Genomic DNA, 115,343 nt, shown 5'->3' on the forward strand with positions numbered 1-115,343 from the left:
AAACCACCAAAAAAATAAACTTAATGCAGCAATCGAACTTGAAAAGACAGCTACTTTTTTCGCGTTGAACGCCCGTGTTAGCCACCCTCCGATAATGCCTCCGACAACAATAGTTGTCGAGGCAGCAACGCCTGTTACATTGCCGACGTCAATTAACGAGAAGCCCCTATCGATCAAAAAGGGACCTGTCATGGTCGAAGTTAGGGTATTCGAAAAATAAAACAGACCTGCTACAGATAAAATATAAAAAACATCTTTACGTTGCAATAATTTACGTAGACTTGGCGTGTAACGTTTTATCTCTACTGGCGGTTTAGGGCTTGAACTCTTCACAAGAAATACCGGAATGATGCTGAGAAGTGTTATAAGCATGATCATCGCAATAGTCGCAGACCATCCACTATAGGTGAAAATAAACAAGGTAACAGAACCGCCAAGTAACATGCCTAAAGCGAACCCACTGATTTGCAAACCATTTGCCCAGGCTAGGTCAGGACCTTTCAATAATTCGATTACCCAGCCATCTGTTGCTATGTCTTGAGTGGCACATACGAGATTGATCAAAAATATAACCGACAATAAAACGCCGGTTGAAGAAGTTATAAAACTTATAATTATAAGAAAAGAATAGAGAATAATTGTAAGCAGTTGAGCCAATATAATGAAATAACGGCGGCCACCTATATGTTTATTGCTAAATCGGTCGATGAAGGGCGCCCAAAAGATTTTGAGTGACCAAGGCAATATAACAAGTCCTATCATACCGATAGAGTCAGCGGAAATGCCCAGATTACGCAATATTGCAGGTAAAGCGAGAAAAGCGAGCCCCATAGGTATGCCTTGAGTCAAATAAAGCGTACCTATTGCAGTAAGAGTAAGGCCTGCATTGGTTCGTTGAGCAACTGTCATTAGAAGCGGGCTTTCAGTGTTACGCCAATCATACGTGATTGCCCGGCTACAGCTACATTACTGGCAAATGGACTATTTTCAAAGTCACGATACCCGAAGGCGCGATAATCTTTATCAAAGAGATTTTTAACGAACAAGGTTGACGAAAAACCATTTTTTTCGACACCAATCCGTAGATTGACCAGCCCGTATCCTTCCTGTTCCAATTTATTGTCCACGTCAAAATATTGGTTACCGATAAAGTGGTATTCAGCTCGCATAAAAGCATCGAAAGGAAGTGACTGAAGCGCCCATCTATATTGTCCTGCAACACCGGCTGTCATTGAGGGCGTATTTACTAATTTATTACCGGCAAGATTTTTACCGGTAGAACCGATAAATGTGTCATATTCACCGCTAATTATCCCTAGATAACCGGACAGATCCAGCCCCACGATTGGCTGCCAGTCCGCTTCAAGTTCGATACCCTTGCTATGTGAACGTCCGGCATTAACAATTTGCACAATATTGGCACCAACCAATGAGCTGACTTGCTGGTCTTTCCAATCAATGTAATATATTGAGCTATTCAGTGTCAGCTTTTTGTCAAACCATTGTGTTTTCAATCCGGCTTCATAATTCCATAAATATTCCGGATCAAAAGCACGATCTGCCGCGATACGATTGTAACCCCCCGATTTTGCTCCCCTGACCGCCGATATATAAACGAGCTTTTCATCGTCAAAGCGATAGGCAATACGATATTTCGGGGTTGCCATGTTAAAGCTTGCTGATTGATCAAAAGAATTATTCGTTAAAAGGGCGTGTTTTTCATCAGAAACACGTATACCCGTGGTCAGGTCAAGTCCTCCTACAATGTTCCAGGTAACTTCACCAAAACCGGCAATTTCTCTACGTTTATAATGGGATGCATTTAAAGAAGGGGAACCGAATGCATGCACATTGAAAAGATAATCATAATCACTGCTTTCATTTAGAAAAAAACTGCCAACCAGCCAACTTAGTCGGTCAATCTCACCTTTTAAACGAAATTCCTGGCTGATTTGGTGACCTTTTTCGTCGGACGTCGTGTCTCCTCCACCCATCGTGGAAACAATATGGTTATAATTCAAATCCTGATCTGCAGATAAATCATAATGTTGAAAACCGGTAATTGCTATGAGTTGCATTTTTTCAAAATCATAAGTGACGTTCGCATTCATATTTTGGCTGTCACGCACTTCTTTATTGGGAGGAGAAATATCAAGAACACGTTTTTTATATTGATCGAATGGTTGATAGGCATAACTGCCCTGATTAACGCGTTCAATTGATCCGCTTAAAACGATAGAAAGCTGATTGTCGGGTTTATAATGGATGGATCCTGAGCCGGTATACGTCTCGAGACCATCTATAGTACCTGAAGAGTCGAGATAATCTGTATATCCATTACGATGGGAATAATCAAAAAATAAGGTGCTAGTTAAATCTTTTCCGGTTATTGGGCCACCGAACCATATGCTTCCCTGCCGCTGTCCCAGATTACCAACTGTTGATTCAACATCGAATTCAGATTTGTCACCCGGTTTCCGGCTGGTCAGGTTAATCACGCCGGCAGCTGTGTTATGACCAAAAAGGGTTCCCTGAGGGCCACGAAGAATCTCGATATTTTCAATATTTCCCAACCTTTGGCTGAATTCGGCTGTTGTTAAAGGAACTCCATCAAGGTAGATACCGAGAGAACTGTTGAAATAATTTGTTCGAATTGTATTACCGATGCCGCGTATGGTATTTACCGTAAAACGCTGGGACCCTTGATCATTCAAAACGACATTGGGTGTTGTGTTGGCGATATCTTTTATATTCTGAAGCCCTTCATCTTCAACGTCCTGACGAGAAATCTGGGTGATACTTGCCGGCGTTTTTTGACTTTTATATTTATTTTTTTCTCCCTCGATTACGATAGTCTCAAGCTCTGTTGCGGTTTGTGCAAAACTTTGAGAAGTGGTCGCAAGAGCAGATATGCCCGCTAATAAAATATATTTACATTTATAAGAAAAACAAAACATGATAGTTTTTATCCAGTTATTTTTCTTAATCTATGATAAATAATTGCAAAAAGTGCCAGAGGGGAAATTTAGCGTTCAGCCAAAAAACTTTTTTGATCCGCTCAAAAACGCGCAGTCATAGATCGTGAATGAAGCGAAGTTAATTTTTACACATCCGCAATAGAAAATGCTGGCAATATATTCCTGCGTTCGGGGAATACAAAATTAACATTATAGTTATTTGTCATTTTGCAATAAAAGCCGTGGGGGATAACCATAATGCCGGCGGAACAAAGTCGAGAAATGTGCAGGTGTATAACCGATCTTATATGCAATTTGTGAAATCGACATTTTGTTTTCACGCAACATTTGCCGCGCATATTCAAGGCGTTGATGTTGGAGAAATTCGACGATTGACATTGAAAAAACTTTTCTGAAACCGGCTGTTAAACGTGAGGTGCTAATGCCAACTTGACGTGACAATTGAGCCAAACTAGGTGGTTCGGAGAGTGATGCAATTAAAATATCACGTATATGCATAAAACGTTCTATTTCATGATGAGGAATGAATTTATCATTATCAGTCAGACTGCATGGTTTTAAAAAAAGATTTTCGAAAGCAAGTGCGAGAAACTCGAAACTTTTCCCTTCAAAATAAAGCGAGCGTAAACCATTTTCATAAGAACAATTATGAATTTCATGGCAAAATCGTATCAACTGCTCATCAGGCATAAAGCATTGAAGATCGTTATTTTGTTGATCATTGTTCTGCAAAAGTTCGCGATTTGTAATATCATGATGTTGTTTTTCCAACTGCAGCAGAGCTTGTTGAGGGATATGCAAGAATGTGCCCCTTATTTCCTCATCAGCAGAGATAGAATGGTGCGTTGTCATGGGGTCTGATGCTTTAAGAAAATAACCGAATTGACGGTTGAACGATGAAATGCTCCCTTTGTTGAATTCGAATTTCATTCTTCCCTCAATAACTCCAACATATAAGCCTGCTTGAGTAGAAGACATCCATTGGGTGTCATCGGGCATAACAATTCTGGTCTTTGATAACGACCAGCCTTCATGATTTTTAAATGTTTCATGAATGCAGCCGATATTTTTTGTGATAATAGAAAAACTTTGATCTTTGATTTGCAAACTACCGCCGCTCCGCATAGTAGAAATCCCTGTTTGAGCATTCGTGATTAGAAATTTTTAATTCTTTTTGAAATCGTTCCGGTAAGGGAATTGGAAAACCAATGTCGCTTTGGCGATTATTTTATAAGTATCGGGAGTGAACAAACTGGATCCTTTCAATTGTTTCTGAACTTGCTTAAATGCATTTGCATAGCGGCAATCCGTTCAGTGACAATAATCAGCTTTTGTGAGGTTGCTGATATCCCGCAGGGTTGATTTTCGATATTTATCTTGAACTTTTTGGTATAGAATTGCAAGATCCGGAAAAACCCGGTTTCGCATCAGTTTTTAGAAAGAGAAAAGAACTCTAATCAAAACGGCAATAACAGCGGGATTGGTAGTTGATAGAAATTCATAGCGTGCAGCACTATTCGTTTTGTTGTCCATCTGGATAGTGATATTTTATAATTCCGTTTTTGGGAAAAAATTCAGATTTAATCCGCTATCAAATTGGCTTTAAAATCATTGAGAAAACATGGTTGTTTCGTGCGTTACGAAAATGGAAGAGCTTGTCTATTGTGGGATAGTGTCCAAGGCCATTTGTAATTTTTCGTGAAACCGAGAGAGTGGCTCCGGCTTTATTCGCTCTATTGTTACGCTTTAACATACCACCGGGAAAAATATGGGAGGTGTCCCCTATGCCATTGTTTCAAATTGTCCAAGACCGCTCCATTTAATTTGTTAGCAATATAATTGGTTACTGTCTTTTATCGTCCCTTATGATGCCGTTTGCTTCCAGGTTTTATTGGGAGGTGAAAAAACTATAAAAAAGTTCGATTTATTGATTTAAAACTGTTTTTTGTTGAAATATGGCGGAGGGGGTGGGATTCGAACCCACGGTACAGTCGCCTGCACGCCGGTTTTCAAGACCGGTGCCTTAAACCGCTCGGCCACCCCTCCAAAAAGGATGCGCAAGTCTTTACAAGGTTCTGGCTAAAGGTCAATCACTTATTTGAATTTTTTTGAGCCAAATTCAATTTGTCCGGGTTCCTTTATAGATGTTCACTTTCAGATCGCGCACTTTTTTGCGCAAGGTGTTGCGATTAAGCCCCAATAATTCTGCGGCCTTGATCTGGTTACCCTTTGTTGCTGTGAGGCAGGCAAGAATAAGCGGGTATTCGACTTCTTCCAAAACCCTGTGATAAAGCCCTGCGGGTGGCAATTCTTCACCAAATGATGCAAAATATTTCTGCATATTCATTTCGACTGCTTCGGCAATTGTGACATTATCATTAACAGAAGCCGGATTATGAGAATCATGATTTCCGGTCTCGTTTTTTAATTCTGTTTCGATAACATCAACCGCGATTTCTTCTTGCGGATAAAGAGCGGCAAGTCTGCGTACAAGATTTTCCAATTCCCTGACATTGCCGGGCCAGGAATAGCGGCGTAACAGATCAAGCCCCTCATTACTGATATGTTTCAAAGGTAAACCGTCATCAGTTGCCATTTTGAAGAAATGACGCACGAGATCGGGAATATCGTCAGCTCTTTCACGTAAAGCGGGAATGCGCAAGGGTACAACATTAAGTCTATAAAACAGATCCTCGCGGAATTGTCCCTGATTGATAAGCTGATGCAAATCCTTGTTGGTTGCAGCAACAATTCTGACATCGGTTTTGATTGGCGTTCTTCCGCCAACGGTCATATATTCGCCCTGTTGCAGGACACGTAAGAGGCGGGTTTGCGCGTCCATGGGCATGTCGCCAATCTCGTCAAGGAACAATGTGCCACCATTGGCTTGTTCAAAACGCCCGCTTGAACGCGTATTGGCACCGGTAAAGGCACCTTTTTCATGACCGAATAATTCTGATTCAATGAGATCTTTGGGAATTGCCGCCATATTGATTGCAACAAAGGGGCCTTTTCTGCGTCTGCCATATTCGTGAAGTGCACGTGCGACAAGCTCTTTTCCTGTTCCTGACTCGCCGGTAATCATCACGGTAAGGTCAGTCTGCATCATGCGGGCAAGAATACGATAGATTTCCTGCATCGCAGATGAACGCCCGACAAGCGGCATCGTGTCGCTCGTTTCGTCAGATTTTTGTTTTTCATTTTCGGGGCGGGGTTCAACCATAGCCCGTCCGACAATATTGATCAGCTCCGACAGATCGAACGGTTTTGGCAGATAATCGTAGGCACCGGCTTCCGAAGCTTTGATTGCGGTCATAAAAGTGTTTTGTGCACTCATGACAATGACGGGAATTTCCGGACGTGCCTTTTTGATGCGGGGTATAAGATCAAATGCGTTTTCGTCCGGCATAACGACATCGGTAATGACAAGATCCCCATCGCCATTGGCAATCCAACGCCATAGCATTGCTGCATTCGGTGCCACCCGCACATCATAGCCGGCTCGCGAGAGCGCCTGGTTGAGAACAGTGCGGATTGCCGCGTCGTCATCGGCAACAAGTATCATCCCTTTGGTCATTGGCTTTCTCCGCTTGACTTTTGTTCTGTCTCTTCCGGCCGCCACATGGGCAAGAGAACACGAAATGTCGTCTTTCCAGGCTGTGACTCGCATTCAACGACCCCGCCATGGTCGTTCACAAGTTTTGCAACAAGCGCAAGTCCGAGGCCGGATCCATTCGGTTTACTGGTGATGAACGGGTCAAAAAGATTTTCCTGAATGTCTTTGGGAACACCCGGACCATTATCTTCGACACAGAATTCCATAGGCAATGTGACTTTATCATGCCGCCCTTGTACAGAAAGCTTGATGCCTGGCCGATAGGAGGAGGTAAGCGTAATTGTCGGGTCTTTTACATTTTCCAGCGCTTCTGTCGCGTTTTTAACAAGATTAAGGAAAATCTGGATAAGCTGGTCGCGGTTGGCATAGACCGGTGGCAGTGACGGATCATATTTTTCAATAAATTTGATCTTTTTTGCAAAACCGCTTTGTGCCAGCCTTTTTACGTGATCAAGCACTGTATGAATATTAACCGGAAAACGTTCGATAGGACGTTCATCAGAGAATACTTCCATACGGTCGACCAGAGCAACGATACGATCTGTTTCATCGGTAATCAAACGTGTGAGTTGCCGGTCATCATCACTGACGACACTTTCAAGAAGTTGCGCAGCACCACGAATACCAGAAAGCGGGTTTTTTATTTCATGGGCAAGCATTGAAGCAAGACCGGTCACCGAACGGGCAGCTCCTCTATGGGTCATCTGCCGGTCGAGCTTTTCGGCCATGGATTTTTCCTGAAACAACACAACCACACTTCCCGGTATTTCCGGTAGTGGTTGAACAAAAATGTCGACAAGCTTGTCATAACCGAGTTTTGGTGATGATAAATCGACATGATATTCATTGACCGGTTTGGGTTTTTCTCGAACCTGATTGATAAGCGAAAGAAGAGGGCTGCCAAAGGGTAAGAATGTTTCAAGCCTGTTTCGTGCCAACACAGAAGAGCTTGCTTTGAAGAATTGTTCGGCATCGGCATTGGCATAGGCGATACTATTATCCTTGTCGACAAGAATAACCGGATGTCGGACAGCATCGAGCACCAGTCTTGCAATATTTTGTTCCAAATTTTTTGCTTTTTGTTGCATCGTCAGGCTGCCTTTTCCGGATTACCCAAATCTCTCGAAAATATTGAATTGAGCAGTGTCAAAACGTGTTCCGGCTTGCGTGCGGTCACAAGATCCTGCCGTTCTTCGCTGCTATAGAAGCCCTTGGCGTGTTTGTTCAAATACCAGTCAAGATGTTTTCGGGCGTGACGCACGCCGGTATTTTCGCCATAGTAATCGAGCATTGCGCGATAATGGTCGCAAATATAATGGCCGAGATTCTGGCAGAAGGGGTGGCCAGCGATCTCTCCTGCCAACCACGGTGCACCATAGCATGCCCGCCCGATCATGACTGCATCGGCGCCGGAACGACGCAGGCATTCTTCGGCTTCCTTAAGATTGCCAATGTCGCCATTTGCTACCATCGGAATCGAAATAACATCGCGAACTTTTTTCAAAGCATCCCAATCGGCTTGACCGTTATAAAATTGCATTCTGGTGCGGCCATGCACGGTAATCATGGAAATACCGGCTTCTTCAGCCATTTTTGCCAGTTCCGGCGCGTTGATTGTTGTTTTATCCCAACCAAGCCTCATTTTAAGAGAAACGGGAATTTTTGCTACCTTTAAAACCGCTTCGATCAAGGACATAGCAAGTTTCAAGTCACGCATAAGGGCAGCACCGGAATATCCGCCGATAACCTTTTTGGCCGGACACCCCATATTGATATCAATCATATCGGCATGGTTATCCTGAACAATTTCGGTTGCTCTTGCCATCCATTCCGGTTCGCGACCGGCAAGCTGTACAACATGTTGTGGAAGACCCTTGCCATTTATGCGCATTTGGCTTTCAACCGCGCCGGAACATAATTCCGCACTTGCCACCATTTCGGAAACCACCATGCCGGCACCGGCGCTCCAACTTCTCTGGCGGAAAGGCAAATCGCTCACACCGGACATAGGAGCAAGAAAAACACGGTTTCTAAACTCGATATTGCCAACTTTGAGAGGTGTGGAAAGAAAGATCAATCACTTATGCCTTTTTGTTGTGCAATTTTAAAAACGCCTAATCTTTTACCATTTTATGAATAAAAGGCAATGCTATGTGGATAATTTCGCTGTAAAAATCGGCTTTTATCTATAGAAAATAATGACATGAAAAAACGGGGTAATAAATATAAATTGAAATGCGCAAACGAATTGGACATTGTAAAATAAAAAAAGCTTATTGAAAAAATCGAAAAGCTGTATCAATTTTGGGCTATAAGACCGCAATATTTTTGAAGGGATAGAGATTATGAAATTGTATTTTGCCCCTGGTGCTTGTTCACTCTCTCCACATATCGTAGCGCTGGAAGCCGGAATTCCGATCAAACTCGAAAAGGTTGATTTGGCCAAAAAGAAAACGGCGAGTGGCAAAGATTATCTGACGGTTACGAAAAAAGGCTATGTTCCGGCACTGGAACTTGATGACGGCCGCGTTATTACAGAAGGTACTGCTATTGTTCAATATCTGGCCGATCTCAAGCCTGAAAAGAATTTGGCCGAAAAACCGGGTACTTACGAGCGGGCAAAAGTACAGGAATGGCTGAATTATATTGCGACCGAACTTCACAAAGGTTTTGGACCGCTTTTCCATCCTGGTTCAGAGGAAGAAAAAAAGGCTGCCAAAGCAAAGCTTATTGAACGGTTGACCTATGCTGAAAAACAGCTTGAAAATTCCCAGTTTATTGCAGGCGATCATTTCACTGTTGCCGATGCTTATCTTTTCACAATCCTGACATGGTGCAAGTTTGTGGGGATTGATCTTCTCGATATGCCGGCTTTGTCGTCTTATATGGAAAAGATCAATAATCGCGATAGCGTCAAAAAGGCTTTTGCCGACGAAAAGGCAGCCTGAAACACGATTAAAATAGGCAGGTAATAATCGCAAAAGCGAATAAATATCCCGCGCAACTTATTGCAAGAGTTTTCATTATTCAATAGTTTTCAAGGGGAAGAAAAGCCTGCTTTTGACTGAATGTCTGGCAGGCTTTTCATTTGGCAGATTTGCCCTTTCCATAATATCCTGTTTCATAAGAAATTTACGGAATGCCGAACATGCACGTTCGTCAGATTTTAAAAATTATTGAAAAACGGTATTATTGCTAAATTATTGTTGCTCTGCCTTCAGCATTTGATGAAGCAGTTCCGGTTCAGCAATGGGGACGAGTTATAAGGTTTTCACGTATTAGGACATTTCGTTAGGACACTCTTCGGCTGTCTGTTGCCAATATCTCTGCAGACAATGATGAATGAGTGACTTTTTCCTGTATGAAATGAAGTTTCCTCTTGAACTCGGAGTCTTTCCCGTTATATTGCAGCCTCGCTGGAGAGGTGGCCGAGTGGTTGAAGGCGCACGCCTGGAACGCGTGTATACGGGCAACCGTATCAAGGGTTCGAATCCCTTTCTCTCCGCCATTGCAATCAAAGAAATCGTATAAAACAATAAGTAATGGCGCTTTTGTGTTTTTTATCCCCCAACTCACCCCCCCAATCAAACTAGGAAGCAGTGATACCATATAGAGCAATGTGGGATAATAATCAGTTGATATAGCTAACGAAACAAAACTACATGGGACGGTCTGGGACAATCCGAAACAATAACAAAGGTGACGTTCTCTCCGCCATTAAGACACGATGATCTTACCGTAGTTTCTTATATCCCATATAACACAACAAGGTTTCAAAGAGCTCGATTCTATCTTTTTCTTAAGAGATTTATTTGCCGCTATTATTTTGGCTTTTAATGTGCTCCGTTTCCGAGTGCATTTTTGCGGTGAGGATCGGACATTTTATGTGTATTTCAAAAATACAGGAAATTAACAGCGAAATTTTTGCTGTGTGCAAATGACATCCAATCTCACGCAATGGCTTTAACCATTCAAGAGCAGATTTTATGAATAAAGCCAGTAAATTTTAAAATCTTAGGTAAATCAGGCGATATATTTAAGTCAGGCATAAAGGATAATGGTGCTTTCGCCTGAACAGCTTTTGTCTATCGCATGAAGAGAAGTTCTTTTGCCCCAATCAGGCAATGTTTTATAACGGACAAGTTTATCCACAGTCAGGTTAATGGGGGTGATTACCTTTGACAATTGCTTTTTAAATCTTTGGCGATAAAAAATGCCAATGGAGTGTGTGAGTGGATCTAACTCTCCTTTATATTTTGTTGGTTGGTTATTGAAGCAAACGTCTAACCTTGTTTCATATCATTGAGCTATTGATGTGCTTTGATAAGCTTCCTGATAAGGGCTTGATTATGTTCTTGCGATGCTCTCACGAGCTTTGGCCAATAATGAGCTTTTATTCAATATCGCAATTCCGGTAGAATAGTGCCCATTCACTCAGCACCGCGTTTCTCAAAACAATATCTTCATGTTTTATGACATATATTGTCGCTAGTTCACCATGTGTTCAAGTCATGATATAGACGCATATAAGCAACAACTTGATCAACCCGATTAAAAAAATTAAGATAGTAAATATAAATATAGAATCTAATATGTATTTTATTTATAATTAAATTTATATGACAATATAATTCTATCTTTATTCAACTTACACTACTCAATAAAATGCTTGTTTCACTGTTCAAAACGCCATCTATGGCACGAATTTCACCTAAAACCCGATCAAATTCAGCCAAATTATCGGTAGTGATGCTCGCTACAATATCCCAATTGCCATTTGTTGTATGTAAAGTTTGAATTGCTGCTATTCCCCGCAATTGACGTATAACTTGATTGGTTGACTTACCAACAACTTCAATAAGCATGATTGAATGTATTGCATTATCATCATAATCAGCCCGAACCCGAATAGTGAAATTGGAGATAGTGCCATTATCAACCATTCGATCAAGCCGGTTTTGAACAGTCCCACGCGAGACTTTCAAAATATCGGCCAATTTTGCTAATGATGCGCGGCCGTCTTGTCTCAATAAAGCAATCAAACGTTTGTCAAGTTCATCAGGGATGTATTTTGAATGACTGTAACTTGCTTTATCTTTAGCCATTTTGATAATCCGTGTATAACAATTGATAAAAATATATTTAATTTTTATAATAATTTATCATTTTTTACAAATATTTTTTACTTTATAAATGACAAGGCATTCTATCGACTCATGAGGGTACACAGTTTGATTGAATGCAAATGAAAGATGTTCGGTAAAGTTTTGTGCCCATGCACAAAGCATTATTTATTTTTAAAAACATAAATAAGTTTATCAAAATGAGGAGTTATGATGAACAAAATTGCCCCTTCGAGTAAAGCGTTGGTTCCTTTTGTAAGTGTTGATCATATGATGCAACTCGTACATCATATTGGTCTTGAAACCCTTTTAAAAGAATTATACCAAACAATAGAAGAAGATTTTAAACGATGGGAAAGTTTTGATAAAACTCCACGTGTTGCTAGCCACTCCGAAGAAGGCGTCATCGAACTTATGCCCACTTCCGATGGTGATATTTATGGCTTTAAATATGTAAATGGTCACCCTAAAAATATTAAAGCAGGTTTACAAACTGTAGCAGGTTTTGGTTTGCTTGCTGACGTTGCGACTGGTTATCCGTTACTACTGACCGAGATGACACTTTTAACCGCGTTACGTACAGCCGCAACCTCTGCATTGGCAACGCGTTATCTGGCTCCTAAAGGTGCAACAACTCTTGCTATGATAGGCAATGGTGCACAATCAGAGTTCCAGGCTCTGGCATTAAAAGCTATTTGCGGAGTAAAGAATGTGCACCTTTATGACATTGACCAACGAGCAACACAAAAGGCATATCGGAATTTAAAGAATAGTGGCTTGAATATTATTGCTTGTGATAGCGCACAAAAAGCTGTCGATGGCGCCCAAATTATCACGACCTGTACGGCAGACAAGCAATATGCAACAATTTTAACGGACAATATGATTGGCGAGGGGGTTCATATCAACGCTATTGGCGGTGATTGTCCCGGTAAAACAGAGTTACACAAAGATATTTTGTTGCGCGCCAATACATTTGTAGAATATCCTCCTCAAACACGTATTGAAGGTGAAATTCAACAAATGGATAAAGACTATCCGGTAACCGAACTATGGAAGGTCATTACCGGTAAAGCCAAAGGACGTGAGAACAACCGCCAAATTACACTGTTTGATAGCGTTGGCTTCGCAATCGAAGATTTTTCAGCACTTCGTTATGTTTACAACAAAATCAAAAACACAAAGTTTTTCGAAAATCTGGATATTCTGGCAGATCCGGATGATGCACGTGATTTGTTTGGCATGTTGCAACGCGCCAATCCATCACAAACACATTGATAATGAAATAGGTTTTCTGACAACAAATAGGCGATTTTGCTTGTGATGTCAGAAGCTTATCATTTTATGCATAGTGCTGAAATATGCTCGACTATTAGCATATTTCAAATGGTTGTTATGGTTGAAAAATATGAAATGTGATAGGATCTACTATGGCACGTAAGCAATCTTCTTCTATTCAGGCACCCAACACTGTAGTTATGGTACGTCCTCATCATTTCACAGTTAATACGCAAACAGCCGTTGATAATAGCTTTCAAATTGAAGCATCATTAAACACAGATTTGGCATCTAAAGCATTCAATGAAATAACCAAAGCGTCGGATTGTCTACGTGAAAAAGGCATAAGAGTTCATCTTTACGAAGATACGGGGGATAAAACGCCTGATTCAGTTTTTCCAAACAATTGGTTTTCTACCCATGCAGGTGGCTCCATTGCTATCTATCCTATGAAAGCGCAAAACCGAAGACTTGAACGTCGTTATGATATTATTGAAGACCTGAAAACCAATTATCGTGTTCAAGAAGTCATTGACTATTCAGGTTTGGAACCTGATGGATTATTTTTAGAGGGCACAGGAGCTATGGTGCTCGATCATATTGACCGTGTTGCATATGCCGTTCAATCTGACCGAACAAACCCCATTGCACTTGAACGATTTTGCACTCAATTTAACTATGAACCTATGACATTCAATGCCGTCGATAAATATAATACCCCAATTTATCACACCAATGTCCTGATGTGCATTGCCACAGAATTTGTATTAATTGGCCTTGAAATGATTAGTGATAAAGCACGAGCAAATGAAATCAACTTACGTTTTGAACAATCCGGTCGTAAAATAATTGCATTAACGCCTGACCAAATTCATCAATTCGCTGGCAATGCAATAGAACTAACAGGTACAGATGGCCGATATCTTGCCTTGTCTAAAACAGCTTATGATTCATTAACTGACGAGCAAATTACTACTATAGAAGAAAGTGCCACACCGTTGGTTCTTGAAATCCCGACAGTCGAGCGAGCAGGCGGATCAGTGCGTTGTACCATTGCCGGTATTCATTTATCTTCACGTCAAAAATAGCGGTTCTAAGATAAAATAATAAATAATTTAATTAATAGTGTAATGTTTTTTATATATATAACCGTATTTATTATCATCAATAACTATTTCAAATAAATACGGTTTTCATATTTTAATTTTTAAAGAAGCGTTATTTTAGAATTTCTTTCGAGATACGCAATAAAAGCTCTGGTAATTGGTTAAATGCATAAGGTGCATAAACACGTTCAAGTTTTTGATGAAACTCGCGTCCCCATGGTCCAATATTGACCACAGGAAAACTAAGACTTTGCTCAGGAGGAATATCCTGTAAACGCGTAATTGGCGTATTTGAAGCAATCAAGGCATTCTTGTTTGCCTTTTGCCCTAAAAAGCTCATGTCAGAGATGCCTTGAAAATATGGTTTCCATACCAGTACTTGATCCAAAATATTTTGGTAAGGTTCTGAAGCTCTATTAATTGCGTCAAAAAAATTCTTATCCTTACGGATTGAAGGATCGAGATGGCTTGAAGGGTAATGTAAACCTGCAAACCCGATGACAACCATCGGGCCACTCACCTTGGCCAGATTAATGAGCCAGTCCGTAAGCAATCGACTTACCGTCAGCGGGTTATCAATATGATCAAGTTCTGCCTGTTTATTTTTATACAATATATCAAAGCTATCTCCAGTGATATCTTTTGCATGCCGAACCAGAGTGGCATAATCCATAATAACCGGCTTTGGTGGTAGCGCACCGGATTTCTTATTGACCATTGCACTAAATTTTTCAGCCTGTTCTTTGAAGTCGAGAATAGCTTGTGTCACACAACTTTCTACAGCCTTTCTAAAACGATCGAACAAAGTTTCAGCCGTGATAGAATGATAAAGCCAATTAAAAGCTAACCAAAACCGCTCTGGTGTGGTTACTTCATAAGACTCTCTCAAATCTCTGGCTTCAAGACATATAGGTGAGGGGGAGACATCCTCCTTATCTTTATCAGCTAAAGCTGCATTGGCTTCAAAATAGGATAAAATTTTTGCTCCCATCGCTAAAGCACTTACGCCTTCATAAGGATAGCTTGCATGAGAGCTACAGCCAATGACAAAGGCAAATGGCAATAATTTACCGATCGTGCCAGCATAAATTGCGCGACCATCCTTTCCATCACCTTGATCCGATGTGACGTCAATATTAACAGCCCCCACAATATCAAGATCATTTTCTTTAACGAAATGGCTTAGGCTTGCTCTTAATGAGCGCATACCGCGGCTTTCACGCTCTTCATCAGGTGTTGCAACGAAAAGAATATTACCTACCCGATCAGGATTAGCTAAAAAATCTTCAATACACTTCATTCCGGCTGCTAGACCACTTTTCATGTCCAACATGCCTCGTCCGGGTAAAAAATTGCCTGTAAGTAAATCTTGATAAGCGCATTCTTCCTGTTCTGATCGTTGTTTTGTTGAAAGTGTCTCTATTAATGCATATGCGAGCTTCTCGCTTTCACAAGCCAAGCTTTTTAATTCATGATAATTTTCGATTGAAACAGTATCAAAATGTCCGGCTAATATGAGAGTGTCACGGCCTGTACCTCTTGCAAGAGCCAAAACATTATAGGTGAGTGGATTTCCATGACTCGGTGTTTTTATAACATTTTGCGGGTTTTGAGAAAAATAAGGAATAGTCTTTATCAAGCTTATAAGTTTATCAGCAAATTCGGCTTCACCGATACTGCCTGTTTCGCTGTTCCATGCAACCAATTGGGTCGCCAAATCAGAACATTTATTTTTAAAAAATTTAATATTACGAACTTTATTGGTATTTTTTAATTCCGGCATTTTAACCTCTAACGACATTGGCATATTAAAAATGTATTTACATTGAGATCGAAGCTAACCAACTGTAGAAGAATATGAGCGACGACGTGGTTCAAACTTTGATAATCGTCTATAGTAAGAGAAGATCTATTTTAATTTTTGTTTCTACTCGCATCAGTTTGCTTCTAGATGCTTACGTAAAAACTCTTTGGTTCGGTCTTCTTTCGGTTTTTTTAGCACTTCATCAGGCGTTCCTTGTTCAACAATAACACCTCCGTCCATAAAAACGACATGGTCGGAAACTTCATAAGCAAAACGCATTTCATGTGTAACGATCATCATTGTCATATGCTCTGAAGCAAGCTGCTTCATAACCTGATTAACTTCTTCGACCAATTCTGGATCAAGAGCTGACGTTGCTTCATCAAACAACATAGCTTTAGGTTGCATCGCAAGTGCACGAGCAATAGCGACACGTTGTTTTTGCCCGCCGGATAACTGCGAAGGGTATGAATTACCCCTATCTGCAAGCCCCACTTTTTTTAAAAGCTTATAAGCAATTTCTTCGGCTTCCTGCTTGGACTTTTTTTTCAATATGCGAGGTCCAATAGTGATATTATGTAAAACACTTAAATGGGGAAATAAGTTAAACTGCTGAAAAACCATGCCAATTTCTTGGCGCATATGATTCAAATGCTTCTCGAAAGCATGTCCTTTAAGCGGAAGGTTTACTTGTTCGCCGTCAAACCATATTTCACCTTGCGATATTGTTTCCAATAAATTAACCGATCGCAACAAGGTACTTTTGCCAGAACCGCTCGGACCAATTATTGAGACGATTTTTCCACGATCAACGCTAAAATTAATCCCCTTTAAGACTTCAAGAGAACCATATGATTTATGAATATTGCGAAGCTCAATCATTGGGCTTTGGTTCATTGTATGACTCCAATTTTATTTTTTACCAAATGCAAGCCATATTCCATCACCAAATTTACAATGTAATAGAGTGCAGCGGCTGCTAGATAAAATTCAAAAGATGCATATGTGTCTGAAATCGCTCTTTGCGTATTTAATGTCAGTTCCGCGATACCGATCAGTGAAACAATAGAAGTATCCTTTAAAAGGATAATCGTATTGTTGCCGACTTGTGGTAATGCAATAAACACCGATTGAGGCGTTATAAAATAACGCAACGTCTGTAATTGGCTAAAGCCTAATGAACGGGATGCTTCAATTTGCCCTCTATCAATTGAGTTCATTGCCGTTCTAAAAATATTGGAATTATAAACGGCATAATGAAAGCCGAGTACAAAAACGCCCGTCCAAAAAGCAGGTAAAAGAATTTGTAATTGAGAAAGACCATAATATATCAGATATAATTGTATCAAAAGTGGCGTTGTCATAAATAGCCAACAGACAAATTTCAGTGGCCAGGCAAATGTCCGAGACGTATAATTTAAACTTAATGCAATAAATATACCTCCGAAGAAACTGATTAAACTTACCAAAATAGTTATAATAATTGTCCAAAGAAGCCCGATAAGTAAAATATTGGAATAAGGGGGAACAACGGAAAAATCCAGATGGATGCCTTCAATATGTTGCCAAAAATTACCAAAGAAAGATTGTAACATTACGTTAATCCCCCCAAGATTCTTTTATGTAATAAATAAAAGATAAAATTATAAATAATAAGAACAGAACTGATAATGATGATATAGGCAACAGCCGCTAAACCAAAAATTTCAAATGATTGACCGCTATTTGATGTTACAAATCCAACTGCTGTCGACGTAAGTTCTACAACACCAATCGTTGAAGCAAGAGCCGTACTTTTTGTAAGAATGATTGTGTTAATTTCAATTGTCTTGAGCATCACTAGAACAGATTGCGGAATAATAAAGTAAAACAGGGTTCTTACTTTACCAAATCCCAAAGCTCTGGCTGCCTGATACTGCCCGTTGTTAACGCTATATATCGCTCCTCTAATCCCTTCAGACATATAAGCGCCAATATTAAATCCCATTGTTAGGGTCGCAGCTTTAAATGGCGTTGTGTCAAACCCGAAAGAAAATGCTCCATAATAAACAAGAAAGATCTGAATAAGCAGCGGAGTTCCCCGCATAATGCTGACATAAAAAGCAGCAAGAGGCCAAATGAAGATATTTTTAGAAGAACGTAACGCTGCAACAATAAAAGCGACGACCAATCCAAGCATCAGAGAAATAACAGTTAATTTAACTGTCATTAACGCCGCTTCAATGATAAATGGTAATATTTTCTCGATAAGGTCAATATCCATGTTACCTCACGATTTATAAAGATGGCGAATAAGAAAAAAGGCAGTTCAACACGCTATAATTATTTATGAAAATCAGAATTGATTCAGCAAACCGAATATAGACATGAAAGGAACCACAGACATCACCCGAAGCAATATTAAAAATCGAAAATACTACTTCGGATAATATATCTTAAATGCTTGGGGCTAAAGCTTGTTCACCATTAACGAATATCGGTTCCAACCCATTTTTTTGAAATGGCTTCATAAGTTCCATCAGCCATCATGTCATCTAAAGCTTTTTTCATTGCAGCAGCAAGCTCAGGATTTTGCTTGCGAATAGCCATACCAATATCGAACTTTGGCAATCTCTCATCTTTAATTTGTTCTATTTTTTCATTGTTATTTTTGATGGCAACATAAACAACAATATCATCAGAAACTATAGCATCCACACGACCCGATTTAAGGTCAATGAGCATTTCTGGTAAACCTTTATAAGTGCGAACGGCAAACTGATTTTGTTCCCTTGCCCATTTTTCGGAGGTCTCACCTAAAATAACTCCTATGTTTTTACCATTAAGAGCTTCAACGGTTTTATAGCTGGATCCTTCTTTAACAAAAACACCAATGCCCGAATGGTAATAAGGGCCGACAAAATCCACAGCTTTTTGACGCTCCGGTGTTATGGCCATCGAGCCAATAACAGCATTGTAACGCCCCGTAACCAAGCCTGCTATAATACCATCAAATGGCGTTCTAACTATTTCTGCTTTTACACCAAGCCGTTTTGCAATTTCATTCGAAATATCAACATCAAAGCCAACAACTTCATTTTTATCATTCACAAAGCTGAAAGGAGGGAAAACGCCTGAAACTGCAACTTTCATAACACCGTTAGATTTGATTTTGTCCAGTTCATCGGCATGAACAACATTGGTATATAAAAATGGAACGATAACCATTAGAACGAATGCAGCAAGTTTTCTCATGTTCATTATATCCTCCTTACATAAACGATAACCGTCAGTTGTTTCGAGTTAATTCCCCTTTATAATTATGTTAATCTTTATTTACTTTTTTGGAAAATAATAGAGTGCAAAATAACTTTTTTTTGGATATATCTACTTTTTAGATAAAAAATTTACGGAAAAGTAAAATGGACGAACTGGACCGCAAATTAATTGCAGAATTGAAGATCAATGGACGAGTATCAGTGCCCCAGTTGGCACAACTCATCGGAGTTGCGCGAGCAACTGCGCAAAAGCGCCTGGATCGGTTAGTTGATAATGGCGATATAAAAGGCTTTACTATCAAATTAAAAGATAACATTGACGAAAAGCGTATTCGTGCCTTTACGACGATAGAAATCAATAGCTCATCAACAAAAAATGTCATTGAAAAGATAAAACGGACTCCGGGTATTCTTGATGTCTATAATACAAATGGACATTGGGATATAATTGCATTGCTTGATGTCTCCGATATTATTGAGCTAAATAATGTTATATCAACAATTCGTTCTAGCGAAGGTATAGCCAAGAGTGAAACATTTATAATGCTCGGGCCAGCATAAAGGGCATTGTCAAAATAATTTTAAGTTATATCGGTGGTGTTATAAATCTATTCGTGAATTCTAAAGCTTCATTCGAGATAATCCGTTTATCGGTTATGTATTACGTGCGATAAGCACTGAACTTTCGTAAAGTTGAATATATCCTGCGTGATCGTGGTATTGATATTCGTCACTAAACCCTTCTTTATCGGGGTGAAAACTTTTCTAAATCGATTGTTCAATCTATTCGAATAAAGCGAAGATGGATTTTTAAGGGGAATGTTTTTTATTATTATTTGAATTTTAATATTCAACTTAATTGTTTTAATCAGCTCATCAATATCAGTTCTTGATAAATCAATGATGATTCAATAGATTTTTCCAACGATTTATCAAATCAAGTTTCTTCAAAAATAATTTTTTCCAATCCATCATCAAAGAACTTTATTTTGTTTAAACCTGAACTTGGTTTTTCGGTCATATCAAGGCCTCATTATTAAACGAGGTGCATGAATATAAAAATTTATCAAATTATATAAAAAGTCAATAAAGTGCTTTCACTATCGGCATTTTATGACAGATCGTGAAGAATAAAAGTTGTCTAGGGGCAACATTTTCTTACCCCCCGTACTGTAACCTTTTAACTATTAAGCAACTTGAGCCTCACAGAAAAAGCAGCCCGAATATGAAAGCGTGCTGTCTTTTCTGCTTCTTCAGGTTTTTTAGCTGCAATAGCGTCAACAATTTTTTTATGTTCATCCGATGCTGAACGCGCTCGATCAGCCACTTGAAATGTTGTTGAACCGAGCAAAATGAGAGATTCTTGTAAAAAGCGTAAATGATTATCCAAGTATTGATTATGAGCAGCTTCCCCAATAGCGTGATGAAAACGTTTATTGCGTTTTGCATATTCAGCTGAAGTTAACCCCGCCTCGGAAAAGGCTTCATTGAGAGAATAAAGCAAATCAATTTCTGCTTTTGTTGCATTCTGGGCAGCAAGCCTTGCAGCGGCTCCTTCCATAATTTCACGAATAGCATAGAGATCAACTGCTTCAAGATGGCTTAATCGGCGAATAATAAGCCCGCGCCCACCTGCTGGCTCAACCAAGTTTCTTTCAACTAGGCGACCTAAAGCTTCACGTATTGGTGTACGACTAACGTTTAAGCGATTTGCCAATTCGTCTTCACGTAAGCGATCACCAGGTTGCAAAATACCTTCACTCATCGCTTCTTTAAGTGCATTAAAGACTGCTTCACCAAGACTTTTATCATTATCCGCTTTCACGGCTTCCATAAGACGAACCCATTTTTGTTCATCATTTGCTACTTTTACTTCCATAGCCATGCTCTCTATTTATGATGCCGATAATAAGCAATAAACATCATCTCCGTCATTAAGCAATTTTTTTATTGCATAATTTTGTATACAAACATATTTTTTAAGTTTATAATTATTCTAATTGCAATCTGTGGAGGAGAAGATATGCATAAGGTAGACCGTTATAAATCTGCGCTCGGCATTGTTTTTGCTATAGCCTTAACATCATCCAGTCAAACTTTTGCTCAATCGGTAACTGTTCCTGAAGGTTATCCGGCGACATATGCACAAACGCTTTCGCAAGCTGATAACGAGGGCTCTGTTGTCATTTACGCAAACACCGAGAATGCGGCTGTTGAACCGGTTTTAGCGGATTTTCGAAAAGCTTATCCAAAAATCAAAGTTGACTATATTGAAATTAAAGCAGCAGATCTTTATTCGCGCGTTTCTAGTGAAGCAGCTGCCGGTGCTTTGAAGGCAGACATTGTTTGGTCATCCGCAATGGATCTACAATATCAGATGATACAAGCAGATCTTTCGGCGGAATATGAAACTCCTGAATTAGGCAATATTCCAACTTGGGCAGAATATAATAAAAGACTATACGGCATCACTTTTGAACCTGTTGTTTTTGTTTATAACGACAAGCTTGTCAAAACTGAAGAAATGCCAAAAACACGTGCAGGTCTTGCAAAATTTTTAACAGAAAACAAAGAACGTTTTAAGGGGAAAGTTACTACCTATGATCCACAACGCTCCGGTCTGGGTTTTTTTGCAGTTAGCCATGACGCAAAAATCAATGATGACCTTTGGGATTTGGTAAAGGCTTTTGGCGCCACTGATACGAAATTTTATACATCAACTGGCACGATGCTGGAAAAAATAAGTGCCGGAGAACACGCCATTGCCTATAACATTATTGGCCCATATGCTTATTTACGCGCTGCGCGTGACCCGAATGTTAAACTTATCATTCCTGAAGATTTTACACTCATTTTAACACGTTCTGCTTATATCACCAAAAATGCACCGCACCCGAATGCTGCGCGTGTTTTCCTTGATTATTTATTATCAAAACGCGGCCAAAATATTATCGCCAATGAAGCCAATTTATTTTCCATCCGCGCGGATGTCGACGGCAATGCAACCGCTTCAAAATTGACAGCAGAATATGGTAGCCATTTAAAACCTGTCGAGGTCAATGAGAAACTGGCTGACGATCTTGTTCCTGTGAAAAGATTAACATTTTTCCGCAAATGGGATGAAAATTTAAAAGCAGGACAAAAATAATGCGGAACGAGACTTGGCGTAGATTAATTGTTACTTTTGCAGCTCTTTTTATCTTGGCTCCTGTAGCGCTCATTGTTTGGCAGAGCTTTTTATCGGATGCTTTTTTTGACAAATCTGCAAATGGAACTTTGGAAGCATATGAATTTGTGGTGAGTGACCCGGCTTTTTGGGCTGCTTTAAAAAACACCATTATTTTGTCTTGTGGTATGGTGGTTATCGCCGTGCCACTCGGCTCACTCCTTGCTTTTCTGGTTGTACGTACAGATATGCCCGGAAGGAAAATAATTGAACCTCTTGTTTTTGTGCCGCTTTTCATGTCACCAATGGTTCTTGCTTTTGGTTATATTGTAGCTGCTGGCCCATCTGGTTTCTTCGCAGCATGGTGGCAACAAATATTCGGTTCAATTTGGTGGAGTGTCTATTCATTTCCCGCATTGTTGACAGTAGTCGGGCTTACCCATATTCCGCATGTTTATATCTATGTTTCAACGGCCTTGCGTACTGTTCCTTCAGACCTGGAAGAGGCAGCCCGTGTTGCAGGTTCTTCACCTTTAAAAGTTGCACATCGTGTAACCTTGCCACTTGTTTGGCCATCTATCGCTGTCAGCGCTGTCCTTGTCTTTTTTCTGGGCTTTGAATTATTCGGTTTACCTTATGTTCTTGGCGATCAAGACGGGCGTATGGTTTTAGCAACATACCTTTACAAATATAATACCTTATTGGGAAAACCTGCCTATCAATTTATGGCCGTGGTTGTGGTTTTCATAATGATGATCACCGTTCCTTTGGTTATTCTACAACGTAGAATGCTCAAATCTGCAGAGCGTTATTCGACCATTTCCGGAAAAGCTACACGCTCGTCAATAATACCACTTCGAGGTTGGGGCTATCTTGCTTTATTTGCAGTTATTGCCTGGCTTGGTTTTGTTGTTGTCTTACCACTTTCCGGTGTTATCTTACGTTCTTTTGTAACCAATTGGGGGCCACTTGTTTCCATCACAGATGTGCTTACACTTGACCATTATCGTGAACTTGACTCTCTTGAAATAACCAGCCGTGCAGTCATAAACACAGTCCTTCTTGCTTTCTTGGGTGGATTTGCTTCTGTTTGTGTTTATGTGGTTATTGGTCTTGCCAGCCATCGCTCCAGATTGCGCATAACAAGAAGCCTTGATTTTCTTGTATTGTTACCACGCGCTATGCCGGGAATTGTTGCAGGTCTTGTCGTTTTTTGGCTTTTCTTGTTTATTCCAATTTTTAAACCATTTGTTTCTTCGCTTGGTGCCATGTGGGTTGCTTATACACTTGTTTGGCTTCCTTTTGGTCTTCGCCTTGTATCCAACTCATTTTCACAAGTTGGTAAAGAATTGGAAGAAGCAGCCTATGTCACAGGTGCAGGCCCTTGGCGCGTTGCTAAAGATATAATCTTGCCGTTGGCCAAAGGTGGTTTGATGGCCGCTTGGTTGCTGGCATTTCTACTTTATTCACGTGAATATTCAACGGGTATTTTCCTTATGGGACAAGGCAATGAGGTTATGGGAACATTGCTTGTAAGCTTATGGAATGGCGGCAATATTGACCTTGCTGCGACCCTTTCTGTTGTCAATACCGCCGTTATTGGCCTTGGTATTGCTATTGCACTAAAATTGGGAGTACGCCTCGATGCCTGAGTTAATTGTTGAAGATATATGTTTGCGCTATGGTGCAGTTACAGTTTTAAAAGGCGCATCATTTTCTGTAGAACGTGGTGAAATTGCCGCACTACTCGGGGCTTCCGGTTCAGGTAAAACAACGTTGCTGCGCACTATTGCCGGTCTGGAACGCGCCTATCAAGGTAAGGTGGAAATTTCCGGGAAACCTGTCTTTGACGGTGCTAAAAAACTTGACCTTCCCGCTGAAAAACGTGGCCTTGGTTTTGTTTTTCAATCCTATGCTCTGTGGCCCAATCGCACTGTTTTTCAAAATGTTGCTTATGGCTTAAAGTTACGTAAAACAAGCGATGCTGAAATTCGTAAAAAAGTTGGCAATGCACTTGATGCACTCGGTCTTGGCCACTTGGGTGACCGTTACCCCGGTCAATTATCTGGCGGACAACAACAACGCGTTGCAATTGCGCGCTCGCTTGTCTATGACCCCGCTGTTATTTTACTTGATGAACCACTTTCCAATCTGGATGCAAAACTACGCGATGAAGCACGTGCTTTCCTGAAAGAGCTCATTAAGCGTGAAGAACGCGCTGCTGTTATTGTCACGCATGACCAAGTCGAAGCACTTGCTGTCGCTGATCTTATTGTGCTTTTGAATGGAGGTGTCATTGAACAGGCAGGCACTCCCGAAGAACTTTATAAAAACCCGAAAACACTTTTCACTGCCGACTTTATAGGTAACAATATCAAACTACAGGGCAAAGTTGCTAAAAAAGATAAAACAACGGCTGTCATTAACTGTGGCGATTTTACCATTCAAGGTCAATGTGCGGTTGATAAATCCGAGGGCGATGATGCAACAGCGGTGTGCCGCCTAAACTTCCTGACAATTGGCGAAAAGGGTGACAGTGAATGCGTTGAAATGGACCGAGTAACAAGTATGTTTCTAGGTGAATATTGGGAACATATTTTCCGTCATAAAAATATCGACTTGCGTGTTCAAACAACGGAAGACATATCCCAAAAAACAGCCTTCATCAAAATTCCTCACCAACATGTCTGGATATTTTGATGACAGAAAATACGATGGTCGATTTTTCGCAAAAATATGACGTGCTGGTTATCGGTGGTGGAAATGCGGCTCTCTGCGCTGCCATTTCTGCTGCACGAAATGGTGCCAGCGTTGCTATTTTAGAGGCGGCACCCCGCTTTTATCGCGGCGGTAATACACGCCATACAAGGAATATGCGTTGCGCTCATGATAGCGCAACTGCAACTCTATCAGGTCCCTACACCGAAGACGAATTCTATGAAGACCTCTTACGTGTAACTAAGGGGGAAACCAATCCTGAATTAGCAAAAATGATGATTCATGAATCAAAAGAAATGCTTAATTGGATTGTCGAGCAAGGTGTACGTTTCCAGCCTTCACTTGGCGGAACTTTAAGCCTTGGCCGCACCAATTCTTTTTTCCTTGGTGGCGGCCGTTCAATGCTGAATGCGCTTTATCGAACAGCTTATAAGCTTGGCGTTAAAATTGCATATGATGCTGAAGTAACCGATCTTATCATCAAAGATAATAAGTTTTCTAAAGTTACACTAACCTATAAAGGGCAGGAAAAAGAACTTGCTGCAAGAGCACTTGTCACAGCGAGTGGTGGCTTTGAAGCAAATATTGAATGGCTCAAACAGGGGTGGGGGGATATAGCCGAAAATTTTCTTATACGTGGAACACCATATAATAAAGGTTCTATCCTTAAAAATCTCATATCAAAAGGCATTAAGACAATTGGTGATCCAACGCAATGCCATGCGGTTGCGATTGATGCACGTGCTCCGAAATTTGATGGCGGCATTATCACGCGCCTTGATTGTGTTGTTTTTGGTATTGTTGTTAACAAAAATTGTGAACGATTTTACGATGAAGGCGAAGATATTTGGCCAAAACGTTATGCTATCTGGGGCCGTCTTGTTGCGATGCAACCAGGACAAATTGCCTATATTATCTTTGATGCTTCGTCACTCGAACTTTTCATGCCGTCGCTTTATCCGCCGGTCAAAGCAGATACAATAGAAGAACTTGCGACAAAACTTGACCTCGACGTAACAAAACTTGCAACAACGGTGAACCAATTTAACGAGGCGATCCAGCCTGGCACTTTTGACAATACGATCCTTGATGACTGTCGAACTGAAGGCATAACACCACCCAAAACCCATTGGGCACGAAAAATTAAAAAACCGCCTTTTTATGCCTATCCTGTCAGACCCGGTATTACATTCACCTATTTAGGTGTCAAAGTTAATAAACACGCTCAAATGCACTTTGCTGATGATACAGCTGTTGCCAATATGTTTGCCGCAGGAGAAATCATGGCGGGCAATGTTCTAGGGCGCGGATATGCAGCTGGTATTGGCATGACGATTGGCAGTGTTTTTGGCCGCATCGCGGGAGAGGGAGCCGCCCAATATGCAAACAAACGATAAAAATGATGAATCGGAAAAAAACTTCATAGAGGCCGAAAGGCTGATGACAATTTGTAACAGCTGCCGTTATTGTGAAGGACTGTGTGCTGTTTTCCCTGCCATGGAAATGCGCAGACGCTTTACTGAAGGTGATTTAAACTATCTTGCCAATCTTTGCCATAATTGTGGTGCTTGCTATTCTGATTGTCAATTTTCGCCACCCCATGAATTTGCTGTTAATGTACCACAAACATTGGCAAAACTACGTAATGATACCTACCATCTTTATTGTTGGCCAGGCATTCTACGTCCGCTTTTTATTCGTAATGGCTTATGGATAAGCTTGATTGCCGCGCTTAGTATTGCGGCGTTTTTTATTGGCTTTGCACTGTTCAATGACATGTCTGCCGTCTTTTCAGTTCATACCGGCCCACATGCGTTTTATAAATTAATGCCTCACAATGCGATGGCTGTTATTTTTAGTGCAGCATTTTTTTATTCCTGCTTTGCCATTTTTATGGGTTGTCGCATCTTTTGGAAAGATATTGGTGAACCAACAAAAACACTTCATGATGTACATGCCTTACATAATGGAGTCAAAGATGCAGCCACATTACATTATCTTGATGGCGGTGGTATGGGCTGTGTGAATGATAGTGAAGAACTAACGGATAACCGCAGCATTTACCATCACCTGACATTTTATGGTTTTTTGCTCTGCTTTGCGGCCACCTGTTGTGCAACCATATGGCATTATGCCTTTAATAGAATAGCACCCTATCCTTGGTGGGATATTCCTGTTGTTCTTGGAACATTAGGTGGTATTGGCATTATCATTGGAACAATAGGTTTATTGATTGCCAAGAAAAAGCGGCTTGCCGTTTTAAAGGATGGAAGCCGTTTAGGCATGGATGCCGCTTTTATCTTCATGCTACTTTTAACCGGAGTTACCGGTATGTTACTTCTTGTATTCAGAGCAACGCCATTCATGGGGGTTTTACTTGCACTTCACTTAGGCTTTGTTTTCGGATTTTTTATAACATTGCCCTATAGCAAATTTGTTCACGGGTTTTATCGGCTCCTCGCTTTGATACGCTATGCCCATGAAAAGAAAAAATTATAAATGTGACATTGCCGGATCAACTTTGCATTTTACACATGGCACGATAATTTTGCGCCATGAATAAGATAAATCTATTCAGATATTTTAAAACTTTACCCGAAATTGTCGAGTTCCAAGTTGAAGAGCAACACTGCCGGGCAATATTGTATTGCGCGTTTTGCTAAACGGGAGTGTTGCCATGTCAAGTTATTCGCATTCGAGTTTTGCAGAAAGAACAGAAATCCATTATTTGCCTGTTTCAGGTTATAGCTTGAATGCGATTGTAAAACGCCTGTCATATCTTCGTTCAACAATTGGCCGCGAGATCAATCGCAACCGCCTTACGAGTATCGATTATTCTCCTCTTATTGCGAAAGGTCGCTAACCGCAGCAGGGCAAAGGCTTTGCCTTCTGAAAAATGCTGACTTGAACAAATATGTTATCGAGCGTTTGTCAGAAGGCTGGACACCAGAACAGATCTTGATGCTATCAGCGATAACGACAGAGGATATTATCGTCACAATGAACAAACGCCGCGAAAATGCCTGACATTACAAACACCACCCCAAGCCTTCATGAAAGAACCCGATACAGACATCAAATTATGCTTCAAATAACCGGTGTTGCACTTCACAGTGGAATCTACCCTCTGCAAGTTTCAATTAGAACAGGAAAAACACGCCGATACAGACTAGTGTCATAGCCCCCCAAACACCTGCCCAGGATGTTGCGTGTAGTATCCACGGTATAATTGTCGGGGTTGCGAACAATATAAAGAAGGTTGCGGTATTTGCCATTGCCATAGCGGTTGCAACGCTTTTCGGGCCTGCCATTGTAGCCAATTCGGTCATGCCGACACCTTGCCATGATAATATAAAGACGCCGGCAACGAGAACAGCGGTGATGAGTGCCCACGTGAGATGTGTCGATGGAATTTCGCCATAGAAAAAGGTAAGAAGCGTAAGGATAAAAAACGCGATAGCGCTTAATATTGTTACCGTTTTTAGAAAGCCTACGCGATTGTTTTTCTTATCGGTATAATAGCCGCCGGAAATACGTGTGAAACCGGCACTTATTTGGATAAAGAACAGTATCGCGCTGATATATTCGATATTGATATGGGCAAAGTCATGTAAGAAAAGCATTGTAAAAGTCATCAAAGCAAATTGCGGTGCGCACAAAAGGCCGATTGCCACGACAATACGCCATATGGCCAACTGTTTGAAAACATGGGTAGCTGTTTCTTTCTCGGCTGGTTTTGTTGTCTCGGTACCCTTTTTCTGGTCAATATCAACAACCCAAAGATAAGTTAAAAATGCAAAGAGAATGCAGAACAAAGCCGAGATATAAAGTGACCAGACAAAACTCGATTTATAGGAAATCAATGGGAAAAACACCGCTCCCAAGGCATAGCCGAGTGGAACAGCCGTCTGTCTGACACCCATGGCAAACCCACGTTCCTCTTTCTCGAACCATTGCATGATCGCGCGTCCACTCGAGCCATTCAGGCTGCCTCCGGAAAGGCCGATAATGAGTAGCCCGATGAATAATGTTACCGGTGCATAAACAATCGGAACAGCATTTATTAAAATAGCCGTTACGGCGAGAACAAATGCGGTTGTCGTCAAACCGGTTATAAGAATAGGGCGGTCGCCAAGCCGGTCGGTCAGCATTCCCCAGGGAACTTCACCAAAAGCTATGCCTATTCCGACGATTCCCATAAGCATGCCCAATACTGGTGTCGAGATCTGATAGTCATCCCGTAAAAGGAGCGCTGTGGCCGGAACACCACCAATTACAAATGTAAAACAGGTATTCGCCAAAGCACATGTAAACAGCACTTTCCATTTGTGACCGTTTGAATGGACCCCGTCGTTTATGAAAGCTTTTTCACTCATTATTCAGCTCCGCTTTTTTCAGTTGTGAAATGCGTAGCATTGAATTATCTATAAATATAACAGGATTTTTTTATAAAATGATTCGGTTTTTCCGAATTATGGAAAGGCAAGCCGATGCAAAATCTGGATCCCGATCTGCTAACGACTTTTATAACGATTTTGGAAACCGGAAGCTTTCTAAAAGCATCCGAACGTCTTTACCGTTCCCAGTCGGCCTTGACAGAACAAATGCAAAAACTTGAACTTGTTTGTGGCTGTCAACTGCTGGAAAGAGGGAAAAAAGGAACACGTCCGACAATTGATGGCGAGAAGTTGCAAAAACATGCTCTCGCCATTTTGAAACTTAACCGTTTGGCGCTTGCCGATATGCATAATGTCGCCGGAAACGAAAATATCTCGATTTCGATTACAGATTACCTCACGCCTGAAAAAGTTGCACAGGCTTTGGAAATGTTGACAGCAGATCGTCCGAACATCGAATTGAGCCTTACATTTAAAAGCGGGTCAAATACGCTTGTGCACGACAACGAACTAGGTGGTTTCGATATAATAATCCTCACGCATCTTATCGGAACACCCTTACCTGCCTATCCGGATAGAGTCGTTATAAAACGGGATCCGTTATATTGGGCAGGTGCTGCAAAGAAGAGGTTTTCAACCGATGGAGTATTGCCGCTGATCGGTATGAAAAGAGGCTGTATGATACAAAAGGCAGCCCTTCAACTTCTCTCCGATAGTTCGGTTTCCTATGGATTAACACATACGGCCGCGAATGTTGCCAGTTTACAATTGGCTGTCAAAGCAGGCTTGGGCATCGGGTGTCTCAACAAAAATTCGATGGATGACAGCCTTAAAGATTATACACATTTATATAATCTCCCAAGTCTGCCGGATGTTGAATATCTGCTTTTATATAAACCGGAAAAATCCGATATTGCCGACGTTTTACGGCAATCGCTTGATGCAGCTCTATTCTGAACAGATTTATAACATCAGGTTCTATTTTTAAAAATCGGTGCTTATTAAAGGAAGAACCAATCATTTGATCGTCAAAATCAAGCAGATCTTTGGTGATCTATGATCCGCTATATTTATCGTGAAAAATAAATACAGAGATTCTGTAATGTTATTTTGTTCGTTAATTTAAATTTTCAGGGTGGACAGTCGTATTTTCGAAATAGCCATGGAGCCAAATTTATTTTAGAGAAAATTCCTATAGCTCTTTTCGTTAAAATCCCCCTGTAATTCTAACAATATTTTACAAATGAATTCGGAATATGAATAGGCAGTGACCGGTAGCTCGTGAGCAAGCCTTATTCATTGCGACGGATGTTATTCAACATATCTGACCTTCCGTCACTCATTTGACATAAAAATTTCAGCTTTTTTGAACGTATCGTTTTCTTGAAAAACTATTTCCAAGCATCAGATAGCCGTGCGATATGATAAGAAATACGGCTGATATTGCCTTTTTGATCGCCAAATTCGACACGTAAATGTTCGGCAAACCGGTTGAATAGCTATTCACCCGCTCAGTAATAATGTTCGGGGAGGCGAGTAAAGCGTGCATCATCAAGCTTTTTTCACCCCTCGGAGGGAGCAATAAGAAGACCGGCTTTCCTGTTCTGACAAGTTTTTGTCATTCTTATCCTTACTTCATGCTTTCGAGCTAGAGACGGCAAACAGGTCTTTTACAGCATTATAACGAAAGGCAAGATCGCCAATAAAAGCGGGCGCAGATTGTTTTTGACCAGTCGATAATAGGTTTTCAATGTATGGTCAGTATGATCGAAAGCGGCCGTCAATAAATGTATGTTTTCATTTTTGACCAATTGAGAAGGCCCATTCAGCTTCATCCGAAGTTTTATCATGTGGGGCCGGATAAAGATGGTCTTGCGAGACGGCATGTGAACCTGAAGGATAAAATGTCGGAAAAGTTTGCGGGGCAGGGACATCCAGTATCGCAAGTTCTTCTATAGGATGATGGACTTCCTCTCTATCGTATCCGGCCTATCTTGCGTTGAACACCCATTCGCCATTGACAGTCTTCAAGCCACTGCAAACGACATATACGACCAGACGTCTACAAACGGACTTCTCATCCCGTTCTACCCCAAAAAAATAGTAGACTAACCAACTATAGGGAGATATTGCATACAAATCGTATACCAACACCATACAATAATAAAGGGGTCGCTGAATGGAAAGCAGTATAGAAGAGACTGAACCGCCTATAGAACGGAAGAGCCTTATCAAGGCTTTTGCGGCTAGTTTAAGTGGAACGTCTCTTGAATGGTATGACTTTGCTGTTTACGGTGCCTGCGCGGCTTTGGTCTTTGGCCACTTGTATTTCCCCGATGGCGATTCGCTGGCAGGTACTTTGAAAGCGTTTGGCACTTATGCCGTGGGGTATATTTCCCGTCCTTTAGGCGGCATATTTTTCGGTCGTCTTGGAGATATTGTCGGGCGCAAAAAAGTTCTGGTTTGGACGCTGTTGCTGATTGGTATTGCAACTTTTATCATTGGCCTTTTGCCGACATTCTCGTCAGTGGGTTACCTCGCTCCGGTTCTTCTTGTTTTATTGCGTTTTGCGCAAGGCGTCGGCGTTGGTGGCGAATGGGGAGGGGCGGTTCTTCTTTCCAGCGAATTCAGCAAGCCGGAACAAAGGGGATTTTGGGCATCTGCTGCGCAAGTAGGCCCGCCATTGGGAAATTTGCTTGCAAATGGTGTTCTGGCAATCTTTTCGCAAGTCTTGACCACGGAACAGTTTATTGATTGGGGGTGGAGAGCAGCATTCCTGCTTTCGGCTCTATTGGTCATATTCGGTTTGTGGGTCCGCTTTTCACTTGAAGAAACCCCTGTTTTCAAAAAACTTGAACAACATGATGAACGCTCTAACGCACCGGTTTCGGAAATATTCAAACACGAAAGCAGAGCCCTTTTTGCCGGTCTATTTGCACGTATTGGACCGGACGTTCTCTATTCATGCTTTACAGTTTTTGTACTCGCTTATGCCACTCAATATTTGGGAATGCCACGCTCCGATGCAATCGAATCCGTAACAATTGCTTCCGGCATTCAGGTGTTTTTTATTCCATTTAGCGGTTGGTTGTCGGATAGAGTAGAACGGCGTCTTATCTATGCTGTCGGCACAATAGGTGCGGCAATATGGACATTTGTGTTTTTCTATATGATGCAGGAGCCGACATTTGCCCGCCTTCTGATCGGCGTTACCGGCGCCCTTATTTGCCACTCATTGATGTATGGCCCTCAGGCATCTTTGATAGCAGAACAATTCTCGGCGCGTCTGCGTTATACAGGAAGCTCGCTTGCCTATACTTTTGCCGGTATTGTTGGTGGCGCAATTGCTCCGATCCTGCTCACCTGGTTCATCTCGTTCGACCCAAGCGGTTTTTTCATTTGTCTTTATATCGGGCTATCATGTATCCTGACATTGATCGGCCTTGCAATGACGAGACACCCGCATCAATTATGAAAACACAAAACGGACTGGAGCAGCTTATTTCTGTTGCAGTCCGAATATAGTCTGGAGGAATAAAATTTCTTTTGATCAATCAAGATGCCGGCGTGTCATATCAAGATGATCAAGTATAGCTTTTTTTGCCTTTTTGATATCTTTGGTTAAAAGTGCATCCAGAATAAATTGGTGTTCTTTTAATGCCTCTATCCGCCTTATTGCATTATTATGCATTACGCGTAGACCAAAAGTAATAAAACGGGCACGAAGCAACTCATACATCTGATTTAAAAATTCATTGCCGGTGGCCCGAACCAAAGCACAATGGAAAGCGTGGTCATGTTCAATGAAGTCAGGATAGGGATCATCAAGCGCCATCGTCTTCTGGAAGTTGAGTTCCTTGATCATGTCCGGTGTCGGGTCGATATTGTGGGAGATACAATATTGTGCACTCCAGGTCTCGACAACGCCACGCGCCTGAAACAAATCATTGACTTGTTTTCCGTTCAAAGGCGAAACAAATGCTCCCCGATTGGGCTTCAGGTCAATCAGCTCTTCACTCGCGAGCATCATGAAAGCTTCTCTGACCGGCGTGCGCGAAATGCCCAAACTATCAGCAATTTCCCGCTCGTTCAGAAATGTTCCGACAGATGATGGATTTGTCAGAATTGTGTTACGGATATGAGAATAGGCCCGTTCGCGACCAGAAGATTTCTTTTCCATAATCCTACATTACTTGAATTTGATTTCAAGAATATAGGAAATTGGAATATTGGCAAGTATAGGGAGAAAATAAATGGGTGAAATAGTCAAAGTCGGGTTGGCTCAGATCCGAAGCAGCGTCAACAAAGACGAGAATAACGAACAAATTATTCAGATGGTTAAAAAGGCTGCCGGGCAAAAAGTCGACATATTGGTTTTCCCAGAAGCAGCCCAAATTTCCTTTGAAGCGGCTTTGAAGGATGAGGCAGAGCCGCTTGATGGTCCTTTCGCGACATTGATCCGCTCTTATGCAGTGAAATATGATATGATGATTGTTGCCGGTATGTTTGAACCGGCAAATGACGGGCGCATACGCAATAAGTTGATCATTACCGGAAAAAACACAGAAGCCACTTATCAGAAAGTTCATTTATATGACGCGTTCGGCTCACGTGAATCAGACCTCGTTGAAGCGGGACGTGATTCCCTTGTTCTCGATACAGTGTTCGGCAAGATCGGTTTTGCCATTTGTTATGATTTGCGGTTTGCCTACCAGTTTTCCGCAATGGGAAAAAAAGGTGCAAAATTGATTATTGTTCCGGCTTCCTGGGGAGCTGGTCCTGGAAAAGCCGAGCAGTGGGATTTGTTGGTTCGCGCCCGTGCGGCCGATTCAGAGGCCTGGTTAATTGCCTGCGATCAGGCTTGGCAACCGCCAAAAGGAACAGCACCGCTCGGCATCGGACAGAGTTCCATTGTCGATCCGACGGGCAGTGTGCGGGCACGGCTGGCGAGCGAGGCTGACCTTCTGGCCTTCGACATTGATTTGGGAAATGTGGAAGCTATTCGCGCACGGATTCCGATTTTATGATAAATAGATATTCGGGTAATAAAATATTGTTTTGAATAGATATTATGCTGTTATCTCGCTCTCTGGCATAGGTTTTGCAAAACAACAAAATCGGGCAATGATGAACGCCCATCATGCCCGATTTTTCATTTGATTTTTATTTCAATTCGGTCGCAAAACTGTCAAGCGGATATTCTTTTTTGACAATGCCTTTTTTATAAAGATAGACGCCGTAAGAAATATATTTTTCTTTGTCGAGGTGGAGCGGATTTTCGCTGAATAACGGAACCGTTTCCATCCATATCTTTTTATTGAGATCGGTATCGAGTTCCTTATATTTTTTCGCAAAATTGTCCCATGTTTCTTCCGGGTGAGCCTTCAGGTATTGCTGGCCTTCATGAACGGCTTCAAGGAATTTTTTATAAGCGTCTTGTTTTTGGAGGTCTTTTTTGGCAACAAAAATCAGTTCGTCATAAGGGGGAATGCCATAGTCCTCAACCTTCATAATAACAGGTTCTACGCCCTGTTCGCGTATTTCATTACCCTCCACATTGCGATAACCACCAATGACAGCATCAACCTGTTTTGACATCAGCCCGCTTACGAGGTTGAAATTGACGTTAATAAGCTCGACATCCTTTATCGTCAGCCCCTGATTTTCCAACATGGTTCCCAAGATCACCGGCTCGATACTGCTCACAGAAAAACCGACTTTTTTGCCTTTGAGATCGGCCGGTGTTTTAATCCCGCTATCGGGGAGCGCCAAAACGGTATTGAGCGGCGTTTCTATGAGTGTTCCTATGCGTGTGAGCGGCAAGTCTTCATCCATGAACACATAGAGCTGTTCTTGATAGGATAAAGCAATATCGGCTTTGTCGGATGCAACCAGACGCGGTCCGATATTGGGATCGGAGGGGGTGACGATTTCGACATCAAGTCCGCGTTTTTCAAAACTGCCAATCTGTTCGGCAACAATTAAAGGTGCATGATCGGGATTAAGATACCAGTCAAGAACAACTGTAAGTTTATCATTTGCTTTGGCACCGAAAACGCCGAGAAAAATGATGAGGATCGAAAAGAATATTTTTTTAAACACGTTTCCTCCGGAAATATAATGAAAAGAAAAATCAATTTTGTTCAGATTTTTTATCCCAGTAGATAACATATTTCAATATGATATCGGTGATATACCATAAAATCATTGCAATAACAGAAAGTATAAATATTGCGGCAAAACATGTCGGCGTCTGCATGCGGGCATTGGCGTTCAACATGATATAGCCGAGCCCGCCGGAAGACCCCACCCATTCGCCGATAATTGCACCAATCGGGGCAATGGCGGCAGCAACACGCACACCGGAACCAAGTGCTGGCAGCGCTGCCACAAGCCTGATATGGACAAGTTGCGACAAGGGAGATGCTCCCATAGTTTTTGCAAGATCAAGGTACCCTTCGTTCGTTCTCCGTAAACCGTCAAAAAAGGCTGTTGTGACAGGGAAAAATATAACCAGTATTGCGGCGATGATTTTCGAGAGGATGCCATAGCCGAACCAGAGAACCAGAATGGGGGCAAGGGCGAAAACCGGTATTGACTGGCTTACAATGAGAACCGGCATTAGCCATTTTTGCAATGTCTTGGAAAACATTAAAAGAAGTGCCAGAGCAGCACCGGACAAAATCCCCAAAACAAAGCCGATGACAATTTCGACAATTGTAACCAAAGAATTTTCGAAAAGATATGCCCGTCCATTCCAAAGTGATTGTGCAACAACAAGGGGAGAAGGCAATATGTATTTTTTGAGATCGAAAATAATGGCAACAGCCCACCATAACGCGAGGATGCCAAAGAAAACCACAAGACCATGAAGGAAAAATGCAAGTTTTTTATTGAAGCGGTTCGGCAAACTATATCCCCTTTAAAAAATGCATCAATTCGGTTTCGCTCTTTATGCGGTTTTTATCATCATAATTTCGGGGGGCTGTTCCCTCGACAAGGATAGCGGGCAGGAAAATTGCCGGTTGACCTTTAAGAACCAGTATTCGCTGACATAATCGTGCAGCTTCGGATGGATCGTGGGTAACAAGCAATACAGTTTTAGTTTTAAGAAGATCAAATGCAAGTTCCTGTATGGTGGCGCGAGTAACCGCGTCAAGCGCCGAAAAAGGCTCGTCCATCAATACAACGGGCTTGTCTTCATATAATGTACGGGCAATAGCCACTCTTTGGCGCATACCGCCCGATAATGTTTCGGGGAGCTGTTCTTTGACCGACAAAAGACCGACCTTTTCCAGTAGTTCTTCGGCTTTTTTGTAGTCTTTCTTCTCATGGCGCAGTCTTGCTCCAAGGCAGACATTGTCTATCACTTTGAGCCAGGGAAATAGCAAATCCTGTTGCGCCATATAGGTTATACGACCATGAAGACTGTCGCCGTCGGAACCTGAAATTTTTCCGCTATCTGGGGAAAGTAGCCCTGCAATGATTTTCAGAAGGGTGGTTTTGCCAATTCCGCTTTGCCCTAAAAGCCCGACAAATTCACCGGCAGGAATATCAAAATCCAGCGACCGGAAAACCGGTTTGCCTTCATAATCGAGAGAAATGTTTCGAGCTTTGATACCCAATAAGGGAAAAGAACTTGTCATTGATGAATGATCCTGAAATTAAGCTGTTCCGGCATTATTGAAATTCGGGTAACAAGCAATTTTTTACTGTTACCGGCAAAGCAGTTTGAAGCAAAAAGACGGTTTCTTCTCCATGAGATGAAGTGGTTATAAGGCTCGCGAAGAACATGGCCTGTTAGGCTCTGCTAATCAAGCTATTTTTAAATCAACAAGAAATATCTGACAGAAAATATGTCGGAATGTTTTGAACTGTTCAACAAAGATCGCTTGACGACAAAATGAAATGAGGTTCGTCAAATAGAATAGATAATAGTTTTCAGGTTGGAAAATTATTCGGGTTCATGCCGCCTCAAGGCTTCAATGAACAATTGGAAAGCAATCGGATGATGACGACGATTTGGATAATAAAGATAATACCCGGGAAACGGTAAACAATATTTTTCAAGAACGCGGATGAGCCTTCCCTGTCTCATAAATTCCTCGACTTCCTGTTCGGGAATATAAGCAAGTCCGAAACCGTCAAGGGCAGCTTCAAGAATATGTGGATAGGTGTTGAAAATGAGCTGTCCTTTCGGGCGCACATTGACCTCTCCATTTTCGTCATCAAGCTCCCACGGATAAAGTCCACCGGATGTTGGAACCCGCAAATTAATGCAATTCTGCTCCATCAGATCGTGCAAGGTTTCGGGTTTTTTATGTGTTTCAAAATAACTCGGCGCCCCGACAATTGCCATTCGCATTGCTGGTCCAACCGGAAAGGCAATCATGTCTTTGGCGAGATGTTCGCCAATACGAATACCCGCATCAAAACGTTCTTCAATAATATCGGTAAGACCATAATTGATATTAATCTCGACCTCGATCTTCGGATATTTCTGTAAAAAAGACCGCAATTTCGGCCGCAAAATATAGGACGCGGGATAATCCACCGTGGTGATACGGATTTTTCCTTTCGGCTCTTCGGCGGCGTTGGTGATGAGATCAAGCTTTTCATCCATTGTCTCAATAAGGGGGGAAAGTTCTTCTATCAGCCGCTCGCCTGCCGTTGTCGTTGAAACATTGCGCGTTGTCCGTGTGAGCAGACGAATTCCCAAACGTTCTTCAAGGCCGCGCATGGCATGACTTAAAGCCGATTGCGAGACACCTAGTTTGCTTGCCGCTCGGGTAAAGCTTTTTTCTCGTGCGACCACGAAAAAAGACATGAGATCATGGATGTTTTCTCTAAGCATTTTTTATGAGATAAAATCAGTTATTGAAAAAGATCTCCATTATATCACGTTTATTTATGAATTGAATTCATAGAGACATGCACAAATATTCTGTTATTTTATGAGCGTCATGGATTTTAAATAGCAGGATGAAGTAAGGCGTTAGTTCGTCAACTGGGTACGCTTTGAACGATTGTCATTGAGACCCGTCATTCGGGCATCACTCAGGCTTGTCATCCGGATTTAGATAAAATGCCAACGGCTTAAGGGCTCTTTGCGATGAACCGGCAAGGACCGGATTGACGGGGTGATAAATCCATTATGCCGGTTCGGGAGATTTGAAAATGTGTGAAGCATGTGGAAATTCTAATCATAAAAAACACGAAACTTTGCCGCGGCGTGAATTTTTGAAAGAAGGTGGCGCGTCTGTTCTTGCCGCCGGTGCAATGATGGGAACAAGTGCAGCTGCAAAGGCAGCCCCTTCGGAAGGCAAGATGGTTATTGGAAAGGAGCCTTTTGAAACCCGTGCCTATGCTGCAAAAAGTGCAACATCCGGTTTTTCGCCGATCACCATCACACGACGTGCTTTGAGGCCGGACGACGTGCTTCTCGACATTCTTTATGTCGGCATTTGCCATTCCGATATTCATGCTGTTCATTCGGACTGGAGCGCCGCCCATTATCCTATCGTGCCCGGTCATGAAATCGTCGGCCGTGTTCTGGCGGTTGGTTCAAAGGTTACGAAATTCAAAGTCGGCGATATTGGCGGCGTTGGTTGCATGGTGGATTCTTGCGGCACATGTGAGAATTGCCTTGATGATCGCGAACAAAACTGTCTGAACGGGACCACCTTTACCTATGATTCACCCGACAAGATAAGCGGTGGTTATACTTTTGGCGGCTATAGCGACCGCGTGGTTGTAAACGAGCGTTTTGTTATTCATATTCCTGCCCAAGTGCATCTTGCCGCTTACGCGCCGCTTCTTTGTGCCGGTGTGACCACCTTTTCCCCCATGCGTCATTGGAAATTACAAAAAGATCAGAAAATCGCAATTGTCGGCCTTGGTGGTCTTGGCCATATGGCATTGAAACTTGCCCATTCCATGCGTGCCGATGTCACGGTATTCACGACAACGGAAGGTAAGATTGCCGATGCCAAACGTTTGGGCGCAAATGCTGCATTTTTGTGGAGTGACGAAAAAGCTTTCGAGCGCCTTGCCAATCATTTCGATTTGATGATCTCGACAGTGCCGGTTTCATATCCGATGCAGCCTTTCATGAATATGCTCAAACTTGACGCGACACTCGTTAATGTTGGTGCGCTTGGAGAATTGACAGGCGGTTTGAGTGGTATGGCCAATGGCTTTGGCCGGAAAAGTCTTGCCGGTTCGATGATTGGCGGCATTGCCGAAACACAGGAAGTAATTGATTATTGTGCGGCACGTCATATCGAGGCCGATATAGAACTTATCAAACCCGACGAAATTGATCGCGCTTATGAACGGGTTATGGCCAAAGATGTGCGCTACCGGTTTGTTATCGACTTTGCGTCGGGTAAGTCGGCTTGAAATCGACGTTCAAACTTCATCGAGGACGATTCTTTTGAGGCGAGTTTAATTTTCGCCGGTACGCCAAGTTATTTTTCACATAACGTTTTTGCAAAATTACAGGAAAAAATAATGTTGACACTTGAACAGAAAAGACTTGTTCCCGTTGCCGCTTTTGCGGCTCAAGGAAATATTGACGGATTGAGAAATGCTTTGGCGCAAGCACTGGACGACAAGGTCGCTATCAATGCTATCAAGGAAGTTCTGGTTCAAACTTATGCCTATGCAGGGTTTCCAAGAAGTCTGAATGCACTTTCCGCTTTGATGGATGTGGTCAATAAGAGACATAAAGCGGGTAAAAAGGATGAACAGGGCAAAGATGCCTCTCCCGTCCACACAGATAAAACAATGTTGGAGGTCGGAACCGGAATCCAGACAAAACTGGTCGGTCAACCGGTGACAGGCCCGCTTTTTGAATTTGCCCCCGTAATTGACCAGTTTTTGAAAAGTCACCTTTTTGGCGATATTTTTGTGCGTGACAATCTCGACTATAAAACGAGAGAAGTTGCTACAATTGCCATGCTTGCTGCACTTCAAGGCGCGCAGTCGCAATTGAAATCACATTATCAGATGGGAACGAACACCGGCCTTGAAAAAAAGGATTTGCAGGAAATTGTTACCATTCTCGAAACGAAAGTCGGTCCGGAAGTTGGAAAACGTGCAAGCGAGGTGCTTGATAGTTTTCTGAATGGTTGAACTTTTGATAATCGTGTTTTTCAAGAGGCTGAATGATGAGTGAATGGACAAAGAGCGAGCTTGCGGCGATTGATGCAGCCGATGATCTCAAAATGGCTCCCTACCATGAGGATTTAAAAAAAACGGGCACGCCTGTGTGGATATGGGAAGTGGTTGTTGATGGCGGCCTTTATGTGCGTGCCTATAGCGGCACGTCCTCACGCTGGTATCAGGCTGCAATCAAACAAAAAAGCGGGAAAATTATCGTGTCCGGAAAGACGGAATCTGTTCATTATGAAGCCGTCAAAGATCCTGCGGTTCTCGATAGAATTGATGAGGCTTATCACAAAAAATATGATCCAAGCCCTTATGTTGGACCAATGGTAGGCGAAAGAGCAAAAGCAGCAACAATCAAAATCATAAAAGCCTGATGGGTCATTGTTGGTTATCGTTTTTCAAAACAGCAAAATAAAAGTTTTAAATAAAAGGCCGACAGTTAGGGAACTGTAGGCCTTTTAATAAAGATACGGTTTTAAAAAGCGGGTGCAGACTTGATTTGAAAATATCAAAGCCGGTTGCGCTTTTTCACTTTTTTAAGTAGCAAGTGACTTAGAATTCGAGTTTGTCACCTTCAAGCGGGATAATAACCGATTGGCCGATACCTTCCTTATCGACATAAGAACGAAGTTCTTTCCGGCTTAAAACAGCATGGTTGCAGGCTTCCATATGAATAGCAACAAGCTTTGATTGTGGCGCGATCTTATGGGCGTGAACGACATCCTCCTTGCCCATAATAATGGAACCGAAGCCCTGAAGCTGTGCGTCACCTGCATGAAGAACAACAACGTCCGGCTTATAGTGTTTTAAATTATCCTCGACAGCGTCAATCCATATTGTGTCGCCCGCAAAATAAAGCGTTGGTTCATTTGGTGCTTCAAATATAAAACCGGTGGCATGGCCTAAAACTTCGCCAACCTCATGGTTTTTGAAAGCTTCATTGCTTCCGTGCTGGCATAAAGTTTTAGTCACATGAATGCCGTTTTCATAATCGAGTTTTTGCGGCAGAACGGCGAGATTTTTGAAACCTTGTCTCTCAAGAAATTCTTTATCCTTTTCATTCTGGACGAATATTTTTTGATCTTTGTCTATAAGTCCTGTGGCAACCTCGTCCCAATGGTCGGGATGGGTATGACTTAAAAAAACGGCATCCACATTTTTGATAATGTCTCTGGCATCAAAAGGCAGTTCAACACGTGGAAACCGTCGCTCGCTATGAACTGTACCGGGAAGTCCGGGATAGCGGTCTTTTTCTGCGAGCATCGGATCAATGAGAATGTGTTTTCCGGCGTAATCAAGAATAACCGTTGCGTTACGAATGAATGTGAATTTCATGGTTCAAACCTCTTCAATTTCTTGAAGTGTATGTAATCATGCTTTTTCTGAATAAAAACTGGCCTGATGGTCAAAAGGCATTCATATCGGGCCAAAATTTAGCGAGGTTTTTTGTTGGAATAAAACTGTTGGTTAAATTGAAAACGTCTGGCGCCATTTAGTAGGTGTGACCCGAAACGCGTCAATAAAGCTGCGGCGGAATGATTGGGTAGAGGCAAATCCGGCGATTTGCGCAATTTCCTCAATAGAAAGTTTTGTTGTTTCCAATGCGTGTCTCGAAAAATGCAACCTTTCATGGATAAGCCATTCCATTGGTGAACGGCCGGTTGCTTGATGAAAGCGGCGGGTGAAAGTGCGCCGGCTCATACCGACAGTCTTGGCCATAACATCAAGAGAATAGGATGAAGCAAGGTTTTTTCTGATTGTTTCAAGCAGTGAATTTATGCGTTGGTCGCTTGTCGATATCGGAACAGGGGTAGCAAGATATTGGGCCTGACCACCTTCGCGGTGCGGCGGAGTTACAATCATACGCGCAGCATGATTGGCAACAGCGCCGCCATAATTTTTGCGAATAAGGTGAAGACAACAATCAATCCCCGCAGCAGTACCGGCGGATGTGATGATGTTACCATCTTCAACATAAAGGGCATTAAAATCGACTTCCGTATCAGAAAACTGTTCGGCAAACTGTTTTTCATAGGCCCAGTGCGTTGCAGCTTTTTTCCCTTTCAAAAGCCCGCTATAGGCCAGAACATAAGTGCCAAGACAAAGCCCCATAATGGTTTTATTTTTTCGCGCTTCATTGTTAAGACTTGTCTTCAGTGCAGAAGAGATCTGTTGTTCAGGATCCGGCCAATAGGGAATGACGATTATATCGGCGTCATCAAGGCTTTTAAGATCGTGGTCGACTTTTATCGAGAAAGTATCCTGACCTTCAACAATTCCGGTTTTTTCTGAAAACAGAATTGGCTTGTAATAGGTTTTGTCCGGCATGGCTGCACCGAAGGCCATGACCGGAACAGAAATGTGAAACGGGCTGAAATTCGCCATGACATAAATGGCAACAGTTTTCGGTATCCGGTTCAAAGTTGCATTTTGACCGGCATCCATGTTGTGCAAGCCTCGTGATAACCGGTCCATTTTTTCAAACAGACCTTGCAATGATTGTTAGAATCTTGTCGAATGTCTCGTCGTCAAGCCATGGACTATTCGATATGGTCAACATTCTCGCCGCAAAATCGCGGGCATTAGGGGTTGAAAAACGCTTGTTGAAATGCGGTTCAAGATAGGAATAATCGGGTAAAGCATGAACGAACAGGCGGGTGACGCCATATGGCGAAGGCCACAAGGTTTCAAGTGCTTTGTCTCTTGCTTCTTTGGTTTCAAAAAGCACCATAATAAATGGCCAAATAGCCCCTTCATCATCAAGGCCTTTAACAACCGTGATCGACGGAATTTTTGCAAGCTTGTCGACGCGAAGTTGCGCCTGTTTTTTTATGTCCTCTAAAAAAGGTTTGAGCCTTGAAGCGGCATTTGCACCTCTTTTCATTCTGAAACGGCTTACACGATGAACGGGAATATCGTCATCAAAAACATCACCGACCGCTTCCTCTATATTGCCGGCTGCAAGCTCCTTGCGCCTCGGCATGCCATAAGCGAGCGACAAAAGCCGCGGACGATAGGCGATAGAATATCCCAACAATTCGCTTATGCGTTTAAGTTCAAAGAAAAAACGGGGTTTTACTATTTTTTGGTGGGTTTCCTTTAATGCCAGACGGATTTCATCATTAAACGATGTCAAAAGGCCGCCTTCATAAAGGGTAAGGCCTTTTCCGACGGCAAGGCTGAAAAAAGCAATATCCCCCGTTTTGCCGGCTGCCGAACCAAGTGCCTGTGCCCCGTCTTCGATGACATAAGCACCTTTTTTATGAGCGATTTCAACGCATTGTTCAACATCTGCCAATTGGCCGCCAATATGGGCGGGAATAACAGCCAGTGTCTTTTCGTCGATCAGCTTGTCGAGGCAATCAAAATCGAAATCGAAACTGTTTTTTGCGGTATCACAGAGTTTTACGGTCAAATTGCAATGGGCAATGGCAAGCACAACGAGAGGGCAATTATAAGCCGGTATGATAACGTCTCTGCGCCCTTCGTTCTTGGGCATATTTGCCAGAGTTTGAAGGGCGACAATAAGTGAAGCCGTGCCTGAACATTCCAGAATGAGCGGCGGCAAATCGAACAAGTCGCTTAAATTAGGGCAGAGTTCTTTTTTTGTTGGCAACCAATCATGCCAAACCATAGGGAGACCGGCGGTTGGTGGAATTTCGCCTTGTCTCGTCATTGTCAGGATTTCTCGTTTTCTTTTTGGATAACATCACGTTCAGCAAATGCAAGGCACACAATGCCCGCAACAATAAACAGTGCACCGGCAAAATGTGCCAATGAAATTGTTTCGCCGAATATCAGAACGGAAGCAATCATGACAGTGACGACTTCAAGATGGGACGCCGCAAATGCCGGACCTACAGGCGCGCGTCTTAAAAGCGTCATCCATGTGAAGAATGCCCCGACATAGCCGAGAATGGCAAAATAGACAAAAGGATGGGAAAAAATCCTGTATAACCATCCGAGGCTTGCTTCCAAGGGCAGGGCGGCGGTTGCCGAAAGCTTGAAGCTGATCTGGCCGAGCGTGTCGAACATCATCAAAAAGAAAAAGCCCAGAATATAGAAGCGACGCATTAAAAAGCTCCCACAATAGCAACACCTATGGCAACAAAGCTGATGCCGAGAACCCGCATAGAGGTGAGTTTTTCATCAAAAAACAGCCGCCCCAATACCATAATGACAATGATATTGATTGATCCGAGCAATATGCCTTCCGAAAGCGGAACCAATGTCAAAAATGCCATCCATAACAAAAATTCGGCGACATAGGAGATTATGCCGAGCCATAGAAGTGGTTGACGGAAAAGTGCTAGCCAATATTGAAAAAGCGATTGAGGTTTATTTTCCTCGTCCGGTTCTGTGGCCGCACCTTTGAAGGCAAGCTGGCCGACAGTGTCACAAACAATATTTCCAAACCACACCAGAAAAATCAGCCAACTCATTGTCAGGCCATCTCGCGAATAAACGGGTTCACAGCAGGGGGTACCAATTGATCTTTTGTGCATAAGGCACCAAAGAAATCAGCGCTTTCCTGAATGACTTTTTTACGGTCACGGTCAATTGTTATCATATGGTAGCTGTTCTCCAATGGTATCATCTTGACGGGGCCTGAAACCGAACGGGCAACACGTCCCGAATTTGTTTCCATATTGGCAATGTCATCATGGTTTGAATGCATGATAAGGCAGGGAGCTTTTATATCATGCAATTGTGTTTCGGTTTGTTTTGCAAGTTCCTGCATCTCGGCAAGTGAACCGAGCGGATTTCCGGCAAGTCCACCTTTGGCACTGTCGCCAGAAAGCATGCTTTCGGAAATGGTTTTGCGTATCCGCTCATCTTTCAAACCATAAGGTGGCCGTTCGATAAACACACTTTTCTGGAAAATGCCAAGCGCTTTGAACCATTTCAACAAAAATACAGAGCGCTGGATATAACGCGGTATCGACCAGCCGTCATAAATGAATGTCGGACCATATACGCCGACACCTTTTACATTTTCAGGGTGATCGGCCGTATATTTGAGTGCCAGAACCGCACCCATGGAAAGTCCGCCGACAAACATTGTGTCAACATGTTCCAAAAGCCGATCTGCTGCACGTATGACACTATCATACCAGTCATGCCAGCTGGTTGCCAAAAGATCATTTTCATCACCGCAATGGCCTGCAAGTTGCATACCGTAAACAGTAAAACCGTGCTTATGCAAACCTTTACCCAGAATTTGCATTTCGGCCGGTGTACCTGTCAAACCATGAATGAGAAGAACGCCAGCCCGACCACCTTTATAGAAAAAGCTGACATCGGTAATCATGAAGCCACCCTTTCGCGGGCTTTTTCCGGCCGTTGCAATTTGTGCCAGATTTGCATAATTTCGGCGAAGTTATCGACCTTGATGTGGTCAATGCTGTTTGCTGCACAATAATCGGCAAGTTTTCCTTTGGCGAGTACAAGGTCGGCTTTTCCGGCCGCGCAAAAATCCGACGTACCATCGCCGATATAGAGGGTAAATCCGTTACCCGCATTGGCAAAATGGCGGCATTTGCAATTACCTGCCGGGCAAGCAACATTTTTGTAGGGAAATTGTAACTGCCAATTATTGTTACCGGCATAAAGAAGACGGTTTGCGAAAACCTTGACGTTTTCGAGACCATAGCGTTTCAAAATCGTGCGGATGCTATAATCAAGCCCGTCGCTTAAAATGGCAATATCGACACCTTGCTCGTCAAGCAAGCGGACAAAATCCGGAAAAGCGGGATCGATTGCCATTTCATCAAGACATTTTTTGAGCTCGGCAGGCGAGGCCTTGATAAGCGCGATTTGTCTCATCATGCATTCACGTGCACCGATTTTGCCCGAAAGCCAATCCTGTTCGATTGATTCCCAGTTTGGAGATGCAAATCTTTCCAAAAGAACATCTGTCACGTCATTATCGGCAATCGTGCCATCGAAATCGACAAAGACGCGAGAAAATATGGGCCCTTGTGAGAATACGGGAGCGCTCAAAGCTTGAAAAGCATTCGGGAACGTTCTTGTCATATTCGTCTTAATCTCCAATAGAAGCCATAACTGGAATTTGGTCAGCTTGATACATAGCGACCTTTTACCTATAAACAATAAAGACGAATATGCGTTCTTTGTTGCATTTCTGTAACCGGAAAAGAAAGACCTGCATGAACAAGAAAATTCTTATAATAGAAGATGATACAAGGCTTGCCGAGCTTGTTGCCAATTATCTGAAGCGACAGAACTATGATGTAGAGGTGCATCCTCGCGGCGATACTGCCGAAGAGGTCATCAAGCAATTGCTGCCTGATCTCGTCATTCTTGATGTCATGCTGCCCGGAAAATCCGGTTTCGATGTTTGCCGTGATGTGAGACCCTTCTATAAAGGCCCGATATTGATTATGACGGCAAGCGAGGATGATATTGATGAAATTATCGGATTGGAACTTGGTGCCGACGATTATATGTCAAAGCCGGTCGAGCCACGCCGTTTGCTTGCCCATATACGCGCGCTTTTAAGAAGAAAAGAAAGCGAAACGGTCGACGAAAATCATACTGAAAACGAAACATCACCTTTGTCGCGCACCAAACTTGTTTTTGGCAATCTCGTCATAGACAAGGATAACCGCGCAGTTCTGATTGATAATAAACCGGTTGATTTAACCACGGCCGAATTTGATCTCTTGTGGCTCCTTGCAAGTCATGCCGGACAGATATTATCCCGTGACGATATATTGAATGCTTTGCGAGGTATCGAGTTTGACGGGCTCGACCGGTCGATTGATGCACGCATTTCAAGGCTTCGGCGCAGGCTTGGCGATGACCTTGAAAACCCGCGTTTTATCAAAACAGTGCGCGCCAAAGGATATCTTTTTCTGCAATGGGAAGGAGAATGAGAAAACAGGCTGAAGCAATAGGCAGGAATGAGGAGCGGACCCCGCGTAAATTTGCTAGTATGAAGCTGCTGACAAAATGGCATAAAATCTGCCAATGATATAAAAAGCGGATAATCGGGCTATAATTTTCGGGAAAGATAAGCCGAATTACGTGAAAAATGCGAATGGCGGCAATGATTGGTGAAATGCTATGACGAACGAAGAACATGATGGGCTACAAAAAAGCCGTCGCCGCATGGTTATTTTACGCTCGATCAGTGTGCTTATCATTTTGTTCTTCTTGCAAGGTGGCGTTGCTTACGGAACATTGCAATTGTTTCTTGCTTTGCCTGCCAACTGGACCGGCATTATTGACGACGCGGATATTGAACGCGATGCCCATCAGGGTACTGTCTATATGATTGATCAGGCAATTGCGAACGAGCCGTTAAAAAAGCCGTCTGATGTGCTTCAAGAATTGCAGCCGCATTTTCATTTCCGCCTCACTTATATCGAAAAGCCCGACCATTTTTCGGATGATGTGAAAGAGCAATTGAAATCCTATGACCTCGCTTATGATGATGAAGATGATCATATCTATGCAAAACTCAATTCAGGCGGCTATCTGAAACTGGGGCCGCTCATTACGACCGACATCAATGATGCCAATGCCAGCGCAATTTTTATCCTTCTGGCATTGCTCACAATCGTCAACGCTCTGCTGTTTTTTGCTATTTTATATTTTGCTTTTTCCACATTGTGGCGCGAAGCGCGAGCCATCAGATTGACAGCCAACGCATTGGGCGAAGGGAATTTGACGGCACGTGTTCCGAAAATTCGTAGCGAACCGTTAAAAATGATCGGCCATGTTATCAATGATATGGCAACCCGTCTTGAGCTTCTCGTCGGTCATAGCCGTACCATGATGCATGCTATGGCGCATGAATTCCGCACACCTCTCGCCCGATTGCGCTTTGGTTTGAGCATGTTGGAAGATTCCGACCCGGAAGAAAAAAAGAAGCTTTATGCCGGAATTGACAAGGATATAGACGAGCTTGAGCAATTGATAAAAATATCGCTCGATTATTTCCGCATGAACAACAAAAACATGCCGACAAAGCTTGAAAATGTCCATATCAAGCGTTGGGCAGAAAATATCATTGATGATCTGTCATTGTTGAAGCCAAAGGGATTTGAAGTCAGTTATAATATTGCCAATGTGGATAGTTTTATTGACCCGAAATTGGCTGCAATGGCGTTTCGCAATATCATTCTGAACGCTTTCAAATATGCCCGTTCAAAGGTTTACATCCATGTTTATAAACAGGATGATGCGCTGATTTTCGAATTCGATGATGATGGACCGGGGGTAGCGGAAAGCGTCAGAGAAGAAATATTCTCGCCTTTTTTCCGGCTTGATAATGATAAATCCGGCTCACATGAGGGATATGGGGTTGGTCTTTCTTTCGTGCGTGCTATTGCGGAGCTTCACCATGGTTCGGCTTTTGTACTTTCAAGCCGCTTGGGAGGCGCACGTTTTGTCATGCGCTTCGGGCTTTAGAGAGAGCGCCTGAAAAATACGCGCTTTCTTGAAAAATACGCTTTTTAAAGATAAGCGGAAAGCGTTTCAATGAGTTTGCTATTCAACTCATGCTGTTCTTTTTGCCACTTTGTAACGAGTTCGTCGGAAACGCTTGTTTGCCCGTCAAGTTTACTTAAAAGACTTTTCCAGAAACTGTGATAAGTGTAATTGGAAACTTCTCCGGTAATATCACAGGCTCTAAGTCTGGAACCGATATTGGTGATAAGGTCGGTCAAATGCCGCGGCTCCATCTCGCCCTGATCCCAATTTGTATGGATAAATTGCGGCGAGAGCGCATCCTTGTCGATTGACAGATAGACGGGAAGATTTTCCTTATAAATGCTGCTGATAAAGGCTGACATCATGTCATCGACATTGGCAAATGTCTGGAAAGCATTTTTCAAGCCCAGAATATTTGCCCAGCTCACATCCACTTTTGTAGACCAATAGGTCAATTTGTTGGACATAAGCGGCTTCAAGCGGTTTTCGACAGCGTGTTTCACACCAATATCGCCAGAGGTAATGCCGACAACATGAACATGGTCGATAAATGGCAAAGAAGCAGCATGACTGATCCATGAACCGCAATGGATACCGAAAGGATAACGCATATTGTCCGGATGGTTATCAATCACAATGAGCGTTAAAGGTTCTTGTTTTAAATGTTTGTGACAATGCTTTACCAATAATTGGCTCACATGGTGATAATCGCCACTTCCAAGAAAAACCGGTCCATAAGTTTCCGGCATTTGTTTTTCAAGTTCCATTTCGAGCTTACGAAAATTGGCAAAAGTCGTAGCGTAACGGATACGGTCTTGCCATCCGCTTAAATCGATATTGATGGAATTGTCGAATGTTCCCACACTATTGTCAAAATCGAGGACAACCGGATTTTTCATCAGTTTTGGTCTCCTTGAAGTTCAAGATGGGCGTCACTTTCGAAATGATGCCGGAAGTGTTTCAATATCGCTCGCAATAAAGGATTGCGGATATAGACAGCATGGCGTGTATAAACGAATTTTGCGCCAAGATAGGCTTTGATTTCAGGGTCGGTCCAACCGGCAACATAATATTTGAAACCGTTGAGTCGGGCATATTCAAGATTGAAAAACCAGCTTATGAAATAGAGATTATTGTCGGTTGCAAGCGGGTAATCAAAGCCGATATATTTGTCGACAAGCATGTCTTTATAGGCAAAACAGATATTGTAACCGATGAGCTTGCCACTTTTTTTATAGACAACAACTCGCAAGCTTTCATCGTCCGTATGTAACAAATCGTAGAAAAACTCTTCACTCAAGAGATCGAAATGGATTTCGCTCTGTTGAAAGACCTGCAAATAAAGCAGGTAGAAGTGTTTTATCACCTCGTCGCTTTGAAGATAAGGCGAGTTGGCGGTTAAAACCTCAATCTCAAGATTTTCCATCGCACGCAATTTCCGACGAAAATCCTTGCGGCGATTTTTCGAAAAACGGACAAGAAAATCATCCCGTGATGAATAATCGACCGGCACATAGGCAAGAGCTTGTCCGGCAACAGAAATAAAGCCCGCCTGTTCCAATTGTGCAAGAAAATCCGCAGTTTTTTTGGCGTCTTCATCAGATATTAAAGGCGAAGGGGAGGGCAAATCTTTGACAATGACAAGCGGATAATTTTTGCCTTCTTTTTCTTTCAAAAAAAGCGCGACCTTTTCTGCATCAAAAGGTGTGGGCAGCGGCGAAAATTCCGAGACAGTTGTGCCGACAAACAATGTTTTATATTTCAACAGCCGTGACCAGAATTTATAGAAAGGTATTTTTTTTAAACGCTTTTGATCTTCATTATCCATTGTCGTGGTGAGATCAAAGAGAGCTGCAAAAACCGGAAGTCCAGCTCGAGAAATATCGGCTTTGAAATCAACAGGCGGGTGGCGCAGAAAATCGCTTAAAAGATAATCGGGTTCAAGCTTGTTTGACCAAGCTTTAATGGCGTTGTCTGTCTCTTTTCGATTATCCATATTTCGCCGGTTTACCCATCAAATGTTTTGAAAGAAGCGGATAGAAATTCGCTTACGCGTTTTCACCTCGTACGGAACTGTCGTCACCACGCTTTATAAAAAGCTTGGAATTTCAAAAAATGCGAAGCAAGTATCTCACCAAATGACGTGAAGGGGAAGCGTTTCCCCTTCACACAAAAGGTTTTCCAGACCGGAATTGAAATCCGGTCCGGCATCAATTTTATTGTTCCTTCTTTGCACGCGTAATCAATTGATCAAGCAGTGAAATTGCTTTGTCAATTTCTTCTGTTGTGATGAGAAGCGACGGTGCAAGGGTGATGACGTTTTTATAATAGCCGCCAACATCGAGAACCAGTCCGGTTTTTTTGCCCTGCCAGTCAAGATCGCCCGAAAGGCCGATGTCGACCATGCGGTCAAGAAGCGCTTTGTTCGGTGTGAAGCCATCTTCGGTGCAAATTTCGGCACGCAAGGCCAAGCCCAAACCGTCAACATCACCAATTTCCGGATGGCGTTTCTGAAGATCTTGCAATCCTTCCAGAAAATGTTTGCCCTTTTCCATAACCATGGTTTCATAATCGGTTTCACCAAGCATATGGAAAACTTCAACACCGAGCGCGGTTCCAAGCGGATTTGAAGCGAATGTTGAATGGGTAGACCCCGGAGGGAAAATTTTCGGATTGATCAATTCTTCACGTGCCCAAAGGCCGCCCAAAGGATTAAGACCATTGGTGAGCGATTTGGCGAAAACAAGAATATCAGGGGTTACGCCGAAATGTTCAATCGACCATAATTTGCCTGTGCGATAAAATCCCATCTGGATTTCGTCAACGACAAGAAGAATACCATGATCGTCCAGAACTTTCTTGATGCCTTTAAAGAAGTTTCTCGGCGGAATAACGTAACCGCCAGTCCCCTGAAGAGGCTCGATATAGAAGGCAGCATATTCGGTTTCGTTTGCTCTCGGATCCCATACGCCATTATATTCTGTTTCAAACAGGCGGGCAAATTCGTTGACGCAATGTTCGCCATATTCTTCAACAGTCATTCCTTTAGGGCGACGGAACGGATAAGGGAAGGGCAGGAACATGGCGCGTTCGCCAAAATGCCCGTAACGACGACGATAGCGATAGCTTGATGTGATGGAAGAAGCGCCCAATGTGCGGCCGTGATAGCCACCTTCAAAGGCAAACATCAGGCTCTTTCCCGCCTTGGCATTACGCACGACTTTCAGAGAATCTTCAATACATTGCGAGCCGCCGACATTGAAATGGATACGCCCGTCAAGGCCGAATTTCTTCTTCATATCTTCGGCGATGATTTTGGCCAATTCGATTTTTGTCGGATGCAAATATTGGCTGGCAACCTGTGGTAAAGTGTCGATCTGCTTTTTCAGAACATTATCAAGACGGGGATTTGCGTAGCCAAAGTTACAGGCGGAATACCACATTTGCAGATCAAGGTAAGGGACACCTTCGAGATCATACATATAGGAGCCTTCACAGCCGGCAAATACTTTTGGCGGGTTTACGTAGTGGACAGTGTCACCGAAGGAGCAATATTTTGCTTCATCGGCAAGTAGCCGAGACTCGAAAGCCTTGGCATCAGAATTTGTCATTTTTTCTGGTTTTGCCATATTTGCACTCCAAACTAAAAGATAGTCTAAATTTTAGAGCGCGAAAAAGTTAGGGCTGTTGTGTTTGTGTTTTGCTTTAGTAACAAAACTTATCTTTGCCCGAAAAGCTCATAAAAATGCGGTTACAAAGCCCTCGCCAGCATTCGAAATTCTAACTTGAAAGCTAAATAGTTCACTTTTTTAAGGCCGCGGAAGCTTTTTGTAACCTTCAGTTACAACAGGCGTCTTTTTCAAAGTTAAGGGTGAATTTTTACCGGACAATAAAAATAAAGCAGTTTTCAATCAATGAAATTTATGGCGAGATAATTTCTACAAATCCGGGTTTAAACAGGTGCAGCGATGAAATGACATATCAATAATCTGGTTTCTGGAAGTGGCATAAAAATTGAAAGTAAAGAAACGGGTAAAAGAGACCGGAAATTTTTCTCAAAAAATTATTTTTAAGTTGGCAGAAGCTGCCCCTTTCATATAATTGACACTCGTTATTTAATATTTTTCATAATCAAAAAAGCCGATAAAGTTCTACCGGAGAAGAAAATGAAAACAGCGCTTGTTTTACAACATCTCGCATTTGAAAATGCCGGTTTGATCGGGAATGTTCTTGGCAAACGTGGATATGAACTGAAAAACCTTGATGCAACGCGCGATGACATTTCGGCTTTTCCGGTGAATGAAGCAGATATCGTCATTATTCTGGGCGGGCCTATCGGCGTTTATGATGGTGAACTCTATCCCTTTATCACTCAGGAATTAAAGCTCATAGAAAAATCCTTGAAAATCAAAAAACCGATGATCGGCGTGTGTTTAGGCGCGCAATTGATTGCAAGTGCTCTCGGCGCGAAAGTACAACCGATGGGGAGAAAAGAAATCGGCTTTTCAAGCCTGCAATTAACCGATGAGGGGCAGAAAAGTCCGCTTGAATTGATCGGCACAACACCGGTTCTTCATTGGCATGGTGACCAGTTCGAAATTCCGGAAGGAGCGAAGCGTTTGGCAGAAACCGGTATTTGTCCCAATCAGGCGTTTTCTTATGAAAATATTTTGGCGTTACAATTTCATCTTGAAGCGGATCTTGATTATTTTGAACATTGGTTGGTAGGACATGCCTCAGAGCTTTCGCAAGCCGGAATTAATCCGGTTGATCTACGCAATGACGCAAAAAAATACCAAGGGGATTTGAGAACAAAAGCTGAAAAAATTTTCAATCTCTGGTGTGAAGAAGTTTTGAAAAATCTCTGATTTTTGCAAACTTCCTTCGGTCAACAAGGCAATCAGTTCAACGCGGAAATTTATGTTTGAAGCTCCGCCGAAGACGAGTGCTTCGCTTCATATATCGGCAATTTCATTGCTGAAGACTTTATGTTGTAAAATTTACACAAATTTCGCTGTGGTTTTTACGTAAAGCAAGAAGCGCTCTTTTTAAAACCGGTTGCGAGATGTTATCCCCCCGACATCAAATAAATTCGTTCGATTTTATTTATAATGATATTCAAGGAAATAACTGTTCAGGTTTTTATCAATCAGAAAACAGCCGTTAAGTTATTCGATCTGCTGTTAGCCGAGCAGAATAATTCAATGAGGCGTTCTCTCCGGTTCTGTCAGCCCGAAGGCCAATTATTTCGCTAAAATATTTAGGCCTTTATCGGGAAACACAATTACATATTCGGGTAAACAGGACCTTCGCCACCTTGTGGACATGTCCATGTGATATTCTGGTTCGGGTCCTTGATGTCGCATGTCTTGCAATGGATGCAGTTTTGCGCGTTAATGACATAGGTTTCCCTGCCATCCTTTTCTATCCATTCGTAAACGCCCGCCGGACAATAGCGTGTCGAGGGACCGGCATAGATATTCAATTCCGATTTTTCCTGAACATCGAGCGAGGTTACTTTCAAATGGCAAGGCTCATTCTCTTCGTGATTTGTATTGGAAAGAAAAACACTCGAGAGGCGGTCAAAACTGACAATGCCATCAGGTTTCGGATAGTCGATCGGTTTGTGTTTTTCTGCCGGTTCAAGAGAAAGATAATCCGGTAGACCATGCGACATTGTGCCGAAAAACGAAAAGTGGAAGAGCGCCTGACACCACATGTCAAAGCCGCCTAGTTGAACACCTCTTTTCGTGCCATATTTCGATAATAACGGCTTTACGTTGCGGACCGGATAAAGATCTTTTCCGATTGCACTGTCGCGCCAGCCATTTTCAATTTCGCTGATTTCATCATGGCTGCGGCCGGCTTTTATGGCGTTTGCTATTGCGTTGGCAGCGTAAACGCCGGATAAAACCGCATTATGCGACCCTTTTATGCGGGGAACATTCATGAAACCGGCAGAGCAGCCGATTAATGCACCACCCGGAAAAGTCAATTTCGGGACGGATTGCCAGCCGCCTTCGGTCAGAGCACGGGCACCATAGGCAATGCGTTTTCCACCTTCAAATATCGGGCGAATTGCCGGATGTGTTTTGAAACGCTGGAATTCTTCAAACGGAGAAAGGTAAGGGTTTTTATAATTGAGGTGAACAACGAAACCCACAGCGATCTGGTTGTTGTCCATGTGATAAAGGAAAGAACCGCCACCCGTTTCGTCATCAAGAGGCCAGCCCAATGTATGCTGGACAAGGCCGGCGTGATGTTTTGACGGGTCAATTTCCCATAATTCTTTCAGGCCTATGCCATATTTCTGGGGTGAGCGCCCTTTATCAAGATCGAATTTGTTGATGAGCGTTTTCGCAAGTGACCCACGAGCTCCTTCACCAATCAGAACATATTTGCCAAGAAGCTCCATGCCCCGCATATAATTCGGGCCATGGCTACCATCTTTTTCAACATCCATATCGCCTGTTGCAATGCCTGTAACAGCACCGTCTTCGTTATAAAGAACTTCCGTGGCAGCAAAACCGGGGTAGATTTCCACGCCAAGCGCTTCGGCTTTTGTGGCAAGCCACCGGCAAACATTTCCCAAAGAGACGATGTATTTTCCATGATTGGAGAGAATCTTCGGCATAATCCGGTTGGAAAGCTGCTTGGCTTTGGTCTCGTCCAACACGAAAATATGGTCTTCTTTTACCTCCGTTGTGAAAGGATGGTTTTGTTCGTTGCGCCAATCCGGCGACAGCGTGTCAATGCCGATTGGATCGACAACAGCACCGGACAGAATGTGGGCACCGACTTCGACACCTTTTTCTACAATAACAACCGAAAGATCAGGGTTGATCTGTTTAAGTCTTATAGCAGCCGAAAGGCCTGCCGGACCGGCGCCGACAATAACAACGTCAAATTCCATGCTTTCGCGCGGAGGTAATTCATTCATTTCAAAGCGCCTTTTCAAGCTCCGGAATAATGTCGAAAAGATCACCAACCAATGCATAGTCGGCAATATGCATCATCGGTGCGTCTTCATCCTTGTTGATTGCAACGATGACGCGTGAATCTTTCATGCCTGCAAGGTGCTGGATGGCACCGGAAATCGCAACAGCGATATAAAGCTCCGGTGCGACAACTTTTCCGGTCTGTCCGACCTGCCAATCATTGGGGGCATAACCGGCGTCGACGGCTGCACGGCTTGCACCCACAGCAGCACCGAGTTTGTCGGCAAGCGGAAGCAGAATGGACATGAAATTTTCTTCCGAGCCGAGGCCACGGCCACCCGAAACAATTATTTTTGCCGAAGTGAGTTCCGGCCGGTCACTCTTCTTCACCTCTTCACTGACATAGCGTGACAGGGACGGGTCTGCTGCCGGCGTGATTTTTTCAATCGGTGCTGTACCATTTCCTGCCTTTGCCTTGAATGAAGCGGTACGAACCGTAATAACCTTTTTCCCATCTGTTGATTGGACGGTTTCGATAGCATTGCCAGCATAAATCGGACGTTTGAATGTGTCGGGCGAAACAACTTCGATAATGTCGGAAATTTGCATGACATCAAGAGATGCTGCCACCCGTGGCATAATATTTTTACCGTTGGTCGTGGCAGCAGCCATGATGACATCATAATCTTTGCTTTCAGCAACAATTGTTGCAGCGACCGGTTCGGCCAATTGTTGTTCGAGATAGTCGGCTTCTGCCAGAAGAACTTTATGGACATTGTCGAGTTTTGCAGCTTGTTCAGCAACCGTTTGTGCATTTTTCCCGCAAACGAGGATATCAATGTCCCCCCCGATAGCATGGGCTGCGGTTAAAGCTTTTGCTGTCTGTTCTGACAAGGCAACATTATTATGTTCAGCCAATAAAAGAATGGTCATGAATAAATCCTTCCCTTGATGCTCAGAGGACGCCAGCGTCTTGTTTCAATTTTTCGACAAGTTCGGCAACGTTTTTGACTTTTACACCGGCCTTGCGGGTTTGCGGTTCTTCCACTTTCAGGATTTTTAATCTCTGTTTGTTGGTCACACCAAGTTCAGCCAGAGTTTTCTGTTCGATCGGCTTTTTACGTGCCCGCATAATGTTAGGCAGAGAAGCGTAACGTGGTTCGTTAAGACGAAGATCGGCGGTCATTACAGCAGGAAGTTTGACGGCTACGGTTTGCAAGCCGCCGTCGACTTCACGTGTTACAACGGCTTCGCCATCTTTCAATTCGATTTTCGAAGCGAAAGTTGCTTGTCCCCAGCCTAGCAATGCTGCAAGCATTTGTCCTGTCTGGTTGGAATCATCGTCAATTGCCTGTTTGCCGAGGAAAACCATATCCGGTTTCTCATTTTCGACGACAGCTTTCAATATTTTAGCAACCGTGAGCGGTTCGACTTCTTCATCAGTCTGGACAAGAATGGCCCGATCAGCACCGACCGCCAAAGCTGTTCTCAATGTATCCTGAGCAGCTTGCGGACCAACGCTCACAGCAACAACTTCATTTGCGTGACCGGCTTCTTTTTCACGAACAGCTTGTTCAAGTGCTATTTCGTCAAACGGATTCATCGACATTTTGACATTAGCAAGTTCGACGCCTGTCCCGTCACTTTTTACGAGAGGTTTGACGTTGTAATCTATGACGCGTTTTACAGCTACCAATATTTTCATAGGCCTATCCCTTTGCTAGAACCGCTAATCGTTACCATTCCCTTATGTTATGTTATTCGGTCGACAATCAAATGTATAGAATTAACACCGGCTTAATCCAACCAATTTTTGTCGGGCTTGACAACTCCGGATAAAGTTTAATGTTCAAGTGTCGAGCTTGCCATAATTGTTGATATTTTCAAGATGCTTATCATCAAAACGAATTTTAATAGTTTGATGGGAGTAAACGGGCTTGGCCGTTATCAACGGAAAAGATAAAAAACTTTTTATCAATATGTTCAAAGTGAAAAAGATTTGACTGCGAACCTATGTGTTTGCCTAACCGCCTTACACGTCCCGTCAAACCATTCGGCACTGCCGTCTTTCCTGATAAAGAGAGGTTGTCGGCAGTGCCGGTTTTTCTATCCGGTTTCGATAGTGATTACCATGCATAAGCTTCGGGAGCTTCGCCTTTCGGGCCGGGCCAAATTTTGTCGAGCTTATCCAGTGTTTCCTTTGACAAAGAAATATCAACAGCTTTCAAATTTGCTTCCAATTGGGCTTTTGTTCTCGGGCCGATAATCGGAGCGCTAACAACCGGATTATTGAGACACCATGCAAGCGCCACATCAGCCGGCTTTTCATTCAATTCTTTGCATAAAGCTTCATAGGCAACGAGTTGATCGTGGTGTTCAGCAACAACATTTTCAAGATCGGCGCGACGGCCACTCTCGAATTTGTCAAGCGCACCGGCGAGCAATCCACCATCAAGCGGGCTCCATAGAATTAATCCCAAACCGTGATAGCGGCAGGCTGGAATAACTTCGGTTTCAATGGCGCGGTTTCTGAGATTATAGATGTCCTGTTCACTGACAAGGCCAAGCATATGCCGTGCAATGGCTTTGCCTTGCGCCGTTGCAATGTGCCAGCCGGCGAAATTCGATGAACCGACATAGGAAATCTTTCCTTGCGTGATGAGAACCTCCATCGCTTCCCATATCTCGTCCCACGGCGTTCCACGGTCGATATGGTGCATTTGATAAAGGTCGATATGATCGGTTTTAAGCCGTTTCAGACTTGCTTCACAAGCACGCTTTATATGGTAGGCGGAAAGGTGCCTGTCATTGACGCCATAATCCATCGGTTGATAGAGCTTGGTGGCAAGGACAATTTTGTCACGTTTGCCGCTGTTTTTGATCCAGTTGCCGATAAATTCTTCCGAAATTCCGCTACCCTTCGGAATTTCCGGATATTGACGCGTTCCGTAAATATCAGCCGTGTCAAACAGATTGATGCCATTATCAACGGCAGCATCCATAATATTGAATGCTTCTTTTTCGTCCGTTAGATAGCCGAAATTCATCGCCCCCAATGCCAAACGGCTGACTTTAAGACCGGTGCGACCAAGATGAGTATATTTCATTTTATTTTCCTCTTTAAGAACAGATTGCGTGAAAATTGAGTGTGATTGATTGGATGGGCTAACTTCCGTAAAGTTCCTGACGAAACCGGTCCTCACACTTTCACGTGGTTTTCTGCACGCTTGTTCTTGCTTCTATTAACTTCACGGAAAAATCGATTGGCAAAGCGCGCTTTGTCATTTGACAAAATTTGCCGATCAGATCGGACGCTTGAACGAGTTTTTGAATCGAAAAGTGTTATGCGACATTCAAGCTTCGCCAATGAAATTCCACGGGCTGTTCTTAAAGACCTTAACATAATTCATTGCGCTGTTTAGACGGGAAAAGCCGCATGTTATTGTGAATGCTATTCATATATCGGATATAAGTCGGGTAACCGAAGGCCATGCGGAAAGTTGATAATTTCGAGATAACAAATCCAAAATTCTTTCTAGCAATAGATAAGAAAGCGAAGAAAATTGTAAGACTTGGATATTAAACCAAACTTGGTCATCACCATAAAACCGGTATGAAATTAAAAATGTGACCGACAGAGAGCGGAAGATCGGCAATCTTCAGAGAACCGATCTCTTGAAAGATGCTATTTTGGAGAAGAATTTTAGTGTTCAAGCGTGAATTCGACGCTGCTTGATTGTGCAATGCCGTTTTCATTCCCCACCCAAAGGTCGGCTCTGCCGGTGCTTGTTTTTTGACCGGCCGTTATAAATTTATCCGGACAAAAAATTGGCCTTTGGCTGCGGAAGGAAAAGCTTGATAGTCTCGTATCCGGATTGGCATTTTTGAAAGCCTGAAGTGCTAAAGTTGCCAGTAATTGGCCTTGTACCAGCAAGCCGGGATAGCCTTCTTTATCGGTAACATAGGGATAATCATAATGGATGCGGTGGGCATTGAAAGTCACTGCCGAATAACGGAATAAAGTGACACTATTGGCTTCATGTGTTTCTGACCATTGGCCGTGAGGACAAGGTGTCGATTTTTTATTCACAAATTTTGTCGGTTCGCGATAAACGATATCCTGCTCTTCGAGAAGCGAGGTTTCACCGTTTTGCACATGTTTATGTTCGACAGTCACAAAGAGAAGTTTTCCGCTTCTGCCTTGCTTTTCGGTAATCTTACGGATAGTCGATATACGTTTTGCAGGCTCTCCGATAATAAGAGGGTGGAAAAATTTCAGCCTTCCGCCAGCCCACATCCGGTTGAGATTTTCTGCAGGAGGCAAAAATTCTCCCCGCGAGGGATGCCCGTCTTCACCTAATGACTTAAAGGAAAGCGTCGGCTGAAAATACATCCAGTGCCATAAATGTGGCAGAGGACCTGTTCTCTCGGGAAGCTTTGTGCCAAGTGTGGCGGCCATGCGGCCCACCAGCACATAATCGATCACATCCCCGATCGTTTCTGTTTTTCCTACCCAATCGGTAAAATTTGCCACTTTATCTCCTCCGCCAGTTTTTCGAGATTTTTATTAAAAAATCAATTCAACAGCAAGCCGGATAATAAATCATATCCGGCTTTCAAATGTTAATGGTTTTCAAGTGCTCTTTTGACAAAACGATCATCGAAAGTTTGCGACAAATCGATTTTATTTCCGTCAATTGTTTTGTCATAGGAAAGAAGCTTCAAAGTTGCTTCCTGACTTCCTCTCGAAATCATGCCGTCATGTGAATAGGAAGGAAGCGAATTTTTTACCGCTTCAAGATAAACTTCGCGATTATTACCGATATATTCTGGCGGAACAGCATTGGCGACATCATCCGGTGTTGCTGTTTGTAACCATGTCAAGGCTTTTACGAAAGCGTTGGTGATATGTTGGACAGTGTTCGGATAGTTGTCGATAAAGTCCTTTTTTGTATAAAGGACACCGGAAGACATTGTGCGTGTGCCGAATATTTTTTCCATGTCCGCTTCGGTTCTTGTGTCGACAAGAATGAAAACCGAATTGTCGTGCATCAAGGTCGAGATCACAGGGTCAAGATTGACAATGGCGTCAATTTCGCCGCGTTTCATTGCTGCTATCGCTGTTGCACCGGCTCCGGTCCCGATCACTGAAACTTCGTCCGGTTTGACGCCATCTTTATCGAGCAAATAATTGAGAAAATTGTTTGTTGAAGAACCAGGTGCTGTAACGCCGATTTTCATTCCTTTAAGATCGCCGACCTTTTTTACCTTGTCTTTCAGATCGGCGCGGACTGCAAGCACAATTGCCGGATAACGGTCAAGTTCCAGCACGGCACGGACATCCTGACCTTTGGAATGCATACGAATGACCTGATCGTAAGCGCCGGTCGTCACATCGGCCGACCCTCCCAGAAGTGCCTGAAGCGATTGTGAACCGCCTTTCAAATCCACCACTTTGACATCCAGTCCTTCTTCTTTGAAAAAGCCTTTTTGCGAGGCAATGGCCAAGGGCAAATAATAGAAAAGTGGTGCACCGCCCACGCTTAAAGTGATGTCTTTCTTTTCCGGTTCGTCATTGGCAAAAGCATTTCCCGTGAGTGTGACGGACAAAACGGCGAGCATTAGACCCAATCGAAAGATGAATTTTCTGAAATGGGAACGGAATTTCATAAGCTTTCTCCTCAAGATTGCTTTTTTCTCAAGACTGTTTACCACGCGGGTCTGCCCGCCAGATCAGAAGCCGTTTTTCGATCATACTGACGAGAATATCGATCAGAATAACAAAAATGGTGAGAATTAACATACCGGAAAAAACGCCGGTGACGTCAAAAACACCTTCTGCTTGCGAAATAAGATAACCAAGACCGGCTGATGCGCCGAGATATTCTCCGACAACCGCACCCACCATGGCAAAGCCGACAGATGTATGAAGCGAAGAGAACACCCATGTCATGGCAGACGGGAGATAAACGTGGCGCAATAATTGCCGCTCGTTCATGCCGATCATACGGGCATTTGCGAGAATAGTCGGATTGACTTCTCTGACCCCTTGGTAAACGTTGAAAAACACAACGAAAAACACAAGTGTAAAGCCGAGTGCAACCTTGGACCATATGCCAAGCCCGAACCACAGCGCGAAAATCGGTGCCAGAACAACACGCGGCAAAGCATTTGCGGCTTTGATATAGGGGTCAAAAACCGCAGCCAGCATTTTCTTTTGTGCAAACCAGAACCCCAACAGAATGCCGCCACCGGCACCGATCGCGAAAGCGAGAATTGTTTCAAGCAACGTAATCCATAAATGATACCAGACTTTACCGCTCTGGAAATCAAGGCCAATGCGTTTGAAAATATCAATCGGTGTTGAAAAGAAGAAGGGCGGCAGAACGGGTTTTCCGTTAAAAAGCGGAACAGTTGTTCCTATTTCCCACAGAAAGAAGAAGATAATAGCAACCGAAAGCTGTAACAGAACAATCTTCAGACGCTTCATGATTTATCTCCTTGTTCATAGGCTTTGAGCACCTCTTCTTTAAGATCGTTCCATAACGTCCGGTGGATTTCGGCAAATTCTGACGTAAGCCGGATTTCCTGTAAATTGCGCGGGCGCGGTAAATTGATGAGATAATCACCTTTGACATGTGAAGCAGGTCCCGCCGAAATAATAATAACGCGATCGGCAAGGGTAATTGCTTCTTCCAGATCATGTGTCACAAACATAACGGCCTTGCGGTCTTTCGACCATAATTTCAAAAGGAGATCGCCCATCAGAACCCGTGTTTGTGCGTCAAGTGGTCCGAACGGTTCATCCATTAGAATAAGCTTGGGATTAAGGATTAAAACCTGTGCAAGTCCGATGCGCTTTCTTTGTCCGCCCGATAATTGGTGCGGATAGCGGTTGCCGAATGCTTGGAGTCCGACACGGGCAAGCCATTCCCTGGATTGGTTTAATGCATCCTGTCTTTTGACACCGCGGATTTCCAGACCGATTGCAATATTATCAATTGCCGTTTTCCACGGCATTAATGAATCAGACTGGAAAAGATAACCGGCTTCATGATTGATGCCTGAAAGAGGATGACCGAATATCTCGCATGTGCCACGGGCTGGCGGCAAGAGACCTGCTGCCACATTGAGCAAAGTGGATTTTCCGCAACCGGTCGGACCGACGATCGCTAAAAACTGTCCTGCCGGTACTTCGAGGTCAGCCTTTTTTACAGCCGTGAAATTATTGAAAACCACGCTTACGTCATCAAGCTTGACAGCTGGTGGAAGAGTTATTGCGCCGGATTGATATTGTTCTGTTCCTTCAGGCATTCTTTTATTCCATAATTTCATTGTGATGCAGCAAATCGTATTTCCATTGGTTTTTCGTTTGCCACATCGGCTATCAGGATAAAAGAAAAATTATAAAAACGCGTTTTTCAAGTAAAATATGAAAAATTTTGAGTTCCTTATACGAAATAAAATTACGTGGTGCCTCTTGTTGAAAAAGCATTGTAGGTGCGGTTAAAGCGGGAAACAAACCGTTGATCACCGAAACCATGATTGCATTTATAGTTAAGCCTAAATTTACCAAACTCGGGCTATGAATAACGAGGGCTTGAAGGCATCAAGCGCTTAAAGCCCGGAATGTTTCAGTCTGTCGTGTTTTGAGTAAAAGGCCGTGCAATGAATATGAATCGTTTATCGCTTATTTCAGATGAAGCGGGTGAAAAGCAGTTTGCGCGACATCAACCACAAGAAATAGATACACAGGAAATACAGCGCCGAGAGATCACACTTTCGGATATTGCCGCGCGGTTGCGGTCGGTTCATGAACAAATGAAAACGAAAGCGCCGGTCAAGTCAGAAAATGTTATGCCTTTTCCGCAGAAAAATAACGATGATGTAAAGGCTTATCTCGACGATATAGCACGCGCTTTGCTTAAAGAATATGAGGCAAGAAAGACCGAACAGTCCCAACTTGTTCGTCATCTTGCCAGAATCGAGCAAATTCTTGAGGCAAACAAACAGGAACTTGAACAGAGCGCAGAGAAAGACAGGCAGGCATTGACGAACGCCATTGCCGGTGAAGTGCACTCGCGCTTGAAACAGGAACTAACCGAACAAACAAAAAGTTTGGCCGACGAGAGCCGGAAAACTAATCAGGAAATTTCGCGCCAATTGCGCGAAGCCGTTGCTGCATCACGGTTTTCTGTTCAACTTGTTTCACTCCAGCGGCAAATCACAAACCTTCAGGCGACACTTGATGCCCATGATAAATCACCAACAAGTTGTGCGCATGAAGAAAAGAGCGAGCATTTGGACGAAGAGCTTCTGTCAACGACAAGCCCGCAACAATTGCCTGCATCCGATAGCGGACAAAATCATCTTGAGATAAAAAAATCTTTCGACAAGCCGGTTATTCGCATATTGGCTGAAAAAAAAACGCCGGAACAAACTTCGGAACTGAATAAAACACCTGTAGAGCTTGATAAATGCGGGCGTGAAGATGAAGTCGGTCTTCAAAAGTGCGAAATTGGTGATAGCAAGTTGAAAACAGACCTTCAAAAATGCGATTCAGAAACAGTTACGCAATTGAACAAATGTGGGCGAGCAGTCAAAATCCATGAGGAAAAAGTTAAAGTCCTGCGCGCACAAAATGGAGATAACAAAACAAAAAAGACAATCACACGTGTGAGCGCGCTTTTATTGATGGTGGCATTGGCTTACGGTTTGAAGGAGCATTTCGCTATGCTCGACAATGCATCGGTTGTTTCATTGCTCCATTGATTGGCTTTAAAAATCGTTTTACGACATGAATTGACGAATTTTTGATATGTTTAATAGGCCGGCGGAAGTGACAATCGGTGTTCGGATTATAAGATATATATCTTAACACTTGTTGCGGCTTTTCTGGTATCAACCTTGAGAGACAAAACAAACAGCAGAAACCGGCAAAACAAAGGTTCGTTTTCCCGTTAGGTGAGAGATGTGAGTATTTATTTACCGATAGCAGAAATGTCACTCAATATGCTGATTCTTATCGGCATGGGCGGGGTTGTCGGTTTTCTTTCAGGAATGTTTGGTGTCGGTGGCGGTTTTCTGATTACGCCGCTTCTAATTTTTTACAATGTTCCACCGGCTATCGCTGTCGGAACGGGAGCAAATCAGGTTATTGCTTCGTCAGTGACTGGTGCTCTCACACATTTCAAACGCGGGACACTTGATATCAAGCTCGGAATTCTTCTGGTCGTTGGTGGCATATTGGGATCATGTCTTGGTGTCGAATTATTCACTTATCTGCGTAAACTTGGTCAGCTCGATCTCATTATTTCCCTGCTATATGTTATCCTTTTAGGCGGAGTCGGAAGCCTTATGGCCATTGAAAGTTGGCGGGCAATTGTCAATGCAAAAAAGGGGAAAACCGTTATTGTTCACCGTCCCGGACACCATAGTCTGGCACAGCGTTTACCTTTGAAAATGCGGTTTCGCGCATCGAAAATCTATGTCAGCATTATTCCGGTTCTCGGCATCGGACTTGTTATAGGCCTACTTTCGTCCGTCATGGGTGTTGGCGGCGGCTTTATTATGGTTCCTGCGCTCATTTATATGTTGCGCGTTCCGACCAATGTTGTTGTCGGCACATCTCTGTTCCAGATTACTTTTGTTACAGCCTTCACAACAATTCTACAAAGTATAACCAACCAATCGGTTGATATTGTGCTGGCATTTCTGTTGATGGTTGGCGGCGTTATCGGTGCAACTTATGGAACAAGGATAGGTAGAAAGCTCAAAGCCGAACAATTGCGAATGCTTCTTGCAATCCTTGTTTTGCTGGTTTGTGCCCGTCTTGCATTCGAACTCTTTGTTCGTCCCGACGATCTTTTTTCGCTAAGCTTTATCGGCGGGTAAAATGAAAACATTTTTAGCCGCAATAATGGTTTATCTGGCAGCCTTTCTGACATGTGAAACGACATATGCGGATACAGCGACACCATCTGCCGCACCGAAAGAAAATATACAGATCATTGTGACGACCAATGAAATTACACTTGATACCAATTTTGCCGGTCGCAACGTCTATATTGCAGGTGTTCTCGAAAATGCCGATCCTCAACTAAGGCGTCAGGGGCGTTATGATATTATCGTTGTTATGGAAGGTCCGATACGGCCGATGGTGATGCGCGAGAAAAAGCGTAAACTGGGCGTATGGGTGAATACGGATGCACTGACATTTGTAGCGGTTCCGCAATCCTATGAAATGGCAACCACACGTGAAATCAGGGATATTACCAGCCCGATCAATTATAAAAGATTGGGCGTGGGGCTTGAATATGTACCGCTGCGTGCAGAAACAGGGGACGCAGATAAACTCAAATTATTCCGTGACGAACTTATCAAGATCAAACGCGATCAACATCTCTATAGTGAAAATATCGGAGCTGTCACCTTTGGCTCTGCTTCGCTATTTTCAGCAAATTTCAAGCTGCCTGCCAATATCCCCGTTGGTCATCATACAATTCATGCTTATCTCTTTCGTGATGGCGAGTTTGTGGAAACAGTGTCAACAGAACTTGAAATTGTTAAAGCCCACACAGCCTATGCAATTTACCGTTTTGCTCAGGATAACAGCATCTATTACGGTTTTGTTGCAGTCTTTGTAGCAATTTTCACCGGCATTCTGGGGCGGCTGATATTCCGTAAAGATTAAATGTTGTCCGGCATTCCCGCATCGCTCTTATTTCTTGATATTGACGTTATGACCTTGCCATTCATATCCACGACTTGAAAAAGCTGATAGCCATAATACCGGTAATAATAAATCGCGGACGATTTCGGCTAAAGCCTGCGAAAGAGAAAATGGCCAACCGACGATTGATGTTATGGAAAATTCGACGAAATACCAGATAAAGAAATAAAAAAGAATGAGCGAGTAGGCGGCGCCACCAAGATAACAGGCGAGAAGCAAACATAATGCGGGGAAAAAAATACCTGATAAAATTTCAAGATAAAAAAATGCGGGAAATGAGTCCCGACGCAGTTTTGCCCAGCGTATCTGACGTTGCCAGACAGCTCGCCAGCTTTTTGTCCCCAAAGGTTGGGCAAATGGCATTGGTGTGAGACGCACTTTCAACCCCTGTTCCCTCACGATCTTGGTTGACGCGGCATCTTCGGCCAGTTCGCAATTCAATGCTTCAATGCCACCGGCGCGGTTTAAAATATCCCGAAACCAGAACAATGTTTTGCCCTGTGCAAAACCGTTTCCGATTGTATCGGAAGTTAATTGCCAGCGTGCTTGATAGGAATTGAGAAATGCAGCTTCGAGATTGGCAAAGAAATTTTCCGGTTCTGTTCCAAGAGGAGGAGAGGCAACGAGGCCGGTGTTCTTTCTCCAACGGGAAAAAATATCTGCAATATAGGTTTCAGGCATCAATACATTGCTGTCGGTCATGACAACCCACGGATATTTTGCCTGATGCCAACCTTTGACCAGATTGTTCAACTTGGGATTATCGCTAATTTTATCATTACCGATCAGCAATTTTGCATCGGCATCGGGATATTCTAAAATCAGGCTTTCAATTAACGGAATGGCTTTGTCGTTTTTGTCTGCCACGCAAAAAATAATTTCATAATTTTTATGATCGAGTTCGAAAGTTGAAGCCAATGTGCGCCGCAGTCCGTATTCGAGATTTGAGACAGGGCGCAAAATAGTAACTTTTTCTTCTTCACCCTCACCGAATGTGCCTTTCGGTTTCCAGAAACGACGACACAGAACGACAATAAAACTAAAAACGTGTAGGAACATACACAAAATCGCAAGGCCAAGAAATATCATAGAAAAATATATCATTTCCTCAAACCTTCCGGACAAATAAAAACAGAAGACAGATTTAGTTTTTTTGTAACAATCGACAATAGTATCTATGTTTTAGCGCGAAAAGAAATCTCTTTGGTGAATTGGGTAAATAGTATTTTTTCCTAAAAGACATGCGATAAGTTCTGATTTTTTAAAAATATTTGAAAAAATCTTGTGAGTAAGATCCATTCCTCCGGCATAGGCACCAAAAGCCGGCAAAATCATCCGGTTTCCGTCGCTTGCAAAACAAAAGCGTCTAACCGACATCCCACGTCTGAAGATTCGAAGCGCGGGATGAAGATGTCCGGCCATTTCTCCGTTCTGTGCGCCAACGCGTGGTTCATGGCGAAATATCAACGGACCGATTTGAATTTCATGTGTCCATTGACCGGCAAACTCGGTTTTTTCATCATCATGGTTTCCGGCAATCCAGATCATCTCGCGGTTGGCAATGATGTCTTCAAGCAATTGCCGGTTTTTCCCCGACAGTTGCGTAGAAGCCTGATTGTCATGGAAGCTGTCACCCAAGGCGATAATTTTTTGCGGTTGATATTTTTCAATCACATTTTTCAAACGCTTAAGTGTGCGTTCACTATCATAGGGAGGCAATAATTGCCCATGACGGGCAAAACATGAGGATTTTTCGAGGTGAAGATCGGCAACAATGAGCAAATTTTCAGCTTCCCAAAAAGCCGCACCGCTGCAATCGCAAATTATTTCAGCGCCGTTGACGACCATTGTGAAACTTTCAATTTTGCTTCTTATGTTCAAATACGTCTTCGCTTCAATTTTCAAGAACGCTATGAATAAGTTCTTCCGCTGCTTCTGTTAATATATTGTCTTCCGCACTTCCCGGAATCATTTCTTTTCCTATTTCAAGCATAACCGGAAGCGCAAGTGGCGACATCTTGTCAACCGGACGGTGGATAATATGATTTTTGATCCTCTTCAACATATCACCCAGCCGCTTGATGTCTAAAAGTCCGCGTGCCGCATCCTGCCGCGTTGCCTGAAGCAGAATATGATTTGGTTCATGCGTCCTTAAAACGTCAAAAATAAGGTCGGTCGAGACAGTGACTTGTCTTCCGGTTTTTTCTTGCCCCGGATGACGACGGTTTATCAAACCGGCGATCATGGCGCAATTACGGAAAGACCGTTTGAGCAGATAGCTTTCATCAAGCCACGCTTCGAGATCATCGCCCAACATATCTTCCGAAAAGAGTTCTTTCAACAATAGGTTTCCGGCTTTTATAGCTTCCCCCATATCATCAAGTGCCCAAAGGCCGATGGAATAATCTGTAGCCACAAAACCGACCGGATTTAAACCGGCCCGTTCGAGGCGCCGTGTCAACAACATTCCAAGTGTCTGATGGGCAAGGCGCCCCTCGAATGGATAGGCAACAAGGAAAGACCGGTTTTTTTCATTAAATGTTTCGATCAATAATTGATTGGTGTCTGGCAGAATGGACGAGATTTTTTGTTGTTCAAGCCATTTTTGCACTTGCCCCGGCAAAACATGCCATTCTTTCGGGTTTGCGAGCATCTTGCGCAATCTCTCCGCAAGATAGGTCGAAAGCGGAAAACGCCCGCCCATATAGCTTGGAACACGGGCTTCCGGTTTTTTTGATAAGCTCACATAACATTCGTTTTCGCGGATGCCTTCAAAACAGAGGACATGACCGGCAAAAATGAATGTGTCACCTTTTGTCAGGCTTTCAAGAAAACTTTCTTCAATGCGTCCCAGCATCCGGCCGCCCCGCATTGCGTTCATATTGCCGGATTTTACAAGCCTGACATTGAGTTCGGCAGCCTCAATAATGGTTCCCATATTGAGCCGGTATTGCTGGGCTATTCTAGGGTTGGAAACGCGCCAGCGGCCATCTTTTGTGCGCCTTATTTTTGCGTATTGCTCGTAAGCTTTAAGGGCATATCCACCGGTTGCAACAAAGTTCAATGTTTCATCAAATATTTTTCTTTTGAGTGTCGAATAAGGTTCTGCCGTTTTGACTTCCTGATAAAGCTCGTCGGCATTGAAAGGTCCGGCGCAGGCCATACCGAGAATATGTTGGGCAAGAACGTCGATAGCACCTTCGCTTAAATGAGGGCTATCTTGTGCGCCGATATAATTTGCGTCAAGTGCTGCCTGACATTCGAGAACTTCAAAACAGTTTGCCGGAACAAGCACCGCTTTACTCGGTTCGTCCATGCGGTGGTTGGCGCGGCCGATACGCTGGGCAAGTCTGCTCGCGCCTTTCGGAGCACCAACATGGATAACCAGATCAATATTTCCCCAGTCTATGCCGAGATCAAGTGTCGAGGTGGCAACAACGGCGCGAAGCTTGTTCAAGGCCATTGCATCTTCTACCTTTCTACGTTGCCCGACATCAAGTGAACCATGGTGAAGTGCAATCGGTAAACTATCCTCATTCATCCGCCATAATTCCTGAAACAACATTTCTGCTTGCGAACGTGTATTCACGAAAATCAATGTTGTTTGTGCGTTTTTTACAAGGTCAAGAATGTCTTTGACAGCATAACGGGCAGAGTGCCCGGCCCAGGGAATGTGCTCTTTGGTTTTTAAAATACGAATTTCCGGTTTGGCACCACCGTCGACAGTTACAAGTCCCGCCATAGCAGATTTTTGCTTTTGGCTCACCAGCCAACGCCGCAAGGAGTCGGGGTCGGAAACGGTGGCCGAAAGGCCGATTGTTTTCAAATCCGGTCGCAATGTTCTTAAACGGGCAAGTGCAAGTGAAAGCAATTGTCCCCGCTTCGAAGTGACAAGAGAATGGAGCTCATCCAAAATGACAGTATCAAGAAAGCCGAAAAATTTTTCTGCCTCGTGTGATGATAGAATGAGTGACACTTGCTCCGGCGTTGTTAATAATATATCAGGAGGAATGAACTTTTGTCTCTGTCTTTTATGTTGGGGGGTATCACCGGTTCTTGTTTCAATTGCAATATCAAGTCCCATTTCCTGAACGGGCGTTTTCAAATTGCGTTCAATATCTTGAGCCAATGCTTTGAGTGGAGAAATATAAAGCGTATGAAGATGCTGATGATGTTTCGTGCGAGAAAGTGCAACCATGGAAGGCAAAAAACCGGCAAGAGTTTTACCGGCACCTGTGGGGGCAATGAGCAGGGTTGATTGTCCACTTTTCGAACGTTTTAGAAGTTCAGCCTGATGCGGACGCAAGCTCCATCCTTTTTTCTGAAACCAGTTGTAAAACCGGTCAGGTAAAAGAGAAAGTTCATCTTGCTGAACTGAATTGCGTTGATCGTCGTCCATAAAACCTATTTAATATGCGTGACTATATTCGCCAAGTTCCCGGTTAAATTCATCATGAAGCTATATGTGATCAATCTTGATCGTTCACCAGACCGTTTAGACCGTCTTGAAAAAATATTTGGGAATTTGAACCTCGGCTTTACGCGCGTTGCTGCAATAGACGGGCTTCATCTTGATGAAAAATTCATTGCCGATGTCAGAAGACACCAGCTTTGGCCGGATCCGCTAACGCGCGGAGAAATCGCCTGTTTTTTAAGTCATAGGGCGGTGCTCGAAAAAGTAGCAGCCGGAGATGATGATTTTGCCGCGATTTTTGAAGATGATGTTATATTGTCGGGAGACGCGGGCGATTTTTTAAATAATGACCTTTGGATTCCGGCTGGAGCCGATATTATAAAAATCGAAACCCATAACAAAAAAGTCTGGCTCGGAAAAAGCCAAAGTCTTAAAGAAGGCTATCAAATTGCGCCGTTGAAAAGTCGTCATATCATGGCGGCCGGATATATTGTTTCACGACAGGCGGCGAAAAGACTTTGCGCAATGATGGGAAAAATTACCTTTCCCTTTGACCATTTTCTTTTTAATCCGAAATGTCATGTATTCGAACACTTCGAAATGTGGCAACTCGATCCGGCAATTGTACGTCAGGCAGGCCTGATCAGCACACTTTCAGATGACCGCATAAAAATCGATCGGGAGAATAAAAGTAAGCGTGTCGCATCCAAGACGTTAAGGCGAGAAATAAAACGTTTTTTCTCACGCGCAAAAATCGGGCTATGGGGAATTTATGTCAATTACTTGACCCACGGGCATTGGAAACGGGTAAAATATAAACCTTGAATTTATGAAACCAATCGTCAACGATATCCTGATCGTTGAATACGAATATCATTCGAAAATATATTCAAAAAGTTGCCCTATGAAGCCCGATGCCATAGGTCTTTTCTTTATTCAACGTTTGAATTCTATTGCCCAATAAACGTAATTCGGCCGTTTTGGAGACGTTGCTTTTGCCAGACCATAATAATGGAAACTCGGATAAAGCATATTGCTTCTGTGACCGGGGGAATTCATCCACACATTATAAGCCGCTGCAACAGTCGACCGGCCAGCACAAAGATTTTCGCCTGCCGCACCGTGAATGCCGAATTTACGCAAACGCGTTACAAAATCATTACCGAAGCTGACCGTATGGGCAACTTTCTGGGCATCAGCCATTAAATTGGCTTGATCCTGTGCCATTTTTTCCAATTGTTTGTCGGGTTGAAGCGGTCCTTGTCCATTTTGAGATCGCAAAGCGTTGATCAGTTTCGTCGGATCTTCATCATCAGCAAAAGCGGGTATTAACCCCGTTGCACTCATGATAACAGCGCTGGAAAAGACGAAAAAATTTCTACGTGTCAGCAAAATATCACCCAACAATTTAACAGGTTCATAAAAACAACGGGTCTTTTAAAATTCGTGACTATGAAAAACAATAGTTAGCCACCACACCGTTCGCATTAATGCACCGAAAATTATAAACTCGCTAAAGTTACTATTAAGCTTTTATGGAATTTCTTGGGCAAGCTATAAAATTTTTAGCTTTTATATCGTTGATATAGAAAAACTGCAAATTTGGCCTTTGCTGAAAATATATAATTATATAATCAAAACAATGGCTTATTTTCATATAAACGCGGTCAGTTGTTAAATGGATCAAGAGCCGAAGCCATTAACGGATCAGGTTCAGGATGCGCATAATGATAAATATCGGGATCACAATTGCAGCGCCCACAATCACCACGTTGAACAGTTTTTCGAATGCATCAAATCCCATTGACCAAAGCGAGTTAAAGAAATGCACAATTTTCCAAACAACATCCATTGGCGTCCAGCCAAGAAGTGTCATAACGATGCCGACCAGGATAGAAAAAACCAGCAATTTTATAACAACGCGTCCGGGAGTATCTCCAAGAAATGAATTGAGTGGCTTTGACATTTTTTATCCTTCAAGGGTGCAAAACAAAACCATTAAATAGGTTTCAATGGTCTAAAGTTCAATCTGCGTTTTTTTCAACCTCAAGACTATAACAACCAACCTCAAACGAGCAAATTATCCAAATCCGGCTTTTCTTACGACTATCTTTCTTGAATATCAGATGAGGCGATCGCTATAAATAGTGTTTCGAAACCATCGCAAATCTTGATGCAAAATTGTGATCCAACTTGCACTTTATCCGGCAAAACCGTTTTCGTCACTCAAAGTAGCCGAATAAAGGCAGCCGAATAAAGGCAGCCGGATAAAACGACAAACAGCAGAGTGGAGTGTAGCAAGAATCTGAACCGCGACTAAGGAGACAGAAGCAGTGATACTTTCTGCAAATATTGCAGCTTTTGCCCGAGAAATGCAGTGACACCTCTTTGCCGAAGTTTTTTAACGCTTTTTGTTTTTTGTCGACTTTTCTTTTTCCACTTGCTTTTCAAGTTTCCCGCCTTTCAAAGGTGGTGTTACTTCCTTTGCAACGTCACTTGCACGCTCATGATTTACAGGTAATTTTCCCATTTTTTACTCCCTGAGTTGATTAGAATTAAACGAAAAACACAAATAATTGTTCCCGTTTATCGCATGGTGGCGGTTTTAAAACGGCTTGAAGTCAGCCGAATTTGTGCCTAGTGGATTAACCGGAAGAATTGATATAATGTGCGCATATGAGTGACTTTTTTGCTGAAAATAGTGCTGCAAGCAATGCGGTCGAATATACGGTTTCCGAAATATCGGGTGCGTTGAAGCGTACGGTCGAGGACCGGTTCGGACATGTTCGTGTGCGTGGTGAAATTTCCGGTTACAGGGGCCCGCATGCTTCAGGCCACGCCTATTTTGCACTAAAAGACGATAAAGCGCGTCTTGAAGCGGTTATCTGGCGCGGCGTCATGGGCAAACTCAAATTCCTTCCCGAAGAGGGAATGGAAGTCATTGCGACAGGTAAACTCACAACCTATCCCGGTTCATCGAAATACCAGATTGTGATTGATAATCTGGAGCCAGCGGGCGTAGGGGCCTTGATGGCACTTCTGGAAGCAAGAAAAAAGAAACTTGCTACCGAAGGGCTATTTGACGCTGCCAGCAAACAATTATTGCCCTTTATGCCCAAGGTCATCGGTGTTGTAACATCGCCGACGGGCGCCGTCATTCGCGATATTATCCATCGCATTTCCGACCGCTTTCCCCTTCATATTATTGTTTGGCCGGTGCGTGTGCAGGGAGAGACCTGCGGGGCCGAGGTTGCAGCCGCAGTTTCCGGCTTTAATGCTTTGAAAACAGGTGGCCCGATTCCGAAGCCTGATCTTATTATTGTTGCACGCGGTGGGGGCAGTCTTGAAGATTTATGGGGCTTTAATGATGAAATTGTTGTAAGGGCCGTTGCCTCTTCACTCATTCCGGTAATCTCTGCTGTTGGCCACGAGACTGATTGGACATTGGTGGATTACGCGGCGGATGTACGTGCCCCGACACCAACCGGCGCTGCAGAAATGGCAGTTCCCGTCAAAGCGGAACTTGAGGCAAGTGTTGCTTCTCTTTATGCGAGATTATTGGGAGGAATTTCCCGCCAATTCGATTTCCGCAAGCAAAAGCTCTATAGTGCAGTGCGTGCACTTCCCTCTGTAGACCAGCTTCTTGCATTGCCGCGCCGCCGTTTTGATGAAGCCGCAAGCAGATTGGAACGTTCTCTCTCGGTCAATACAGAAAAGAAAAGACAGGTTTTCAATCTGTTGGCGCGCGGGCTTTCACCGCATCTGGTTATCAATCTTGTCAATCAGAATCGTCAAAAGACAAACCATTTGGCCTTGCGACTGGAACAGGCATTTATTGCATTAACGATAAGCAAAAGACAAAAGCTCTTGTCGGTGACAAGGAGTTTCACCCCGCGACTTGCCGAAAGCATTATGGATAAGGCCAAAGAAGCAGGTTTGTTTTATTTCATGCGCCTTCAGAACGCTTTTGTGCTCATTGTTGAAAAACAACGCCAGAAAGTCGATATGGCGGCGCGGTTGTTAAACTCGGTTTCTTATGAAAAAACACTCGAGCGCGGTTTTGCACTGGTTCTTGATACAGAAGGAAAGCTTGTCAAAAATGCTCGTGAAGTTCCTGAAAACGGGTTTTTGAAAATCAGATTTTCTGATGACACGATTGACGCAACGGCAATCGGCAGAACCCACCAGCCGGCGAAAAAACAAAAACGCCATCCGACTGACGATGACAATCAGGGAGATCTCTTTTGAAAGCTCTGGCAGAAGGGCTAATGCTTGGTGCTGACGGGAAAATCCGTTGTGCATGGGCAGGCGAGGATGCTCTCTATTTAGCCTATCACGATCATGAATGGGGCAAACCCGTTTATGATGACAATCATTTGTTCGAGAAAATTTGTCTGGAAGGATTTCAGGCCGGTTTGTCATGGTTGACAATATTGAGAAAACGGGAAAATTTTCGCAATTCATTCGACGGGTTCGATTTTAACAAAATTGCTTTTTATGACGAAGAGAAAATAGATGAACTATTGAAAAATCCGGGTATCGTCCGTCATATCGGAAAAATCCGTTCGGTTGTAAACAATGCCAGATGCGCTCGTAAACTTGTTGAAGAAAAGGGAAGCCTTGCCGATTATTTCTGGTCTTTTCAACCGCCCGAATCCGAACAGTTCGAACATGTCGACTATGCAACGCTTAAATTAAATCCGACAACGCCGGCTTCAATCCGCCTTTCAAAAGATTTGAAAAAACGCGGATGGAGCTTTGTTGGCCCCACGACCTGTTATGCTTTCATGCAATCCATTGGTATCGTCAATGACCATATCGAAGGTTGTTTTTGCCGTTAAAATATGTGGTTCCGACTTTTTGAAAACAGCAAATTCCCTTATTAAAACGGACTTATTTTTTCTCGGTATTTTCCTGTGGTGCTGAAGCCAGACTTTTTTCAACTTCAAAACTGGTAAATTTGATTTTTTTGGCAAGATCTGCAAAATGGCTATTCAAATAATCCTGAAAACGGGCAGATGTCGGGCTCCCTTCTGCCGTTCCAGTGTTGGAGCCGAACAGAAAGCTGTGACTGGATTGATGTCTTATGTCGAGAATACCGGCATCAACAAGTTCGTTTTTGTCGATATGGATGTAATTTGCACCGGCCACAGGTAACTTCTCGGGAGAAAATAAATCGGCGAAAAAGGTATTGTGTCCGATTTCGCCCATCGAGACACGAGCATTTGCATCAATATTACATTCAAGGCCTGTCAATATATAATCGCCCGGAGCAATTGGAGAAAATGCTGTCGCAATTGTTTTATTGGTGAGCTTTTCCGAAATCGTGTCAAAGGTTACTTTACCGAGGAACCATTTATCCGATTTGCCAAGAAACCATTTGGTTTGCGAAATCGCTTTGTCGGGTAAACCGGCAATTGTATAATTATCTCTACCGGAATAAATATTTGTATAATTTTTCTGGTCAATCCTGTCACCAACGATTTGTCGTAAGCGTATTGTTGTGCTTTGGCAAAACCGGCCTTCATAAACGACTCTGACAGCAATGGCCGCACCTTTTTGGGAAATCGTATTCTGGAAGAAATTAACAGCTTCATCGCTATTAATGTCATTTTTCTTGGTATCCGCGCAGCTCACGGAACAAATGGATACAAAAACAAGTAATAAAATCCGGTAATTCAACATTTTTCGACTGTAAGATGATCAATTTAATTAAGTAGAATTGATAGCAATTATTTTTGACAAACAAAATGGTTTACTTGTTTGATAGTCGACAATCGACGAAAGAAAGTGTGGATAAATTCTTTTATTTGTTCGGCAAGGTAAAATCCGGAAGGGTGGTATTTACTATTAAAAGAGTATCCTGAATTTTTAAAAAAGAAATTTCCGAAATCATTCATATAAATAAACTTTTGTGAGCTTGACGCGCATGGCTTGCCGCTTTGTGTCGGATGGGTTACAAACCAGCAATCCTTCAATTGCATAGTAATTTAGCGGCAGGAATAAAATGGCAGATAGACAGGTAAAGACGATAGCGCGTGTTCCTCGTGGTTTTGTTGATCGCACGAGTGCGGAACTCCATGCCGCAGAAAAGATGATGTCGGTTATCCGCAATGTCTACGAGCTTTACGGATTTGAAGCCGTTGAAACGCCGATTTTCGAATATACAGATGCATTGGGAAAATTCCTCCCCGATCAGGATCGTCCGAATGCCGGTGTTTTTTCTATTCAGGATGATGATGAGCAGTGGATGTCATTGCGATATGACCTGACAGCGCCGCTTGCACGCTATTTCGCTGAAAATTTTGAAAGTCTACCAAAACCCTATCGCAGTTATCGTGTCGGCTGGGTCTTCCGTAACGAAAAGCCGGGGCCGGGTCGTTTCCGTCAATTCATGCAATTTGATGCCGATACTGTGGGAACGCCGACTGTTGCTGCCGATGCCGAAATTTGCATGATGGCAGCCGATACAATGGAACGGCTCGGTATTGATCGGGGTGATTATGTCGTTCGTGTAAACAATCGTAAAATTCTTGATGGAGTGCTGGAGCTGGTCGGTCTTCAGGGCGACAATAATGCAGAAAAAAGGCTCACTGTTCTTCGCGCCATTGATAAGCTTGACAAGTTCGGTCCTGAGGGCGTGAAACTTCTTCTCGGCAAAGGTCGGCTGGATGAAAGTGGTGATTTTACCAAAGGAGCCGAGCTTTCGGATGAGGCAATTGCCAAAGTTCTTTCCTTTATTAATGCCGGTGCTGAAAATGGCCAAGCCACCCTTGATAATCTCTCCAAGGTGGTTGCTGGAAGTAACCGTGGCAAAGAAGGCGTTGACGAGCTTCAGGATATGTTGGCACTTTTTACGGCCGCCGGTTATGAAAGACGGATAAAAATTGACCCGTCTGTTGTTCGCGGGCTTGAATATTATACGGGACCGGTTTTCGAGGTCGAATTGTTATTCGATGTTGTCAATGAAGACGGGCAAAAAGTTGTTTTCGGTTCGGTCGGTGGCGGCGGGCGTTATGACGGGTTGGTATCGCGTTTTCGCAGCGAACCGGTTCCGGCCACCGGTTTTTCAATTGGTGTTTCAAGATTGATGACAGCCTTGAAAAACCTTGGCAAACTTGGCCTTGATGAAAAAAGAGGACCGGTTGTTGTGTTGGTAATGGATAAAGACCGGACCTCGCTTGAACGCTATCAGAATATGGTCGCAAAACTTCGTAATGCCGGTATTCGTTCCGAACTTTATGTTGGTGGTTCGGGCATGAAAGCGCAAATGAAATATGCCGATCGCCGTCATGCCCCTTGCGTTATTATTCAAGGTTCGCAAGAACGGGCAGAAAATCAGGTTCAGATCAAGGACCTTGTTGAAGGTGCAAGATTGTCGGCTGAAATTGAAGATAATAAAACGTGGCGTGAAAGCCGTCCGGCACAGATTACTGTAGACGAAAACAAAATGGTTGACGCGGTTAAAGAAATTCTCGCCGCGCAAGAACAAAATTAATAGTGTCGAGCGGGAAAAACATGACCGGATGTGAAATAACAGCCAATGCAATCAAAGAATTTTTTGGCAATAATCATTTACAAATTGTTTCAATTCCGATTTTGCAACCGGCTGAACCGTTTTTGGACATGGCAGGAGAAGATTTGCGCCGCCGCATTTTCATGACCGAAAATGAAAATGGTGACAGTCTGTGCCTGCGGCCTGAATTTACAATTCCTGTCTGCATCGAGCATATTAAAACAGGTGCAACAACGCCACGCCGCTATGCTTATATAGGCGAAGTTTTCAGGCAGAGCCGCGCGGGTGAAAACGGCTTTTATCAGGCAGGCATTGAAGATTTGGGAGATGTCGATGAAGCAAATGCCGATGCACGCACACTTCATGACGCTTCGGCCTTATTAGAGCATATATCGACGAATATCGACTATACCATATTTCTGGGCGATCAGAATGTTTTTGCTTCTGTGCTTCAGGGCTTGGGGCTTGTTCCGACATGGCAAAAAAGGCTGTTGCGCAGTTTTGGTAATGCCAAACAATTACGCGATCTTTTGCATATTCTGGCAGAACCCAAAAGCGAACAAAGTTTGCCGGACAATCTTATGAAATTGGTCGAAGCACACGATGAGTCGGAATTGACAAATTACATAGAGGAAGAAATGCTTGATGCGGGCATTTCCCCGTCTGCAGGACGCAGTCCGACAGAAATTGCAAGAAGGCTGTTGGAAAAACAGCTTTTATCTTCAGTAAAACTTACAAAACCGGTTCTCGAAGCTTTGGAAGAATTTTTGGCAATTCGCTTGCCCCTTGATGACGCGGAAGATGCACTTTTCGATTTCGGGAAAAAATATGAATTGGTGAGCGATCAGTTTCTGATGCCGTTCAAGGCAAGAAATCGCGCTTTTTTAAATAAAGGGATCAAGCTTGAAGCTGTTGAATATGACGCAGCTTTCGGCCGCCCGCTTGACTATTATACCGGTTTTGTTTTTGAAATTCGTAAGAGTAGTGGTGATGTCGTCATCGGTGGTGGACGTTATAATCGTTTGATGACAATGCTGGGCGCCGATCGGCCGATACCGGCTGTCGGTTTTTCGGTTTGGCTTGACAGGCTCATGAAAGATGAAAAAAGCACAATCGGGTTTCAAAAGGGGCAAGGGAAATAGTTATGACAATTACACTTGCACTTCCCTCTAAAGGCCGTCTTAAAGATAAGACATTGGAAACCTTGAAAGCCGCCGGTTATGAGATCGTTCTTGCCGATAATAACCGTAACTATCGGGCGGCTGTTGCCAATGACAAGAATATCGATATTCTTTTTCTATCGGCTTCGGAGATTGCCCGCGAACTTGGCTACGGGAATGTTGATCTCGGGGTTACAGGGCAAGATTTGATAAACGAAACACTGGCTCATCCGGAAACAAAAGTAAAAGTTGAAGTTCCGCTCGGTTTCGGCTTTGCCGATGTGGTGGTTGCTGTTCCTGATGTCTGGCATGATGTTGTAACAATGGCCGACCTTGATGACGTTGCGGCCGAATTTCGTCAACGGCATGGAAGGCGGCTTCGTATTGCAACAAAATTCTGGCGTTTGACACAGCAGTTTTTTTCACAAAAACACGGAATACAGGTCTATCGCATTGTCGAAAGCCTCGGGGCAACTGAAGGGGCACCGGCGGCCGGTTCGGCTGATATGATTGTCGATATAACCTCTACCGGAGAAACGCTCAGGGCAAATAAGCTCAAGATATTGGAAGACGGGGTTATATTGAAGTCACAGGCATCGCTCGTTTCGGCATTGAGAAGCCGCGAGAAGACGGAAGTTCAAGAAGTTATCAAAAAATTGGGCAAAATTGTTCCCGCTCAAAACTGAAATTTGAACGAGATTGATTGCGGAAACTTGTTTTTTTTAATCAAACGATAGCATCCAGCGCGTCGATGCCTGCCATATCGAAAAATATAAATGTCATGAAGACAAGTAATATCACAAGGATGACAGCTGCAACCAGCAAAACAAAAAAACGCGATCTAATGCGGCGTTTTTCCATTGAAGCCGGATCAGAATTATCGGCTTTGAGATTAGTCGTCATTGCTGGAGTTTAAACGGTCCGGACTCGTCCCTACACCCGGTTCTCGACCCAAATAGCCCAATTCCTGAAGCGATTTTTTTAAAAAAAGCTCGACAGCTTCAGCTTCGCTTTTAATCTTATGATTATCACGCAGGAAATTTTGCAAAGCTGTCAATGTTTGTGCGTCAAGATTGAACGAAATACCCATATAGACCTCTTGAATAAAAAAGGCTCCTGCCAAGATATGCAGGAGCCTTGATTGATATTACTTTTCGCCCTTGAGGACTTTCAAAATGTTCTGTGGTGAAGATTCACCATAAGGATCAGTCTCGCAGTTATCCGAGAAACCTTTTTCCTCAAACCATTTTTCAACAACACCATCTTTGACAACAGCAGCATAACGCCATGAACGCATGCCGAAACCCAAGTTGGATTTGTTGACGAGCATACCCATTTTACGAGTGAATTCGCCATTGCCATCAGGAATAAGCTTGATGTGCTGCAATTTGTTGTGTCTGCCCCAAGCATTCATAACGAAGGCATCATTGACAGCAAGGCAGTAAACTTCGTCAATGCCAAGCTTTTTGAATTCCGGATAAAGTTTTTCAAAATCCGGCAACTGATAAGTCGAGCATGTTGGGGTAAATGCGCCCGGCAAGGAGAACAATACTACGCGCTTGCCCTTGAAATATTCGTCTGTGTTGACATCTTGCCAACGGAACGGGTTTGAACCCCCAATAGATTCATCACGTACACGCGTATGAAATGTTACATTTGGAACTTTTTGTCCGATCATTAATTTGCTCCTGTATTTTTATATCCTTCGGCCTGTCCGATAAGGCAGGCAGTGTGAGCCGGAATTCACATAAGAAAGGTAAGAGATCGGCCGTTAACTTGCAAGCTCGCCCCCGAAAGATTGATAATTTTATACTCGATATTTTTGGTTAATCGCTTTAAATTGATCACAGTAAAGAACATATGGTGATGAATATGGCGATTTTGACAATTTCTACGACTGCCTTCGATGATCAAAATCCTGGAACTTCCGGATTGCGGAAGAAGGTGAAAGTTTTCCAAAAGCCGAATTACGTCGAAAATTTCATCCAATCTATTTTCAATAGCGTTGGTGATGTTTCCGGGAAACTTTTTATTCTCGGAGGCGACGGGCGTTTTTTTAATAAAGAAGTTATCCAGAAAATTTTAAAAATGGCTGCCGCCAACAAAGTCGGCCATATCAAAGTTGGCTTGAACGGCATTTTGTCGACACCGGCCGCTTCCCATCTTATCCGCAAATACAAGGCCTTCGGCGGCATTATTCTGTCGGCAAGTCATAATCCGGGCGGTCCATCCGGCGATTTCGGTATCAAATACAATATTTCCAATGGCGGTCCTGCACCGGAAAAAGTAACAAAAGCAATTTTTGAATCTTCAAAAAAAATTACGTCTTATAAAATAGAAGATTGTGGCGATATCGACATTGCAAAACTGGGAAAAACGCAAGTCGGTTCAATGGTTGTCGAAGTCATTGATCCGGTTGTCGATTATGCAAATCTGATGGGAGAATTGTTCGATTTCGACCTCATCCGCAAAGCAATTGCCGGCGGTTTGACATTCCGCTTTGACGCATTGAATGCTGTGACCGGTCCATATGCTCATGAAATTTTCGAGAAACGTCTGGGCATGAAGGAAGGAACAGTTGTGAATGGTACACCGCTTCCCGATTTCGGCGGGCGCCATCCCGACCCCAATCTCGTTCATGCCCATGATCTTTATGAATTGATGATGTCTGAAGACGGGCCTGATCTTGGAGCTGCATCCGATGGCGATGGTGACCGTAATATGATTGTCGGCTGGAAACGGTTTGTCACACCATCCGATTCTCTTGCTATTCTCGCTGCCAATGCAAAGCTCGTTAAAGGCTATCGCAATGGTATTGCCGGCATTGCACGCTCTATGCCGACAAGTGCTGCAGCCGATTATGTGGCCAAAAAACTCGGTCTCAACATTTATGAAACACCGACAGGCTGGAAATTTTTCGGCAATTTGCTTGATGCCGGCAAGGTAACATTCTGCGGCGAGGAAAGCTTTGGCACGGGTTCCAATCACGTGCGTGAAAAAGACGGTTTGTGGGCAATATTGTTCTGGCTCAATCTGCTTGCGGCAACCGGTAAAAGTGTAAGTGAAATTGTCGAACAACATTGGCAACAATTCGGCCGTTCATATTATACACGTCATGATTACGAGGAAGTTGATCAGACCGCGGCAAAAGCTCTTATGGAAGATTTGCGCTCACGTCTCGGAAAACTTGCCGGAACCGACGTTGCAGGGCTAACGATTGCCAAGGCAGATGATTTTTCATATCATGATCCGATTGATGGTTCGGTCAGCGAGCATCAAGGAATCCGTATTTTCTTTGAAGGCGGCGGACGTATCGTCTATCGTTTGTCAGGGACCGGAACATCGGGCGCCACGGTTCGCGTTTATATGGAACATTATGTTGCCGATCCGCTAAAGCAGGATGACAACACACAAGAAGCACTTGCTGCCTTGATTGTTGCCGCCGACGAGCTTGTTGACCTCAAAAAACGGCTTCAGCGTGATAAGCCGTCCGTTATTACGTGATGATAAAAGCCTAGCGTTGTCCAACATCGTGAATCAGCCGCGACGTATAAGCATATCGTCCGGCTGGATAAAAACTGACTGAAAACTGTATCAGTTCTTTGGGTGTGAAATAATAACGGCGCTGTATCTTGAGAGCAGGAGAATTGGGTTTTACCCCGAATATACCGGTCAAGCTTTCAGGCATGAAATCGGCTTCGATGATCTGCTCAATCTCGCTCACTCTGCGTCCAGCGTGGGTTTCAATCAGGTTGGATAGTGCACCATCGTGATTTTGTAAATTGTCACGTATGATTTTGCTATATCGCCCGTCAATATAAACATCTGTCCAGCAAAACGGCGTGGCTTGTGGATCCTCTTTGGTGCGCCGTAAATGGGCAATGTGAATCCAGCGTGAGCCCGGGGGCCTGCCTATCAGGTCTGCCAGCGTATTGTCTGCCACGACATCATCAATTTTTAAAATCTCGCGTGGCATGGCTGATGCATAGGCAATAAGTTCCTCGATCGAGTCGATGCGGTAGGCATATCCCGCATTCGTCTGTCTGGGATCGGTGGCCTCTACACGGGTTCCTGTTGAAGGGCGGCGCGTTACGAGGCCAAGTTTTTGTAGCTCGCTCAAGGCATTACGTATAGTGGATCTGCTAACCCCCATTCTCTTTGCAAGTTCAGGTTCGCTCGGCAAAGTCGTACCAAGAGGATACACGCCCTCACGAATACTGGCGACGATCTTTTCGAGAATTTCCTCGTATCGTTTCAAGCAGAACCCCTTTGGCGTCTATAGCTATGCATTGGATATAGTGCAATTTCCGAAGAGTTTGAAGCACATAAGCAGCATAATCGCTCCGCCGGCTCAATCCTGTAACCGTCTCATATCCTATAATAATCTATATTAAACAAAGCGTTGTAGCAATTTTACGCCCGACGTGAACCGGATAGGCTCCGGAAGGTTCTTAACACCTTTGTAACAATATTCCGGAGATTGCATAGATTCAATTGACATTGTACGAACAATATATATTGTACGAACAAAGTGAGGAGGAAACCATGGCAAGCAGCGTTATTGATTCAATCTTGTTTCGCGACATGTTCTGTACCGGGTCTATGAGAACAATTTTTTCCGACGAAAAACTCGTCGGCTATTATTTGCAGGCTGAAGCCGCTTTGGCGCGGGCACAGGCAACGCTTGGTATTATTCCGACGGAAGCCGGTAAGGCCATTGATGTAGCGGCCAAAACCATTCGGATAGATTTTGAACGGTTGCGCAAAGAAACAGACATTGTCGGATATCCGATTTTGCCTTTGGTTCATCAGTTAAGCGAGGCGGCAGGCGCCGCCGGCGGCTACGTTCATTGGGGCGCAACGACTCAGGACATTATGGATACCGCCAATGTTTTGCAGATTCGTGATGCGCTGGAGATCGTTGAAACGGATCTGACAAATATCTGCAAGGTTTTAGAAAATCTGGCATTGCGCTATCGTGATACACCGATGGCAGGACGTACCCATTTGCAGCAGGCTTTGCCTATCACCTTTGGTTATAAGGTTGCTGTTTGGCTTAGTCCGTTTTACCGTCATCTGGAGCGTTTGCAGCAATTAAAAAAACGTGTCCTGTTCGGGGAATTTGCCGGAGCTGCCGGTACACTTGCATCAGTTGGCAAGGATGGTTTCAAAATTCAGGCGGAATTTTGCCATGAGCTCGGTTTGGCTCAGCCGGAGATGACTTGGCATGTTGCCCGTGACGGTATTGCCGAAACACTGACGTTTTTAGGTCTGATCACCGGTTCGCTTGCTAAAATTGCTACTGACGTCATGTTGATGACGTCGACCGAATTTGGAGAATTATCGGAACCGTTTGTACGTGGTCGCGGCGCCTCTTCAACTATGCCGCAAAAGCGCAACCCCATTGCATGCGAGTTGATGCTTGCCGTGGCCAAATCTGTGCGCCAGCATGTTGCGGCCGGGCTTGACGGTATGATTCAGGATTTTGAACGCGCGACAGGCCCTTGGCATTTGGAATGGATTTCGTTGCCGGAAAGTTTCATTTTGTCTTCTTCAGCGCTCGCCCAAGCCCATTATATGCTCAATGGCCTTGTTGTGCATGACGAACGCATGCATGAAAACCTTTATCGTACGCATGGCCTGATTGTCGGTGAAGCGGTGATGATGGCGCTTGCCCCCAAGATTGGCAGGCAGAAGGCCCATGATGTCGTCTATGATGCCTGTCGGGTGGCGATAGAGGAAAGGCGCCATTTGGTGGATGTCTTAAAAGAGAATAAGAAGCTTGTCGCAGATATCGGTGGTGCAGCCGTTATCGAACAGGCCTGTGATCCAAAGAATTATTTGGGACTGAGCGGCGAAATGGTTGACCGGCTGCTGAAGCTTAAAAAAATCTAGATCAGATCATTTCACATCAAATTATGGTTTTGCTCTCATTGTTTGTTTTACGCGGTTTCGATCTGCAATCCGTTTCACACTTTTTAGAAACGCTTGTGAGAAACCCCGCTTGATATGAGCTGATAATTGGTACCGGTTTCATCACCTGACAGTATTCTTCGAAAAAAGCCGATTGAGCTTTTGTTGGAAATGCTATCAGGGGCAAATGCCGATACCTCAAGACGTTTTCTAAATCGTTATTCGTAATTTACACACATATCGGAGGAGATATGTTTCATGGTTGAGGATATGAGTACAATTGTACTCCATAAAAGCAAAAAGCCATTGTGGACAGGCTTGGGCTTTCAAGTCATTGTTGCCATGGTTCTCGGAGCTGTGGCAGGTTTCATTTTTCCGGAATGGGCTGTTTCACTCAAAATACTTGGCGATATTTTCCTGCGTCTCATCAAGACCGCTGTTGCGCCGCTGGTATTTTTGACCATTGTTGCGGGCATTGCTTCTGCGGGAGATTTCAAAAGGGTGGGGAAAGTCGGTTTGACGGCGTTGATCTATTTTGAAATCGTTTCAACCATCGCCATCGTATTTGGTTTGGCCTGTGCTTATCTTTCGGGTGTCGGCCTCGGTGTTGGTGAAATCACGGCTTCAGAAACTGCGACGAAAGCTGCATTGGCAGCAGCCCAAAAGGCTGCACAATCCCATACCGGATTCATGCATTTTTTCCTGAACATATTTCCTGAAAATTTTGTGGGAGCTTTTGCGCAAGGCGAGCTATTGCAAGTGCTCGTCATCTCGATCATTTTTGGTGCGGCATTGCTATCCCTCAGGGAAGAAAAACGGGCACCTATCGAGCGTGGTCTAGCGGCAATCTCCGATGCATTTTTCGAGTTTATCCATCTGATTATGCGGTTAGCCCCCGTCGGAACCTTCGGTGCCGTCGCCTATGCCGTGGGGGCGAATGGTACGGATATTCTGATTGCTTTGGCTTGGTTGGTCATTGCTTTCTATCTTGCAATAATAGCCTTTGTCATCATTGTTATGGGCTCTATTTGCGCGCTGTTCAAGATCAACCTCTTCGGCCTATTGCGCTATATCAAAGATGAATTGATTGTGGTTCTGGGAACAGCCTCATCAGAGAGTGTCTTGCCAAAATTTCTGGAAAAATTACCTGGCTATGGGGCGTCGAAACAAACTGTCGGTTTGGTCATGCCTACGGGATATGCCTTTAATCTTGATGGCACATCCATCTTTATGAGCATGGGTGTTGTCTTTATCAGCCACCTTTATCATGCACCCATGACATGGGAACAATTGGCAGGTTTAATGGCCATTATGCTTCTCACCTCCAAAGGTGCAGCAACCGTGTCAGGCGGAACGTTTGTTGTTTTTGCAGCCACAGTGACGGCCTCGGGCTTTTTGCCCATTGAAGGTTTGGCACTCGTTTTTGGTGTCTATCGGTTCATGTCCATGGCTGTTGCCGCATGTAACGTAACAGGCAACTGTGTAGCGGCGATCGTCACGGCTAAAATATGTGGCGAGTTTGATTCGAAGCAGGCCGAGCGTGCCAATCGTGATCCCAAAGGAGTAGAAGCAGAGATCTATCAAAAGTTTGAGGAACACTAGGAAGTAAACATAAGCGGTCTCTCTTCAATAATCACGTTGCTAAGAGTTAGGCTTAAGGTTTACAAGAATTTTTGCTGTTGAAGGAATCAATAGACTGCCAGAAACAGGAAGTCCTCAGTTTCTATGGCGCATTTTTTCTGCATTTCGTTTCTTGAAACGCTATTGACTTCGAGAAAAGATACTATCTTCAAAGATTGAGGCATTTATACTTAAAAAGTAACAAATGAACCTGCCTTCAATGTTGCTTGATCCGGCATGATGTATATTTTATGAAAAAACCGTGCGGGAAAAATCCTGCACGGTTCCGGTTAAACAAAATCAAACCAGCCTGGTTCATTTCGGATGGATCATATTTTCCGGTTTGACCAGACGATTATAATCAGCCTCGGATACACCGGCCTTTAAAGCTTCTTCGCGCAGTGTTGTACCGTTTTTATGAGCAGTTTTCGCAATTTTTGCAGCTTTGTCATATCCGATTGCAGGTGCAAGTGCAGTTACCAGCATCAAGGATTTTTCGAGAAGATCATGGATGCGTGCTTCATTGGCCTTGATGCCTTTGACGCAATTATCTGCGAAAGAAACCATGCATTCCGACAAAATCTTGATGGATTGCAAAACATTGAATGCGATAACCGGTTTATAGACATTGAGCTCGAAATGTCCCTGACTTGCCGCAACTGTAACCGTGGTTTCATTGCCAAAAACCTGACAAGCAACCATAGTCATCGCTTCGCACTGGGTCGGGTTGACTTTGCCCGGCATAATCGAAGAACCGGGTTCGTTTTCCGGTAAGCTCAATTCGCCAAGTCCGCAGCGCGGGCCGGAGCCCAAAAGGCGGATGTCATTGGCAATTTTGAAGAGATCGGTCGCCAAGGCGTTGAGACTGCCGTGGAAATTGGTAATTGCGCCGTGGCTTGCCAGAGCTTCGAATTTGTTATCGGCCGTTTCGAATGCAACACCTGTAATGTCGGTCACAGCTTCGACGAAATCCTTGTCGAAACCGATTGGAGCATTCAAACCGGTACCGACTGCCGTACCACCTTGTGCAAGTTTGAGAACGTCTTGCAGTGCCGCTTCAATGCGTTTTCTATTATGTTCGAGCGCTGCACGGTAACCTGAAAATTCCTGTCCCAGCGTAATCGGGGTGGCATCCTGTGTGTGGGTGCGACCGATTTTGATAATTTTGGAAAATTCTTTTTCCTTATCCTTCAACGCGATCGTAAGATGGTCGATTGCCGGAAAAAGTTTATTGATGGTCTCTAAAGCTGTCGAGATATGAATGGCTGTCGGAAATGAGTCGTTTGATGACTGGCTCATATTGACGTGGTCATTGGGGTGAACAGGCTTTTTCGATCCCATTTCTCCGCCGAGCATCTCGATAGCACGGTTGGCAATGACTTCATTGACATTCATATTGGTTTGCGTACCCGAACCGGTCTGCCAGACGACGAGTGGAAAGTTGTCGTCGAGTTTGCCGTCAATGACTTCATCGGCTGCTGCAATAATTGCTTTTCCCAACTCTGGCGAAAGCTTTTTAGCTTTCATATTGGCCGTAGCTGCGGCTTTTTTGATAAGCCCCAAGGCGTGAATGAGCGGGAGAGGCTGCCTTTCGCCGCCGATTTTGAAATTGTGCAAAGAGCGTTCTGTTTGTGCCCCCCAATAATGGTCAGCAGGAACCTCGATCGGACCGAATGTATCCGTTTCTGTGCGGGTCTTTACCATGATAAAACTCCTCTGTGGTTGAGGAGACGATAGACCAAGAGAGCCAATGAGAAAAGGCCTTAAACAGGATCAGATCTATTTCTTGAACGTGTTTTTAAACATATTTTGGTGAGGAAAAAACGAAGTTTAGAATAAAACATAGATGACCATAACGGGATTGTTAAAATCCGGCGGATTTTTTCCGATATTTTGACTTCCGATGGCAAAAACCGCCGCTAAAACAAATTATCGAGATAAAAACGGATTTTTAGAGGGGAAGATAAATGGACGGGAACCATCTCCGTCTAAAAGAACAATTTGAAAATCAGCTTGTCGAATATCTTGGCTTGTTTAATATCCGTATCGGATGAATTGTTTGGTCGCGTTTTAAAATCGCGATAAGCTGAAAAATTAGCCCCTGATAGAATAATGGCGAATTTGTTATTCGCGCGTTTTATTATGATTTAAAATAAAAACGGGCCCGAAGGCCCGTTCATTAATGTTGTCTAGGACTTTATTAGAAGTCCATGCCGCCCATGCCGCCGCCCGGCATTGCAGGCATTGGAGCCTCTTTCTTCGGCAATTCTGCAATCATGGCTTCAGTTGTGATCAACAATCCGGCAACGGAAGCAGCGTTTTGCAGAGCAGAACGGACAACCTTGACAGGGTCAACAATGCCCAGAGCAATCAAATCGCCATATTGGCCATTGGCTGTGTTGTAGCCGAATGTATCGCTCTTGTTTTCAAGAATTTTACCAACAACGATAGAAGCTTCATCTCCAGCGTTGGTAGCAATTTGACGGGCAGGAGCCTGCAAAGCGCGACGAACAATATTGATACCGGCTTCCTGATCGGAATTGGTCCCTTTAACCTTGATGTCGGCTGCTGCGCGCAGGAGTGCAGTACCACCACCGGCAACAATGCCTTCTTCAACAGCGGCACGTGTTGCATTCAAAGCATCGTCAACGCGGTCTTTTTTCTCTTTAACTTCAACTTCTGTTGCACCGCCAACGCGGATAACAGCAACACCGCCTGCCAATTTTGCAAGACGTTCCTGAAGTTTTTCACGGTCATAATCGGAAGTTGTTTCTTCGATCTGGGCCTTGATCTGGTTAACACGTGCATTGATTTCAGGCTTCTTGCCAGCACCGTCAACAATCGTTGTGTTTTCTTTCGAAACGGTAACTTTCTTTGCACGACCGAGCATGTCGAGTGTGACATTCTCAAGCTTGATGCCGAGATCGTCGGAAATAACCTGACCGGATGTCAGAATGGCGATATCTTCCAACATTGCCTTACGACGATCACCAAAGCCCGGAGCCTTGACAGCAGCAATTTTCAAGCCGCCGCGCAACTTGTTGACAACGAGAGTTGCCAAAGCTTCACCTTCAACATCCTCGGCAATGATAAGCAAAGGCTTGCTTGACTGGACAACAGCTTCAAGAACCGGAAGCAGAGCCTGCAAGTTTGAAAGTTTCTTTTCGTGGATCAGGATGTAAGGGTCATCAAGATCGGCAATCATCTTTTCTGTATTGGTTACAAAGTAAGGTGAAAGGTAACCGCGGTCGAACTGCATACCTTCAACAACTTCAAGCTCTGTATCGGCAGTCTTTGCTTCTTCGACTGTGATAACGCCTTCATTGCCGACTTTCTGCATGGCTTCGGAAATCATTTTACCGATTTCGGTTTCGCCATTTGCTGAAATGGTACCAACCTGTGCAACTTCGGCTGAAGTTTTGATTTTCTTTGCTTTTTTCAGAAGATTTTCGACAACTTCATTAACAGCAGCATCGATACCGCGCTTCAAATCCATCGGGTTCATGCCGGCAGCAACAGCTTTTGCGCCTTCCTGAACAATTGCCTGACCCAGAACAGTTGCTGTTGTGGTACCGTCACCGGCAATATCGTTGGTTTTGGAAGCAACTTCGCGCAACATCTGTGCGCCCATATTTTCAAACTTGTCTTCAAGTTCGATTTCTTTCGCAACCGAAACACCGTCTTTGGTAATTCGTGGAGCACCGAAAGACTTGTCGATGACAACATTACGGCCTTTAGGACCAAGTGTTACTTTCACGGCATTGGCGAGAATATCGACGCCACGCAACATACGTTCACGCGCATCGCGGCCAAATTTGACTTCTTTTGCAGCCATTTAATATATCTCCTTGGGAATTATCCCGGAATTGTTTTTAAAATTTATGGGAAAATGGCTATCAGCCGAGAATACCCATAATGTCGGATTCTTTCATAATCAGAACGTCTTCGCCATCAAGCTTGACTTCCGTTCCTGACCATTTGCCAAAGAGAACGCGGTCGCCTGCTTTAACGTCAAGAGCAACGAGCTTGCCGCTTTCATCACGTGCACCCGGACCTACAGCGAGAACTTCGCCTTCCTGTGGCTTTTCTTTGGCTGTATCTGGGATGATGATCCCACCTGCGGTTTTTTCTTCTGATTCAACCCGACGAACGACTACGCGATCGTGTAATGGGCGGAATTTGGTTTTTGCCATGTCTTGAACCCTTAAAATGTTTAACTTTAATTAAACTCGATTTCGTTGAGGTATTTCCTCGATTAGCACTCTCGATGTCCGAGTGCTAACTCATGAGAACAGATAAAAATTGCCCCCTATAATGTCAAGAAGCTGGTTTTAATTTTTTAGTGAATAGGCTTCTAGGAACTTTGTTCCTTCAACGCAAAAAGACGCGCGCAAAAAGCCGCATGTTGTGGAACATTGATGAAAAGAGATCGGACAGCGCTTAAAAAATGCGGCCCGATCGAGTTTGTCTAAAGGAGCAAAAATTCAAACAAATGTATAAGCTTCAATGGGTTAAACACATAAGGCTAGAGATATTTTTCTAACGTTTGGATGTCTTATCGCAAATTTAAAAAGGAAACTTACTTTAACGCCAATAATCGGAATAGCCACTCAAATGACGAGAATAACGATCGTAACAAGATTCATCCTGTCCTTGTGCAAAAGGTTAAAAAAGAATGAATTATTCACAAGCATAGTTACTCGGATTGTTACATTTTTAAGTTTCCACAGTCAGGATTCGCTCTATTCGGGATCCGTCACGTGGGATATTCCTCAACGCCTGCAACTTCCGGAACGAAATGACGCAAAAGATTTTCGATTCCATGTTTGAGGGTTGCTGTTGAAGCCGGACACCCCGAGCAAGAACCACGCATGTTCAAATAGACAACACCGTGCTCGAAACCGCGGAACGTGATATCACCACCATCATTGGCCACAGCAGGACGAACCCGTGTTTCGATAAGCTCCTTGATTGTGTCGACGAGATCTTTATCTTCTTCCGAGAAAAATTCTTCCCCGACCGGTACGTCGGGCACATCATTGACATGCGCTGCCATTATCGGACTATTGGACATGAAATGTTCCATAATAGTTCCCAATATTGCAGGTTTCAGATGCTGCCATTCTGTGTTGTCTTTTGTGACTGTGATGAAATCATAGCCGAAGAAAACACCGGTAACACCGGGAATAGCGAAAAGTTTGGAAGCAAGAGGCGAACGTTCGGATGCGTCTTCTTTGTCACGGAATTCGGCAACGCCTTCTTCCAATACAACCCGACCCGGCAGGAATTTTAGTGTTGCGGGATTGGGCGTGGTTTCTGTCTGGATGAACATATAATTTCCTTTTCATGGTCAAGGCATGCAAGGTGCATTATTCAATTACCTTTTATATGCTGCTTTAAGGAACAAAAATTCAAGAGGCAAGTCGCGCCTTCAAAATGATATTGCGGTGAAGAGCTTCTTTTTTCGAAAGGTTTTGTTTTAAACGGGAAAGAAAAGCTGGTCAGGCGACGGAATCGATGTCTTCCGCACTCAAACCATCGGGAATAATTGTAACAGGAATGGGAAACGCGCTTCCTTTTGCCGCAATGGACTGCACAAGAGGCCCTGGTCCTTCAGCACCCGAGCCGGCGGCAAGCACAAGAACCGCAATATCCTGATCACTTTCAATAAGCTTTACGATTTCAGCAGCCTTTTGCCCCTCGCAAATTTTGGTTTCCGTCTCTATTCCGAGATTTTCCCTTACCTCTGCAGAAATCGCCGATAAGGTCTGGCGCGCCTGCTCATGGGATTCAGCGCGCATAATATCACCGACACCAAGGAAATGCTGGAATTCCGAACTGTCGATCACATAAAGCAGGATCAATCTTCCGCCGGTGTTTTTTGCCCGCCTTGATGCATAGGCGACAGCACGGCGGCATTCCGGTGTCTCATCAATAATTGCCAGAAATTTTCGCTTATGACCGTATTGGCGACTTAATCGTTTTGATAACATTTCTGTTCACCTGCTGGCAGCATCATCGGGAGCAAGCTGAATATGGCATATCAGCCCCTCAGGCGCATAATCAATTTTCACGTCATTATGCGGATTATAGCTCAAACTCCGTTCAATCAGCGTTGAACCGAACCCCTTTTTATGATGGGAGGAAATTTCCGGTCCGTTGCTTTCACTCCATATCAGGTTGATAATTCCTTCTTTCGAGAGAGACCAGTTTACCGAAACATGACCGGAGGCAACCGAAAGCGCTCCGTATTTGATTGCATTGGTCATAAGCTCGTGAAGCGTTAAAGCAAGCGCCAGCGCCGCCTTTTCCGATACATTGACCTTGGGGCCATTGATTTTGATATTGCCATAAGTTTCCATGGCAACTGCCATAGTATTTTCAACAAGTATCTTGAGGTCGCTTTTTTTCCCGCTATCCTCTTTCAAAGTGCTTTGCGCCTCGGCAATTGCTCTGAGTCTTGCCCCCACTTTTTCGCTCGCACTTTCAAGATCGGAGCTGCTTTTGAGCGTTTGGGAAACCACCGCATTGACCATGGCCAAAATATTTTTAACGCGGTGGGCCGATTCGCCGGCAAGGATATGTAACTGGTTTTCGAAGTTGATGCGTTCTGTGATATCAATGCCCTGAACATAGATACCGATAACCTCACCATCGCTATTCTTGATCGGTTGATGAATGAAATCGACATAATGCAAAACCGGCTCTTCGCTGCCCGGTCGTTCAATGAGAAGCGGGACACTTGCACCACGGAACGGCTCTTTGGTTTCCCAAACCTGATCAAGAAGAGCAATGAAGCCTTGTCGGGGAATTTCGGGCATGGCTTCCGCGACGGTACGCCCGATTAATTCTCTGCTACCGACAAGTTCCATAAAAGCATTGTTGACAAGATAAAAACGATGATCCCGATTGAGCAAAACTATGACAAAGCCCGGTGCCTGCTGGACAAGGTCTTTTAAAAAATCGATTTCGGCAATAAAGCGAGAACGCTCGCCTTCAAGCTTATCTTGGAACTCCGGTTTGGTAGTCTTGTTATTGTCTGTTTTTCTATTTTCGGTTTTTAAAGAAAACGTCACACAATATTCCAATCGAAAATTGACACTATTTTCAAATTTAGTGCAATTCGCTTTTTGTGCAAACTATTTTTGGCGGCGGACTTCAAGATGAAGGTGCTTTGATTTAAAGCACCTTCATCATCATTGTTTTTAAACTCATCCTTGAAGGAAACCCACAATATCGCGGACATGTTTCATTGTGTCTTCGGCAAGAACGCTCGCACGTTCCGCACCTTCTCTTAAAACCTGATCAATATAGGAAGGCTCGTTATTGAGACGACGCAATTCTTCTGTAACCGGCGACAATTTGCTGACGGCCAAATCTGCAAGTGCAGGTTTGAACTCGGAAAACTGTTTGCCGGCAAATTCTTCTATAACAGCTTTTTTGTCACAACCGGAAAGAGCGGCATAAATCCCTACGAGGTTATCGGCTTCCGGCCGGTCGGTCAGGCCCTCAACAGTGTCAGGCAATGGCTCCGAATCGGTTTTTGCTTTTTTGATTTTTTTGGAAATATCGTCAGCCGTGTCGATGAGGTTGATACGCGACAAATCGGATGGGTCGGATTTCGACATTTTTTTCGTTCCGTCACGCAGTGACATGACACGTGTGGCGGAGCCGCCAATCAAACCTTCAGTGAGCGGAAAGAAACCGTTGACGGTCTCGTCACCGACCTGCATTTCAACACCCACGCCGAGTTCGGCAATGCGTTCGGAATAATCATTATTGAATTTTTGTGCGATGTCGCGGGTAAGCTCGATGTGCTGTTTCTGGTCTTCCCCGACAGGGACTTTTGTGGCGCGATAAACCAGAATGTCGGCAGCCATCAAACTGGGATAGGCAAAGAGGCCGAGAGACGCATTTTCACGATCTTTTCCCGCTTTGTCTTTAAACTGGGTCATACGGTTCATCCAGCCGATGCGGGCAACGCAATTGAAAATCCATGCAAGCTCGGCATGCTGATGAACGCGTGACTGGTTGAACACAATGTGGCGTTTCGGGTCAATTCCGGCTGCCAGAAATGCTGCTGTCACTTCACGTGTCGAACGCATGAGATCATGCGGATCGGGGTTGACTGTGAGCGCATGCATATCAACAACGCAATAGATACATTCATAGTCTTTTTGCAATTCAACCCAACGCTTGATCGCACCGAGATAATTTCCCAGATGAAGATTTCCGGTCGCTTGAACTCCAGAAAAAACACGTTGTTTGAATGTGCTCATAATAGACAATCCGATCTTTCAAAAAAATTATAGCTGTTTTTGTCAAAGCTTTCTGTTGAAAGCAATTGAAAACCTTTACCGCTTGCGCAGCAACCCTCTTTTGATCAACGATATATTTGTTGCACCGAAAAGAAATGCAGAACCGAAATAGACTATTATGGCTCCAAATACCAGAGCAAGTACGCCGCTTGCACGATAAGCTAACGGAGCCTTTGCCGACAGCGGATAATCAAGATAGCCGACAGCATAATGGAGGGCGATTGCCATGACTAATGTCGCGAGCAATATTCTTGGAATACGCTTTAAAAGAACTTTATCGCGTCCCCATTGGCGCCTTCTGACAAGAGTGATGAACAGTAAAACGGCATTGACCCAGCCGGCCGATATTTCGGCTATGGCTATTCCACGGGCCGATAAGACCGGAAACAGAGTTAATGCAAGCGAAATATTAACGACCACCGAAATTCCGGCAAAAATCATTGGTGTTTTGGTGTCTTCACGGGCGAAGAAACCCGGAATGAATGCTTTTATCAATACAAAAGCCGGAAGACCCAAGCCATATATGCCTAAAATTCCCGCAACAATTGTCGTTGATTGGGAAGAAAAATGCCCGCGTTCGAACAATAGGCGCACAATCGGTTCTGCCATAACCAAAAAAGCGGCAGCAGCAGGTAAGGTCAAAAGCAGAGTGAATTCGACAGACCGGTTTTGCAAGTTATCGGCTTCTTTCAGATTGCCACTTCTGAGTGCACGGGAAAGTTCGGGTAAAAGTACTGTGGCAACGGCAATGCCGACAACACCCAATGGAAGTTGATAAAGCCGGTCGGCATAAACAAGCGAGGAGACAGCGCCCGATTGTGCAGAAGCAATATTGGTATTGATGAGGAGGTTAATCTGTGTGATGCCGCCGGTAATCGCTGCCGGTAATGCAAGCCAGAGGAGGCGGCGAACATTTTCGGTGAATTTCGGGAGGCGAAAACCGATTTTCATACCGGCATTGGCAACAGCAATCCACACAATAATAAGTTGCACAATACCGGAGGCCATAACGCCCCATGAAAGATCAATACCGACATGCCAGGGGTCAAGCTTATAGACCCATGCGTAAAAGAGAACGCCGATCAGAATAATATTGAGAAAAACCGGTGCGATTGCCGCAGCAAAATAGCGGTGAAGAGAATTGAGCATTCCGCCCATCATTGCCGCCAGTGACATGCAGGCAAGATAGGGAAACATGATCACCGCAAAACGGACGGTTGCATTGAATTTTGTTGCATCATCGGTAAAGCCCGGTGCGATGACATAGCGCACCAGAAAAGGCATGGATAACTCCATGATGATGGTGAGGATCAATAATATCGAAAACAGCACACCGAAAACTTCTTCGGAAAAACGCCGTGCACTGTCGACACCGTCTTCTTCTATCTGCTTGGCAAACAAGGGCACAAAGGCAGAATTGAATGCACCTTCTGCAAAGAGGCGCCGGAATGTGTTGGGGAAACGGAAGGCCGCGTTGAACGCGTCGGCCACAGGCCCTGTGCCAACAGCCGCTGCCATAAGCATTTCTCTGACAAAGCCGAACAGACGACTCATCAACGTGCCGGATGCAACGGTCGCGAATTGTTTGATGAGGCTCATGTTCTTTTTATATTTTCCATTTGTTCAGCAGCAATAAGAGCCAGTAATTTGCGGCGTATAGCAGCCTGTTTTTGCGGGTTGATAATTTGATGACGGAAAAGATCATTGACATAAAAATTGTCGATAACCTTTTCTCCGAAGGTCGTAATATGTGCAGAAGCAATGTCAAGCGAAAGATCGGATAGCGTTTTTGTAATTTCAAAAAGTAGCCCTGGTCTGTCGAGACCTTCGATTTCTATGACACTGAATTTGTCCGACAGCGTATTATTGATCTCCACACTTGGTGTAACGTCAAAGGCCTTGGCTGCACGGCGCGGTTTGGCGCGTTGTGCAATCACTTCCGGCAGGCGGATGGTTCCCTTCAAGGCATCTTCTATCATTTTACCGACACGTTTTGCCCGCCTTGTTTCATCATCATCAAGCTCGAATTCGCGGGTGATCAGAATGATATCAAGAGCGCGGCCATCTGTGGTGGTAAAAATTTGGGCGTCGACAATATTGCCGCCAGCAGCAGCGCATGCACCGGTAACAATGGAGAGAACCCGCGGATGATCGGGCGCAAGAATTGTAAGCTCTGTGACACCGGCAAAACGGTGCGGGTCCGACATTGTTGCAAGCGGGGCGTTGCGTTTATCGGCATCGCGGATAAAATTGGCTTGCCGGACCTGATCTTCCGGTGAAACCGTTAACCAGTAGTTGGGATATTGTAAGCCGATATAATGTTGTTTTTCAGCTTCGCTCCAATTTTCAAGTGCATTATAAAGGCGTTCTTTCGAGGCGTTGATGCGGTCGGTCCTTGGAACTTGTGAAAAACCTCCGGTCAGAACAATTTCAGTCTCGTGATAAAGTGTGCGTAACAATTGCCCTTTCCAGCCATTCCATACACCGGGACCAACAGCTTTGATATCACATATGGTCAAAACCAGCAGTAATTTGAGCCTGTCGGTTGTCTGAACAATATTGGCAAAGTCTTCGATTGTTTTTCGGTCATTGAGATCACGTGACTGGGCAACCATACTCATGGTGAGATGTTCTTTGATGAGCCATGCAACAAGCTCTGTATCAGCTCGCGACAGTCCGAAACGCGGGCAAAGCTTGCGGGCAATTTTTGCGCCCGCAGTCGAATGGTCTTCCGGCCTTCCTTTGGCAATGTCGTGTAAAAATAAAGCAACAAAAAGAATCGTCCGCTCTTTTTTGAACGTTGGCACAATTGCCGAAGCAAGTGGATGATCCTGATAAACTTCGCCATGATCGATCTCGCTAAGATAGGCGATACAGCGCAACAAATGTTCGTCAACGGTATAATGATGATACATGTTGAATTGCATCATCGCGACAATCTTGCCGAAATCGGGGATGAATTTACCCAAAACGCCGGATTCATTCATTCGCCGCAAGATGAGTGACGGGTTGCGGGGCGAGGTCAGAATGGCAATAAAAAGCCGGTTTGCTTCTTTGTCGTCACGCACTTTCTGGGTGATGAGCCCGAGCGAACGGGAGGCTTCCTGCACAGCATGGGGATGGCATTCCAGCCCGTGAATATCGGATAAATAAAAAAGGCGGATAAGATTGACCGGATCGCGGATAAAAACATCATCATCATCGATATTGATGCGTTTTGTGTCAACAACAAAACCCGGATAATCGGCAATTTTTTTCTTGCGGCGCGAAAATGTCAAAAACACCCGATTTAATCCCGGAACCGGTTTTGCATATTCTTCTTCGAGTGCCGCTGAAACAATTCGCGTCAAATCACCAACCTGTTTGGCAACAAGAAAATAATGCTTCATAAAGCGTTCGACATCTTCCATTCCGGGGTGGGCGGTATAGCCCAGACGATGGGCAATATCGCGCTGGATATCAAAAGACAACCGCTCCTGTGCCTTGCCGGTTAGAAAATGCATATGACAACGAACGGCCCATAAAAAATCGTCAGCTTTTTTGAAAATACGAAGCTCGGCTTTGGATAACACGCCAAGTGTTACAAGTTTGTCGGTCGAGGTGATACGATAATGGTATTTGGCAATCCACATCAGGGTTTGTAAATCGCGCTGACCGCCTTTGCTTTCTTTAACATTCGGTTCGACCAGATAACGTGTTTCACCGGCTTTTTTGTGACGAAGGTCGCGTTCCAGAAGTTTTGCCCGAATAAAAGCCGGAGAAGTTCCTTTGACAACTTCGTCTTCGAAGCGGCGCATCAATTCGGTGAAAATCCCCCGATTACCGATCAGAAAACGCGCTTCAAGGAGGGCGGTTCTCGCGGTCATATCCTCTTTTGCCATGCGGATTGAATCGTCGATATTTCTTGTTGCATGGCCGACTTTAAGGCCAACATCCCATAGCATATAGAGAATATATTCCATCACCTGTTCGCCCCATGGTGTCTGTTTCCATGGCAGCAAAAAATGAAGATCTATATCGGAATGCGGTGCCAAGGTTCCGCGTCCATAACCACCAACTGCGACAAGAGCAATGCGTTCACCGCTTGAAGGGTTGGGAAGGGGATAAACTCTTTCGATAACAAAATTATAAAGTGTTGTGATGACGGTATCGATGAGCAAACTTAACCGGCGGGCGCATTGACGCCCTTTACCGTTTTGTTGAAGAATAATTTCCGCTTCTTTTTGTCCATCAGCAATAGTCGCCTTTAAAAGTGAAACAATTTTCGGTTTGATTTTCAAACCTATATCCGCACCCTCTTCGTTTTCGATGAGTTCTTCCATTTTTTGACGAAGATCTTTTTCTTCAATCAGAACAAGATTTTTAGTTGAAGCGCTCATTATTGACCAATCTGTTGCAGAGACATTTTTGTAACTGGAAACGAATCTAGACTATATTTGGATATGTTGGAATAGCCTATATTTGTAAGCAAACGAGAAAGAGGATGACATCATCCGCGTCTTGCGTTAGGTGTCTAGGCAATATTTCTGCGAAGGTCTGAAATTCCGACAGATGGCGAGTTTCTAATAGGGTATGGTAGCAAGATGGAAGAACCTGAAAATTTACAGGAAATAATCGACCGTTATGATGCTGTTTTTTGTGATGTGTGGGGTGTTATTCATAATGGCGTTCACGCTTTTAAAGAAGCTGTTGCAGCTTTGATCAAAGTCAGACAATCCGGAAAATCGGTCATATTGCTCACCAATTCGCCCCGTCCGCATGACGGTGTGGCGAAGCAGTTGGCTTCCTTGAAAATCGGCTCCGATGTTTATGATGACATTGTTACTTCCGGTGATGCGACACGTCACCTCATCAAGGAAGCACCGAGGAAAGTTTTCCATATCGGGCCAGAGCGTGACCTTGCCTTGTTTGACGGGCTTGACGTCGAGCTTGTTGAAGAATTCGAGGCGACATCAATCGTCTGTACGGGACTTTTCGACGACGAGCATGAAGAGCCGGATGATTATCATGATCTTTTGCTCAGATTAAGATCGAAGAATTTGCCTTTTATATGTGCCAATCCCGACATTACGGTTCATCACGGCGACAAGATATTATGGTGTGCTGGTGCACTTGCGCGCGCTTATGAACAATTGGGCGGGCGCACATTGATTGCCGGCAAGCCGCATCGCCCGATTTATGATTTGGCTATGGACAAACTCGCCGAACGAAAAGGCAGAATAGCCAAAGACCGAATTCTCGCGATTGGTGACGGCATATTGACCGACATGAAAGGCGGACAACAATACGGACTTGATACGCTTTATATCTCTGGTGGCATCCATCAGAATGAATATGCGAAAGATGGCGACATCAACCGTTCATTTCTGACCGAATTTTTAAACAAATATGGCAGTCAGCCCATTGCCACTATGTGGACGCTTAAATGACCAATAAATTTTTGCGGTTGAAAAATCTCGCTGCATTACCGGAAAGTTATAAGAATTCGGTTGTAGCGATCGGTAATTTTGATGGTGTCCATAGGGGTCATCAGGCAGTTTTGGAAAAGGCTCTCAATATTGGCAAACGAACCGGCCGTCCGGCAATTGTTTATACATTCGAACCGCATCCCAAAAGCTTTTTCAAGCCGGAAAAGCCGGTTGATCGGCTCACACCGGCAGCAGAAAAAGCCAGAATATTGGAATTGATGGGATTTGATGGTGTTGTCGAACAACACTTTGATGCAAAATTTGCTCACCTTACTGCCGAAGAATTTGTCAAACATATTTTATGCGAAAATTTTCATGCTTCGGCAGTGGTTACCGGAAGCGATTTCCATTTCGGAAGCAAGCGTGTCGGTACGCCTGATTATCTTGCCGATTGTGGAAAAAAACTGGGCTTTGCTGTTGTTAAAGTTCCGCCTTTTTGTGACGAAAACGGTCAAGTCATTTCTTCAAGCCGCATTCGTGCACTATTGGCTGACGGAAAAGTGGAGGAAGCAGCAGGCCTCCTCGGCTACCACTATACTGTTTGCGCGAAAGTTATTCATGGAGCAAAGCTCGGTCGGACATTAGGTTTTCCGACTGCCAATATGGCGCTTCCCGAAGAAACAGGTCTTGCTTTCGGAATCTATGCAATCCGCTTTCGCCGGAGTGACGGAACACTTTATGACGGGGTCGCAAGTTTCGGGAAACGGCCGACAGTAGAAGGCGATGGTGTGCCATTGCTTGAAAGCTTTCTGTTTTCATTTGATGGCAATTTATATGATGAAACGGCATCTGTTTCCTTTTATTCATATTTGCGTGGAGAAAAGAAATTTGACGGTTTACAACCATTGATTGCCCAAATGAATAAAGATAAAGAAGAAGCCAAAGCAGCACTTACGGCGGCTTCACCGCTGTCGGCATTGGACAGAAATTTTACATTTACCAATCGGTAACGATAGGCCAACAACATTTCTGAGAAAATAAAGTTTTAAGACATTCTTAAAATGTTGATTGAATATTTATGATTGGCCAGTTTGCAAAGAGTTGGTGTTTGGCAGTGTTTAATCAGCTGCTTTGTCAAAGCGTCTGGAGTGTATAGGTGTCGGATAATATATTGAAAGTAGTTTTCGCAGGCATGACCGGCTTGATGACGATTTCATGTTTTCAGGCAAATGCAGAAGAGCTATACGATTACCAGACGGGAAAAGTTACCAATGTTTCGGCTGGACAACGTGCGGTCGACGACCAAAATTATCGTTCGACAGCACCGGCCAAAAAACATTTCTACAGCGGAAACTGGTCGCTAACCCTTGGCGCATCGGTTTATGAAGCACCAAAATTCGAAGGAGATGACACCTACGACATCGCTGTTGACCCGATTTTTTCCATAGGCAAAAGGGGTGGTGACGATCGTTTCTCTTCGCGCAACGATAATATGTCTTTTGCTTTGTTGGAAAAGAGCCTTATTCGTCTTGGTGTTGTGGGAAAAATTTTGCAAGAGCGTGACAGTGACACGTCAGGCGATCTCAAGGGGTTGAACCGGGTGAAATGGGGTGGCGAGGTCGGCGGTTTTGCCGAAATCTATCCGCTCGATTGGCTGCGGGCGAGAGCAGAAGTGCGTAAAGGTATACGCAGTCATAATGGTGTTACGTCCGACATTGCTGTTGACGCCTATAAAAATTTGACACCTTCTGTACAGGTTTCCGGCGGGCCGCGCGCTTTTTACGCGACACAAGACTATTTCAAAACCTATTACGGAGTTGATGCAGAAGAATCTCTTCGTTCGGGGTTGAAAGAATTTCATCCCGATAGTGGCTGGGGGTCCTTTGGTGCCGGTGGTGCAATTACCTGGAAAGCCACAAACAAAATTACAACCAGTGTGTTTGGCGAATATAAGCGGTTAACTGGCGATGCCGGTGATTCATCTCTCGTTTTCCAACGTGGGGACAAGAACCAGTTTACCATGGGTATTTCGGCGTCTTATCGTTTTGATTTTACATTGCGCTGAAAAAGCGGGTTAAAGATAGATAAAGCTGCAAACGCAGAGCAATGCTTTATGTGAAAGTTTATTGCCAGCGTTTTGGCACAAACGCTTGAAAAGCAGTGTTACCGGTTATCAACTGCAGTGTTTATCAACGGGCTATTGCCGTTCATTTCAATCAATTTGGAAAATTCGTCAACACAAATGGCAGAGATGACAACGGTTGCTGCCAGTGTAACTATAATAACCAGAAAATATTCGAATACGCTATAAACGAAATGCGACCTTCTTGTGTAAGTCGACAGTTGCAATGCATCCGAACTGTGTTTGAGCATTGTGCTTCACCTTTCAACAGACTCTGGTAGTGTCTTTCATAGTGCCCCAAAAGGAAGCTTTATCGAAATTAAAATTAAGGTCGGGAAGCGCTTTTCAGATTCATGGTTAAAAAACAATAAATTTTATTGTCAATAAAATGATGACAGTCTGTCGAACGATCTTCGTTTTGAAACATGATAAAAAAAGCCTATTTAATTAGAGAGTGCAGAACACCTAAAAAATGATAGAGGAAAAAATGACCAAACAATTCAAAGTAGCCATATTGATTGGCAGTTTGCGCAAAGAATCTTATAGCCGGAAGCTGGGCAAGGCATTTATTGCTCTTGCACCGGAAAATTTGTCTCTCGATTTTATCGAAATAGGTGATTTGCCACTTTATAATGAAGATCTGGAAACAGAGACTCCTCCGGCTGCCTGGCAAAATTTCAGAAACGCGCTGAAGAAAGTTGATGCGGTTATTTTTATAACGCCGGAATATAATCGGGCTATTCCCGGAGTATTGAAAAATGCAATTGATGTTGCTTCTCGTCCTTATGGTAAAGGCGTCTGGAATGGCAAGCCCGGTGCAGTTGTTTCCATTTCCCAAGGTGCATTGGGCGGATTTGGTGCCAACCATCAATTGCGACAGGCTTTGGTGTTCAATGACGTTCCGACGATGCAACAGCCTGAAGCCTATATCGGGAGAATTCAGGATTTGGTCACCGATGACGGGAAACCGGCCAATGATGATGCAGCCAAGTTCTTTTCAACTATAGTGCAATCATTTGGAAAATGGGTCGAGAAGATATTGCATTAATATAATAAAACATGAAGCTACTATTATAAAAGATAGTAGTTTCAGATAATTTTAATATTATATTGAATTATTTTTCATAATTACATCATATCAAAATTAATACAATTTTTCATGAAATGTGAACGGTGATTTTTTTACAAGCCTTTATATTGACCGATTTAATCCCCATATATTAATTAGACATTGGGGAGTGAAAAATGGATAATATAAATACTTTAATTGAATGGCAACCTTATCAACTGATGAATGCCGCGTTATTGGTGATTATTGTTAATATTTCTTTAGGTTTTTCTTTGTGGAAGTCACTATCAGATAGCGAATGGGCAAGATTTTTTGACATCTCGTCCATATTGACGATTGCAGGTGCTGTATCGCTCGCAATAACAATGACGCGCGTCAAAGTGGTGGACTCTCTTGTCAATATTTCCACTTTATTGCTGGCCTTTGGTATCGTGATGACTATCTTTGGCGCTATTTGCGATGTTGCCCATCGGATTAGTCTTTATCGCGACACACATTACAATAAAGAAGCGTAATGCTTTGCTTTTCTCATGAGGTCAGGCCAATCGGTTTCAGGCGCTGAAATATATGCTATCGCAGGAATTATGCTATTGTTAGTATTATTCCACCGCCAGTTATCGTTGGATTGATGATTTCCAAAATGTCGGAAAAGCCGAAAAACATGAGGGGGAGAAGCAGGCTCAGTCCTTTGCGAGGTGATAAAGTGTTTGAGCCCGGTGTCCGGATTTACAATAAGCAAGAACCGGATATTCGCATGTCTTTAAAGCGTCTCTCATAGAGGCAATGCTTTTCTGTTCTATATTCGGGGGTGTCACGGGAATGTAATAGCTTGTGAGGCCATGAGCTTTGGCAACTTTTTCAATAGAGGCAAAAGTTGGCTGATTTTGCTGTTCATTATCGGGGCGGTTACAAATGATTGTCTTGAAGCCGGCTTTGGCAAGTTCGTCAACAAAGTCTTCCGTAATCTGCCCACAGACGAAAACGCCATCATCAATTTCGGTCAAGTCCATCAGAAATTCACTCTCTAAAATATATTCATTGTCACGTGTTCATGAAAATATTCTGTTGCCGGAACCTTGGCAAGCACATCTCCAACTTATAAAACATCAAAATTGAAAGCGGCCCCACGGTTTTGGTAATAGATGAATATGACCGATAAGTCTGAACAGAATGGCGTTATATGGCGGGTCAAGCAATTTTATTCGAAATGAATGACGGTTAAATGACTATTTTGAAAAAGGCATGTTCTGTCGAAGAAAAGACGGATTCAAAATTCAGTGATACAATGCTTGTTGATGCGGAGGTCGTTTCAGCAAGCGACGGGAAAAGACAACAGATCGAGAAGACTGTTGCCGAAGAAGTGCCGATTGCGCTTTCTTACGATGGTACAACGCAAGCCGTTTTGATGGCGTCCCCCGATGATCTTAGAGACTTTGCCTATGGCTTCAGTCGGACCGAAGAATTCATTAATGATCCGGATGAGATTGAAAATATCGATATTGTCCCACTATCGCGCGGAATAGATGTACAAATCGCTTTACGCGTTGACCGGCGTGATGCGTTTCGCAAACGCCGCCGTTCTATGGCAGGCCCTGTCGGTTGCGGTCTTTGCGGCATCGAATCAATTGACGCGGCAATGCGTGAAATAGACAAGGTAAAACGGACAGATATCCATTTTGATCGGGATGAAATTTTTAACGCAGCACGTGAAATTTGCGGAAAACAGATTCTGAACAATGCAACAAGAGCCGTTCATGCCGCCGCTTTTTATGAAAAAAATAAAGGGATAATTGCAATTCGTGAAGATGTTGGCAGGCACAATGCGCTGGATAAACTTTGCGGTCATCTGTTTTTAAATCGCAAGGATGTCAGTTCCGGTTTTGTTGTGGTAACCAGCCGCCTGTCAGTTGAAATGGTACAAAAAGCTGCAGTTTTGGGCGTTTCTACACTGGTTGCTGTATCGGCAGCAACGGCCGAAGCCATTCGAATAGGTCAAAAATGTAATATGACTTTAATTGGTCGCACGAGAGAAAACGACTTCGAGATTTATTGCGGCAAAGAATGGATCATCTAATCCATCTCCCGTCGCAACTCGTCAAGCATCGGCCCGAATTGGCCGCATGCGAAATACTATAGCGCACATATCATTCACGCACGCAAAAAATTGTAATCTCAGTTCAAACCCATTACTGCAAAAGCGATTGCAACATTCGTGCTAACAATCATCATGGAATAGAATACTGCGATTTTCATCATATCAGCCATAACTTCACCTCGAATATTTCTGTCTATCACGATACATTACAACACGTAATATAACAATGTGTTACAATTCGGGCAATTGCATAAAGTTCCCAAAAATTTTTTTATTTTCCGGTTTTTTCCGATATTTCCGGCAGTTTTTGGGGAACTGCCTTTAACTTTATCTAGGACAATTGCCTTTTTTCTATCACTTTTAGGCCTCGTTGGTTACTAATTTGTAAAATTTCGTGAGCAAGACAAAATTTTTGACCACCACCTTCGCGCAAGCTTCGTTTTCTATTTTTGTGGCAAGAGTAAAAAGCCACGACAATTGTGATCACATTGTCACGCTTTTTTTGCGTTAAGGAGATCAACGTGCAGCAAAGTGCCGTAAACGCGATTGGCAAAAGCAGTAAGTTTTCCGGTAGTGATATTGGTTTCGCTGCCGGTATTGTCATTATATTGACCGTTTTGTTCTTGCCTGTTCCTTCATTCGTGCTGGATATGGGGCTGTCATTTTCGATAGCTTTTTCGGTTTTGATTTTGATGGTGGCGTTATGGATTCAACGCCCTCTCGATTTTTCGGCCTTTCCGACTGTGTTGCTGATTGCAACTATGCTGCGTTTGTCTCTCAATATTGCAACAACACGTGTTATTCTTACCCACGGTGATGAAGGCTACACGGCTGCCGGCCACGTTATTCATGGTTTTTCACAATTCGTGATGGGCGGCGACTTTGTCATCGGTCTCGTTGTTTTCGCAATTCTGATTATTGTAAATTTTCTGGTTATCACCAAAGGTGCAACACGTATTGCTGAAGTCGGTGCACGTTTCACTTTGGATGCTATTCCAGGTAAACAGATGGCAATTGACGCCGATCTTTCTTCCGGTTTGATAGATGAGAAGCAGGCTCAGGTTCGCCGTCGCGAGCTGGAGGAAGAAAGTTCCTTCTTCGGTTCTATGGATGGTGCTTCCAAATTCGTTCGTGGTGATGCCGTTGCCGGTCTTATCATTACGGCAGTCAATATTTTTGGTGGCATTGTCATTGGCGTTACCCGTCATGGCATGGATATTTCACAGGCTGCCGATGTTTTTACCAAGCTTTCGGTTGGTGATGGTCTGGTAACCCAGATTCCTGCTCTTATCGTTTCTCTTGCTGCCGGTTTGCTGGTTTCCAAGGGAGGAACACGAGGGTCAACAGAAAAAGCGGTTTTTGGCCAGTTGGGTGGTTATCCGAAGGCCTTGTTTGTGGCTTCAGTGCTGCTTGCTGTTTTGGGCTTGATGCCGGGTTTACCTGCTTTTCCATTTTTGACCATTGCAGCACTTCTTGCCGGAATCGGCTTTTCGATACCGCGGCGCCTACAACGTCAGGCTGAAGAAGAACAAGCTTTGAAGGCTCAAGCCGATGCAATCGCTGAAAAAGAGGAAAGCCAGTCTGTCAAAGCTTCTCTTGAAAAACCGGCAATTGAACTTACTTTGGGTAAACAATTGGCAACCCGTCTTTTGCCTCACCAGACAGAGCTTGCCAACCGCGTTGCCAAAATGCGTCGGAAATTTGCAACCGATTTCGGTTTTGTTATTCCTGAAATCGAAGTGACCGACGACTATAAAACACCGCCGAAATCCTATCAGATCAAATTACACGGGACAGTTGTTGCTTCCTATGAAATGCGCATTGGCGATGTGTTGGTTATGCTTGGCGAAAAACCGGCACCGAATCTTCCCGGTGAGGAAGTCCGTGAACCGGCTTTCGGAATGCGTGCTTTTGCAACGTCTGAAACTTTCCGTTCCGAACTTGCACGCGAAGGATATATGGCTGTTGATAATCTTTCGGTCTTGCTCACCCATTTGAGTGAAGTATTACGGAATAATCTTGCACAATTATTATCTTATAAAGATATGCGCATTCTTCTTGAACGTCTGGGACCGGAATACCGCAAACTCCTTGAAGAAATTTGTCCTGCACATCTTTCTTATTCCGGTTTACAATCGGTTTTGAAATTATTGTTGGCTGAACGTGTTTCGATTTGTAACCTTGACCAGATACTTGAAGCGATTGCCGAAATTGCTCCTCATGTTCGTCGTGCCGAACTGATTGTCGAACATGTCCGGATGCGTATGTCGCAACAGATTTGTGGCGATCTGTCAGATAATGGTGTATTGAATGTTTTACGTCTCGGCAGTCATTGGGATCTGGTTTTCCATCAGGCCTTGAAACGGGATTCAAAAGGCGAAATTGTCGAATTCGATATCGACCCGAGAGAACTTGAAAAATTTGGTACAGAGGCTACAAATGCTATTCGCAAACATATGGAGAAGGGCGAAAGATTTGTTCTTATCACTTCGCCGGAAGCCCGTCCTTATGTTCGCATGATTATTGAACGGTTGTTTGCGACCCTGCCAGTTCTTTCGCACGCGGAAATTGCCCGCGGTGTCGAAGTCAAGACTTTGGGGACGATCTCCGATTAAAAGGAATAGGACATGTCCTTTGCACTTTTGCCCATTGATCAGCTGGTGATTGTCGCCATGTTGATCTTTGCGCGTGTGGGGGCATGTCTGATGTTGATGCCGGGCATATCGAGTGCCCGTATTCCGATGAATTTCAGATTGTTTTTAGCCATCGCCTTTTCCTTGATCATGGTACCGCTTTCAGGTTCCAATTTTACAAACATTGCGCAAAATCCGACTTTGGCAACTTTGCTGAGCGGCATAATCAGTGAATCGCTCATAGGCGCTACATTCGGCGTTATTGCTCAGGCCTATATGTGGGCTTTGCAATTTATGGCCAATATTATTGGCATGTCGATCGGCTATTCCGGACAACCGGGTACGAGTGTGATTGAATCCATGCCCGAAACACAGGTTGCCAATATGATCACAATCGGTGCGTTGATGTTGTTTTTTGCGGCCGATCTTCATATGGTTGTCATTCGCGGGTTGATGACATCCTATCAAATTATCCCGCCTTCGTTAACGCCGGAACCGCAATCGGCTTTAATCGATTTTCAGGATGCATTATCACAAACATTTCTGACAACATTGCGTATTGCTTCGCCGTTCATTATCTATTCCATATTGGTCAATATCGCTGTCGGGCTGATCAATAAACTGACGCCGACAATTCCGGTTTATTTTATTTCCATGCCATTTGTTATGTTCGGTGGTCTTTTGCTTATTTATTATCTATTGCCGGAAATATTAACATTTTTCGGGGCAGAATATGCTTCATGGTTGAACAGGGGGCCCTGATGCCAACATCAAGCCAACGATATGCAAGATTATTAAAAGCACAAAAACTGGTGAAGGCACGTGATGAAGCCGAACTCGAGGGGACACAGAACCAACGTTCGGCGTTATCCGATGAAGACAAATTTCTGTTTTCTCTCATGGAAAATGGCTCTGCTTCCAGTTTGTTCGATCCGATGATGGTTGCCAAACGCCTTGATAAAAATGCACGAAAAGAAGCCATTCTTGATAATCTCATTGCCCAACAAAGAAAAACACTGTTGCAGTCGTCGCGCCGGTGCGACGTAATCGACGAGAAACGTAAAGCTGCCGAAGAAGCAGAAGAGCGCAAAGAAATGGCCAAAATGCTTGAAGAATATGTTGCGGCAAAAATCGTCAAAGACACCAGTTTGGGATAAGCTTTGTTCAATATAGTAAATCATGAGGAAAAACGGTCCTGATCATTTTTAAGGAAGGGACGGGTTTCCCGGCAATTGAGGTGCCTGATTTATCGGGCATATGCTATAAGAGGACAAATAATGGCCATTCAACCACCTTCAGACTTGGTACTTGATGTGTCAAGAGCGGCTGATCCTCTCGAATATAGAGCTTCGGTCGAAAAGTTGCGTAACGCGCAAAGTGCGGTGCGTGCTGCAAATCAGCAAATAGCGGACGGCGGTTTTTCCGAGTTGGCAAGAACGAATGATAGCACAAGTCCGGTTTCCCAATCCGGCCAATCTGTCAATCAGGTAAAGATAAAAGAAAAATCGGCAAATGCCGATCATACCGAGGCATACAAAAAGTTTGAAGCTTTTATGTTGCAATCCTTTATCCAGAATATGTTTACGACAGATACACCGTCGGTTTTTGGTAAGGGACAAGCCGGGGAATATTGGAAATCCATGATGGCTGAATCAATGGCCAAGGAAGTGGCTGACCGCGGTGGAATTGGCGTTGCGAAAATGCTCGCTCGCGATGAAGAGATCAAGCAAGGTAAAGTTCCGGAAGTTGGCAATCAGGAAATGGGAGCTGCTTTTGGTCAACTTGCCCGCTCCGACCAAAATACACAAGCCACAGTCGATAATATTGTTCACAACCACGATATTAACTTCGTGCGTAAACAAATGACTAAAAATACTTAAACGTTTTATAACAATTTATGATAACATGCTCGATCAAAGGAGTTTCACATGTCTTTAGCTGAGCAATCGGGTGAACAGAATCCGGCCGTGGTTCCGGCGAAAGTGCACATTGATGATCCCGCCGCGCGGGATGTCGCTTTGGCGAGGTTTGCAGCCGTTGTCAACTCTCTTGAAGAGGTTGTCGATTATGAAACAGATGCACTCGAAAAGCATCAAAATCCGGACTATAACGACATTAATGCCCGTAAAGCTCGCGGTTTGCGTGATTTGAACCAGTCCATGGCAGATGTTGCCCGTTATTTCGATAATGTGGTGGAAAGTAAAGTAGAGACATTGCTGGGTGGTTTGAAAAAGAAACTCGAGCGGAACAGTGAATTATTGAAAATTCACCTCGAAGCTGTGACTGAACTTTCGCAAATGATGCAGGAAGCGGCGCGCGAACAGGAAACAGACGGGACTTACGATCCTTTCACAGTCAATAGCGGGCAGTACAAATGATAAAAACCGTTGCCATTGGCTTATGGGTTTGCATTATCGCTTTGGGCTCATTGATGCTGGCTATCAAGATAGGGTCAGAACCTAAAGCCGTGGCAGCAACAGAAGATACAGCTCCTACCATCGACTATGACCGCACAGACGTTATGAGTGTCCCTATACTGGCCGATGGCAAAGTAAACGGATATATTATCGCGCAACTTGTTTATACAGTTGATTCAAAAGTCAAAAATAAGTTGACTGTTCCTTTGGGGCTATTTGTGAATGACGAAGTCTTCAATGCTTTTTTCGGTTCCTATTCGGATACAAAACAAATAGAACGTATAAAATTCGAGGATGTGAAACAAAAAATTATTGACGGCGTCAATCAACGCTTTCCGGAACCTGTTATTAAAGATCTCATGGTCGAACAGTTCAATTATATACCTGCCGATCAGGTTAGAGATATGAATAAAGTAAAATAAAAAATAATTGTATCGTATAGTTTATATTTTTGTAAAAACAAATTTTAAAAACGTATATATTATATTCAATAAACTTGGTTAAATGAATTTTTAATTCATAAAAATATTGGTTAATATAGAAATTAATATTGAATAGGAATATTATAAAGAGATATTTTATTGATATAAAAATTCATATGGACATACCCGATTTTAGCAGTATTTTCCCGATATATCCAATTTTTTGTGATGCCAATTATTTTTTTCACTCCGTTCGAAATGAATGAGTGGAGAGGGCGTTAACATTTCAAAAAAATGAAATATAAGGGCATTAATAGTAATGCCATTAGTCTGATTAACTAGCAAAGAAAACTGAAATCCGATTGCAATGCATCGGTATTCAATCTCATCAATATTCTTTTGGCACTTTGATTGGTTTCTCATCAATGCGACAACCAATCTCTGATCTCTTTTACGTTCTTTTCTCTTGTTAATATTTTTTATTCTGTTAGCCGGCTGACAAAAGCAATCGCAAAGAAGGTACTCGGTTTATCATAGAAGTTTGTAGACAGCATCAATATTCGACAATAAATGACATTAAAAATGGAATGGGAATCCGAAAAATCTGGAACGAAAAAGCAAGCCCGCAATTGGCAATTGCGGACGGCGGAAATGTGAACGTGATGTTATTTGCTATGTTAGCATAAGTCATTTTTGATAGAGGGAGACTAAAAGGGCATGAACGGCGCCTTTTAGTCACGTAAAAAAATTAGACTTATTTGTTTGCAGATTTTCTCAGCCGTGCATTGTTCAAAGCATCGATCAACTGTCTTGTATCGGCTTCATCATCCTGCGGGTTTTCGAAGACAACATTGTCAAGCTCTATGCCGAAGCCTTCGGGCGACATAATAATGTGGAAATATGCTGTTACACCATCATTTGAAAATTCCATGTCCAGCGTAATCGTCGGCGGAGTATTCCAATCAAGTTGATAATTGCCACCATTGGCAAAGCGCACTGTATGTGGATAGAAATGAAGTTCTGTTGCAGCGTCGATGATGTCGCTGATATTGGCAAAATGTTCGTCATGGATAAAAACGATAAAATCGGCCGGATCGACCAGTTTCAGTTCGGGAATAATTCGCGCGACTTGTTTTGCGATCATCATTTCGCGCATTTCGTGTACGTCATCTTGATTCATTTTATTTCACAACAACTATAAAAGATAAGGGCTGCATTAGTTTGTTTAATGTATTTTCTGACTGTTAATATAGCGGATCAATTCCGCTACGGCTTGATAAAACTCTTGCGGTATAACCTGATTGACTTCAACCTGTTTATAAAGGGCGCGGGCAAGCGGTATGTTTTCAATAACGGGTATGTCGTGTTCGACAGCAATCTCCCTGATGCGCAAAGCCAGAATATCCTGTCCCTTGGCGACAACCACAGGAGCGAAATCAACCGGTGGCTTATAGCGTAGCGCAACGGAAAAATGGGTCGGGTTGGCAACGATAACTGTGGCTTTTGGAACATTCGCCATCATTTGTCGACGAATACGATCGCGTGCGAGTGAACGCATACGCGCTTTGACCATCGGGTTACCTTCGATTTCTTTTTGTTCATCTTTCAGTTCCTGTTTTGTCATACGCAATTGACGCCGCCAATTGAACCGTGACCAAGCAAAGTCAAACGCGGCAATTGCGACAACAGCTACAGAAAAAGAGATTAAAAGTCGGGCAACTTCCGAACGTATATATTCCGGCAAAGCCGAGGCAACGGTTCCTAAAGCGTCCGTAAAGACCGTATTGCCTTTGAAAAATGACAGATAGACTATGAGGCTCACACCTATCAGCTTTGCCAACGATTTTAAAAATTCGACAAAACCGGATTTGCCAAAAATACGGCTGAATCCGGCAGCCGGAGAAATGCGGGAAAATTGTGGTCGAATTCTTTCGCCAACAATGCGCGGTGTATTCTGCACCATCGAGGCTGCAATGCCGATAACGGGAATGATCACAAGTATCGGGACGAGAGCAAGTCCGACATGGCCTCCCACCAAAAGCAGTAAATGTTTAACGTCTTCGGCCCCATTGAGACGCCAGCTTTCGGGCCGCTCAATCCATTGTACGAGGAAATTCGAAAGCTTGGACATTGCAGGAAAAGCGATAAAAATGGCAATCATGCTATAGCCGACAAGGCCGGCAAAAGTGGGCAATTCCCGGGAAAAAGGAAGATTACCTTTTTCTTCGGCCTTGCTTATTTTGTGCTCGGTCGGTTCTTCGGTCTGACTTTCCTTGTCGGGTTTGTCCTCAGCCATTTATTATCATTCTTTCGGCTTTTCCTCCCCCTTGGCTTCATCAGCCGGAGGAGAGGCATTATTTTCCGATTTTGCATCACCGCCAGCCTGATTTTCCGACTCATCGGCTGCCAGACTGATTTTGCCTTCCCCTGCAAGTTTGATTGCCTGTTGCGCAATCGTGCGACGGGCATTTGTAATGTCGGCTTGTGTTATCATGTCGTTAGGTGATTTCAGTTCGGCTTCCACCATGCGGCGGCTACGCTGTGATAACGAGCTGAGAATAGTCTCGACCGTTGCACTATCAGCGTTCCGTAAAGCAGTGATGATAACATCCGACGGGATGTCATCGAAAAGCAACAAACGTGCACGCGACGAAAGACGAGGAATATCTTCGAAGACAAAAAGTTTCGATTTGATTTTTTCGAGATCTTCCGGATCAAGACCGTCAAGACTTGCCAACATCTCGTCGATTTCGCTCTTGTCGAGCTGATTGAGAATGTTCGCCACCTCGCCATAATGTGATTGTTCGGCAGCTTCGTTTTTCTTCATCAGAACGGGTCGTAAAGCTTTATCGAGAAGTTCGTCGACAACCGGTAGAACGGCACGTAAATGTAGCGTGCGGTAAATAATATCTCCGCGTTCGGCCATGGTCTGGAGAAGCAGCAATTTTGCAGAAAGATCGGAAGGAAGTTTCGAAACAATATAGGCGATGACTTGCGGATGTTCCTGCGAGATGTGGTCCTGCAATTCTTCTGCAGACATTTTGCCCATGATCTCCCACAGGCTTTCCTCGGGAATAGCGGGCGTTGCATTCGGATCAAGCACAGCCGCAGCTTCGTCTTCGGGAAGTGTTTCCTGAACGAGATTGTCAAAACGCTCGCCGGCTTGCGAAAAAGATACCCCTTCGGCAAAGGCATCTTCGAACTGGTGCACCAGAACATCGAAATCGGCAAGACTGATATTGGGAAGTGTATGGGCTTGTCCACTCAAACGGCGAAGATCATCGGGCGAAAAATGCTTGAGTATTTTTGCCGCTGCAGGTTTACCCATAGCGACGAGAAGGGCAGCAACTTTCTGTTGTCCGGTCAGGCCGTCGATAATCGAGGACGAAGTTTTCCTTGCTGCCACCGTTGGGGCGGCAGGTCCCTCTTTTGCTGATGGATTTTCCTGTTCCGATGACGCCATAACTGTCTTTCAAATATATTTAAAAAGT

At 43.7% G+C, this 115,343-nt stretch carries 107 protein-coding genes, 2 tRNA genes and 2 pseudogenes (2 of these 111 running past the window's edge); 45 read left to right on the top strand and 66 right to left on the bottom strand.

What is annotated here, in order from left to right; translation table 11 throughout:
- The 7 genes from H3S82_RS03285 to dusB form a co-directional block, all read right to left on the bottom strand.
- Positions 1-909, bottom strand: the 5' portion of a protein-coding gene (locus H3S82_RS03285; protein WP_198232958.1) for an MFS transporter. It extends 303 nt beyond the left edge of the window; 909 of the gene's 1,212 nt are visible here — the first part of the coding sequence; its start codon is at positions 907-909; its stop codon lies beyond the left edge, outside the window.
- On the bottom strand, positions 909-2,957 hold the full coding sequence (locus H3S82_RS03290) for a TonB-dependent receptor (RefSeq protein WP_198232957.1): 2,049 nt from the start codon (positions 2,955-2,957) through the stop codon (positions 909-911). The genes H3S82_RS03285 and H3S82_RS03290 overlap by 1 nt, the downstream gene beginning before the upstream one ends.
- Before the next feature lie 216 nt (positions 2,958-3,173).
- Positions 3,174-4,103, bottom strand: coding sequence for an AraC family transcriptional regulator (locus H3S82_RS03295; protein ID WP_198232956.1), 930 nt, complete (start codon positions 4,101-4,103; stop codon positions 3,174-3,176).
- A gap of 831 nt (positions 4,104-4,934) precedes the next feature.
- Positions 4,935-5,024, bottom strand: a tRNA-Ser gene (locus H3S82_RS03300).
- A 73-nt stretch (positions 5,025-5,097) separates the two neighbouring features.
- Positions 5,098-6,555: a nitrogen regulation protein NR(I) gene (gene ntrC, locus H3S82_RS03305; RefSeq protein ID WP_198232955.1), complete on the bottom strand. Its 1,458-nt coding sequence runs from the start codon at positions 6,553-6,555 to the stop codon at positions 5,098-5,100.
- Positions 6,552-7,682, bottom strand: coding sequence for a nitrogen regulation protein NR(II) (locus tag H3S82_RS03310; RefSeq protein ID WP_198237112.1), 1,131 nt, complete (start codon positions 7,680-7,682; stop codon positions 6,552-6,554). The genes ntrC and H3S82_RS03310 overlap by 4 nt, the downstream gene beginning before the upstream one ends.
- A 2-nt stretch (positions 7,683-7,684) precedes the next feature.
- The gene (gene dusB, locus H3S82_RS03315) at positions 7,685-8,671 is read right to left on the bottom strand and encodes a tRNA dihydrouridine synthase DusB (RefSeq protein ID WP_198233305.1); all 987 of its coding nucleotides are present in this window, start codon (positions 8,669-8,671) and stop codon (positions 7,685-7,687) included.
- Positions 8,672-8,939: 268 nt separating this feature from the next.
- Between dusB and gstA the strand changes: the two genes are divergently transcribed.
- Both gstA and H3S82_RS03325 read left to right on the top strand, forming a co-directional pair.
- A complete protein-coding gene (gene gstA, locus H3S82_RS03320; RefSeq protein ID WP_198233306.1) occupies positions 8,940-9,542 on the top strand; it encodes a glutathione transferase GstA in 603 nt (200 codons plus the stop codon).
- A gap of 470 nt (positions 9,543-10,012) precedes the next feature.
- A tRNA-Ser gene (locus tag H3S82_RS03325) sits at positions 10,013-10,102 on the top strand.
- 533 nt (positions 10,103-10,635) lie between these two features.
- On the opposite strand, the gene H3S82_RS03330 is transcribed toward H3S82_RS03325, so the two are convergent.
- Complete coding sequence (locus H3S82_RS03330; RefSeq protein WP_198237160.1) at positions 10,636-10,779, bottom strand: hypothetical protein; 144 nt, start codon at positions 10,777-10,779, stop codon at positions 10,636-10,638.
- 458 nt (positions 10,780-11,237) lie between these two features.
- On the bottom strand, positions 11,238-11,699 hold the full coding sequence (locus H3S82_RS03335) for an Lrp/AsnC family transcriptional regulator (protein WP_198233307.1): 462 nt from the start codon (positions 11,697-11,699) through the stop codon (positions 11,238-11,240).
- Between the two features lie 231 nt (positions 11,700-11,930).
- Here H3S82_RS03335 and H3S82_RS03340 point away from each other — a divergent pair, with 231 nt between their 5' ends.
- Both H3S82_RS03340 and ctlX read left to right on the top strand, forming a co-directional pair.
- On the top strand, positions 11,931-12,995 hold the full coding sequence (locus H3S82_RS03340; protein WP_198233328.1) for an ornithine cyclodeaminase: 1,065 nt from the start codon (positions 11,931-11,933) through the stop codon (positions 12,993-12,995).
- Between the two features lie 152 nt (positions 12,996-13,147).
- Complete coding sequence (ctlX, locus tag H3S82_RS03345; protein WP_198233308.1) at positions 13,148-14,083, top strand: citrulline utilization hydrolase CtlX; 936 nt, start codon at positions 13,148-13,150, stop codon at positions 14,081-14,083.
- Between the two features lie 130 nt (positions 14,084-14,213).
- On the opposite strand, the gene H3S82_RS03350 is transcribed toward ctlX, so the two are convergent.
- The 5 genes from H3S82_RS03350 to H3S82_RS03370 all read right to left on the bottom strand — a co-directional run bounded on the left by H3S82_RS03350 (position 14,214) and on the right by H3S82_RS03370 (position 19,145).
- A complete protein-coding gene (locus tag H3S82_RS03350; protein WP_198233309.1) occupies positions 14,214-15,884 on the bottom strand; it encodes a M20/M25/M40 family metallo-hydrolase in 1,671 nt (556 codons plus the stop codon).
- A gap of 153 nt (positions 15,885-16,037) precedes the next feature.
- Positions 16,038-16,787, bottom strand: a complete 750-nt coding sequence (locus H3S82_RS03355) for an amino acid ABC transporter ATP-binding protein (protein WP_198233329.1) — start codon at positions 16,785-16,787, stop codon at positions 16,038-16,040.
- A gap of 11 nt (positions 16,788-16,798) precedes the next feature.
- Entirely contained in the window at positions 16,799-17,500 is a 702-nt protein-coding gene (locus H3S82_RS03360) for an amino acid ABC transporter permease (RefSeq protein WP_210326711.1), read from the bottom strand.
- Positions 17,500-18,168 (bottom strand): amino acid ABC transporter permease, encoded by a 669-nt coding sequence (locus H3S82_RS03365; protein WP_198233310.1) that lies wholly within the window; start codon positions 18,166-18,168, stop codon positions 17,500-17,502. Before H3S82_RS03365 ends, H3S82_RS03360 begins: the two co-directional genes overlap by 1 nt.
- Before the next feature lie 203 nt (positions 18,169-18,371).
- Entirely contained in the window at positions 18,372-19,145 is a 774-nt protein-coding gene (locus H3S82_RS03370) for a transporter substrate-binding domain-containing protein (protein ID WP_246785229.1), read from the bottom strand.
- A gap of 161 nt (positions 19,146-19,306) precedes the next feature.
- Here H3S82_RS03370 and H3S82_RS03375 point away from each other — a divergent pair, with 161 nt between their 5' ends.
- Entirely contained in the window at positions 19,307-19,723 is a 417-nt protein-coding gene (locus tag H3S82_RS03375; protein WP_198233311.1) for an Lrp/AsnC family transcriptional regulator, read from the top strand.
- Positions 19,724-20,342: 619 nt separating this feature from the next.
- Here H3S82_RS03375 and H3S82_RS03380 read toward each other — a convergent pair.
- Positions 20,343-20,996, bottom strand: a complete 654-nt coding sequence (locus tag H3S82_RS03380; protein WP_198233332.1) for a GntR family transcriptional regulator — start codon at positions 20,994-20,996, stop codon at positions 20,343-20,345.
- Positions 20,997-21,185: 189 nt separating this feature from the next.
- On the opposite strand from H3S82_RS03380, the gene H3S82_RS03385 reads away from it, so the two are divergent.
- The 6 genes from H3S82_RS03385 (at position 21,186) to H3S82_RS03410 (ending at position 27,909) form a co-directional block, all read left to right on the top strand.
- Complete coding sequence (locus H3S82_RS03385) at positions 21,186-22,310, top strand: ABC transporter substrate-binding protein (RefSeq protein ID WP_198237113.1); 1,125 nt, start codon at positions 21,186-21,188, stop codon at positions 22,308-22,310.
- Entirely contained in the window at positions 22,310-23,980 is a 1,671-nt protein-coding gene (locus H3S82_RS03390) for an iron ABC transporter permease (RefSeq protein ID WP_198233313.1), read from the top strand. Before H3S82_RS03385 ends, H3S82_RS03390 begins: the two co-directional genes overlap by 1 nt.
- Complete coding sequence (locus H3S82_RS03395) at positions 23,973-25,028, top strand: ABC transporter ATP-binding protein (protein WP_077970340.1); 1,056 nt, start codon at positions 23,973-23,975, stop codon at positions 25,026-25,028. The genes H3S82_RS03390 and H3S82_RS03395 overlap by 8 nt, the downstream gene beginning before the upstream one ends.
- Positions 25,028-26,443: an FAD-dependent tricarballylate dehydrogenase TcuA gene (gene tcuA / locus H3S82_RS03400; protein ID WP_370541210.1), complete on the top strand. Its 1,416-nt coding sequence runs from the start codon at positions 25,028-25,030 to the stop codon at positions 26,441-26,443. The genes H3S82_RS03395 and tcuA overlap by 1 nt, the downstream gene beginning before the upstream one ends.
- Positions 26,427-27,545, top strand: coding sequence for a tricarballylate utilization 4Fe-4S protein TcuB (tcuB, locus tag H3S82_RS03405; protein WP_198233314.1), 1,119 nt, complete (start codon positions 26,427-26,429; stop codon positions 27,543-27,545). The genes tcuA and tcuB overlap by 17 nt, the downstream gene beginning before the upstream one ends.
- 178 nt (positions 27,546-27,723) lie before the next feature.
- A complete protein-coding gene (locus tag H3S82_RS03410; protein ID WP_198233131.1) occupies positions 27,724-27,909 on the top strand; it encodes a helix-turn-helix domain-containing protein in 186 nt (61 codons plus the stop codon).
- 277 nt (positions 27,910-28,186) lie between these two features.
- Here the strand turns inward: H3S82_RS03410 and H3S82_RS03415 are convergent, their stop codons facing one another.
- Positions 28,187-29,422 (bottom strand): MFS transporter, encoded by a 1,236-nt coding sequence (locus H3S82_RS03415; protein ID WP_198233130.1) that lies wholly within the window; start codon positions 29,420-29,422, stop codon positions 28,187-28,189.
- Positions 29,423-29,536: 114 nt separating this feature from the next.
- On the opposite strand from H3S82_RS03415, the gene H3S82_RS03420 reads away from it, so the two are divergent.
- Positions 29,537-30,400 (top strand): LysR family transcriptional regulator, encoded by an 864-nt coding sequence (locus H3S82_RS03420; protein WP_198233129.1) that lies wholly within the window; start codon positions 29,537-29,539, stop codon positions 30,398-30,400.
- 840 nt (positions 30,401-31,240) lie between these two features.
- Here the strand turns inward: H3S82_RS03420 and H3S82_RS11380 are convergent.
- Positions 31,241-31,420, bottom strand: a pseudogene (locus H3S82_RS11380) (DUF2848 family protein); the annotation flags it as partial.
- A gap of 202 nt (positions 31,421-31,622) precedes the next feature.
- On the opposite strand from H3S82_RS11380, the gene H3S82_RS03430 reads away from it, so the two are divergent.
- A complete protein-coding gene (locus H3S82_RS03430) occupies positions 31,623-32,918 on the top strand; it encodes an MFS transporter (protein WP_198233128.1) in 1,296 nt (431 codons plus the stop codon).
- Positions 32,919-32,993: 75 nt separating this feature from the next.
- Here H3S82_RS03430 and H3S82_RS03435 read toward each other — a convergent pair whose 3' ends face one another.
- Positions 32,994-33,623: a GntR family transcriptional regulator gene (locus H3S82_RS03435; protein ID WP_198233127.1), complete on the bottom strand. Its 630-nt coding sequence runs from the start codon at positions 33,621-33,623 to the stop codon at positions 32,994-32,996.
- Positions 33,624-33,696: 73 nt separating this feature from the next.
- Between H3S82_RS03435 and H3S82_RS03440 the strand changes: the two genes are divergently transcribed.
- Positions 33,697-34,470 carry a nitrilase-related carbon-nitrogen hydrolase gene (locus H3S82_RS03440; RefSeq protein ID WP_198233126.1) on the top strand — a complete coding sequence of 258 codons (774 nt, stop codon included), beginning with the start codon at positions 33,697-33,699 and terminating at the stop codon, positions 34,468-34,470.
- A 136-nt stretch (positions 34,471-34,606) separates the two neighbouring features.
- On the opposite strand, the gene H3S82_RS03445 is transcribed toward H3S82_RS03440, so the two are convergent.
- The 4 genes from H3S82_RS03445 to H3S82_RS03460 all read right to left on the bottom strand — a co-directional run bounded on the left by H3S82_RS03445 (position 34,607) and on the right by H3S82_RS03460 (position 38,297).
- Complete coding sequence (locus H3S82_RS03445; protein ID WP_078040310.1) at positions 34,607-35,545, bottom strand: ABC transporter substrate-binding protein; 939 nt, start codon at positions 35,543-35,545, stop codon at positions 34,607-34,609.
- 31 nt (positions 35,546-35,576) lie between these two features.
- Entirely contained in the window at positions 35,577-36,353 is a 777-nt protein-coding gene (locus H3S82_RS03450) for an ABC transporter permease (RefSeq protein ID WP_198233125.1), read from the bottom strand.
- A gap of 1 nt (position 36,354) precedes the next feature.
- The gene (locus tag H3S82_RS03455) at positions 36,355-37,089 is read right to left on the bottom strand and encodes an ABC transporter ATP-binding protein (protein ID WP_198233124.1); all 735 of its coding nucleotides are present in this window, start codon (positions 37,087-37,089) and stop codon (positions 36,355-36,357) included.
- A 308-nt stretch (positions 37,090-37,397) separates the two neighbouring features.
- Entirely contained in the window at positions 37,398-38,297 is a 900-nt protein-coding gene (locus H3S82_RS03460) for a LysR family transcriptional regulator (RefSeq protein WP_198233123.1), read from the bottom strand.
- A gap of 323 nt (positions 38,298-38,620) precedes the next feature.
- Between H3S82_RS03460 and H3S82_RS03465 the strand changes: the two genes are divergently transcribed.
- The 3 genes from H3S82_RS03465 (at position 38,621) to H3S82_RS03475 (ending at position 40,989) form a co-directional block, all read left to right on the top strand.
- On the top strand, positions 38,621-39,844 hold the full coding sequence (locus H3S82_RS03465) for an NAD(P)-dependent alcohol dehydrogenase (protein ID WP_304504610.1): 1,224 nt from the start codon (positions 38,621-38,623) through the stop codon (positions 39,842-39,844).
- Positions 39,845-39,955: 111 nt separating this feature from the next.
- On the top strand, positions 39,956-40,579 hold the full coding sequence (locus H3S82_RS03470) for a carboxymuconolactone decarboxylase family protein (protein ID WP_198233122.1): 624 nt from the start codon (positions 39,956-39,958) through the stop codon (positions 40,577-40,579).
- Between the two features lie 35 nt (positions 40,580-40,614).
- Positions 40,615-40,989, top strand: coding sequence for a DUF2255 family protein (locus H3S82_RS03475; protein WP_198233132.1), 375 nt, complete (start codon positions 40,615-40,617; stop codon positions 40,987-40,989).
- 178 nt (positions 40,990-41,167) lie between these two features.
- Here H3S82_RS03475 and H3S82_RS03480 read toward each other — a convergent pair whose 3' ends face one another.
- The 7 genes from H3S82_RS03480 to H3S82_RS03510 form a co-directional block, all read right to left on the bottom strand.
- Positions 41,168-41,950: an MBL fold metallo-hydrolase gene (locus tag H3S82_RS03480; protein WP_198233121.1), complete on the bottom strand. Its 783-nt coding sequence runs from the start codon at positions 41,948-41,950 to the stop codon at positions 41,168-41,170.
- 132 nt (positions 41,951-42,082) lie between these two features.
- Positions 42,083-43,060, bottom strand: a complete 978-nt coding sequence (locus H3S82_RS03485) for a GlxA family transcriptional regulator (protein WP_198233120.1) — start codon at positions 43,058-43,060, stop codon at positions 42,083-42,085.
- Between the two features lie 34 nt (positions 43,061-43,094).
- Complete coding sequence (locus H3S82_RS03490) at positions 43,095-44,291, bottom strand: DegT/DnrJ/EryC1/StrS family aminotransferase (protein WP_198233119.1); 1,197 nt, start codon at positions 44,289-44,291, stop codon at positions 43,095-43,097.
- Positions 44,292-44,293: 2 nt separating this feature from the next.
- Positions 44,294-44,689: a multidrug efflux SMR transporter gene (locus tag H3S82_RS03495; RefSeq protein ID WP_198233118.1), complete on the bottom strand. Its 396-nt coding sequence runs from the start codon at positions 44,687-44,689 to the stop codon at positions 44,294-44,296.
- Positions 44,689-45,057 carry an EamA family transporter gene (locus tag H3S82_RS03500; protein WP_077970384.1) on the bottom strand — a complete coding sequence of 123 codons (369 nt, stop codon included), beginning with the start codon at positions 45,055-45,057 and terminating at the stop codon, positions 44,689-44,691. Before H3S82_RS03500 ends, H3S82_RS03495 begins: the two co-directional genes overlap by 1 nt.
- Positions 45,058-45,059: 2 nt before the next feature.
- The gene (locus H3S82_RS03505; protein WP_198233117.1) at positions 45,060-45,926 is read right to left on the bottom strand and encodes a carboxylesterase; all 867 of its coding nucleotides are present in this window, start codon (positions 45,924-45,926) and stop codon (positions 45,060-45,062) included.
- A complete protein-coding gene (locus H3S82_RS03510; RefSeq protein ID WP_198233116.1) occupies positions 45,923-46,651 on the bottom strand; it encodes an MtnX-like HAD-IB family phosphatase in 729 nt (242 codons plus the stop codon). Before H3S82_RS03510 ends, H3S82_RS03505 begins: the two co-directional genes overlap by 4 nt.
- A gap of 134 nt (positions 46,652-46,785) precedes the next feature.
- On the opposite strand from H3S82_RS03510, the gene H3S82_RS03515 reads away from it, so the two are divergent.
- Both H3S82_RS03515 and H3S82_RS03520 read left to right on the top strand, forming a co-directional pair.
- Positions 46,786-47,514, top strand: coding sequence for a response regulator (locus tag H3S82_RS03515; protein WP_198233115.1), 729 nt, complete (start codon positions 46,786-46,788; stop codon positions 47,512-47,514).
- A 190-nt stretch (positions 47,515-47,704) separates the two neighbouring features.
- Positions 47,705-49,054: an ATP-binding protein gene (locus tag H3S82_RS03520; RefSeq protein WP_198233114.1), complete on the top strand. Its 1,350-nt coding sequence runs from the start codon at positions 47,705-47,707 to the stop codon at positions 49,052-49,054.
- Positions 49,055-49,098: 44 nt separating this feature from the next.
- Here the strand turns inward: H3S82_RS03520 and H3S82_RS03525 are convergent, their stop codons facing one another.
- From H3S82_RS03525 to H3S82_RS03535, 3 genes are all read right to left on the bottom strand, one after another.
- Positions 49,099-49,974 (bottom strand): arginase family protein, encoded by an 876-nt coding sequence (locus tag H3S82_RS03525; protein ID WP_198233113.1) that lies wholly within the window; start codon positions 49,972-49,974, stop codon positions 49,099-49,101.
- The gene (locus H3S82_RS03530; RefSeq protein WP_198233112.1) at positions 49,974-51,071 is read right to left on the bottom strand and encodes a GNAT family N-acetyltransferase; all 1,098 of its coding nucleotides are present in this window, start codon (positions 51,069-51,071) and stop codon (positions 49,974-49,976) included. The genes H3S82_RS03525 and H3S82_RS03530 overlap by 1 nt, the downstream gene beginning before the upstream one ends.
- Before the next feature lie 220 nt (positions 51,072-51,291).
- Entirely contained in the window at positions 51,292-52,704 is a 1,413-nt protein-coding gene (locus H3S82_RS03535; protein WP_077970405.1) for an aspartate aminotransferase family protein, read from the bottom strand.
- A 537-nt stretch (positions 52,705-53,241) separates the two neighbouring features.
- Between H3S82_RS03535 and H3S82_RS03540 the strand changes: the two genes are divergently transcribed.
- A complete protein-coding gene (locus H3S82_RS03540) occupies positions 53,242-53,943 on the top strand; it encodes a glutamine amidotransferase (protein WP_198233111.1) in 702 nt (233 codons plus the stop codon).
- Positions 53,944-54,359: 416 nt separating this feature from the next.
- Here H3S82_RS03540 and H3S82_RS03545 read toward each other — a convergent pair whose 3' ends face one another.
- The 3 genes from H3S82_RS03545 to H3S82_RS03555 are packed head-to-tail and all read right to left on the bottom strand — an operon-like array spanning position 54,360 to position 57,718.
- Positions 54,360-56,015 (bottom strand): electron transfer flavoprotein-ubiquinone oxidoreductase, encoded by a 1,656-nt coding sequence (locus H3S82_RS03545; protein WP_198233110.1) that lies wholly within the window; start codon positions 56,013-56,015, stop codon positions 54,360-54,362.
- A 1-nt stretch (position 56,016) separates the two neighbouring features.
- A complete protein-coding gene (locus H3S82_RS03550; protein WP_078039081.1) occupies positions 56,017-56,946 on the bottom strand; it encodes an electron transfer flavoprotein subunit alpha/FixB family protein in 930 nt (309 codons plus the stop codon).
- Positions 56,947-56,968: 22 nt separating this feature from the next.
- Positions 56,969-57,718 (bottom strand): electron transfer flavoprotein subunit beta/FixA family protein, encoded by a 750-nt coding sequence (locus H3S82_RS03555; RefSeq protein WP_198233109.1) that lies wholly within the window; start codon positions 57,716-57,718, stop codon positions 56,969-56,971.
- A gap of 308 nt (positions 57,719-58,026) precedes the next feature.
- On the opposite strand from H3S82_RS03555, the gene H3S82_RS11275 reads away from it, so the two are divergent.
- Positions 58,027-58,152, top strand: a complete 126-nt coding sequence (locus H3S82_RS11275; protein ID WP_255519334.1) for a hypothetical protein — start codon at positions 58,027-58,029, stop codon at positions 58,150-58,152.
- Here the strand turns inward: H3S82_RS11275 and H3S82_RS03560 are convergent.
- The 5 genes from H3S82_RS03560 to H3S82_RS03580 all read right to left on the bottom strand — a co-directional run bounded on the left by H3S82_RS03560 (position 58,140) and on the right by H3S82_RS03580 (position 63,327).
- Positions 58,140-59,120 carry an aldo/keto reductase gene (locus H3S82_RS03560; RefSeq protein WP_198233108.1) on the bottom strand — a complete coding sequence of 327 codons (981 nt, stop codon included), beginning with the start codon at positions 59,118-59,120 and terminating at the stop codon, positions 58,140-58,142. The two genes, H3S82_RS11275 and H3S82_RS03560, sit on opposite strands and share 13 nt — an antisense overlap.
- Positions 59,121-59,716: 596 nt before the next feature.
- A complete protein-coding gene (locus H3S82_RS03565) occupies positions 59,717-60,547 on the bottom strand; it encodes a MaoC family dehydratase N-terminal domain-containing protein (RefSeq protein WP_198233107.1) in 831 nt (276 codons plus the stop codon).
- 89 nt (positions 60,548-60,636) lie between these two features.
- A complete protein-coding gene (locus tag H3S82_RS03570) occupies positions 60,637-61,683 on the bottom strand; it encodes an ABC transporter substrate-binding protein (RefSeq protein WP_077970420.1) in 1,047 nt (348 codons plus the stop codon).
- Between the two features lie 28 nt (positions 61,684-61,711).
- Positions 61,712-62,503, bottom strand: coding sequence for an ABC transporter permease (locus H3S82_RS03575; protein WP_198225246.1), 792 nt, complete (start codon positions 62,501-62,503; stop codon positions 61,712-61,714).
- The gene (locus tag H3S82_RS03580) at positions 62,500-63,327 is read right to left on the bottom strand and encodes an ABC transporter ATP-binding protein (RefSeq protein ID WP_198233106.1); all 828 of its coding nucleotides are present in this window, start codon (positions 63,325-63,327) and stop codon (positions 62,500-62,502) included. The genes H3S82_RS03575 and H3S82_RS03580 overlap by 4 nt, the downstream gene beginning before the upstream one ends.
- Positions 63,328-63,681: 354 nt before the next feature.
- On the opposite strand from H3S82_RS03580, the gene H3S82_RS03585 reads away from it, so the two are divergent.
- The 3 genes from H3S82_RS03585 to H3S82_RS03595 all read left to right on the top strand — a co-directional run bounded on the left by H3S82_RS03585 (position 63,682) and on the right by H3S82_RS03595 (position 66,706).
- Entirely contained in the window at positions 63,682-64,785 is a 1,104-nt protein-coding gene (locus H3S82_RS03585; RefSeq protein WP_198233105.1) for a hypothetical protein, read from the top strand.
- A gap of 201 nt (positions 64,786-64,986) precedes the next feature.
- Complete coding sequence (locus H3S82_RS03590; RefSeq protein ID WP_077970428.1) at positions 64,987-65,907, top strand: sulfite exporter TauE/SafE family protein; 921 nt, start codon at positions 64,987-64,989, stop codon at positions 65,905-65,907.
- Between the two features lies 1 nt (position 65,908).
- Complete coding sequence (locus H3S82_RS03595) at positions 65,909-66,706, top strand: TIGR02186 family protein (RefSeq protein WP_188318373.1); 798 nt, start codon at positions 65,909-65,911, stop codon at positions 66,704-66,706.
- A gap of 27 nt (positions 66,707-66,733) precedes the next feature.
- Here H3S82_RS03595 and H3S82_RS03600 read toward each other — a convergent pair whose 3' ends face one another.
- The 3 genes from H3S82_RS03600 to H3S82_RS03610 form a co-directional block, all read right to left on the bottom strand.
- Positions 66,734-67,849 carry a ceramide glucosyltransferase gene (locus H3S82_RS03600; RefSeq protein ID WP_198233104.1) on the bottom strand — a complete coding sequence of 372 codons (1,116 nt, stop codon included), beginning with the start codon at positions 67,847-67,849 and terminating at the stop codon, positions 66,734-66,736.
- Between the two features lie 78 nt (positions 67,850-67,927).
- Entirely contained in the window at positions 67,928-68,593 is a 666-nt protein-coding gene (gene pdeM, locus H3S82_RS03605; protein WP_077973425.1) for a ligase-associated DNA damage response endonuclease PdeM, read from the bottom strand.
- A gap of 46 nt (positions 68,594-68,639) precedes the next feature.
- Positions 68,640-71,144, bottom strand: a complete 2,505-nt coding sequence (locus H3S82_RS03610) for a ligase-associated DNA damage response DEXH box helicase (RefSeq protein ID WP_198233103.1) — start codon at positions 71,142-71,144, stop codon at positions 68,640-68,642.
- 54 nt (positions 71,145-71,198) lie between these two features.
- On the opposite strand from H3S82_RS03610, the gene H3S82_RS03615 reads away from it, so the two are divergent.
- Positions 71,199-71,984, top strand: a complete 786-nt coding sequence (locus H3S82_RS03615) for a glycosyltransferase family 25 protein (protein WP_198233102.1) — start codon at positions 71,199-71,201, stop codon at positions 71,982-71,984.
- Positions 71,985-72,095: 111 nt separating this feature from the next.
- Here H3S82_RS03615 and H3S82_RS03620 read toward each other — a convergent pair whose 3' ends face one another.
- The 3 genes from H3S82_RS03620 to H3S82_RS11280 all read right to left on the bottom strand — a co-directional run bounded on the left by H3S82_RS03620 (position 72,096) and on the right by H3S82_RS11280 (position 73,689).
- Positions 72,096-72,551, bottom strand: coding sequence for a CAP domain-containing protein (locus H3S82_RS03620; protein ID WP_198237114.1), 456 nt, complete (start codon positions 72,549-72,551; stop codon positions 72,096-72,098).
- Positions 72,552-72,858: 307 nt separating this feature from the next.
- Positions 72,859-73,125 carry a DUF6460 domain-containing protein gene (locus H3S82_RS03625; RefSeq protein ID WP_078039091.1) on the bottom strand — a complete coding sequence of 89 codons (267 nt, stop codon included), beginning with the start codon at positions 73,123-73,125 and terminating at the stop codon, positions 72,859-72,861.
- A gap of 435 nt (positions 73,126-73,560) precedes the next feature.
- Positions 73,561-73,689 carry a hypothetical protein gene (locus H3S82_RS11280; protein WP_255519332.1) on the bottom strand — a complete coding sequence of 43 codons (129 nt, stop codon included), beginning with the start codon at positions 73,687-73,689 and terminating at the stop codon, positions 73,561-73,563.
- Between the two features lie 146 nt (positions 73,690-73,835).
- Here H3S82_RS11280 and xseA point away from each other — a divergent pair, with 146 nt between their 5' ends.
- Both xseA and H3S82_RS03635 read left to right on the top strand, forming a co-directional pair.
- A complete protein-coding gene (xseA, locus tag H3S82_RS03630) occupies positions 73,836-75,407 on the top strand; it encodes an exodeoxyribonuclease VII large subunit (RefSeq protein WP_198237115.1) in 1,572 nt (523 codons plus the stop codon).
- A gap of 20 nt (positions 75,408-75,427) precedes the next feature.
- The gene (locus tag H3S82_RS03635; RefSeq protein WP_198232583.1) at positions 75,428-76,000 is read left to right on the top strand and encodes a DNA-3-methyladenine glycosylase I; all 573 of its coding nucleotides are present in this window, start codon (positions 75,428-75,430) and stop codon (positions 75,998-76,000) included.
- Between the two features lie 52 nt (positions 76,001-76,052).
- On the opposite strand, the gene H3S82_RS03640 is transcribed toward H3S82_RS03635, so the two are convergent.
- Positions 76,053-76,796 carry a hypothetical protein gene (locus H3S82_RS03640; protein ID WP_198232574.1) on the bottom strand — a complete coding sequence of 248 codons (744 nt, stop codon included), beginning with the start codon at positions 76,794-76,796 and terminating at the stop codon, positions 76,053-76,055.
- Between the two features lie 370 nt (positions 76,797-77,166).
- On the opposite strand from H3S82_RS03640, the gene hisS reads away from it, so the two are divergent.
- Genes hisS through hisG form a run of 3 tightly spaced genes read left to right on the top strand, consistent with a single transcriptional unit; the run spans position 77,167 to position 80,521 of the window.
- Entirely contained in the window at positions 77,167-78,657 is a 1,491-nt protein-coding gene (gene hisS / locus H3S82_RS03645) for a histidine--tRNA ligase (protein WP_198232573.1), read from the top strand.
- 20 nt (positions 78,658-78,677) lie between these two features.
- Entirely contained in the window at positions 78,678-79,817 is a 1,140-nt protein-coding gene (locus tag H3S82_RS03650; RefSeq protein WP_198232572.1) for an ATP phosphoribosyltransferase regulatory subunit, read from the top strand.
- A gap of 2 nt (positions 79,818-79,819) precedes the next feature.
- Complete coding sequence (gene hisG, locus H3S82_RS03655; RefSeq protein WP_198232571.1) at positions 79,820-80,521, top strand: ATP phosphoribosyltransferase; 702 nt, start codon at positions 79,820-79,822, stop codon at positions 80,519-80,521.
- A gap of 40 nt (positions 80,522-80,561) precedes the next feature.
- Here hisG and H3S82_RS03660 read toward each other — a convergent pair whose 3' ends face one another.
- Genes H3S82_RS03660 through H3S82_RS03670 form a run of 3 tightly spaced genes read right to left on the bottom strand, consistent with a single transcriptional unit; the run spans position 80,562 to position 81,513 of the window.
- On the bottom strand, positions 80,562-80,738 hold the full coding sequence (locus H3S82_RS03660) for a hypothetical protein (RefSeq protein ID WP_188317759.1): 177 nt from the start codon (positions 80,736-80,738) through the stop codon (positions 80,562-80,564).
- On the bottom strand, positions 80,728-80,925 hold the full coding sequence (locus H3S82_RS03665) for a hypothetical protein (protein ID WP_198232570.1): 198 nt from the start codon (positions 80,923-80,925) through the stop codon (positions 80,728-80,730). The genes H3S82_RS03660 and H3S82_RS03665 overlap by 11 nt, the downstream gene beginning before the upstream one ends.
- Positions 80,926-80,982: 57 nt before the next feature.
- Positions 80,983-81,513: a peroxiredoxin gene (locus H3S82_RS03670; protein WP_077970451.1), complete on the bottom strand. Its 531-nt coding sequence runs from the start codon at positions 81,511-81,513 to the stop codon at positions 80,983-80,985.
- Positions 81,514-81,707: 194 nt separating this feature from the next.
- On the opposite strand from H3S82_RS03670, the gene H3S82_RS03675 reads away from it, so the two are divergent.
- Positions 81,708-83,339, top strand: a complete 1,632-nt coding sequence (locus H3S82_RS03675) for an alpha-D-glucose phosphate-specific phosphoglucomutase (protein WP_198232569.1) — start codon at positions 81,708-81,710, stop codon at positions 83,337-83,339.
- Between the two features lie 10 nt (positions 83,340-83,349).
- Here the strand turns inward: H3S82_RS03675 and H3S82_RS03680 are convergent, their stop codons facing one another.
- Positions 83,350-84,093, bottom strand: coding sequence for a GntR family transcriptional regulator (locus H3S82_RS03680; protein ID WP_198232568.1), 744 nt, complete (start codon positions 84,091-84,093; stop codon positions 83,350-83,352).
- 287 nt (positions 84,094-84,380) lie between these two features.
- Here H3S82_RS03680 and H3S82_RS03685 point away from each other — a divergent pair, with 287 nt between their 5' ends.
- Together H3S82_RS03685 and H3S82_RS03690 are read left to right on the top strand one after the other, a co-directional pair.
- Complete coding sequence (locus H3S82_RS03685; protein ID WP_198232567.1) at positions 84,381-85,730, top strand: adenylosuccinate lyase family protein; 1,350 nt, start codon at positions 84,381-84,383, stop codon at positions 85,728-85,730.
- A 276-nt stretch (positions 85,731-86,006) separates the two neighbouring features.
- A complete protein-coding gene (locus tag H3S82_RS03690) occupies positions 86,007-87,350 on the top strand; it encodes a cation:dicarboxylate symporter family transporter (protein WP_198232566.1) in 1,344 nt (447 codons plus the stop codon).
- Between the two features lie 333 nt (positions 87,351-87,683).
- Here the strand turns inward: H3S82_RS03690 and fumC are convergent, their stop codons facing one another.
- The 9 genes from fumC to H3S82_RS03735 all read right to left on the bottom strand — a co-directional run bounded on the left by fumC (position 87,684) and on the right by H3S82_RS03735 (position 100,065).
- The gene (fumC, locus tag H3S82_RS03695) at positions 87,684-89,072 is read right to left on the bottom strand and encodes a class II fumarate hydratase (protein WP_198232565.1); all 1,389 of its coding nucleotides are present in this window, start codon (positions 89,070-89,072) and stop codon (positions 87,684-87,686) included.
- Positions 89,073-89,568: 496 nt separating this feature from the next.
- A complete protein-coding gene (gene groL, locus H3S82_RS03700; protein WP_198232564.1) occupies positions 89,569-91,203 on the bottom strand; it encodes a chaperonin GroEL in 1,635 nt (544 codons plus the stop codon).
- A gap of 61 nt (positions 91,204-91,264) precedes the next feature.
- Positions 91,265-91,561 (bottom strand): co-chaperone GroES, encoded by a 297-nt coding sequence (gene groES / locus H3S82_RS03705; RefSeq protein WP_075870318.1) that lies wholly within the window; start codon positions 91,559-91,561, stop codon positions 91,265-91,267.
- 563 nt (positions 91,562-92,124) lie between these two features.
- Positions 92,125-92,700: a NifU family protein gene (locus H3S82_RS03710; RefSeq protein ID WP_198237116.1), complete on the bottom strand. Its 576-nt coding sequence runs from the start codon at positions 92,698-92,700 to the stop codon at positions 92,125-92,127.
- A gap of 169 nt (positions 92,701-92,869) precedes the next feature.
- The gene (locus H3S82_RS03715) at positions 92,870-93,361 is read right to left on the bottom strand and encodes a universal stress protein (protein WP_077970458.1); all 492 of its coding nucleotides are present in this window, start codon (positions 93,359-93,361) and stop codon (positions 92,870-92,872) included.
- Between the two features lie 6 nt (positions 93,362-93,367).
- Complete coding sequence (locus H3S82_RS03720; RefSeq protein ID WP_369458966.1) at positions 93,368-94,444, bottom strand: HWE histidine kinase domain-containing protein; 1,077 nt, start codon at positions 94,442-94,444, stop codon at positions 93,368-93,370.
- Between the two features lie 135 nt (positions 94,445-94,579).
- A complete protein-coding gene (gene trpS / locus H3S82_RS03725; protein WP_198232562.1) occupies positions 94,580-95,647 on the bottom strand; it encodes a tryptophan--tRNA ligase in 1,068 nt (355 codons plus the stop codon).
- 75 nt (positions 95,648-95,722) lie between these two features.
- Entirely contained in the window at positions 95,723-97,285 is a 1,563-nt protein-coding gene (gene murJ / locus H3S82_RS03730; RefSeq protein WP_198225225.1) for a murein biosynthesis integral membrane protein MurJ, read from the bottom strand.
- On the bottom strand, positions 97,282-100,065 hold the full coding sequence (locus H3S82_RS03735) for a [protein-PII] uridylyltransferase (RefSeq protein ID WP_198232561.1): 2,784 nt from the start codon (positions 100,063-100,065) through the stop codon (positions 97,282-97,284). The genes murJ and H3S82_RS03735 overlap by 4 nt, the downstream gene beginning before the upstream one ends.
- 204 nt (positions 100,066-100,269) lie before the next feature.
- Here H3S82_RS03735 and H3S82_RS03740 point away from each other — a divergent pair, with 204 nt between their 5' ends.
- The 3 genes from H3S82_RS03740 to H3S82_RS03750 all read left to right on the top strand — a co-directional run bounded on the left by H3S82_RS03740 (position 100,270) and on the right by H3S82_RS03750 (position 103,159).
- The gene (locus H3S82_RS03740; protein ID WP_198232560.1) at positions 100,270-101,115 is read left to right on the top strand and encodes a TIGR01459 family HAD-type hydrolase; all 846 of its coding nucleotides are present in this window, start codon (positions 100,270-100,272) and stop codon (positions 101,113-101,115) included.
- Positions 101,112-102,104, top strand: coding sequence for a bifunctional riboflavin kinase/FAD synthetase (locus H3S82_RS03745; protein ID WP_198232559.1), 993 nt, complete (start codon positions 101,112-101,114; stop codon positions 102,102-102,104). The genes H3S82_RS03740 and H3S82_RS03745 overlap by 4 nt, the downstream gene beginning before the upstream one ends.
- Positions 102,105-102,265: 161 nt before the next feature.
- Positions 102,266-103,159: a MipA/OmpV family protein gene (locus H3S82_RS03750; RefSeq protein ID WP_246788727.1), complete on the top strand. Its 894-nt coding sequence runs from the start codon at positions 102,266-102,268 to the stop codon at positions 103,157-103,159.
- 98 nt (positions 103,160-103,257) lie between these two features.
- On the opposite strand, the gene H3S82_RS03755 is transcribed toward H3S82_RS03750, so the two are convergent.
- Positions 103,258-103,467 carry a hypothetical protein gene (locus tag H3S82_RS03755; RefSeq protein ID WP_077970470.1) on the bottom strand — a complete coding sequence of 70 codons (210 nt, stop codon included), beginning with the start codon at positions 103,465-103,467 and terminating at the stop codon, positions 103,258-103,260.
- 236 nt (positions 103,468-103,703) lie between these two features.
- Here H3S82_RS03755 and H3S82_RS03760 point away from each other — a divergent pair, with 236 nt between their 5' ends.
- A complete protein-coding gene (locus H3S82_RS03760; RefSeq protein WP_077970471.1) occupies positions 103,704-104,264 on the top strand; it encodes an NADPH-dependent FMN reductase in 561 nt (186 codons plus the stop codon).
- A 197-nt stretch (positions 104,265-104,461) separates the two neighbouring features.
- The gene (locus tag H3S82_RS03765; RefSeq protein ID WP_198232558.1) at positions 104,462-104,800 is read left to right on the top strand and encodes a hypothetical protein; all 339 of its coding nucleotides are present in this window, start codon (positions 104,462-104,464) and stop codon (positions 104,798-104,800) included.
- 165 nt (positions 104,801-104,965) lie between these two features.
- Here the strand turns inward: H3S82_RS03765 and H3S82_RS03770 are convergent, their stop codons facing one another.
- A complete protein-coding gene (locus H3S82_RS03770; RefSeq protein WP_198232557.1) occupies positions 104,966-105,295 on the bottom strand; it encodes a TIGR01244 family sulfur transferase in 330 nt (109 codons plus the stop codon).
- Between the two features lie 212 nt (positions 105,296-105,507).
- Between H3S82_RS03770 and fdhD the strand changes: the two genes are divergently transcribed.
- The 7 genes and pseudogenes from fdhD to H3S82_RS03805 all read left to right on the top strand — a co-directional run bounded on the left by fdhD (position 105,508) and on the right by H3S82_RS03805 (position 111,852).
- Positions 105,508-106,359 carry a formate dehydrogenase accessory sulfurtransferase FdhD gene (gene fdhD, locus H3S82_RS03775; RefSeq protein ID WP_198232556.1) on the top strand — a complete coding sequence of 284 codons (852 nt, stop codon included), beginning with the start codon at positions 105,508-105,510 and terminating at the stop codon, positions 106,357-106,359.
- A gap of 542 nt (positions 106,360-106,901) precedes the next feature.
- Positions 106,902-108,995 (top strand): flagellar biosynthesis protein FlhA, encoded by a 2,094-nt coding sequence (flhA, locus tag H3S82_RS03780; protein WP_077970477.1) that lies wholly within the window; start codon positions 106,902-106,904, stop codon positions 108,993-108,995.
- A gap of 12 nt (positions 108,996-109,007) precedes the next feature.
- Positions 109,008-109,775, top strand: a complete 768-nt coding sequence (gene fliR / locus H3S82_RS03785; protein WP_077970479.1) for a flagellar biosynthesis protein FliR — start codon at positions 109,008-109,010, stop codon at positions 109,773-109,775.
- Complete coding sequence (locus tag H3S82_RS03790) at positions 109,775-110,170, top strand: hypothetical protein (protein WP_149867406.1); 396 nt, start codon at positions 109,775-109,777, stop codon at positions 110,168-110,170. Before fliR ends, H3S82_RS03790 begins: the two co-directional genes overlap by 1 nt.
- A gap of 120 nt (positions 110,171-110,290) precedes the next feature.
- A pseudogene (locus H3S82_RS03795) lies at positions 110,291-110,714 on the top strand (rod-binding protein); the annotation flags it as partial.
- A gap of 227 nt (positions 110,715-110,941) precedes the next feature.
- Positions 110,942-111,391 carry a flagellar protein FlgN gene (locus H3S82_RS03800; protein ID WP_077970485.1) on the top strand — a complete coding sequence of 150 codons (450 nt, stop codon included), beginning with the start codon at positions 110,942-110,944 and terminating at the stop codon, positions 111,389-111,391.
- A complete protein-coding gene (locus tag H3S82_RS03805; RefSeq protein ID WP_198225219.1) occupies positions 111,388-111,852 on the top strand; it encodes a hypothetical protein in 465 nt (154 codons plus the stop codon). Before H3S82_RS03800 ends, H3S82_RS03805 begins: the two co-directional genes overlap by 4 nt.
- A 754-nt stretch (positions 111,853-112,606) precedes the next feature.
- On the opposite strand, the gene H3S82_RS03810 is transcribed toward H3S82_RS03805, so the two are convergent.
- The 4 genes in view from H3S82_RS03810 to fliN are tightly spaced (at most 45 nt apart) and all read right to left on the bottom strand, a layout consistent with a single transcriptional unit that may run on beyond the window.
- A complete protein-coding gene (locus H3S82_RS03810; RefSeq protein ID WP_077970491.1) occupies positions 112,607-113,032 on the bottom strand; it encodes a hypothetical protein in 426 nt (141 codons plus the stop codon).
- 45 nt (positions 113,033-113,077) lie between these two features.
- A complete protein-coding gene (gene flhB, locus H3S82_RS03815) occupies positions 113,078-114,148 on the bottom strand; it encodes a flagellar biosynthesis protein FlhB (protein WP_198225218.1) in 1,071 nt (356 codons plus the stop codon).
- Positions 114,149-114,154: 6 nt separating this feature from the next.
- A complete protein-coding gene (locus H3S82_RS03820; RefSeq protein ID WP_198232554.1) occupies positions 114,155-115,315 on the bottom strand; it encodes a flagellar motor switch protein FliG in 1,161 nt (386 codons plus the stop codon).
- Positions 115,316-115,342: 27 nt separating this feature from the next.
- Position 115,343, bottom strand: partial view of a flagellar motor switch protein FliN gene (fliN, locus tag H3S82_RS11385; protein WP_370541273.1) — a 1-nt sliver only. It continues 440 nt past the right edge of the window; just 1 of its 441 coding nucleotides falls inside the window; its start codon lies beyond the right edge, outside the window; only part of the stop codon is in view: it crosses the right edge, with 1 base visible at position 115,343.

This window comes from Bartonella sp. M0192 (genome assembly GCF_016102305.1).
Classification (GTDB): Bacteria; Pseudomonadota; Alphaproteobacteria; order Rhizobiales; family Rhizobiaceae; genus Bartonella; species Bartonella apihabitans.

Excerpts from the sequence above, each read along its gene's own strand:
- H3S82_RS03290 (WP_198232957.1), bottom strand. The coding sequence starts at position 2,957 with ATGTTTTGTTTTTCTTATAAATGTAAATATATTTTATTAGCGGGCATA.
- H3S82_RS03295 (WP_198232956.1), bottom strand. The coding sequence starts at position 4,103 with ATGCGGAGCGGCGGTAGTTTGCAAATCAAAGATCAAAGTTTTTCTATT.
- ntrC (WP_198232955.1), bottom strand. The coding sequence starts at position 6,555 with ATGACCAAAGGGATGATACTTGTTGCCGATGACGACGCGGCAATCCGC.
- H3S82_RS03310 (WP_198237112.1), bottom strand. The coding sequence starts at position 7,682 with ATGCAACAAAAAGCAAAAAATTTGGAACAAAATATTGCAAGACTGGTG.
- gstA (WP_198233306.1), top strand. The coding sequence starts at position 8,940 with ATGAAATTGTATTTTGCCCCTGGTGCTTGTTCACTCTCTCCACATATC.
- H3S82_RS03335 (WP_198233307.1), bottom strand. The coding sequence starts at position 11,699 with ATGGCTAAAGATAAAGCAAGTTACAGTCATTCAAAATACATCCCTGAT.
- H3S82_RS03340 (WP_198233328.1), top strand. The coding sequence starts at position 11,931 with ATGAACAAAATTGCCCCTTCGAGTAAAGCGTTGGTTCCTTTTGTAAGT.
- ctlX (WP_198233308.1), top strand. The coding sequence starts at position 13,148 with ATGGCACGTAAGCAATCTTCTTCTATTCAGGCACCCAACACTGTAGTT.
- H3S82_RS03350 (WP_198233309.1), bottom strand. The coding sequence starts at position 15,884 with ATGCCGGAATTAAAAAATACCAATAAAGTTCGTAATATTAAATTTTTT.
- H3S82_RS03355 (WP_198233329.1), bottom strand. The coding sequence starts at position 16,787 with ATGATTGAGCTTCGCAATATTCATAAATCATATGGTTCTCTTGAAGTC.
- H3S82_RS03360 (WP_210326711.1), bottom strand. The coding sequence starts at position 17,500 with ATGTTACAATCTTTCTTTGGTAATTTTTGGCAACATATTGAAGGCATC.
- H3S82_RS03365 (WP_198233310.1), bottom strand. The coding sequence starts at position 18,168 with ATGGATATTGACCTTATCGAGAAAATATTACCATTTATCATTGAAGCG.
- H3S82_RS03370 (WP_246785229.1), bottom strand. The coding sequence starts at position 19,145 with ATGAACATGAGAAAACTTGCTGCATTCGTTCTAATGGTTATCGTTCCA.
- H3S82_RS03375 (WP_198233311.1), top strand. The coding sequence starts at position 19,307 with ATGGACGAACTGGACCGCAAATTAATTGCAGAATTGAAGATCAATGGA.
- H3S82_RS03380 (WP_198233332.1), bottom strand. The coding sequence starts at position 20,996 with ATGGAAGCCGTGAAAGCGGATAATGATAAAAGTCTTGGTGAAGCAGTC.
- H3S82_RS03385 (WP_198237113.1), top strand. The coding sequence starts at position 21,186 with ATGCATAAGGTAGACCGTTATAAATCTGCGCTCGGCATTGTTTTTGCT.
- H3S82_RS03390 (WP_198233313.1), top strand. The coding sequence starts at position 22,310 with ATGCGGAACGAGACTTGGCGTAGATTAATTGTTACTTTTGCAGCTCTT.
- H3S82_RS03395 (WP_077970340.1), top strand. The coding sequence starts at position 23,973 with ATGCCTGAGTTAATTGTTGAAGATATATGTTTGCGCTATGGTGCAGTT.
- tcuA (WP_370541210.1), top strand. The coding sequence starts at position 25,028 with ATGACAGAAAATACGATGGTCGATTTTTCGCAAAAATATGACGTGCTG.
- tcuB (WP_198233314.1), top strand. The coding sequence starts at position 26,427 with ATGCAAACAAACGATAAAAATGATGAATCGGAAAAAAACTTCATAGAG.
- H3S82_RS03410 (WP_198233131.1), top strand. The coding sequence starts at position 27,724 with ATGTCAAGTTATTCGCATTCGAGTTTTGCAGAAAGAACAGAAATCCAT.
- H3S82_RS03415 (WP_198233130.1), bottom strand. The coding sequence starts at position 29,422 with ATGAGTGAAAAAGCTTTCATAAACGACGGGGTCCATTCAAACGGTCAC.
- H3S82_RS03420 (WP_198233129.1), top strand. The coding sequence starts at position 29,537 with ATGCAAAATCTGGATCCCGATCTGCTAACGACTTTTATAACGATTTTG.
- H3S82_RS03430 (WP_198233128.1), top strand. The coding sequence starts at position 31,623 with ATGGAAAGCAGTATAGAAGAGACTGAACCGCCTATAGAACGGAAGAGC.
- H3S82_RS03435 (WP_198233127.1), bottom strand. The coding sequence starts at position 33,623 with ATGGAAAAGAAATCTTCTGGTCGCGAACGGGCCTATTCTCATATCCGT.
- H3S82_RS03440 (WP_198233126.1), top strand. The coding sequence starts at position 33,697 with ATGGGTGAAATAGTCAAAGTCGGGTTGGCTCAGATCCGAAGCAGCGTC.
- H3S82_RS03455 (WP_198233124.1), bottom strand. The coding sequence starts at position 37,089 with ATGACAAGTTCTTTTCCCTTATTGGGTATCAAAGCTCGAAACATTTCT.
- H3S82_RS03460 (WP_198233123.1), bottom strand. The coding sequence starts at position 38,297 with ATGCTTAGAGAAAACATCCATGATCTCATGTCTTTTTTCGTGGTCGCA.
- H3S82_RS03465 (WP_304504610.1), top strand. The coding sequence starts at position 38,621 with ATGTGTGAAGCATGTGGAAATTCTAATCATAAAAAACACGAAACTTTG.
- H3S82_RS03470 (WP_198233122.1), top strand. The coding sequence starts at position 39,956 with ATGTTGACACTTGAACAGAAAAGACTTGTTCCCGTTGCCGCTTTTGCG.
- H3S82_RS03475 (WP_198233132.1), top strand. The coding sequence starts at position 40,615 with ATGAGTGAATGGACAAAGAGCGAGCTTGCGGCGATTGATGCAGCCGAT.
- H3S82_RS03480 (WP_198233121.1), bottom strand. The coding sequence starts at position 41,950 with ATGAAATTCACATTCATTCGTAACGCAACGGTTATTCTTGATTACGCC.
- H3S82_RS03485 (WP_198233120.1), bottom strand. The coding sequence starts at position 43,060 with ATGGATGCCGGTCAAAATGCAACTTTGAACCGGATACCGAAAACTGTT.
- H3S82_RS03490 (WP_198233119.1), bottom strand. The coding sequence starts at position 44,291 with ATGACGAGACAAGGCGAAATTCCACCAACCGCCGGTCTCCCTATGGTT.
- H3S82_RS03495 (WP_198233118.1), bottom strand. The coding sequence starts at position 44,689 with ATGCGTCGCTTCTATATTCTGGGCTTTTTCTTTTTGATGATGTTCGAC.
- H3S82_RS03500 (WP_077970384.1), bottom strand. The coding sequence starts at position 45,057 with ATGAGTTGGCTGATTTTTCTGGTGTGGTTTGGAAATATTGTTTGTGAC.
- H3S82_RS03505 (WP_198233117.1), bottom strand. The coding sequence starts at position 45,926 with ATGATTACCGATGTCAGCTTTTTCTATAAAGGTGGTCGGGCTGGCGTT.
- H3S82_RS03510 (WP_198233116.1), bottom strand. The coding sequence starts at position 46,651 with ATGACAAGAACGTTCCCGAATGCTTTTCAAGCTTTGAGCGCTCCCGTA.
- H3S82_RS03515 (WP_198233115.1), top strand. The coding sequence starts at position 46,786 with ATGAACAAGAAAATTCTTATAATAGAAGATGATACAAGGCTTGCCGAG.
- H3S82_RS03520 (WP_198233114.1), top strand. The coding sequence starts at position 47,705 with ATGACGAACGAAGAACATGATGGGCTACAAAAAAGCCGTCGCCGCATG.
- H3S82_RS03525 (WP_198233113.1), bottom strand. The coding sequence starts at position 49,974 with ATGAAAAATCCGGTTGTCCTCGATTTTGACAATAGTGTGGGAACATTC.
- H3S82_RS03530 (WP_198233112.1), bottom strand. The coding sequence starts at position 51,071 with ATGGATAATCGAAAAGAGACAGACAACGCCATTAAAGCTTGGTCAAAC.
- H3S82_RS03535 (WP_077970405.1), bottom strand. The coding sequence starts at position 52,704 with ATGGCAAAACCAGAAAAAATGACAAATTCTGATGCCAAGGCTTTCGAG.
- H3S82_RS03540 (WP_198233111.1), top strand. The coding sequence starts at position 53,242 with ATGAAAACAGCGCTTGTTTTACAACATCTCGCATTTGAAAATGCCGGT.
- H3S82_RS03545 (WP_198233110.1), bottom strand. The coding sequence starts at position 56,015 with ATGAATGAATTACCTCCGCGCGAAAGCATGGAATTTGACGTTGTTATT.
- H3S82_RS03550 (WP_078039081.1), bottom strand. The coding sequence starts at position 56,946 with ATGACCATTCTTTTATTGGCTGAACATAATAATGTTGCCTTGTCAGAA.
- H3S82_RS03555 (WP_198233109.1), bottom strand. The coding sequence starts at position 57,718 with ATGAAAATATTGGTAGCTGTAAAACGCGTCATAGATTACAACGTCAAA.
- H3S82_RS11275 (WP_255519334.1), top strand. The coding sequence starts at position 58,027 with ATGTGTTTGCCTAACCGCCTTACACGTCCCGTCAAACCATTCGGCACT.
- H3S82_RS03560 (WP_198233108.1), bottom strand. The coding sequence starts at position 59,120 with ATGAAATATACTCATCTTGGTCGCACCGGTCTTAAAGTCAGCCGTTTG.
- H3S82_RS03570 (WP_077970420.1), bottom strand. The coding sequence starts at position 61,683 with ATGAAATTCCGTTCCCATTTCAGAAAATTCATCTTTCGATTGGGTCTA.
- H3S82_RS03575 (WP_198225246.1), bottom strand. The coding sequence starts at position 62,503 with ATGAAGCGTCTGAAGATTGTTCTGTTACAGCTTTCGGTTGCTATTATC.
- H3S82_RS03580 (WP_198233106.1), bottom strand. The coding sequence starts at position 63,327 with ATGCCTGAAGGAACAGAACAATATCAATCCGGCGCAATAACTCTTCCA.
- H3S82_RS03585 (WP_198233105.1), top strand. The coding sequence starts at position 63,682 with ATGAATATGAATCGTTTATCGCTTATTTCAGATGAAGCGGGTGAAAAG.
- H3S82_RS03595 (WP_188318373.1), top strand. The coding sequence starts at position 65,909 with ATGAAAACATTTTTAGCCGCAATAATGGTTTATCTGGCAGCCTTTCTG.
- H3S82_RS03600 (WP_198233104.1), bottom strand. The coding sequence starts at position 67,849 with ATGATATATTTTTCTATGATATTTCTTGGCCTTGCGATTTTGTGTATG.
- pdeM (WP_077973425.1), bottom strand. The coding sequence starts at position 68,593 with ATGGTCGTCAACGGCGCTGAAATAATTTGCGATTGCAGCGGTGCGGCT.
- H3S82_RS03610 (WP_198233103.1), bottom strand. The coding sequence starts at position 71,144 with ATGGACGACGATCAACGCAATTCAGTTCAGCAAGATGAACTTTCTCTT.
- H3S82_RS03615 (WP_198233102.1), top strand. The coding sequence starts at position 71,199 with ATGAAGCTATATGTGATCAATCTTGATCGTTCACCAGACCGTTTAGAC.
- H3S82_RS03625 (WP_078039091.1), bottom strand. The coding sequence starts at position 73,125 with ATGTCAAAGCCACTCAATTCATTTCTTGGAGATACTCCCGGACGCGTT.
- H3S82_RS11280 (WP_255519332.1), bottom strand. The coding sequence starts at position 73,689 with ATGGGAAAATTACCTGTAAATCATGAGCGTGCAAGTGACGTTGCAAAG.
- xseA (WP_198237115.1), top strand. The coding sequence starts at position 73,836 with ATGAGTGACTTTTTTGCTGAAAATAGTGCTGCAAGCAATGCGGTCGAA.
- H3S82_RS03635 (WP_198232583.1), top strand. The coding sequence starts at position 75,428 with ATGCTTGGTGCTGACGGGAAAATCCGTTGTGCATGGGCAGGCGAGGAT.
- hisS (WP_198232573.1), top strand. The coding sequence starts at position 77,167 with ATGGCAGATAGACAGGTAAAGACGATAGCGCGTGTTCCTCGTGGTTTT.
- H3S82_RS03650 (WP_198232572.1), top strand. The coding sequence starts at position 78,678 with ATGACCGGATGTGAAATAACAGCCAATGCAATCAAAGAATTTTTTGGC.
- hisG (WP_198232571.1), top strand. The coding sequence starts at position 79,820 with ATGACAATTACACTTGCACTTCCCTCTAAAGGCCGTCTTAAAGATAAG.
- H3S82_RS03660 (WP_188317759.1), bottom strand. The coding sequence starts at position 80,738 with ATGACGACTAATCTCAAAGCCGATAATTCTGATCCGGCTTCAATGGAA.
- H3S82_RS03665 (WP_198232570.1), bottom strand. The coding sequence starts at position 80,925 with ATGGGTATTTCGTTCAATCTTGACGCACAAACATTGACAGCTTTGCAA.
- H3S82_RS03670 (WP_077970451.1), bottom strand. The coding sequence starts at position 81,513 with ATGATCGGACAAAAAGTTCCAAATGTAACATTTCATACGCGTGTACGT.
- H3S82_RS03675 (WP_198232569.1), top strand. The coding sequence starts at position 81,708 with ATGGCGATTTTGACAATTTCTACGACTGCCTTCGATGATCAAAATCCT.
- H3S82_RS03685 (WP_198232567.1), top strand. The coding sequence starts at position 84,381 with ATGGCAAGCAGCGTTATTGATTCAATCTTGTTTCGCGACATGTTCTGT.
- H3S82_RS03690 (WP_198232566.1), top strand. The coding sequence starts at position 86,007 with ATGGTTGAGGATATGAGTACAATTGTACTCCATAAAAGCAAAAAGCCA.
- fumC (WP_198232565.1), bottom strand. The coding sequence starts at position 89,072 with ATGGTAAAGACCCGCACAGAAACGGATACATTCGGTCCGATCGAGGTT.
- groL (WP_198232564.1), bottom strand. The coding sequence starts at position 91,203 with ATGGCTGCAAAAGAAGTCAAATTTGGCCGCGATGCGCGTGAACGTATG.
- groES (WP_075870318.1), bottom strand. The coding sequence starts at position 91,561 with ATGGCAAAAACCAAATTCCGCCCATTACACGATCGCGTAGTCGTTCGT.
- H3S82_RS03710 (WP_198237116.1), bottom strand. The coding sequence starts at position 92,700 with ATGTTCATCCAGACAGAAACCACGCCCAATCCCGCAACACTAAAATTC.
- H3S82_RS03715 (WP_077970458.1), bottom strand. The coding sequence starts at position 93,361 with ATGTTATCAAAACGATTAAGTCGCCAATACGGTCATAAGCGAAAATTT.
- trpS (WP_198232562.1), bottom strand. The coding sequence starts at position 95,647 with ATGAGCACATTCAAACAACGTGTTTTTTCTGGAGTTCAAGCGACCGGA.
- murJ (WP_198225225.1), bottom strand. The coding sequence starts at position 97,285 with ATGAGCCTCATCAAACAATTCGCGACCGTTGCATCCGGCACGTTGATG.
- H3S82_RS03735 (WP_198232561.1), bottom strand. The coding sequence starts at position 100,065 with ATGAGCGCTTCAACTAAAAATCTTGTTCTGATTGAAGAAAAAGATCTT.
- H3S82_RS03740 (WP_198232560.1), top strand. The coding sequence starts at position 100,270 with ATGGAAGAACCTGAAAATTTACAGGAAATAATCGACCGTTATGATGCT.
- H3S82_RS03745 (WP_198232559.1), top strand. The coding sequence starts at position 101,112 with ATGACCAATAAATTTTTGCGGTTGAAAAATCTCGCTGCATTACCGGAA.
- H3S82_RS03755 (WP_077970470.1), bottom strand. The coding sequence starts at position 103,467 with ATGCTCAAACACAGTTCGGATGCATTGCAACTGTCGACTTACACAAGA.
- H3S82_RS03760 (WP_077970471.1), top strand. The coding sequence starts at position 103,704 with ATGACCAAACAATTCAAAGTAGCCATATTGATTGGCAGTTTGCGCAAA.
- H3S82_RS03765 (WP_198232558.1), top strand. The coding sequence starts at position 104,462 with ATGGATAATATAAATACTTTAATTGAATGGCAACCTTATCAACTGATG.
- H3S82_RS03770 (WP_198232557.1), bottom strand. The coding sequence starts at position 105,295 with ATGGACTTGACCGAAATTGATGATGGCGTTTTCGTCTGTGGGCAGATT.
- fdhD (WP_198232556.1), top strand. The coding sequence starts at position 105,508 with ATGACTATTTTGAAAAAGGCATGTTCTGTCGAAGAAAAGACGGATTCA.
- fliR (WP_077970479.1), top strand. The coding sequence starts at position 109,008 with ATGTCCTTTGCACTTTTGCCCATTGATCAGCTGGTGATTGTCGCCATG.
- H3S82_RS03790 (WP_149867406.1), top strand. The coding sequence starts at position 109,775 with ATGCCAACATCAAGCCAACGATATGCAAGATTATTAAAAGCACAAAAA.
- H3S82_RS03800 (WP_077970485.1), top strand. The coding sequence starts at position 110,942 with ATGTCTTTAGCTGAGCAATCGGGTGAACAGAATCCGGCCGTGGTTCCG.
- H3S82_RS03805 (WP_198225219.1), top strand. The coding sequence starts at position 111,388 with ATGATAAAAACCGTTGCCATTGGCTTATGGGTTTGCATTATCGCTTTG.
- H3S82_RS03810 (WP_077970491.1), bottom strand. The coding sequence starts at position 113,032 with ATGAATCAAGATGACGTACACGAAATGCGCGAAATGATGATCGCAAAA.
- flhB (WP_198225218.1), bottom strand. The coding sequence starts at position 114,148 with ATGGCTGAGGACAAACCCGACAAGGAAAGTCAGACCGAAGAACCGACC.
- H3S82_RS03820 (WP_198232554.1), bottom strand. The coding sequence starts at position 115,315 with ATGGCGTCATCGGAACAGGAAAATCCATCAGCAAAAGAGGGACCTGCC.